The sequence below is a fragment of the Rhodococcus sp. H29-C3 genome (assembly GCF_030063405.1).
Lineage (GTDB): Bacteria > Actinomycetota > Actinomycetes > Mycobacteriales > Mycobacteriaceae > Rhodococcoides.
On the sequence record NZ_JASITC010000001.1, the window covers coordinates 288357 to 402688 of the forward strand.

The following is a 114332-nucleotide window of genomic DNA, read 5'->3' on the forward strand; positions in this document are numbered from 1 at the left end:
TGGAGCGGCTCAGGAGACCGAGGATCTCGGCAAGCTCTCGGACCAGAGCGTGAAACTGGTCCGACAAGCCGGGGTGATGCGCATGCTGCAGCCCACCGACTTCGGCGGATACGCAGCCCATCCTCGGGACTTCGCCGAGTCCGTCATGGCCGTCGCCAAGCATTGCGGTTCCACCGGATGGGTGTGTGGCGTGGGCGGAGTCCACCCCTGGGAGATGGCCCTGATGGACCGCAAACTTCAGGAAGAAGTCTGGGGCGAGGATCCGGACACCTGGATCGCATCTCCCTACGCCGCGCAAGGCGTGGCGACGCCTACCGACGGCGGATACATTTTGCACGGCCACTGGAACTTCTCCTCAGGCACAGATCACTGCGACTGGATCTTTCTGGGAGCGATGGTCGGCGATGCCGAGGGAAACGCCGTGATGCCGCCCACGATCATCCACGTGGTTCTGCCACGTAAGGACTACACGATTATCGACGACACTTGGGATGTCATCGGGCTGCAAGGAACCGGCAGCAAAGACGTCGTCGTAGATGGGGCCTTCGTGCCGTCCTATCGGACAATGGATTACGAGGAAGTGCAGGCGGGGGAAGGAGTTGCAGAGCGCGTCGGCCGGACCGAAACCGTATACAAGCTGCCGTTCTGGACGATGTTTCCGCTCGGAATCACCGCTGCCGTCATCGGTATCGCCGAGGGTGCATTGGCCGCGCATCTCGACTACCAGCGGGAACGCGTCTCTGCCATCGGGACCAGAATCAAAGATGACCCCTACGTGATGTACGCGATCTCCGATGCCGCTGCGGAGATCGCCGCGTCACGAACACAACTGCTCGACGGAATTTCACGCGTCTACGATCTCGCGGACGCCGGACAGACGATCTCGTTCGAGGACCGTTCGCTGGTCCGGCGGAATCAGGTGCGCTCGGCCTGGCGGGCTGTACATGCGGTCGACGAAATCTTCGCGCGCTCGGGCGGCAATGCGGTGCGACGTACCAACGTCGTGCAGCGCTACTGGCGTGACGCGCACGTCGGCTTGCAGCATGCGATTCACGTTCCGGGAACCCTTTACCATTCAACAGCTCTCACCACCATGGGCGAAGTGCCGGAGGGGCCGCTGCGAGCGATGATCTGACTGGACTAATTGCCGCACTTCCCTTGATCGCGGCTACGGTTCAGGCCGAGTGTCAAAAATTCACACAGGCGAGCCTGCCCCGCTTCACCGACTCACAAGGCTCACCGAAGGGGATCCTTCGGTGAGCCGTTTTTCTACATTGTTTGCTGCACTTGAAAATCGGATGCGTACCGTTCCGGCAATTCCGTGACGGAAGAATCGACGAAGGAGTTCGTGTTGAGTTCGGAATCAGAGCGCGTCGCCGTAGTGACAGGCGCAAGCCGCGGGGCCGGAAAGGGAATAGCGTTGGCACTCGGCGATACGGGGGCCACCGTGTATGTCACGGGTCGTACTGCCTCGCCAGGGGATTCGCCCCTTCCAGGCACCGTCTTCGCGACGGCCGAGGAAATAACTCGCCGCGGTGGAACCGGCATCCCCGTGATCACCGATCACTCGGTGGACGGCGAGGTCGAGAATCTCTTCGAGCAAGTTCGCAAAGAGCAAGGTCGCCTGGACATTCTTGTCAACAACGCGCTCGCCGTTCCCGATGCACTGACCATGAAGGGTCCGTTCTGGGAGAAGCCGCTGTCGTTGCTCGATTTGCTCGATGTCGGGATGCGATCGACCTATGTCGCCACGCATTTCGCGGCGCCATTGCTGATCGAAGGTGGAAGCGGCCTCGTGGTGAACACTTCGAGCTTCGGCGGCACGTGCTACATGCACGGACCCGCTTACGGTGCAGGAAAAGCAGCGGTGGACAAGATGGCTCACGACATGGCTCACGACTTCCGGCCGTTCGGGGTTGCAGTGATCTCGATCTGGATGGGCTTGCTCAAGACCGAGCGCACACTCGCGAGCTTTGCTGCCAATCCGGACGCGTACGCATCGTTGGCTGCTACTGCGGAAACACCGGAATTCACCGGCAGGATCATCGCAGCGTTGGCGCATGATCCGCACCTGATGCAGCGCACCGGAAACGTTCTCGTAGGTGCAGAGCTCGCAGCCGAACTCGGTGTGGTCGACGTCGACGGAAATCGGCCCCCTTCGCATCGATCGATGCTGGGCGATCCACCGCAGTTCAGTGCTGCGGTAATCGAGTGAAGCTCTTAGTCATCCGTATGTTCCCTACGAAAGGATTCTGACGTGAGCATTCCATCGATCGAGCAAAGAATGTCCGCCCTCGAGAAGATCGAGGCAATCAAGTCTCTCAAACATCGCTATCTGAGGGCGTGTGATGCCAAGGACGCCAACATGTTTCGCGCATGCTTCATCGAACGCGGCGCGATCATGGACTACGGCCGACTGGGAAAATACGAAGATGCGGATCCAGTCGTCGAAATCTTCCGCAAAGTTGCGCTGAGGAAAGAATCGGGAAGCTACGTCGTTCTCGACATGCACCACGCATTTCACCCGGAAATCAAGCTCACCGACGATGACCATGCCGAAGGCAAGTGGACACTCGCGTTTCGCCAACTGGACATGACCGCGCGCACCGAAACCGTGTCGTCGATGGAGTACGAGGACAAATACGTTGTCGAAGCCGGCGAATGGAAGATTTCGTATTGCCGTGCGGTCCCACTCTGGTCCATGACCCGGCCCTTGGGCGAGTCCGTCGAGGTGGTGCAAGGCTGGGGATTGGACACGTAGCTCAGCGTTCGGCGGCGTATGGACCCCGATGTGTGAACGGAAACTTCGTTCACCGAAAAGCACCTTCTGGTCTGTTATCGATCGGAAAACCGACCCTTACACGGTAGGCTGACGCGGAAGTTCCACAGGTGTTCCGCCGCCGACAAGGGAAGGGAAGCCACGAGAGCAATGGATTCAGCAGTCGGCATATCGATGGGTGTCAGTGGCATTCGAGCAGTGCGCACCGTCGACGGCCGGTCGTTCTCCGCCGAATGGTTCCCAACTGCCGGTCCGAGCCCCGATGCCGAGGACGTAGCGCACGCCATCCGAGTCGTCGTCGACCGGCCGGACGCTCCGCATTCTCTCGGCGTCGCCTTCCCCGACCCTGGCTACAGTGCCGCGTTGAAGGCCGCGTTGGTCGAGGAGTACGTGTCGGAGGTACGCGTGATCTCCGAGGTTGCGGGCACTCTCGAACAGCTGAGGGCGGACCCCGAATTCCGGTATCGCACCGTCGCACTCTACGACCTCGGGGCGACCGGTCTCGAGATGACCGTCGCGGACATCGACAGCGGAACCGTTTACGCCGCGACTCGAACATCCGAGATGAGCGGCGAAGTACTCGACCGCGCTGTGCGAGATCATCTCCTCACCCTCGACATTCTTGCGATACCACGCACCGAAGCCGAAGAACACGCGCTGTTGGAATTCAGTTGTGAAGTCAAGGAAGCACTGTCCACGCACGAGGCGACACAGACTTCGGACGGCGCATTCCGACTGCTGGATCGTCACATGTTCGAACTGCAGATCATGCGAGCGGCCGAGCACTCGGCGATCGCCCTCCGCGATCTCGCCGAGATGTCCGAGATTCCGCCCGAGGTGGTGGTCGCGGTCGGTGGTGGCGCGAGAATTCCCCTGCTGAAAGAGGTACTCGAGCGATATCTCCGGATTCCCGTTGTCGTACCCGGCGATCCGGAGCTGATCAGTGCTCGCGGTGCAGCGCTGTACGCGGCGCGGGTGGACCAGCAGCAGACAGCCGGATCCGGGGCCTCACGCTGGAGCGTCACATCACTGTTGATCCCACTCGTACGTTTCGGACTTCCCACCCTGGCCGTATTGGGCTTTTTCACCTGGATGCTGTGGCCCGGCGCCGGGGAGGAACCGTCGCTGACCGGAACCCAGGACACAGCGGTCGAGAAACCTACCGCCGAGGCCGTGTCCACCACGACGCCGTTGCCGAAGGCAGTGGTAACCACCACGGTCCTGATCCCGACGTCGGATGCGCCGCCCGTTACGACCACTGCGCCGCCCGTTTCTTCGACGACCGAAAGTCAGTACGTGCCAGAGCGCAGCACCGATGAGAACACCGAAGCCCCACCCACTGCGCCCGCTCCGCGACCGTTCCAGCTGCCGCCGCTTCAGCTCCCCACATTTCAGCTACCCGACTTGCCTCGTCTACCTCTTCCCTGATTCGGGCTCTGTTACTCGGGCCCTCCGAGGGCATCTACGACGGCGATGCGCAAAGATCTACAGCATGGCCACCACTGCTCAATGGATCGAAGGCGCACGCCCCCGCACGTTGCCCAACGCTATTGCGCCCGTTCTCGTCGGAACAGGTGCTGCGGCGTCACTCGGTGACGCCGTCTGGTGGAAGGCGCTGCTCGCGCTCCTCGTGTCGCTCGCGCTCATCATCGGTGTCAACTACGCCAACGACTACTCCGACGGCATCCGAGGCACCGACGACGAACGCGTCGGCCCCCTCCGGCTCGTCGGGTCGAAGGTTGCCTCGCCCGGTTCCGTCAAGGCTGCTGCCGTCGGATGTTTCGTAGTCGGCGGAGTTGCCGGGATCACGTTGGCGGTGACCAGTGCATGGTGGCTCATCCTCGTCGGCGCTGTCTGCATCGCGGGTGCGTGGTACTACACCGGCGGCAAGAAGCCCTACGGATACAGCGGCCTGGGTGAGGTAGCGGTCTTCGTGTTCTTCGGCCTCGTCGCGGTTCTCGGTACCCAGTTCGTGCAGGCGGGTCGGGTCGACTGGGTCGGAGCGGTCGCGGCCGTCGCAGTCGGATCGTTCTCGAGCGCTGTACTCGTCGCAAACAATCTTCGTGACATCGATACCGATCCGGACTCCGGAAAGCACACACTCGCTGTGCGACTGGGCGACTCCCGCACCCGCCTGCTCCACCTTGCACTGATGATCGTTCCGTTCGCGGTGACGGTCGCGCTCGTCGCGCGTACACCGTGGGCGCTGATCGCGCTGATCGCGTTGCCTCTGGCAGCACGCGCAAACACGCCGGTGCGTACGGGTGCGACGGGATTCGCACTCATTCCGGCGCTTCGCGACTCCGGTCTGGCGATGCTGGTGTGGGGCTTGACGACCGGAGCCGCGCTGGCATTGGCGTAGACCGTCAGCGGTTCTCGGGCACGAACGCGCCGAGCAGGAAGTTGACGATGGAGATGATGAGTGCGCCCCAGAATGCTGCACCGAAGCCTGCAATCGCCAAGCCGTAATCGGTCACCGAGGAAATCCAGGCGGTGAGGAGCAGCATCAAAGCGTTGATGACAAGGGTGAACAGTCCGAGCGTCAGAATGACCAGGGGAAGCGACAGCAGTTTCACCATCGGCTTGATGAACGCATTGACGATGGTGAAGACCGCTGCAATGCCGGCCAGGACGATCAAATCCCATCCTGTCCCACGACCCGAGCTCGCGAGTTCGATGCCGCCGACCCACTGCGCAGCCAACCAGATCGCAAGAGCGTTGATAACGAGCCGTACGAGAAATGTCATGCGCCCAAGACTATGCGGCGCTGCGCCGAAGGGTGTGCCCACCCGCGGCGCTGCCGAGCGGCTTACGCTCGACACGTGAACACTGCGAACCTCACCCGTACCGAGACACGCCGTCGCTCGCGACACATCACCGAAGTCTCGTATCGGATCGAGCTGGACCTACTCGCGGCGACCGACGCCGACATCGACACGTTCACCTCTCGCACCACCATTTCGTTCGACGCGTCCACACCGGCGACATGGATCGACTTCATCGGCGCGGACGTACATTCGATCAGGCTCAACGACGTCGAGATTCCCGTGGTCTACGACGGCGCCCGCATTCAGCTCGTCGGCTTGGCCTCGAGAAACACGGTCGTCGTCGACGCGTTGGCTCGTTACAGCCGGTCAGGTGAGGGTCTTCACCGTTTCGTCGACCCCGTCGACGACGAGGTCTATCTCTACACCCAATTCGAACCGGCCGACGCTCGACGCGTCTTCGCGAATTTCGAACAGCCCGATATCAAGGCGCCGTTCACCTTTGTGATCACCGCGCCGTCTGGCTGGGAAGTTCTCTCCAACCGGACTGGAATCCGCACGGGAGATACCGTGACCTTCGCCCCTACCCTGCCCATCTCGACGTATATCACCGCCGTCGCCGCAGGTCCCTATCAGCGATCCGAATCATCTTGGACTCGAGACGATCTCACCGTGGAGCTCGGCGCACTGTGCAGAGCTTCTCTCTCCGAGTACTTCGATCCCGAGGACATCTTCGATATCACTCGTCGGGGGCTCGACTTCTTCCACGACAAATTCCGATACCCGTATCCGTTCGGCAAATACGATCAGATCTTCGTTCCGGAGTACAACCTCGGCGCAATGGAGAATCCAGGCTTGGTCACGTTCACCGAGTCGTACGTATTCCGTTCCGCTGCAACAGATGCCCAGTACGAAGCTCGCGCCAATACGATCCTGCATGAGATGGCGCACATGTGGTTCGGCGATCTCGTGACTATGGAGTGGTGGGATGACCTGTGGCTGAAAGAATCCTTCGCCGACTTCATGGGCGCATTCGCCTCCGCCGACGCAACGCGCTTCACCGATGCCTGGGTCAGTTTCGCGAACAGGCGTAAGGCCTGGGCGTATCTGCAGGACCAACTCCCGACGACCCACCCCATCGTCGCCGACATCATCGATCTCGAAGCTGCCAAACTGAACTTCGACGGCATCACCTATGCCAAGGGCGCCAGCGTACTCAAACAACTGGCAGCATACGTCGGAGACAAGGCCTTCTTCGAGGCCTCCCGAAGGTATTTCGCCGAGTTCGCTTTCGGCAACACGACACTCGCAGATCTGCTTACTCATGCCTCCGCCGCGTCCGGGAGGAATCTGGACAGCTGGGCTACCGCCTGGCTGAAGACAAGCGGCGTCTCGACACTCTCCTACACCGGCAGCAGCGTCGAGCAGACCGACCCACGCCCGCATCGCCTGGCCATCGGACTGTACGACGCGGATGCCGACGGCAATCTCGTTCGTACGGAGCGTCGCGAGATCGATATCGTCGACGCGAGCACCCCCGTCGAATTACGCAGTGCCGCATTGATTCTCCTCAACGATGACGACCTGACCTACGCCAAGATTCGATTCGACGAGAAATCCCTTGCCACTATCGCCAGTTCGCTGGATCGAATCGTCGACCCCTTGACTCGGGGATTGATCTGGTCGGCACTGTGGAACGCGACACGTGACGCGGAATTTGCGCCGACCAAGTTCTTGGACCTCGTCACGCGGTTCGCGCCTTCGGAGAGCAAGGTGGGCATTCTGGAGGCTGTTCTCACCAATGCCCAGTACGCGATCGATCACTACTATTCGGACGGTCAGGATGCTGCCCGACTCTGGCTGGACACGTGTTGGTCTCGACTGATGTCGGCAGATACCGGAAGCGATGCGCAAGTGGTGTGGCTACGCGCGGTCGGCGCGGCGGCCCAGAATTCCGATTCCAGAGCCGAGGACATCTTCGGACTGCTCGACGGCCGCCTGCCCCTCGAGGGCCTCGATCTCGATCCACAGCAGCGGTGGTTGCTGATGCGGGCTCTGAGTGCATCCGGCCGTGCCGACAAGGACGCGATCGATGCCGAATTAACCTTGGACGCATCGGCTTCCAGTCGCAATTCGTATCGCGCAGCGATTTCGGCCCGACCGACGGCCGAAGCGAAGTCGACTGCGTGGTCGGCATTGATGGACTCCGACGACTTGTCCAACGACGCAGTCGACGCGACGGTGTCCGGCTTCCGTGCCGGTGGGCGACGGGACATGTTGGCGTCCTTCGACTCCCGCTATTTCGAGGTGATCGCGGAACTTTGGGCCGGGCGAAGTATCGAGATCGCCAGGAGGCTCGTCATCGGATTGTTCCCGCAGCAGCAGAGCACCGAGGATGCCGATGCGTGGCTCGCTGCTCACGAGTGGGCGCCTGGGGCGCTTCGCAGGCTCGTCATCGAACAGCGAGACCACCTCGCGCGCGAGATTCGAGTGCGTGCGGCAACGGAGTCCTGACCGACCTTGCAGGCGACGTGAGACGCATCTCGGCACTACTGTCGGCGGTATGACTTCCAATGGCATGGCTTTGAACACGATTGCAACGTCGGCGCTCGCGGCCGGTGGACTCCTCGGCGGTTTCGCGGTGGCACGGAAGACGGAGAACCGGCAACTCGGAGGTGCTGTCCTCGCGGCTGCAGGTGTCGCGTGCACCGTCTCGTGGAATGCGTCCTCGGGCCCGAAGGTTGCCGGCGCGCTCCTGGCGACCTATCTCGTGGGTTTCGGGGCCTCGCACCCGCTGGCGAAGAAGATCGGCGCCTGGCCTGCGGTGGGTTCGGTGGCGGCGGCGACGGCAGCGGCGTCGGTCGTGTTGATGCGGGAGTAGAGCCTGCGGAACGACCCAGGGAGGCGGGAGTAGAGCCTGCGGAACGACCCAGAGATGCGAGAGTAGAGCCTGCGGAACTGGGAGTTCAGGGTACGAATTCTCCGGTTCTGAGGAAGTTTTCCAGGACCGTTGTCGGGCCGGTGAGGTCCATTCCCTGGTCGGCGACCCAGCTGTCGTCGAAGTAGGTGTCGGCGTAGCGTTCGCCGCCGTCGCAGAGCAGTGTCACGACGCTTCCGTGGTTGCCTGCGGAGATCATGTCGGAGATCAGTCCGAAGGCTCCCCAGATGTTGGTCCCGGTCGATCCGCCGACTCGCTTTCCGAGAACTGTGGATGCGTGTCTGGTGGCGGCGACGGATGCTGCGTCGGGTACGGCGATCATACGATCGATGACCTGTCCGACGAAGGATGGTTCGATTCGTGTACGTCCGATCCCTTCGATCCGAGATGGTTTGTCGGTCTCGTAGTCGGCCCTTCCGCTTTCGTAGCCTCCGATGAAGGCGGAGTTCTCCGGGTCCACGACGGCCAATCGTGTGGCGTGGCGTCGGTACCGGATGTAGCGACCGATGGTGGCGCTGGTGCCGCCGGTCCCTGCTCCTACGACGACCCAGGTAGGTATGGGTGACTCTTCGCGGGTGAGTTGGTCGAAGATGGATTCGGCAATGTTGTTGTTTCCGCGCCAGTCGGTTGCGCGTTCGGCGTGGGTGAACTGATCCATGTAGTGCGTGTCGGGTTCGGCGGTGAGTCGGTGCGCTTCGGTGTACATCGCGGCCGGGTCGTCGACGAAGTGACATTTTCCGCCGTGGGTTTCGATGAGTGCGACTTTGGCGGGGCTGGTGCTGCGCGGCATGACGGCGACGAAGCGCAGGCCGAGTAGGCGCGCGAAGTAGGCCTCGCTGACTGCTGTCGATCCGGAAGATGCTTCGACGACGGTGGTGTTCTCGGTGACCCAACCGTTGCAGATGGCGTAGAGGAACAGTGAGCGGGCGAGCCGGTGCTTGAGGCTTCCGGTGATGTGTGTGGACTCGTCTTTGAGGTAGAGCTGGACGTTCCAGGCGGCAGGCAACGGGTAGCGCAGGAGATGGGTGTCGGCGCTGCGCTGGGCGTCGGCGTCGATCAGCCGGACTGCGTTGTCGACCCATTCACGCGACGCCGAGTGATCGACTACGCGGGTCATCAGCGGCCGTCTTCTCCGCGGAGCTTCGATTGCAGATCTGCACGCGCTTGTCTGCGCCCCTCGTCCACTCCGGCGATCGACACGTTGACTCGGATGCGGAGTGACTTGAACAGCACCAGCGACAGCGGCAGTGCGATCAGTACTCCGAATACCGCGGCGACGAGTATGGGTACCTCGACGCCGAAGATGAGGCCGATTCCGAAGATGGCGGCGGCGATGACGATGACGAGCAACAAGCGTGCTCCGGTGTAAAGGGCTATGTCACGGAACAGTTCGCCCTTTGTTGCGGTGGGCGCGGGGGGCGTGTTGCTTTCGGTCACGATCCCAGGCTACCGCTCGGAACAACCCGTCTCGATGCCGCCTGACTTATCCGATTTGTCCATTACCTCCCCTTTACCAACTTTAGGTCAGTCGAGTACCTAGGGGTCCGGATGTAACCATGGGTCTCGTACACCACGCGTTCTCGACCGATCGGATGAGAACGCAGGTCCACGCGGGCGGATCCCGATTCGGGATTCACACCCCACGGGGGCGGGTCTTGCTTCACCGAGGACCCCGTCAGGGTGAGGAACACCAGCAGTACCGGACACATCAGCGATCGATCACACGCGAGACAGCACGCAGGAGGACACGAGAAGATGAGCGCACCAACTCTGCACAATGCTCAGGATTCACTGCTCACACCGGGGCAGGTAGCGGCGCTCTTTCATGTCGATCCGAAGACCGTGACCCGATGGGCGCACGCAGGACGGCTCGGATCACTTCGGACGCCCGGCGGCCACCGCCGGTTCCGCGAGTCCGAGGTCATGGCTTTGCTGACCTCACTGACCACGGAGGCCGGGCACAGGTAGCTCACCGCTCACACTGGAGAGGCGATTCTCAGGAAACTGCTAGCCGCGTGGGGTGCACATGGCATCCCCACGCGGCTACCCTCTTATGAGGAGGTGCGACATGATCTATCTTTTGGCGATGATCGGTTTGGTAGCAGTGATCGTCCTGTTCTGGAAGGCGTTCGGCCCGACGGTGCAGGAACCTGTAGGCAAGGTGATCGGGCCTGACGACGACCCAGAATTCCTGTGGAAGATGAATCGCGATACTCGACGCTCGGGCACCGATGGTCAGGATTCGGGAAAACAAGATCAACCAGAGTAACCAGCGAGACGGGTGAACCGTCTTCGCGCCTCTGCCTGCAGCCCGCTCCTCAGGAGCGGGCTGTTCTTGTCCGATTTCGCGTGCGCGTTGCATCCGGTCGAGTGCTGGGGAAGTCTGCGGCTACGGCAGCCGCCAATTCCAGTAGAGCGAACCGAGTCTTGGGTTTGAGTCGCCCGAGGTCGATCTCCGCTCCCTCCTCGAGGTGCGGGTCGAAGGGCACGAGCACGACTTGCCTGCACCTTTGCGCAAAGTGCTCTACAACCTTCGCAAGATCGACTTTTCCCGCTCGCGGCCGCACTGCATTGACGACGGCTACCGAGGATCGAACGAGATCTCGGTGTCCGTGCGCGTCGAGCCAATCGAGGGTCGCCGACGCACTCCGAGCCCCGTCGACCGAGCTGGAACTGACCACTACCAGTGCATCGGAACCGGAGAGGATGCTGTCCATGGCGGAGTGCATCAAACCGGTACCGCAATCGGTCAGGACGATGCTGTAGAACTTCTCGAGCAGATCTACGGCGCGATCGTAGTCGCGGCCGCTGAATGCTTCCGACACTGCGGGGTCGGAGTCCGAGGCGAGCACCTCGAGCCTGAACTCGTTCTGCGAGGTGTATCCGCGCACATCGCTGTAGCGATCCAAACTGTCGATGTCGCGCAGCATGTTTCGCACTGTCGCCGGCGTTTCGATGGGCACTTTCTGACTCAGGGTCCCTCGATCGGGATTGGCGTCGACCGCTATGACACGGTCGCCTCTGATGCTCGCGAACATGGACCCGAGAGTCGCCGTGGTCGTGGTCTTTCCCACGCCTCCCTTGAGGCTGAGCACCGACACTCGATAGCAGCCGACCAGTTGGCGGTCGACCTGCCGAACGAGGCGCAACTGTTTTTCGTCACGCGGACTGTTGCCCAGATTCATCCGCTTGCCCGACGCGGAATACAGCCACCGACGCCAACCTGACAGTGGAGCGGGACTGACCTGCTTCACCAGCAATGCATTGGTCAAATCGAGTGCGGACGAAGCGATTACCTGGGGAGGCAGCAAAGCCTGCGGCGCCGTCCGCGGATGCTGGTCCTCGGCCGGCATCGGTACCGGCGTCGACCGGAAGCCAGAATCGGGCGCTGTTTCGACCAGTGCCTCAGGTGGGTCGACAAGAGCCTCTGGTGCTGCGACGACAGGCTGCTCGGCGTCATGCACCACTGCAGCCTCGGGCTCGGTCCGAGGGGACGGCTCCTCCACCGGCACGATGGCCGAGGCCGTCGCGCCCGGGGGTGTGGCTGTCGGGGCCGTGACTTCTGCAGGTGTGACCGCTGCAGGTGTGACCGCTGGAGGCGTAACTTCTGGAGGTGCAGTGATCGACGAAGGCCGGTCCTCGTCCGGCTCTTCTGGCCGCACCGCCTGCCACGAACTCATCTGCCAATCGGCCATGAACTTGTCCCCCCACCGTTACCGAAACGGGTGACGCGCTCCCCAGCACGCCACCCCGGTCCTGCCAATAATTTCAGGCGGACGTTACCAGCTAGTTCAGACCGGCATAGGAGTGCAAACCGGAGACCACCATGTTGATGATGAAGAGGTTGAACAACATGGTGACGAAACCACCGACGTTGATCCAGGCTGCGCGTGTATTCCGCCACCCGGACGTTGCCCGTGCGTGCAGGTATGCGGCGTAGATGACCCAGGTGATGAAGGACATCGTTTCCTTGGGGTCCCAGCCCCAGAAGCGGCCCCACGCTGCCTCTGCCCAGATCGCACCGAGGATGACGCCTGCACCGAACAGTGGGAACGCAATGATCGTCGTCTTGTACGCGAGCCGGTCGAGCGATTGAGCGTCGGGCAGCTTGGCGGCGAATCTGCCGAGTGCGGTGCTCTTCTCCTCGCCGGCGGGCTGCTTGATGCGCAGCAGAAACAGCAAGCTCGCGACGCCGGAGACGAGCAGAATTCCACTGCCGACACTGACGATGGTGACGTGGATAGGCAGCCAGTAGGAGCGCAGCGCCGGCACGACGGGTGCTGCGTCCGCGTAGAGCTTCGTGGCGGCAAGGAACATCAGAATGATGATCGGTGCCAGGACGAACACGAGCATCGGGCGCATCGCACGCTTCCGCAGCAACACGATCGAGGTCAGGGTCGCAGCGGCCGTGGCCATGGTGACGAACTCGTACATATTGCCCAGCGGGAACCTATGCGTTGCGAACCCGCGCAGGACGACCGCTGCCACATGCAGCACGAGTGCGAGGATCAGCAGCGCGTATCCCATGCCGGCCAGACGCTCGGACAGCGGACGCTTCGGTGCGTCGGCAATGCGCCCCGGGCCGGTGGCCGTAGCGATGGGCGCACCGGAGCCGACCAGCTCCTTGGAGTGGACGGCCGAGGCCTTCACCGAGGCGTACTGCGCAATGAGCAGGATGAATGCGAGTACGTAGATCGTGAATGAGGACTCGAAAGACCAGTCGCTGTACTGCGAGAGCGTCTCGTTGATCGGCATCGGTCAGTTCTCCTGGTCGTTCTTCGTGTTCGCAGAGTTTGCGTCCACAGTTTTCACGTCGGCAATCAGACGCTCGCAGAGGTTGTCGAACTCCTCACCCCACCCGGCCTGATCGGTACGAGCCAACCCGCCAAGTTCTACTACAGTACGTCGTGGGTCACCATCCGCGAGGAGTCGGACCCACACTCGGCGCCTCTTGATCACCAGCGAGACCAGCAGTCCGCTCATCATCGTCAGCGCGAAAACGAGCACCCAGGTCTGCGCCGGATCGTGCGACACCTGCAGATTGACGAACTCTTCGGCACCGTCGAATCGGACCGTCGTGCCGTCGGACAGTGTCGATGCCTCACCTGGCTTCAGGTTGATTCGGTCCTGCTTGACGAGCCTGCCTTGGTTGATCATCTCCTGGTTCAGCGTGAACAGTGACTGCGGAAGTCCGGTATCGAGTCCGGTGTCACCCTTGTAGATGTCGATGGCGACGGCGGGGTCGGTCATCGCCGGGAAGCTGGAGGAGAGCAGCTTGTCGTGGAAGAACGCAGTCGGTGCGAACAGGCCCTCGATTGCGATCTGGTTCTTGCGACGGTCCTCTGCGTCGGGGTAGAGCCCTCCCGGTGGGTCGATGCGCATCACGCCGCTGGAGAGGAAGGTCGTGGCGTCGGTCGGTTGCCACTGGATGGTCTCGGTGCGGGTTTCGCCGTTCGGGAAGGTCACCGTGAATGTCGGTGCGTATCCGTGGCCTTGCAGGTACACACGGTCCCCTGCCACCCGTAGCGGATGGTTGACCTGCAGGACATCGGACTTCCAGACATTGTTCGCGAGGTCGTCCCCTGCCTGGTACTCGATGTTGGACGTGAACTGCTCGGCCTGACCGTTCTCCAGATAGTCGGCTTTGAAGTCCTCGACCCTGACGCACAGTGGTTCGAGTCCGGTGCCGTCGACGAGGTTGCCTGCGCGGAAACTGTCGTAAATTGCCGGTGAGGTGCTGCAGATCCCTGGCCCGTCGTTGGCGATGACCACGACGTTGCCTTCGTATCCGAACAGCTTGCCCAGCGCGATTGCAGCGAGCAGAAGGACCAGAGAGATATGGAAGACGAGGTTGCCGAACTCTCGGAGGTACCCCTTCTCCGCAGACAGCGTCACCTCGCCGTTGCTTTCACGCTTCTCCACGCGCCAGCCGCGCAATTGTGCCTGCACGATTGCTGCAGTGTCCTCGGGTGACCCGTCGGCGACGTACCGGCGATGGTGCGGAAGTCGCGACAGGTTCCGAGGAGCCCGAACAGGCCTGGTACGCAAGGCTTTTCCGTGCTCTATGCAGCGCGGAAGAATGCAGCCGATGAGAGAGACGAACAGCAGCACGTAGATGGCGGTGAACCAGAAGCTACTGAATACGTCGAACAGTTCCAGCTTGTCCATCAGCGGGCCGAGCGTCGGGCGGGCGGCGATGTACTCGTCGACCTTGCCGGCGTTGAGGCTGCGTTGGGGAACCAGTGCACCGGGAATCGCCGCGAAGGCCAGCAGGAAGAGCAGTACGAGCGCCGTACGCATGCTCGTCAGGCCGCGCCAGGTGTTGCGGGCGCCTGCGAGGACGCGTCGCGGCGGGGATTGGCGTCGGGGCGCCTGCTCCGGCCGGGTGTCGAGATCGGTCATATCGGCAACACCACGTCCGATACGAAGGCGTCACGGACCCAACCGACGAACACGTCCCACGCGCCTGTCACGAGGGCAATTCCTACTGCTATCAACATGATTCCGCCGAATACCTGTATCTGTCGTGAATGGGTACGAAGCCAGCCGACTCCGCGAAGTGCGCTGACCGATCCAAAGGCGAGAATGACGAACGGCAATCCGAGTCCGAGGCAGTACGCGACGATGAGTATTACTCCTCGTGCCGCCGTCGCCCCTTCGGTACCCGCGGCGAGCGAGATGACGCCCGCGAGGGTCGGTCCGAGGCACGGGGTCCATCCCAATGCGAACACGCCACCGAGCAGTGGTGCGCCGACGAGACTGCCGACTCGGCGCGGCTCGAATCGGACGTCTCGCTGCAGGGCAGGCACCAGCCCGACGAACACCAACCCCATTGCGATGGTGACGACGCCACCTATTCGCATCAGCAGTTCCCGATTGACTGCCAGTACCGAGATCGCGCCGAAGACCGTGGCCGTCGCCAGCACGAACACCACGGTGAAGCCGAGGACGAACAGCCCTGCCGCACCTGCGACTCGCATTCGAGTCCGAGTCCGCACCTTCGTCGTTGCAGCTTCCGTCGCGGTCACGGCCGGAGCGTCGGCCCCGACGACCCCGGCAAGATACGACAGATATCCGGGCACCAGTGGAACCACACACGGCGACGCGAACGAGACGAGACCGGCGAGGACGCACACACCGAAAGCGAGGACGAGTGGACCCGTCGACGCCGTCGTCTGAAACGTCTCACCGATGCCCGCCAAGTGGACCGTGTTACTCACTGTTGCTCGGGCCCCTCACCTGCGACCCGTTCGACGACGGGTTGCAGGTCCTCGGCGAGCAGTTCACGTAGGAAGACCGCGGCGACGCGGTGCTTCTTGTCGAGCACGATCGTGGTGGGAACCACCGAAGTCGGTATGCCGCCGAGAGCGGTGAGGGTGCGCATCGGGGGGTCGTAGATCGACGGGTAGGTGACGTTGTTGTCGATGACGAAGTCCTGTGCCTTGTCCTGGGCGTTGTCGCGAACGTTGATGCCGAGGAATTGGACGCCGAGATCCTTGGTGTTCTCGTAGACCTCTTCGAGGTCGTCGGCCTCACCACGACACGGGCCGCACCACTGCCCCCAGACATTGATCACGACGGCCTTACCTTCGTAATCGGACAACGACGTCGTGTCGCCTTCGGTCATCAGGTCGGGCCCGGACAACGTGCCGACCGTTCCGCGCTCGGACGGCGGGTCGTAGAAGATCTCGGTCTGGCCACCGGGCGAGACGAAGCCGAAGGTGCCGCCGGTGGCGACCGCGTCGGTGCCGCTCGCGCAGGCGCCGAGCAGTACCACGACGGAGATGCCGGCAGATGCGGCAGCGAGAAATCTACGCACCGGTGATCCTGGGATCGCTGGCACCGCCGGGCTCGGAGTAGACGATGTCCACGAGGGTGTCGCCCTCGTAGACGAGCGAGGTGAGCGAGGCGAGGCCGCACTGACGGTGCCGCGGATCGTGCCAGAGGCGTTCTCCCTGCAGGAATCGCCGCAGTGTCCAGACCGGCAACTGATGGCTGACGACGACGGCTTCGTGGCCCACAGCGGCGACACGGGCGGCTCCGACCGCGGCGAGCATGCGGTGCGCGATCTGTAGGTACGGCTCCCCCCACGACGGGGTGAACGGGTTACGCAGCTTCCACCAGTGGCGCGGACGGCTCAGTGCGCCGTCACCGACTGCGACGCGCAGGCCTTCGAAGTCGTTTCCTGCTTCGATGAGGTTCTCGTCCTCCCCCACCGTGAGGCCGTGCGCCGCCGCGATCGGTGTGGCAGTTTCCTGTGCGCGTCGGAGCGGCGATGCGACCACGAGCGCTATGTCGTGTCCGGCAAGAGCATCGGCGACGGCTTTGGCTTGGGTCTGGCCTGTGACCGACAGCCGGAATCCGGGAAGGCGTCCGTACAGAATGCCCTTCGGATTGTGCACTTCACCATGACGCAGGACATGGACGATGGTCCTGCTGGCCTGGTGCGGATGCGTGGCGTCGTTCGTGGTGGGCGCGTCGGTCACTTGGAGGTTCCAGCTTCTGCTTGGGCTGCTGCACGAGCGGCGGCGGGTAGTGCGTCGGCAATGATCGAAAAGGCGTTGTCATCGAGGGCTGCGGAGACGAACCAGGCTTCGAATGCGCTCGGCGGCGGATAGACGCCGCGGGAAAGCAGGCCGTGGAAGAAGGCCGGGTAACGCCAGGTCTCAGCTGCTTTGGCACCTGCATAGTCGGTGACCGGTCCGTCGGAGAAGAACACGCTCACCATAGTGCCCGCGAACTGCACATGATGACGAACGCCTGCCGCACTGAGGGCATCGCCGAGGAGTCCACCGAGCTGCTTGGAGTTGTTCTCGAGCTTCTCGTAGACCGCTGCGTCGGCCAGTCGCAGGCTGGCCAGTCCGGCTGCGACGGCAACCGGGTTACCGGACAATGTGCCCGCTTGGTAGACCGGGCCGGCTGGGGCGAGGTAGGCCATGATGTCGGCGCGACCACCGAACGCAGCTGCGGGGAGCCCGCCGCTCATGACCTTGCCGAAGGTGTAGAGATCGCCTGCGACGCCGTCGATGCCGTACCAACCGGCGGCGCTGACGCGGAATCCCGTCATCACTTCGTCCATTATCAGCAGCGCACCGTTGTCGGTGGCAATACGACGCAGGCCCTCGTTGAAGCCGGTGACCGGCGGGACTGCGCCCATGTTGCCTGCGGCCGCCTCGGTGATGATGCAGGCGAACTCGCCTGGATTCTCCGCGAACGCGGCCTCGACGGCGGCGAGGTCGTTGTACGGAACCACGATCGTGTCGCCGGCCTGCGCACCCGTCACTCCTGGCGATGTCGGCAGCCCGAGTGTCGCGAGACCCGAGCCTGCATCGGCGAGCAGCGCATCGACATGGCCGTGATAGCAGCCGGAGAACTTGAGGATCTTGGTGCGCCCGGTGAAACCGCGTGCGAGGCGGACCGCGCTCATCGTGGCCTCTGTGCCGGAATTCACAAGCCGAACCTGCTCCACCGGGCCTACCCGGCCGATGATTTCCTCCGCGAGTTCTATTTCCCGCTCGGTCGGCGCACCGAACGACAGGCCCGTCGCTGCTGCCTTCTGGACCGCTTCGACCACGACCGGATGGGCGTGTCCGTGGATCATCGGGCCCCACGAGGAGATCAGGTCGACATAGGACTTACCGTCGGCGTCGATCATCGTGTATCCGCTGGCCTCGGCGATGAACCGCGGGGTTCCACCTACCGATTGGAAGGCGCGAACCGGGGAGTTCACTCCACCAGGAATCACTGCGCTCGCGCGCTCGAAAAGTCGGGCCGAAACAGGGGCATCGTCGCCGGTCGGAACAGTCACGAACTCCAGTGTCCCAGGTTTACCCGTTTCGCCAACTACAGGGCGTAATAATTCACCGATCGCCACCGAGTTCGGCTCGATACGCTTGGAGTCTGTCGGCGAGCAGAATGGGCTGCGACAGTGCGGCCAAGTGCCCACCGGGCATCTCGTCGAGTTCTATTCCGAGCCGTTCGGTGACAACTCTTCGCTGGAACTCGATCGGAAAGAAACGGTCCTCCGCACCTTGCAGGAAACGCGTCGGGACATCGGGCCACTGCGTCGTCGGGTATGGAAGGACGAACGGGCCGTCGGATTGTTCGGGAGCACCACGCCGCATGGCCTCGGCAGTGACCTCAGGTGGAACGTCGTGAAAGAAGACGTCGGCAACCAGATCCTCGGTGTCGAACGAGCGGCCCTCGCGCTGCGCCTGTTCGGCACGCGCTTGCTGCGACCCCGTCGACTCCCACCACTGACCCGGTGACTCACCGGACTTCGGCGTCATCGCATTGAGCAGGACGATCATCGAGACTTCTGTTCTCCCCGCGACGAGGGGTGCGGTGAAGCCACCGAGCGATTGCGCAACGAGAACGTCGGTACCTACGCCACCCATCGCGGTAAGGACTGTGTCGGTGTACTCGAGCAGGCCTGCGTCCGGGTCGCCGGCCGGAAGGGTCACCGCGACGACGTCGTAGCCTCGTCGTACCAACTCCGCTTCCACTAGATGCCAGTACCAACCGTCGCCGCCCGCACCTGGAATCAAGACGAAATCGTGCATCGACTTCTCCTGCCGTTTGCGGAGATATTCTAGCGGCTGACCGCGCTACGCGCTGTGTAGCAACGACAAAACCCGCCCGCCGAAGTTCCGCTCCCGGTCGGGGAGAAGAAGCTTCGGCGGACGGGCAGTGGAGAGCTACAGCTGAGTTCTACGGTGCGCGGTGCTCGCCACCACGCGGGTCGTTCGGCAGGTGCTCGTCACCACGAACAACCTCTTCACCGCGAACGACCTTGTCATCACGAACAGCGCTGTCACCACGAACAACACTGTCTTCGTTGCCTACGGCGCCGTCCGGGCGCACGTTGCCGTCGCGGACTCCCCCGTCGCGAACTGTGCTCTCACGAGCCGTGCCGTCATGAACTGCACCCTCATGGCGACCGGTTTCGTGATGGCCGGCGTCATGCTGTCCGGCATGAGTGGCGTTCGGTGCGACCATCTTCTCGGCGGACGCCTTGTCGACACTGCCCGACTTGTTGGTGCCGGTCTTGGTGTTCACGTCCGGATCGATCTTATTGGCGCGGGCGTACTCTGCATCCAATTCGTCGCGGGAGCTTGCAGCATCACCCAGGTGGGTTTCGGCCTGCAACGACAGACGGCGAGCTTCGGCCGCCTTGGCCTCGGCATCGGCCTGCGAGCGGCGGGCTTTCGCGGCGCTCTCGTCGGCAATCGCCTGGCGCTCCTCGACCTGCACGGACTTTTCGGCGGCCTTCTCACGAATACGCTCGGCTTCCACGCGTCGACCGGATTTTTGCTTCCGGGCGAGCGCCAAAGCAATCGCGACGATGAGCAGCACTACTACAACAGCAATCACTATCCATACTGCAGTGTTCATTTCTAGCCCCCAACTGTAGGTGTGGCCCCTTGAGTACCCGACGCCGACGGCAATAAACGAAAAGTCCGGTTTTTCTCCCCGTTCTCGGCTTCCACCAGCAGCGCAGTAGTCGCACCCGTCACCGAAACAGAATGTCTTCGATTCCGTCGAACCATGACGGCGCTGCTGCGGTGAATTCGGGCGCACTGAGCGTGCCCGCGCCTTCCGGTAGGCGGCCCAGCAATGCGGTCGACGTCACCTCGGGTAGTTCGTCGAGGTTCGTGACAGCCGCTGCATCGGGCGTGCACGGCCATGAACCGATCACCAGGCCCGCGCACCACACACCGGCTGTTTCGAGCGCAGCCACCGTGAGAGCGGAATGGTTGAGCGTTCCCAACCCGGCTCCGCAGACGACCAGGACCGGGGCACCTACTCTGCGGGCGACGTCGACAAGCGTGAATCCGCCGATTCCCAGGCGTACAAGGAGCCCACCTGCGCCCTCGACGAGCACCACGTCGGCGTCGAGGGCGCTCACGGCACCGCAGACGTCGTCGAGTCCCAGTAGCGGCATCGAGCTGCGACGAGCCGCGACGTCGGGTGCCAGGGGTTCGGGGTAGCGGGCCAGTTCCAATAGATTGTCGACACCGGTGAGTCGAGAAATTTCCTCGAGGTCGCCAGGGTCGCCGGGTGCGACACCGGTCTGTGCGGGTTTACACACCGCGACAGACCCTCCCGATGCTCGTACTGTCGCCGCCAGCGCCGCGGTGACGACGGTCTTGCCGACGTCGGTGGACGTTCCGGTGACCAAGAGAACGCTCACAGTAGTGATCGGTTCAGCACGGATCCCAGGACTTCGCGAACGACAGTGAGATCGTCCTCGGTCAGCGTGGCCCGTGCGGTGAGACGCAACCGCGAGGTGCCCTCGGGGACCGACGGTGGACGAAAGCAGCCGACGTGCACGCCTTGGCGGCGGGCGTACTGCGAGGCCTCATAGGCTTCGATCGCATCCCCGAGCACGACCGACACGACGGCCGATTCCGGTTCCGCCACTCCTACGATGTCGGCCAAATCCTGCGCCCGCTCACGCACTGCGACTGCGCGCATAGGTTCGCGGAGGAGCACAGCGAGAGCGGCTCGAGCTGCCGCGACGGCCGCCGGTGCGAGTGCGGTGTCGAAGATGAATGGCCTGGCGACGTCGATGAGGTGCTCCCGCACTGCGGGCGGGCCCAGAACCACCCCGCCCTGGGAGGCGAGCGCCTTGGACAGCGTGGCCGTAATGACCAAATCCGGCCGGCCGTGAAGACCGAGTTCCTGCACCAGCCCACGTCCGCCGTCTCCCCGGACACCGAGGCCGTGTGCTTCGTCGACGATCATCAGAGCGGAGTACTTGCGGCAGAGTGCATGCAGTTCGGTCAGCGGCGCGAGGTCGCCGTCGGCGCTGAACACCGAGTCGGTGACGAGGAGTGCTCGCTCTTCCTGCCTGGTCTGCAGCGTCCGCTCCACGGCGCCGAGGTCCGCTCGGTCGAATACCTCGATTCGAGCGCGCGAGAGCCTGCACGCATCGACGAGCGAAGCGTGGGAGGCCGAGTCGGACATCACGAGTGCGCCACGGCCCGAAAGTGCCGACACCACAGCGAGATTCGCGGTGTATCCCGAGGAGAACACCAGCCCCGATTGCGCGCCGACGAAGGCTGCGAGTTCGGATTCGAGCTCACAGTGCAGCGTCGTCGTACCGGTGACAAGTCTCGATCCGGTCGAGCCGGTTCCCCAGTCACGCACGGCAGCGCAGGATGCGTCGACAACTTCGGGGTGTCGGACCAGGCCGAGGTAGTCGTTCGACGCGAGATCGATGACCGAGTCGTCCTGACGGCGCGCATCAGGCGTCCGATGTAACCCGAGCGTTCGGCGGGTGTTCGCCGCTTCGGTCAGCCAGTCGAGTGTCCTCACCCGAGAGACCATACTTGAACAGTGTTCAAGTTGTTGAGGCGATAGCCACCATTGCCGTCGCGATGCGCTCGACGTCCTGCTTCTCGCACACGTACGGCGGCATGGCATAGACCAGCCTACCGAACGGACGAAGCCAAACACCATGAGCCACAGCTATATCCGTCGCTCGCTGCATGTCGACGGGTTCTCTCATCTCGATCACCCCGATCCCGCCTCGCACTCGGACATCCGCAACTCCGGTCAGTGCCTGCGCCGGCGCCAAACCCGAGCGCAGACCAGATTCGAGTGCGGCAACCTCCGTACGCCAGTCTCGGGTGAGTAGTAGCTCGACGGCAGCAACCGCGACCGCACACGCCAACGGATTCGCCATGAACGTCGGGCCGTGCATCAAGCCACCGGCCTCGCCTGCACTGATGACCTCCGCGACCTCCGAAGTGCACAGGGTGGCTGCCAGAGTCATGTACCCGCCGGTCAAAGCTTTCCCGACGCACATGACGTCCGGGGCAACACCTGCATGTTCGGCCGCGAAGAGCGCACCGGTTCGACCGAAACCAGTGGCGATCTCGTCGAACACCAGCAAAACATCGTGGTCGTCGGCCATCCACCGCAACTCGGCGAGGTAGCGCGGATCATGGAACCTCATCCCGCCTGCACCCTGCACTACCGGTTCGACGACGATCGCTGCGATCTCGTCTGCGTTGCTCGCGAGAATCTTCTCGAACAGTTCGACGTAGCCAGGATCGAATTCGCTCGGCGGTACGGGAGCGAAGATCTGGGCATTGAGCACGTCGGTCCACAGCGTGTGCATCCCGCCGTCGGGATCGCAAATGCTCATCGGCGCGAAAGTGTCCCCGTGATAACCGCCACGCCAGGTCAACAATCGGCTCTTGCGTGGCAGACCGCGGCTGCGCCAGAACTGAATACACATCTTGACCGCGACCTCGACCGAGACCGACCCGGAATCGGCGAAGAACACCTTGTCGAGGCCATCCGGGGTGATCGACACCAGAAGTTCCGCGAGCCGAGCGGCCGGTTCGTGGGTAAGCCCACCGAACATGACGTGACTCATCTTGCCCAGCTGGTCCCGCACCGCCGCGTCGAGCACCGGATGGCGATATCCGTGCACGGCCGCCCACCACGAGCTCATGCCGTCGACCAGCTCGTGGCCGTCGCTCAGTCGCAACCGGACGCCGGCGGCACTCTCCACGACGAGTGGTGCGGTCGAGGCTGGAAAGCCGCCGTACGGGTGCCAGACGTGCGCGGCATCGGTTCGCAGAATCTGTGAGGTATCGATGCGCCGACACTAAAGGATCGATGGATACGGGAGGTTCTGCGGTGCGGGGTAGTCGAACCGCAGAACATGTTACGGCGATGTTACCGCTGCATTACAGTGATATGGGTGGAAGCACAACACGAACCCGCCCGGTGCGCATGGCCGGACGGCTGGCGCGAGCACCTCATCAGTGAATTCGACGGCTTCAGCCCACTTGTCACTCGTGCACTCGCGGACAACGGTGCGTCCCTGTTTAATGACGGCCCGTATGCGCGCAGCGGATTCCTCTCGCAACTGCGAGCTTTTGGCCGAAATTATCTGTGGCCTTCCTGACCCTTCACTCCCGGCTCGGCGACCGAAAGGTTACCGTCGAGTATGGCAACCACTTCTGAGCACCTTCGCAACACCTTGGACGGCCGCTGGCGTGATGTGAAGAACGAGGCCCGCAAGCAACTCGTTCGAGACGAGTTCCGTCCGCATTACACCCCGAACACCGTGATCGCTCGAACCAAAGCTTTGGAACAAATGAAGCTGCTTGCTCGAAACGGCGTAGCCGAAGACGGTTTCAAGAAGGAACACGGCGGCGGTGGCGACGTCGGCGGAGCAGTGACGATGATCGAAATGCTCGCCACGTCGGACCTGTCACTGATGGTCAAAGCCGGAGTGCAATGGGGACTGTTCGGCGGAGCCATCGAAAACCTCGGCACCGAACGCCATCACGAGGCCTACGTGCGGCGTCTCATCGACCTCGATCTGCTCGGCTGCTTTGCGATGACGGAGACCGGCCACGGCAGCGACGTGCAGGCCCTCGAGACCACCGCGACGTACAACGCCGAGGCCGGCGAATTCGTCGTACACTCCCCCACGCCGTCCTCACGCAAGGACTACATCGGCGGCGCAGCCGAAACTGCCACCGTTGCAGCAGTATTCGCGCAGTTGATCACCGCAGGACCTGGCGAGGAGCCGGAAGGACACGGAGTCCACTGCTTCTTCGTTCCGTTGCGCGACGAGGACGGCGCGGACCTCCCCGGAGTTACGACGAGCGACTGCCAGTACAAAGGCGGTCTCCCCGGAGTCGACAACGGACGCATCATGTTCGACCACGTCCGCATTCCGCGCGACAACCTGCTCAACAAGTACGCCGACGTCGCCGCCGACGGCACGTACTCTTCTCCTATCGAGAATTCGAGTAGACGCTTCTTCACGATGCTCGGCACGTTGATCCGTGGTCGCGTCACGGTCGGTGGGAGCGCGGCCGCCGCCGCGCGCGTCGCACTGGATATCGCGACGCAATATGCACTGCAGCGCAGGCAGTTCACGGCGCCGGATTCCGAAGAAGAAGTCCTCATCATGGACTACCTGGTGCACCAACGTCGACTGTTCCCACTGATCGCAAAGTCCTATGCGTTGCAATTCGCTCAGAACGAACTCGTGGCAAAGATGCACGAGCTTCAGTCGAGCGACGACCCGGATCCGGAGGAGCAGCGCGAGCTGGAGTCCCGCGCAGCAGGGTTGAAGGCGGCGAACACCTGGCACGCGACCACCGCGATTCAGCAAGCGCGCGAAGCCTGCGGTGGCGCAGGCTATCTCGCCGAGAATCGGCTCATCTCACTCAAAGCGGACACCGATGTGTTCACCACGTTCGAGGGTGACAACCACGTGTTGACGCAGCTCGTCGCGAAGGAGTTGCTCACTGCCTACGCCGACGACGTGAAGAGCATGAGCCCGGTCGAGTGGGTTCGCTTCGCCGCGGAGTTCGCCGGCGACCGCGTAATCAAACGCACTGCAGCACAGACGATCATCCAAACCATCCTCGACTCCCGCCAGGACAACGAGGAAGAGGGATCGCTGTTCAATCGCGGCACGCAGGTAGGCATGTTCGAGGATCGCGAGAACTATCTACTGTCGACCGTCGCACGGCGCCTGCAGAAGAACTCGAAGGAAATGAGCGCGTTCGACGCCTTCAACTCCGTCCAGGACCATGTGTTGCACGCGGCGCACGCGCACATCGATCGGATCGTTCTCGAAGCGTTCTGCGCCGGCATCGACTCGTGTGAGGACGAGGCAGCCAAGAAGATTCTCGAGCAGGTATGCGATCTCTATGCACTCTCCGTCATCGAGGAGGACAAAGCCTGGTTCGTCGAGCACCGCTATCTCTCGACAGAGCGTTCGAAGGCCGTCACCCGCGGGATCAACGAGCGGTGCCGCTCGCTGCGTCCGCATGCACTCGAACTGGTCGAGGGCTTCGGTGTTCCGGAAGAACTCCTCGGTGCCGCCATGCTCGGTCATCCGGGCGCGGGGAGCGACGAGGAGTCTGCAGATCATCCGAGCAAGGCTCACGCGGACTGACGCCACCGTGAGTGGGGACCATCGCCGGGTGCGCGGTGGTCCCCCTGTGTGTCAGCGGGGAGAGATGGGCGTCACCGGGGAGAGATGCGCAGCACCTTGTCTTCCGAGCCGTTGTCGGTGGTGAGCAGAATCGAACCGTCGGGCAGGCTCGTGGCCGAGCGGAGCCTGCCGTACTCGTTCTCGAGCGCAACGGCATGCTGAGCGACCCCGGTACCGTCGTCCGTCAGCTTCAGAAAAACTAGCTTCCGGCCCTGTTGACTGGGGAGGACAGCTGCGCCGTTCCACTCGCCCCACGCTGCGCCATCGGCGAATGTCAGCCCCGGCGTCGCAATCGTCGGTGATCCCGAACTCCAGACCGCAGCGCGTGCACCCGGCACGCGATCGGGGTCGGTCATCTCCACCGACTCGTCGTAGATTCCCGGCTCGCGATCCGGCTTGTATCCGTAGTTTCCGCCGGGAACCACAAGGTTCAGTTCGTCGTCTCGGCTCGTGCCCTGCTCCACCTCGTACAGGGTGTCGGTGCCGGGTGCGAATGCCAGGCCCTGCACGTTGCGATGTCCGAGTGTGTACACGCGGCCGGGTGCGTCCGCGGCGGGCGAGCCGTCGGCTTCGATGTGAAGCACTTTGCCGCCGAGCGAAGTTCGGTCCTGCGGAACAGTCGGGCTCGCGGTATCCCCGGTTCCGACGAACAGCGAACCGTCTTCGGCAGCCAGGATTCGGCAACCGCCATGACGGCCGTTCTCGGCGACCGGAATATCGTCGAGCACGGTCGCGACCCGCGTCAATTCCGTCCAGGCCACGTCCACGGACCAGCTGACGACGGCGATGCGGTTCCCCTCGGCGCCGCCCGAACTGTCCATTCCAGTGTCCTCGCCGAGGACGCCTTGGCAGGTGTACAACGTTCTGGATGAGGAAAAATCCTGTGCCAGTTCGATTCCCATCAAACCGGTTTCACCCTCGGCATAGAGATCGCCGAGATCGGCCTCGAGGTCTGCCACCGATCCGTCCGCACGCTTGACGATAAATCGACCCGACCGTTCGCCGGTCAGGATTGCGCCGTCCGGTGCCGCCACCACATCCCACGGCCTGCTCAGCCCGTCCAGTTCGGTCGTCACATCCAGCGCAGGTGCCACGCTGTCCTCTCGGGCAACCGATCCGGACGAACAGGCCAGCGTCATCGTCATGATCGACACAAGAATTCCGGAACCGGACAGCAGCTTGTTCATCCCACTGTGCCCGATGGTCCGCCCGCGTAGCCGACTCATTCTCAGGTAACCGATCGGGTGCCGTTCGCTCATCAGGACGCGAGTGTATATCCGGCTTCGGTGACCGCGGCAGCGATAGCAGCCGCGTCGATGTCTCGATCACTGGTGACGACAACTTCACCGCTGGCGAAGTCGACGTCCACGCCGCTCACGCCTCCAAGTTCGGATATCTCCTCGGAGACCGATGCGGCACAATGCTGGCAGGTCATTCCTTCGACGATGTACTTGTTCTGCATGTGTTCACCTTTCCGGGTGGGGAATCAGGATCGGACGAGTCGAGCGATCGCGTCGGACGCTTCTTTGACCTTGGCGTCTGCCTCGGGGCCACCTTTGCGTGCCGCCTCGACTACGCATCCGGCGAGGTGCGCGTCGAGCAGTTTCAGCGAAACCGACTGCAACGCTTTCGTCGCCGCAGACACCTGAGTGAGTACGTCGATGCAGTAGCGATCCTCCGTCACCATCCGCGAGATGCCTGCAACCTGTCCCTCGATACGCCTGAGCCTCTTCAGCAGGTCGTCTTGTTCAGTGGCATAGCTGCTCATAGCCCTATCATACCCCTACCGGGTATGCGCAGGTGGCTGGAGGAGTCTCCCAACGGCGTCGATCAGCAACAACCCTGCGATGACGACACCCACCGCACCCAACGCGATCCATGGCCCGGCGTAGCGGGTGGAAACATACTCGGGCCCACCGTTGCCTGCCACCGCGAACACCGTGTCGGTCACACCGGTGTTCCAACACAAGACCGCGAGAGCCACGACTGTCACCGCGGAGACGATCTCTACGATTGCGAGTCCTCGGATCACGAGTACTCGATCAGTGCATGCTCGAGCGCTGCCCGCAGTGCGTCGTCGTCCTTCGCCCATGCCTGCACGAGCGTCCCGTCCTTCATCCGAAGACCTAGTGCGGTGCGTCGACGCGGCACCGAATGCAATTCGCCGAGCACTCGCGCCGTCTCCCACTTCTTCGGTTCGTAGTCGCCATCGGAGTAGTCGATCGGAGGCAACACCTCGTCTATGTCCGAGATGTCGAGGGTCTCGGTACCCTGCCGCAAGCGCTGGGGCGTCACCGCGACGCTGACATGCCTGCGCGCGGCACTGACCTGCAGGTAGGTGAACCCGACCAGGATGAACGCGAACAGAGCCAGCGCGAACCAATGAACAACAGGGCCGGTCAGGAGTTCGATCACCAACACCAGCACACAGAACAGCGGCCCCCACAACAGTGCCCGCCAGCGAGCGCCTTCCTCGCCGAACAGCAATTCCATATCCGGCAACGGCGAACCGGACTCGAATCCATTGGTCACTGCGCACGCGCCCCGGGTCGGAGCGTCAGCTACTGACGACAGCGGGCAGGACGATCGCGATCGCCGCGAGGATGCCCATGGTCACTACGAGGCCGATCAACAGCAACTCCATCCGCATGCTGTGATCGACACGCTCGGTGCGATCGACATGGGGTGTTTGCCTGGCCTCGGTCCGAACCTGCATACGACTCCTCTGACCGCTGATTGTGATGGCTGTCACGCTAGCTCAGGAGGTCGTAGAAGACAAAACCACAGGTCATCCGGCGCTGAATCCGAGCGCCATGATGAATACCGCAACGGATACTGCCAGCAGCAAACCGAGAAGCGCCCAGGGCTTACCGCACTCCTGCTCGCCCTCGCGGACTACCGGTTGCGTCATGTGGGATCCGATCACTCGAGGATGGTACCGAGTGATGCTATTCACATGAACTGCGGGTGGCGCAAGAGACACGCCGAGACTCACTTCTTGCGTGAAGCGAGAAAATACTCGTTGGATTCCTTGCGGTGCATCAGATAAATCGCACCCGCTGCGAGTACACCCTGCGCGACGCCCGCAACCGCCATCGACAGCGACAATGCACCGTCGGCGGAACCGAGTCCGAACAGCTGAGGCAAGGCAAGAACCACTGTCACCGTCCCGATCATCGTCAGGACCATCCGCGCCCACATCCGGCCGAGCCGCATCTTGTTCACCCAGAACAAGAACAACGCTCCGAAACCCACTCCGAGGAAGACCATCAAGACGAGCGCTGCGGTCAGGTAACTCTCTGCCGACTCCGCCGTCAGCGGCATGGACGGTTGCTGGAGAGCCACATCGTCGACGAGTTGCTGCGCGAAGATCGACTTGTCGCCGTAGACGACAACGAGCGTCATCAGCAACTCGAGCATTCCCAGGAGCGCTACACCCCACCACAGATGGCGCGAAGTCTCGACGTCTACCGGCGCCGGTCGTTGGACGGACTCGAGCGGCAGTGAATCGAACGACGGAATCTTCAGCGACGGCGGGCCGTGTTCGGCCTCCCAGCGCTCCCAGTCCGGCGGTGGTCGGGGACTATCGCCTTCGGGCTGCGATGGATCGGTCATCTCTCACCGTGCTCGGTCATAGCCACCCAGCTGCTTCCGTGGCCCAATAGGTCAACACCACATCGGCGCCGGCCCTTCGAATACTGGTCAGGGACTCCACTATTGCCGCGTCGCGATCGATCCAACCGTTCTGCGCGGCCGCGGTGATCATCGAGTACTCACCTGAAATCTGATATGCGGCAACGGGAACCGGGGAAATATTGGCGATGTCTCGCAAAATATCCAGATACGACATAGCTGGTTTGACCATCACCATGTCCGCCCCCTCCGCCAAGTCGAGCTCGACTTCGTGGGCAGCTTCGCGGCGATTCGCCGAATCCTGTTGGTAGGTACGCCGATCGCCCTGCAGCGAAGACCCTACCGCCTCCCGGAAAGGTCCGTAGAAGGCCGAGGCGTATTTGGCCGAATAAGCGAGCTGTCCGACGGCGTCGTGGCCTGCCGCGTCCAGGCCTTCCCGGATCGCAGCTACCTGCCCGTCCATCATTCCGCTCGGCCCCAGTAGATGCGCGCCGGCATCTGCCTGCGAGAGTGCCATCTCGACGTACCGTGCCAGCGTCGCATCGTTGTCCACGACGCCGTCGGCGGTCAGTACGCCGCAATGTCCGTGATCGGTGAATTCGTCCAGGCACGTGTCCGCCATGATCACGGTCGAGTCGCCGAGATCGGCTTTCAGACGCCGAAGCCCACGATTGAGGATTCCGCCGGGGTCACTTGCTCCGGACCCGTCGGCGTCCTTGTCCTCGGGGCGCGGCACACCGAACAGCATCAAACCACCTACGCCCGCCGCCACTGCCTCTTCTGCGGCAACGCTCAGCGAGTCGAGCGTGTGCTGAAAGACACCGGGCATCGAGGAAATCTCGCGCGGCTCACTCAGCCCGTCCGCCACGAACATAGGCAGCACCAGATGCCGCGCTTGCAAAGACGTTTCAGCCACCAACCGACGCAACGCCGGAGTCCGGCGCAGTCGGCGTGGGCGGTCTACGGGAAACAACTGTACGGGCCCTCCTTCGTCGGGCAGCTGCGTGGAAACAGCTCTACCGGAGCTATTGCCACGCAGCTTGGGCGTCAGCGCCTGCGACTCTTCTTACGCGGGGGCGGCAATGCACCTTCGGCGCGCAGACGAGCAGCATGCTCGGCCAGAGCCTCGATGAGTGGACCGACCTGTGCGGTCTCCGGCTGCACGTCGACCCGAAGACCGAACTCGACAGCAGTCTCTGCCGTCTTCGGACCGATGCACGCAACGAGGGTGCGTGCGTGCGGCTTCCCAGCGATACCGACGAGATTTCGAACAGTCGAACTCGACGTGAAGCACACCGCGTCGAACCCTCCGGTCTTGATCATCTCGCGGGTCTCGGCGGCAGGCGGCGCAGCGCGCACGGTTCGGTAGGCAGTGACATCGTCGATCTCCCACCCGCGCTCACGAAGTCCTTCGGCCACCGTTTCGGTAGCGATATCGGCACGCGGCAACAGAACCCGATTGACCGGGTCGAACACCTCGTCGTACGGCGGGAAGTCCTCGAGAAGACCGAGGGAGGACTGCTCGCCCGAGGGCAGCAGTTCGGGGTTGATTCCGAACGACCGAACCTTCTCCGCCGTCGCTTCGCCGACACACGCGATCTTCACACCCGAAAATGCACGGGCATCGAGACCGAACTCTTCGAACTTCTCCCACACGGCGCGTACTGCATTGGTCGAGGTGAAGACGACCCACTGGTATCTGCCGTCGACCAGGCCCTTGACCGAGCGCTCCATCTGAGCCGGGCTACGTGGAGGTTCGACGGCTATGGTCGGAACCTCGATCGGGATGGCGCCGTGCGTCACGAGACGATCGCTCATCTCCCCTGCCTGGTCCTTGGTACGTGGCACCAGAACGGTCCAGCCGTACAGTGCGCGAGACTCCCACCAGGACATCTTGTTTCGCCCGGAAACGACCTTGCCGACGGTGACGACGAGCGAACCGACGAGCTCACTGCCTGCATCGTTCAGCGTGGCGAGGGTGGCCTCTACGGTGCGCTGCTGACGTGTCGTGCCCCGGACCGTGATGGCCGCGGGTGTCTGTGGCGCGAGACCGTGTTCGACGAGTGCACTGGCCGTCTCGGCCAGATGCCCCGACGTCGCGTGCAGTACGAGCGGCCCGGGTGCGGCAGCAAGCGCCGCCCAGTCGACCTCGCCTCGGACGTCGGCCTCGGTGTGTCCGGAACCCAACGCCATTCCGGCGTAGCTCGGCACCGCTGAACCCGACGGCAGTCCGGGAAGAACCTCGAACTGAACATGTGTGCGTGCAACGGCGTTGACCTCGGCTATGACCGAGTCGGTGGTCAGCGGATCCCCGGACACCAGGCGCACGACATCGTGGCCGTTCTTCGCCTCGGCCAAAAGGGTTTTGGCGACCTCGGCAGGCTCACCGAGGGCCGGTCGGACATCGACTCCGGTCTCGCCTGTTTCAGGGTCGCGCGGAAGATCGTGACCGACGAGCGCGATAACGCCCTTGTCGACATCTGGATCGGTAAACGCGAGTTCGGCAGAGCCGAGTACTTCGCGGGCTCGGACCGTCAGCAGAGCTGGGTCACCCGGCCCCGATCCCACGAAAAGGATCCGTCCGTTGGCATTCTTGCGGACTGGGCTCATCGGTTGTTCTCCAGTGCTTTCTTGTGTGGGTGCTGCAGTTCGATCGAGGTTGCGGGGCCCCGCTTCGGGATCAGCCGTGCAGTGGCGATGTATTCGCCGCGGACCGGGGGGCGAGAGGCCCTGCGTTTGGCGCGTCCGCGAACCGGCGTGGTGATCGACCTAGACATGGGATGTTCCCCCGGAGGGTGCAGAAGTTGTAGCTGCCGGCTCGGTTATGTCGACCAGTCTTCGGGCGCCGAGATCGAGCATCTCGCGGGCCAGGTCACGGCCCAGCTCCTCTGCATTGTCGGTGGCACCGACGATCGACGCGCGAATGGAATCGCTACCGTCGAGGGCTGCAACGCAGGCACGCAGTGACAGCTCTTCGAATACGTGGCCGCTCTCGTCGATGGACTCCACTATGTCGGCGATGGCGCCGACCGGAGCCGAACATCCTGCTTCGAGTTCGGCCAGCAGACCACGCTCGGCGGCAACACAGGTGCGGGTGTTCTCGTCGTCGAGCGTGCGAATCGCCTCGATGAGGTCGGTGTCGGCGATCCTGCATTCGACAGCCAAGGCACCCTGCGCGGGTGCAGAGATCATCTGCACCGGATCGAGTGCTTCGGTGATGACGTCGAGCCTGCCGATCCGAGAGAGTCCGGCTCGCGCCACGACGACGGCGTCGAGCTCACCGGACGCCACCTTCCCGATACGAGTGTCGAGGTTGCCCCGTAGTGGCCTGACATCGAGACCCTGACCAAGTGCACGCAACTGCGCGGCACGACGCGGCGCAGAGGTCCCGACGGTTGCTCCGACAGGTAGCTCGCCGAGTACCAGACCGTCACGAGCAACCAGCGCGTCGCGTGGATCTTCCCGCACGGGGATCGCAGCAATGACGAATCTTTCGTCGGGAGCGGTCGGCAGGTCCTTGTAGGAGTGCACGGCGATGTCGACCTTGCCGTCGGTGAGAGCCTCACGCAACGCCGCAGTGAACACGCCGACTCCGATGGTCTGCACCGGAGCGGCCGACATATCACCGGCAGTTTTGATGATCACGAGTTCTGCATCGAGACCTGCTGCGATCAGCCCACGCCGGACTGTATCGGCTTGGGTCGTTGCGAGCAGGCTTCCTCGTGTTCCGATTCTTACGACGGTCACCGCTGTGGTCCCTTCTTGCCGTCGATCCGGCTGGCAGTGAAATCGTCCACGAGTTCCATTCCATTGATCTCGATCGGGCTGGCGACAGCGTCGACCGTTCCCGGGCTCAGTTCGAACAACTCCCGCAGCGCTGCTGCATAGGAATCGCCGCCAGGGGTGGTGGCTAGTTGCTTGACTCGGACAGTGGGTGAATGCAGGAGCTTGTCCACGACGCGTCGCACCGTCCGGGCAACCTCGTCGCGCTGCGGCGAGTCCAGGCTGGGCAGTCGCGAATCGAGTCGCATGAGTTCTGCTTCGACGACCTCGGCTGCGCGCTGGCGTAGTGCCGTCACGGTCGGCGTCACCTCGGCGAGCCGTTGACCGGCGAGGTATCCGGAGAGCTCGGCGGAGACGATTTCGCGCGCCGCCGCAGCGTCGGAAGATGCCGCGCCTGCGGCCGGGTCCCGTTGCAGGGACTCCATGTCGAACACGCTGACGCCGGGTAGCCCTGCAACAGTGGGATCGACGTCGCGGGGCAGTCCGAGGTCGCAGATGGCGAGAAGTCGCCCTGGATCTCGCTGCGCAAGCGCGAGGTGTGCATCCGCGAGGGAGACGACAGCACCGACCGCGCCCGTACAGGTGACGAGCACGTCGCCGTCGGCCAGCGCAGCGGGGAGTTCGTCTAAATCCATCGCCGACGCGGACACACCGGCGGACAATGCGGTTTGGGCGAGGTGCTCGGCGCGTTCCCGGGTGCGGTTGACGACGATCAGGCGACCGATTCCGGCACGTCCGAGATGCGCCACGGACAGTCCGCCCATCGCGCCGGCGCCCACCACGACGGCGGTCTTTCCTTCGAGGCTTCCACCGAACATCGTCGCTGCGCGGTCGATCGCCACCGAAACGACCGACGCACCAGCGGAATCGATTCCGGTCTCGGAGTGAACGCGCTTGCCGACACGCAACGCCTGCTGCGCGAGTTCGTGGAGCACTCGACCGGACGCCTGCTGGTTATCCGAGGCCGCGTACGCAGCGCGAATCTGTCCCAGAATCTGTTGCTCGCCGATGACCATCGAATCGAGGCCACTGGCGACGGCGAAAAGATGCTCGACGGCTGCTTCGCTGTATCGAACGTAGGCGTGCTGGGTCAGTTCTTGCACTTCCAGTCCGGAGTGCTCGGCAAGTACTTCGCCGACTGCGGTCAGAGCGCCGTGGAAAGCATCGACCACGGCGTAGACCTCGACGCGGTTGCACGTCGAGACCACCATCACTTCGGAGATGCTTCCGGTAGCCATGAGTTTGTCGGTAAGTTTCGGCCGATCCGTGTCGGTGACAGCGACACGTTCGAGAACTGCGACGGGAGCGCTACGGTGCGAAATCCCGACGAGAAGGACACTCACGGTGCAATCACCGATCCATTTCTTGTCGAACTGCTAGGGCTGATGGCTCCGGTCAGTGAGCCGGGCGTCACTCGTGGTCCTCGGCTACGTCCGAGGCGCGGATTTCCGGACAGACTCGGTGATCCATGAGCTGCCTCGTTCCGCGAACTGTTGAAAGACAGAACCTGCATCTCCACTGCCAGATCGACTCGACGCACCTCGACACTGTCCGGCACGTCGAGCATCACCGGGGAAAAGCTGAGGATGCACTCCACGCCGCCCGCGACGAACGCGGAGGCAACACTCTGAGCGGCCGCGTCGGGGGTGGCGATCACACCGATGGTGGCTTCGAGTTCGCGACACGACTGTTCCAACAGGTCCACGTGTCGGACTTCGATTCCATCGATGTCGGTGCCGACTCTCTTCGCGTCCCGATCGAAGAGTCCGACCATCGTGAATCCGCGACGGCCGAAGCCTCCGTATCGCGCGAGTGCCTCACCGAGGTTCCCGACACCGACGAGGACGACCTTGTGTCCGCGATCGAGACCGAGTGCGCTCTCGATCTTGGCCCGCAGGCGCATGACGTCGTAACCGACTCCACGCACGCCGTTCGGGCCGAGAAAGGAGAGATCCTTACGCAGTTTCGCCGAGCCGACACCCGCGGCGTTGGCCAGTTCTTCGCTCGATACGATGAGCACTCCGTCGTCGGCAAGAATTCCGAGGACCCGCAAGTAGGCCGCCAAACGCGTCACCGTAGCCTGTGGAATAACGCGTTCGACCCCAGCAGACCGTTCAACGGTCGCCGGTACAGCCGGGCGCTCTTCGGTCACGTTCATGGCTCCTCGTCCGAACGGCAGCGATGCCGGTCCTCACGCTGATCCTGATACATCCAGATCACGACTCTTTCGAGCATTGATATTGTTCGCCCCACGGTAACCGCTTGTGAACGAATGAACAAAGTCGCTGGATCCGTGCTAGAGGTGCCCTCACCTGCAAAGCGAGAGCAATCGCACGTTCTTAGGGTGCCCTGGTGACCGCCAGATCCGCTCGCAATCGTGGCTCGTCGACCTCCCAGTAGCTGTGTTCGCGCCCGTCGAGCAGCACCACGGGAACACGGTCTCCGTACTCCGCTCGCAGGTCAGGGTCGGTGGCCGCTGCCTGATCCACATCGACCGCCGAGGGAACAATTCCGAAATCAGCACACACCGCTGTCAACTTCTCGAACGCGAGGACACAAGTGTGACAACCGGCGCGGGTGAGAAGAACCACGGAAGATTCATTGGAGCTCATCCCCCTACTGTCTCACCGCCGAGTGCAGAGACGAAGCTCACAGGCGCACCGGGGCCTCACGGGTGTGGATCGAGCCCGCGCGTACACGCTCACCCACAGTGACACGGAGTAGCACAGTGACACGGAGTAGCACAGTGACACGGACTAGGGTTGTGGCAGTGCTCGAGCAGGGAGGTGCGCAAGAAGATGAACGACGAGAACCCGAAAACGCCTGACATCAGCAGCGAAGATTCTGGCGATTCACACACACAGGTGTCGGATTCACACGATTCGGCAGCGCACGAGCCCGAGGTAGTAGCAAAGGCCGAGGTAGACAGGGCCGAGGTAGACAGGGCCGAGGTAGTACACGAGGACGAGGTAGTGCCGGACCTGCCGATATCGGAGGTGCCGGACGCGGTCATGGTCGACACCCGGCAGCCCTCGGCCGACAAGCGCCGCAAACGTCGGTTCCGCAATCCACTCGGCCCTACCGACGCGGAGGTCCGCGCCAACGTCGCGGGAGAGGCGAGCGCCGACGCGGCACTGGCGCTCCAGCTCGACAGCGATGGCTCGGTGCCACTCGACCTGACCGCCGCAGCGTTCTTCGACGTCGACAACACGATGGTGCAGGGCGCGTCGATCATTCACTTCGCACGCGGCCTGGCCTCGCGAAAGTACTTCACCAGCGGCGATCTGGCCCAGTTCGCTTGGCAGCAAGTGAAATTCAGAGTCAGCGGCAAAGAGAACAGTGACGATGTAGCCAGTGGCCGAGAAAAAGCCTTGTCCTTCATCACCGGAAGATCGACCGCCGAACTGACCCGTTTGGGCGAGGAAATCTACGACGAGATGATCGCCGACAAGATTTGGCCGGGCACCGCCGCACTTGCACAGATGCACCTGGATGCGGGTCAGCAGGTCTGGCTGGTCACCGCTACGCCACTGGAGCTGGCTCAGATCATCGCCAAACGACTCGGCCTTACCGGTGCACTCGGAACCGTCGCCGAAAGCAAGGACGGAATCTTCACCGGCCTGTTGGTCGGAGATATTCTGCACGGCCTCGGCAAGGCTCACGCCGTTCGTACACTCGCCGTCCGCGAGGGCCTGAACCTCAAACGGTGCACCGCCTATTCCGACAGCCACAATGACGTCCCCATGCTGTCACTGGTCGGCACGGCCGTCGCCGTCAATCCAGACGCGGACCTGCGGGAAGTGGCCAAGAACCGCGGCTGGGAGATCCGCGATTTCCGGACGGGGCGTAAGGCCGCGAGGATCGGGGTCCCGACCGCCCTTGCCATCGGTGCCGTCGGCGGCGGACTCGCTGCCGTGCTCGGTCGCCGTCGGGCTGCCTGACCCCGACGAAAGACGTCACAGACTCAGTTGCATCAGTGTCAGGTCGAGCCATCGGTCGAATTTGACCCCCACTTCGGGGAGCTGCCCGACAGTGACGAAGCCGAATTTGTCGTGCAACGCGATAGAGGTGATGTTGCCACTTTCGATAACCGCGATCATTGCGTGGATTCCTGTGGCACGGGCGCGCGCGATCAACTCCGCTAGCAGTGCGCTGGCAATGCCTAGGCGGTGAAAGTTTCTGTCCACGTAGACCGAGTGCTCGACCGTCAGCCGGTACCCACTTTTCGGACGCCACTGCCCGTACGACGCATACCCCGCGATAGAACCGTCGACTACCGCCGTCAGGACAGGAAATCCAGCTCGAAGTCGGCCGTCGAACCAGGTGATTCTTTCGTCGAGTCCCACTTCGGTCTCGTCCCAGATCGCCGTCGTGGTGGCGATGGCGTCGTTGTGAATGGCGAGTATCGACGGCAGGTCTTCGGTGATGGTGTCACGAATCAGCACCGCCAGGACTTTACAGAGCTACCCGAGGAAGACGTTGCGCCGCTTGGCGAGAAGTCGATAGAGCGTGTGCTGGATCGTTTCGCGAACGTGGTCGGTCAACTCGAAGAGCACCATCGGATCGTCCGAAGCTTGGGCTTCGTAGGAGTCGGTGTAGATGGGCTTACCGAACTCGATGTACCACTTCGACGGCAGTGGGATGAGACCGAGTGGGCCGAAGTGCGGAAAGAGTGGCGTGACCGGAAAGTACGGCATTCCCATCAGCCGAGCGAGGGTGGTGAGGTCGCCGATTTTCGGGTAGATCTCTTCCGACCCCACGATCGAGCACGGGATGATCGGGGCTCCCGTACGCAAAGCGGCCGATACGAAACCGCCGCGGCCGAACCGTTGCAATTTGTAGCGCTCACTGAACGGCTTGCCGATTCCCTTGAAGCCCTCGGGGAAGACCGCCGCTACCTCCCCCATGCGTAGCAGTCGCTCGGCATCGGGGTTGCAGGCGAGCGTGTGTCCCGCTTTGCGTGCGATCGATCCGACCCCGGGCATCTCGAATGCCATGTCGGCTGCCAACATTCGCAGCGGTCGGTGCGCAGGATGGTGATCGCGGACCGCGACGGATGTCATCAACGCATCGATCGGGATGACGCCGGCGTGATTGGCGACAACGAGTGCACCGCCGTCGTTCGGAATATTCTCGATTCCCTTGACCTCGACGCGGAACCATTTGTCGAACAATGGCCGCAGCAGCGGAAGCCATACGGCATCGGCGAAGTGAGGGTCGTACCCGAATTCGTCGATCTGGTAGTCCCCGGCGAGCCGACGTCGCAGGAACTCGGCGGTTCCGGCAATCTGGTCGACCAATTTTTCTCTGATCGCGTCGATGGGCACGGACATCGGAGCTGTCGTCACCGGCGGTGCGGCTGTCACCGGCGGTGTGGCGAGAGTCGGAGTGATGAGTGGCGTGGGCGGCCGGACCTCGGTGTACGAGGACGGGTGGCGGCTGCGACTTCGATCCACCCGGCTCTGGTCTGTGTTTCTCGCGGACGCCGTTCTACCGGACCCACCGCCGTGCAGCGGAATTACCTTCGCCACGTCGCTCACCTCCTTCGTCCCGGACTCGCGACGGTCAGTACCTTCGTCGACACTGCTGTACCGGCATCGACGATCGACAACAAGTGTTTCTCTGCGGCATCGACCCACTCGGTTTTGAGGACCGGACGCAGCGCTGCGCCGCGAACGAAGTCGTCGAATGCCTGCACGGTTGTCCACCGCGGTTCGAAACCGAGGTCGGATCTCATACGGGTCGTGTCGAGCCCGCAGCCGAAATGGAAATAGTCGAGTTGTTCGGTGGTGAACTCGCGCATCATGCCACCCATCAGTGCTCGACCTACGCTCTTGAACAACGCGAACGGCACGGGCGCTTCGATACGACCCGCCCGCCGGATAGCCTGAGAGAACATGATCGTTCCGTCGGCTCCGACGTTGAACGTGCCTGCCGGTCCGCCGATCGTGGCTCGCTCGAGCGCAGCCAAGGCGTCTTCTTCGTGCAGCAATTGCATGCGTGCATCGCGGCCGAGAATACTCGGGATGATCGGCGACGTCATGTACCGCGAGATGGTCCCGTTGAGCCGTGGTCCGATCAGCGGTGCCATCCTCAAAATCGACACAGCGACGTCCGGACGGCGACGGCCGAGCCCGCGGGCGTAACCCTCGATGTCGATGGTGTCCCGAGCGTAGGCGCCCTGCGGCGGACGCCGGGCACTCATCTCCTCGGTAAAATTGACCGGGTCCTTGGCACTGCATCCATAGACGGACGACGAAGACCGCAGCACTACCTTCTGCACCGTCGGTGAGTTCTGGCAGACGGCGAAAAGTTGCATCGCCCCGATGACGTTGAGATCTTTCATGGTCGCTCGACCGCCGGAACTGGGCGGTTTACCAATGGTGGCGGCATGTACGACGGTGTCGACGCCCGCGCTGCGGACGACCTTGCCGATGAGCGGATTGCGGATGTCGGCGCGCACGAACTCGGCGCGTCCCATCTTGCGCAGCAGATCTTTGCTCGGTGATTGCGTATCGACAGCGATGACACGTTCGATCGATGGATTCTGCGCGAGCCGGGTGACGAGGTACCCCCCGAGAAATCGGCTTGCACCGGTCACTAGGACCACTTTCGGCGCCGCGACGCCTCGATCGTTCGAGTTCACACACACCCCCAGGATTCGTGCCGCAACAAGCAGCCTACTGGAATCCCGCGAAGATGTGAGAGTACGAGAAATGGCACCCTGTGCAGGAAGAATACGGATCCGGACAAGAGGGCTTTTCAGGACTCCCGACGTCGAAAACTGGGTGCCTCACCGAACGAAAAAGGCCCGACACCATAAGGTGACGGGCCTCTTTCGAGGAACTCTATTTACCGAGTTTCCTGCGCTGAACTCGGGTACGACGAAGCAACTTGCGGTGCTTCTTCTTCGACATGCGCTTGCGACGCTTCTTGATCACTGAACCCATGGCGGGTGTTCCTCACGTTCTTGTCTACGTTTTCGCGCACGCGAAGTTGCGTACGCCTACCTGGCATCCTCGAACCCCTGACGGAGTTGTCGATCCCCAAGCTGGCGCTCGGGCGCTGCAGAAGCCAGAGCCCGATGCAACAACAGCGACTGGCACGACGAGTGTAGATCTTACCGGTGCAGACATTCATCTGCGAAACCGGCCCGACTTCACCCGAGAGCGCGAGCGCTACTCAGCCTGCATCGAAGTACGAGGTCTCGAGGTAATCGTGCACAGCTTTCGCATGAACACGAAACGATCGACCCACCCGTACAGCAGGCAGTTCTCCGCCGTGTACCAGTCGGTACACAGTCATTTTGGACACCCTCATCAGTGACGCCACTTCGGCGACTGTGAGGAACTGTGTTCCAGCAAAAGCTGGTTGTCCATCCGGGGACGAACCCTTGGACGGCTTGCTTATAGGCGTCATTGATCCACTTACCTCCGGCACGTCTCGCGCGGCAGGCTTCCCCTCCTGCCGAACAGACACGCACGTGCTACCGATGAGCTTAGCGGGACCAATGGGGTTACTGCGACGGGTGTAAGCAATCGAATCTCTAAACAGCTGTGATGCCCATCTCAGTAGATCTGCGCTTCGCTGCCCCCAAAGCATCGAAAAATGCTGCTCGGAGGCCATTTGTTTCCAATTCACGCACTGCTGCAGCCGTCGTTCCGCCGGGAGAAGTTACCGCATAACGAAGGTCCGCTGCGGACTCCTCGGACCGATCGAGCATCGCCGCGGACCCCACCATCGTCTGTACGACGAGAGAAGTTGCCACATCCCGGGCCAATCCGAGGTCGACACCCGCGTCGATCATCGCTTCGGCGACGAGGAAGAAGTACGCGGGCCCGGACCCCGAAACAGCTGTGACGGCGTCGAGCTGAGACTCTTTCACCGTCACCACCTTGCCGACCGAGGACAGAATGGTGCGTACGAGTTCGAGGTGCTCGGCCTTCGCATGTCGACCCGGGGCCAGCACGCTCATGCCTTCGCCCACGAGCATCGGCGTATTCGGCATCACCCGAACGACCGGGAAGCCTGCTGGAAGCTTGGATTCGAACTTCGAAGTCGGCACCCCAGCCACGAGTGAGACGATCAGTTGTTCGCGTTCGCCGTCCAAGTCGATCTTGGCAACCTCGGTGAGCGCGGCATCCACATCGCCGGGCTTGACCGCCAGCACGATTACGTCGGCGTTCTCCGATGCCTCCCCGATCGACGTCGTCAGGATCCCGAACGCCGAGGCCAGCTCACGGGCTCGGGCCTCGAACTTCTCCGCTACCACCAGGTCCCGTACGGGGTGTCCGGACTCCAGCAGGCCCGCGATCAGTGCCTCACCGATCCGGCCACCGCCGATTACCGCAATTCTCGTCATGGCCCCAACCCTAGAGGCGACCTCGACGTGCCTATCGCGGGACCATCGCCAGCTGCCTGCTCTGCACCACCACAGCTCCGGTCGAGTCCAACACCAGGTGATCTTCTTCGAACCACGTAGCGCCGATCACAGTGCTGCTTGCAGCTACCCGCAACCAGCCTGGAGCGGGTCGACGACGAAGGTAGGACGTCAACTGCACGGTCGGAGCCCAGCCGAACAGTCCGCGGTTCATCGTCACGGGCGCGCAGATGTCGCCGGTCATGTGGGCGAACAAGACGGCGGTGTCGGCATCGGCTTCGTCGCCCGGACGGGGCCGGACCCACATCCGAATCTTCGATTCGCCCTGTTTTCCGGTAAGAAAGTGTGCCGACGTCGGGTCGATTCGCATATCGCACCCCTGCGCCAGGTGCACTACCGACGCCATCGGATGTTCCCCGCCGACCGCGTCGGCATCCGCAGGGGGTTCGATCGGCATCGACGCGAGCGCCGAGGAAACTTCGTGTCGCGGCGAATCGGTGTCCGGGCGCCCCAGAGTGACGACGGCCCGCACCGCCACACGGCCGGCCTGGGACATTTCCACGTCGACACTCGATACTTGCTTGCCTCGCTTGCGGACGATCGTCGTCAGATCCACTCGACCGGGGTCGGGCGCATTCAGGTAGCTGACGCTGACGGCGAGAGGTTGCGCTTCGGCGTCGTCGAGCTGAGCCTTCGCTGCCGCCGCACAGACGGCGAGCATCGTGCCACCGTGCACCTTGGGGCCGATGGTCCAGACGGAGTCGATCACTGCTGCGAAGGATCCCTCGACGTCGGTGCGGGCGAGGGTCGTCAATGCGGTAGCCGAACGGAAGGGGCTGGGTTCGGTCATCGATCGGGCCTTTCGTGGGGGGTGAAGTCTTGGTGGGTGAAGATCGTGTGCGCTGGACGTCGATGCGCGAGTCGGGCGCAGGGCAGGATTCCACCGGCATCATCGCCAAATCGGTCTCGGCGTCCCCCACCGTGGGAGTCCGAAAATGAGCCCGGTGTCGCGGGAGCCGAACTACCCGAGATACCGCCGTGCGAATGCCAAGGCCTGCCCGAGCATCGACGCCCGCTCGGGCAGGGTGCGCGCGTTCTGCGTATTGATCTCGATGACGGCCTGCCCGCGAAAACCCCGACGAACCAACTCCGTGCACACCTCGGCGCACGGTTGTTCGCCGTGCCCGGGGATGAGATGCTCGTCGACCGACGCGCCCCTACCGTCGGCCAGATGAAGATGCGCCAGGCCCGCACCCATGCGATCCATCATCTCGAACGCATCGGTCCCGGCAGTCGCCGTATGTGACAGATCCAGTGTGTAGTGCGCGTGCCCGGAATCGGTCGGGTCGTAGGACGGCGCGAACGCGGAGAGTGCAGCACCCGGGCCGCCACGCTTGCGAAGCCTCGCGGCAGATCCTTCCTTGCGCCCGAACAACCGATCAGCCCGCATCGGGAACATGTTCTCCACGGCGACCACGACGTCCGAGCCCATCTCGAGATCCGCCACCTGATCGGCGAATCCGTCGGCGTACTTACGCTGCCACCGAAACGGCGGATGCACCACGACTGTCGACGCACCCAACTTCTCTGCGGCCTGCACCGAACGTTCGAGTTTTGCGGCCGGGTCGGCGCCCCAGACTCGTTGCGAAATCAGCAGGCAAGGGGCATGGATGGCCTGCACCGGCATCGAATACTTACGAGAGAGCGAAGCAACGGCTTCCACTTCCTGGCTCACCGATTCGGCCCACACCATCAGCTCGATGCCGTCATAGCCGAGCTCTGCAGCATAACGAAACGCCGCTTCGGTGTTCTGCGGATACACCGAAGCTGTCGACAATCCGACCGCTACCAAACCTTTCGGCACAGCCGTCAACTCAGCCCGTACTCAATTGGAAGGCCAGCGGTCCCAGCGTCACGAACACCCCGACCGCAATGGCTATCACCATGCTGAGCAAATCATCCGTTCGACGCAGAATTCGCACCACCGCCACCAACCCGACGATGACGATGACTGCCAACACCAAGGCAACCCACGGCAGCATGTCCCAGAGCTTCTCGAATCCCTTGAACAAGAGTGCGCCCACCACGATTGCGACGGCGCCCTGGCCTGCGAGTGCGAGCCATTGCTTGGCAGCGTTCTTCTTGTCTGATCGTTCCTTCGAGGCGTCCGCGGCCTCCGTCGCGAGATCGTCCTCGGCGACCAACTGGTCTTTCTCGTCCTTCTTGTCGACCGGTCCGACCTTGACGGCATCGGTCACCTCGGTCACGGCGTCGTCGGGCTTCGATGCTGTACGGCGCTCGAACGTTTTCTCGAGCTTCGGCTTCGGCTTCGTATCCGGTGTCGGTGCTATAGGCGACGCCGGTCTCTTCTTTTCGGCTTTCGCTGTCTCATTTTCGGCAGCAGCTGTCTTCTTTTCAGCTGCCGCTGCCGAATCGAGTGGCGTCCTGGGCCGGACCGGGTCGGAGGGTTGCGGTCGCGACTGGGCGGGCATCGCGGCAGTACTGGGTTGATCGGCCGCACGCGGCCGCACCTGCGAAGGCTTGTCGACCACATCGGCCTTCGGCACAGCATCTGCTTCGGTGCGTGAGAACCGGCTGCGTTGAACGAAGCCGGACGCGCGGGAACTGCGCTCGACCGGTTTCGCTTCCTGGCTCGGCTTCCCCGCTGTGTCTTGACGCGAAACTGTTTCCTGACGGGCGACTGTGTCATGACGGGAGACTGTGTCATGACGGGAGACTGTGTCCTGACGCGAACGGACCGGCACCGGGCGCTGCGTCGCTGCCGACCCATAAGGCCGACGTTCGTTTTCGTCGTGTGCCTGATTCAGCAGATCGGCTGCCGCTGTCGTCGATCCCGACAACAACTCCGGCTCCTGCTGTCTACGAGTCGATTGCTGAAACTGGGGCTTGGACGACGGCTGAGGCGACGGCGGCGCAGGCGCGGCACGCGCCGGTTCGACGACCGGCGCTTCGGCGGACACGGGCTCGTCGCGCACGACGGGTATTTCCCCGGTCAGCTCGGCGACGGAGATGCCACCCTTGACGCCTCGACGGCGGCGTCCGCCCGAATTGAGGTTCGACTTCTGACCGTTGCGCGCGAGTAACTCGGCAACGGAGATCTGCCCGGCGTCCTCCGGGTCGGCGTTGTTGCTCGTCATGTCGAACTCACTACCGGATCGCCTGTCGTTTCGGTGTCCAGCTTCCGCACAATCAAACCTTCCCTCAGCGCCCTCGGACGGATTTCGATCGGGTCGATCGACAGTGCTCGCATGCTCGCCTCCGCTACCAAAGCTTCTGACACCGACTGTGGTGACCGATCGACACCGACGCGTTCCCATCCTGCACGGTGCGCGCCCGGCCTTCGGACCAACGATCGAAACGTCCTCGACGTTCCCACCGTACGGTCCGGCTCGCCAACAGCAGGTAAATTCACCGGCAGTTCCGATTCGGACCAATCCTGTGAAGCGGCGAAGCGTTCGTTCGCGGGAAGTTCGGAGTCGAGGCGGCCACGAACAAACGCATCCATCACAGATGGATGTGTGGTGTTGCTTCCGACGTCGAGCACCCCTAATCGCACATGGCCACGGTACTGGGTCTACCGTCCTCTCTTGTGACACCAGGTAGTAGGCAGCAGACTTTTGCTGCAGAAGTAGATCTGGATTTCCCTCGCGAATGGGTGGAATTTCCCGATCCCGACAACGCCGAGCACATCATTGCGGCCGATCTGACATGGCTTCTGTCCAATTGGACGTGTGTATTCGGCACTCCGGCCTGCCAGGGCACGGTTGCCGGTCGCCCGGACGACGGTTGTTGCTCACATGGAGCCTTCCTGTCCGACGACGACGACAAGCGCAAGCTCGACGAGTCAGTGAAGCTACTCACGCCGGAAGACTGGCAACTGATGGACAAGGGGCTCGGAAAGAAGGGGTACGTCGAACTCGACGACCTCGACGACGAACAATCGCTGCGCACACGTCGGTACAAGGGTGCTTGCATTTTCCAGAACCGCCCCGGATTCGCCGGCGGCATCGGCTGCGCGCTGCACTCGATGGCCCTACGCAAAGGCATCGAGCCGCTCGAGGTCAAACCCGACGTGTGCTGGCAACTGCCTATCCGCCGCACGCAGGATTGGATCACCCGGCCCGACGGCACCGAGATCCTCAAGACGACCATCGGCGAGTACGACCGTCGCGGATGGGGCGAGGGCGGTCACGACCTTTCCTGGTACTGCTCCGGCTCTCCCGACGCGCACGTCGGAGAGAAGCAGGTTTTCGAGTCGTACAAGCCCGAACTGACCGAGATGCTCGGAAAGCCCGCGTACGACGAGTTGGCGTCGCTGTGCAAACGCCGTCGCGGATTGGGCCTCATAGCGGTCCACCCGGCAACCCGCGAGGCGCAGCGGACCAAATAGTTTCAGGCGAGTGGAAATGCTTCGTGGACAAGCACTTCCACTCCCCTGCGATGCGGTCGCCTACCCCTCGAGCTTGTAGCCCAACCCGCGTACGGTGACGAGACGTTCGGGTTTGGCCGGATCCTGCTCGATCTTCGATCGCAGCCGTTTCACGTGCACATCGAGAGTTTTGGTGTCTCCGACATAGTCCGCACCCCACACCCGATCGATCAACTGACCGCGGGTGAGTACCCGCCCGGAGTTGCGCAGCAAATATTCGAGCAAGTCGAATTCCTTGAGCGGCAACGTGATCTGCTCGGTGTTCACCAGCACGACGTGTCGTTCGACGTCCATGCGGACCGGCCCGGCCTCGAGCACACCGGTGTCGACGATGCCGTCGAGCTCGGCATCGTTGCCCCGACGCAATACCGCGCGGATACGTGCGATCAACTCTCTGGCGGAGTAAGGCTTGGTGACGTAGTCGTCCGCGCCGAGTTCGAGCCCGACCACCTTGTCGATCTCACTGTCACGCGCCGTCACCATGATGACGGGAACACCTGAGCGCGAACGCAGTTGCTTGCAGACGTCCGTTCCGCTCATGCCGGGAAGCATCAGATCGAGGAGCACGATGTCCGCGCCTGCCCGATCGAATTCTGCGAGCGCCGAAGGGCCGTCTACGGCGACGGTGACCTCGAAACCCTCCTTCCGGAGGATGAAGGCCAAAGGTTCGGCCAACGATTCCTCGTCCTCGACGATAAGCACGTTGGTCACTGTGTCTCTCTTTCTGTCGACGCAGGGTCGTCTTCTTCGAAGTACGCCGGGATCTGCAGGGTGAAGGTGGATCCGGTGCCGAGCTTGCTCCACAACGAAAGACTGCCGTTGTGGTTGGCTGCGACGTGTTTGGCGATCGCCAGACCGAGGCCGGTGCCGCCGGTGGCTCTCGAACGCGCTTTGTCGACGCGGAAGAATCGCTCGAAGACCCGCTCCTGGTCTTCCTTGGCGATGCCGATTCCCCGATCCGTAACCGCGAACGCAACATTCGAGCCACGAAGACCTCGACTCACCGAAACCGGTGAACCATCGGGCGAGTATGCGATCGCGTTCTGAATCAGGTTGGCGAGGGCCGTCACGAGTAGCGCCTGGTCCCCCAGCACTTCGAGGCCGCTCGGGTGGTCCGTGGTGACGCTGATTCCGGCGTTCTCCGACGCGAGCTTCGACCGATCGAGGGCTTCGTTGACGACGGTATCGACATCCACGACGTCGAGGTCGGGGAGCCTCTCGGCCCCCTGCAGGCGCGAGAGTGCGATCAGCTCGCTCACCATGTTGCCCAACCTCTTGGATTCGGTGACGACCTTGCCGCCGAAATGGCGGACCGAGTCGGGGTCGTCCGCGGATTCGAGTAGTGCTTCGGCCAGCAGGCTCATCGCACCGACGGGTGTCTTCAATTCGTGACTGACGTTGGCGACGAAGTCCCGACGCGTTGCTTCCATCCGGGCCTGCTCGGAGTCGTCGTCGGCGAACAGGACAACGAAACGTTGGTCCTTTTTGCTCAGTAGCCGAGCCACACACCGCACCGCCATCCGGTCCCGGCTCGTCGTCGTCCTTGCTTCCTTCGAACTGATGTCGACCTCGATGGGATTCCCGTCACCGAGGACCTTTTGTGCGGCTTCCCATGCGCGACCGTCGATGAGTCGATTGCGCACCAGACCGAGTTCCTCTGCCCTCGGATTCGACAGGACGACGTCGTGGAACCTGTCGACGACGGCGATGCCGCTCTCCGAAGCGAGAATGATCAGGTCCAGCACCTGCGGCATCGTCAATCCCGATGCCGCGCGTTTCCGCGCCGAATGCCGAGTCGCGAGGTACGGGATCAGAACACCGCCGACTAGGTACCCAACGAAGGCCGCTGCGATAGCCAGCAGCACAGCCGATGCAACACTCACACCGGAATCGTACGTTCGATGTGGAGCTCGTATACGCAGGGCGCAGGCATTCCCCTGGTGGCAACCGGCCTCGCCGACAGTGTTCTTCGACCGTTCATCTGGAGTTCGGGGTATCGGCCACCGAAGGAAGGCGCCGAACCGCCGAAGGCCCTATCTTCCGCCCTGATTGGCGACGGCTGCCGCACCCGCTGCCGCTGCTTCGGGGTCCAGGTATGTTCCGCCCGGGTTGCTCGGTACCAGCTTGCCCTCGCCCGCTTCGAAGTCGTAGCGCAGCGGGATGCCGGTGGGAATGTTAAGTGCCGCGATATCGGCGTCGGAAATCTCGTCGAGATACTTCACCAGCGCCCGCAGCGAGTTGCCGTGCGCCGCGACCAGAACGTTCTTGCCTGCTTTCAGCTCGGCGACGATCGTGTCCTCGAAGTACGGGATGAGCCGGTCGACGACGTCCTTCAGGCATTCGGTCAGCGGCACGGTCGGCAGATCTGCGTAGCGCGGGTCCGCGTCCTGGCTGTATTTGCTGCCTGCTTCGATGGCCGGCGGCGGCGTGTCGTAGCTACGACGCCACAGCATGAACTGCTCGTCGCCGTACTTGTCCTTGGTCTCCGCCTTGTTCAATCCCTGCAGCGCACCGTAGTGACGCTCGTTGAGGCGCCAGTCACGAACAACGGGGATCCAATGCCGGTCCGCCGCGTCGAGCGCGAGGTTCGCCGTGCTGATCGCTCGGCGCAGAAGGGAGGTGTACAGCACATCGGGCAGCAGGTCTGCGTCGACAAGGAGCTCGCCGGCACGCTTGCCTTCGGCCTCTCCCTTGTCGGTCAAGCGGACGTCGACCCACCCGGTGAACTGGTTGGAGAAATTCCATTCGCTCTCGCCGTGGCGAAGCAAAATCAAGGTTCCGATACTCATGGGGTCAGTTTCTCATGAACCGCGCAACAGTCGGCGGACGTGGACCGAACACCGTTTTTGCTAACCTGCGCGCCAAGTTCAGGTCCGAGCACGTGTGTGCGGTTTACAAAAACGGTGTTCGGTCTGCCGAGTGCATCTCATTCGCGCGGTTGCAACCGGGTGTTCGGCAATTCCGATGCAGGCAATGTGCTTTCCCATTCCGCTGGAAATGCCCCGTAGTGCGTTGCGGGAGCATTGTCCCGACGTGCCTGCTCCCACTCCGTGCGGAACTGGACTATCTCCTCGTGGCTGCGGCCGATGAGGTTCCACCACATGATGATTCGTTCGTTCAGCGGTTCGCCGCCGAGGATCAGAACTCGCGCCTCGACATCCGTGGATGCGTGCACGGTAATCGTCTCGACCCCGGGCTCGTGATAGATCAATTGCCCTGGGGTGGCTGCTACGCCGGACACGGTGACCTCACCCGTGTCGACGAGGACGCCATGTTCGAACGTGATATCGACATCGAGACGCGCAGTACTCCCCGCTGGCACGATTATCTCGGCTCCCACCAAGGGACTGAACATCTCGACGGGCGACGTCTGGCCGAACAACGATCCCAGAAAGACCGCTGCACGCACCCCGTCGTGCACGACTATCGGCGGAACGTGGTGGTGAAACGCCGGATCTGTGAACCGGTGCTCGGCCGGCAATGCGATCCACAACTGCACACCGTGCAGGACGGAAGTGTCCGGTGTCGAAAATTCCGAGTGGGCAATTCCCGTGCCCGCAGTCATCACATTCAATTCACCGGGACGAACCACCGCGTGGGTTCCGGTGGTGTCACGATGCTCGATTTCACCGTTGAAAAGCCACGACACGGTCTGCAACCCGGTATGCGGGTGACCCGGAACCCGCATGCCAACACCGGCAGCGACGTCGTCGGGCCCGTAGTGGTCGACGAAACACCATGCCCCGATCAATGATCGAGCGCGCTGCGGCAGAGTGCGCCGGACGGTCATTGCGCGAGGACCACCCAACGGGACTTCCCGAGCCTCGAGAACGTGCACTACGCGATCAGGACGCGAATCACACGACAATTCCTGCGGCGAGGCTTCGAGGTTACTCACAACCGACCCTCATCTCGATAGCATCCAGGATGCCGATACGCACGACAGCCCGGTGTCCTGGGGCATAGTGGAATCATGACCAATGGAGACCAAGATAACGACGGCCACGAGCCGACAATAGTCGATGCTCCCGATCACCACCGTTATGAAATCCATGTAGACGGGCAGCGCGCCGGGTTCGCGGCCTACATCGACGCCGACAACCAGCGGATTTTCCATCACACCGAAATAGACGATCAGCATTCCGGACAAGGCCTCGCCGCAAAATTGATATCGGCTGCATTGAGCCGCACGCAAGCCGACGGAAAGCGCATCGTCCCGGTGTGCTCGTACGTCGCCGCTTACGTCGAGAAGCACCACGACTTCGACGACACCCTCGACCCGGTGACGTCTGCTGCACTCGAGATCGTGGGGGCGGAGAACGACTGACCGCAGCGTCCAGAGTTTTCATCGACAAGCAAAGCCCAACGGCGAAGCTGCGGCGGCCGGCGAACTCCGCTCGCAGGTCGCCGCCGTCGAGGTGAATCGAATCATATTGGAGCTGGTCAACTTTCGGGTTTCACACTCAACGAGTGCCAGGAGGACAAAGAAAACTCCATCCCCCAGCACCGCTACGTCCGGCCTCTCAGCTCACACGGGAAGGTAGTCCGCACGCAGGACGTCCTTGCGGAGTTTGCCGGACTCCATCCGGGGCAGCTCGTCCAGGAAGTCGAGGACCCGCGGCACCTTGAACCGCGAGAGCCCCTCGCGCGCGAACTCCAAGAGTTCAGCCGCCAGCTCCGGGCCATGAACGATGCCCTCCGCCGGTTGCACGACGGCATGCACATACTCGCCCATGTCCGCGTCGGGCAAGCCGAATACGGCGACGTCGGCGACCGCCGGGTGCATGATCATGTGCCCCTCGATCTCGGCGGGGTAGATGTTGACGCCGCCGGAGATAATCATGAACGCCTTGCGGTCGGTCAGGTACAGGTAGCCGTCGGCGTCGACGCGGCCCATGTCGCCGATCGTCCACCACGTCGGCCGGTCCGGGTGCATCGCGCCTGCGGTCTTCGCGTCGTCGTTGTGATAATTGAAGGGTATGTCATCCCGCGCGAAGTACACGGTCCCCACCTCCCCCGTGGCCACTTCCGCACCGTCGTCGTCGCAGATGTGGATCACGCCCGTCACCGACCGGCCGACGGTGCCCGGCCGATCCCCCCAGTCCCGCGCCGCGATGAACGTGACGCCGATACCCTCGGTGCCGGTGTAGTACTCGTCGACGATCGGGCCCAGCCAGTCCAGCATCTCCCGCTTGACCTCGACAGGGCACGGCGCGGCCGAGTGCAGTAGACCCTGCAGCGAGGACAGGTCGTGGCGAGTGCGGATCTCCGGGTCGAGCTTGAGCAACCGCACCATCATCGTGGGGACGACCTGGGTGTGGGTGACGCGGTGCCGCTCGATCTGCGCGAGGAACTCCTCGGGATCCCATTTCGGCATCACCACGACGGTGCCGCCGATCTCCTGCACCGCGATCGACCAGTTGAATGCCGCCGCGTGATAGAGCGGCGCGGGCACGAGGTACACCGACTCCTCGTCGATCGTGGTGATCTTGCGGGCCAGGCCGGAGCTCCGGGGTGCGGCCGGATCATCGACCCGCAGGCCGGTCAGCGCGCGCTTGACGCCCTTGGGCCGGCCCGTCGTGCCGGAGGAGTAGAGCATCAGCTGACCGCGGGGCTCGTCGTCGAGCGGCTCCGCCGACTGCCGCGCAAGCAGGTCCTCGTAGGATTCGACGCCATCGATCACGCCGTCGAACATCATGCGGTGCACGGCGGGGTCGAGCAGCGGCAGCAGCCCGGTGGTGGTCTCCTGCAGGCCGTGCGAGCAGATCAGCACCTTCGCACCGGAGTCCGCGATGATGTACGCGGCCTCTTCTGGGGTGCTGTGCCGGTTGATCGCAGTGATGTAGAGACCGGAACGCACTGCAGCCCAATAGCTCTCGAAGAACCGGACGTGGTTCTCGGCGAGGATCGCGATGCCGTCGCCCACCCGCAGACCCCGCCCCCGCAGTTCACGCGCCAGCCGGATGGAGCGCTCGTCGAGCTCGGCGTAGGTGACGCCGGGGCCATCGCTCATCCGGACGGCGACGCGGTCGGGATGGGTGCGGGCGTGCAGTGCGGGGTACATCGAGTCCTCCAGTGTTGGTCGATTGGTTTCATCGGCACGGAGCCGGGACTGTTTCGTCTCTACAAAACTGATGATCGTCCGGGCTCGGTCAGTTGCCGCAGCATCGCGTCGCTCTCCCCGGAAGACATGATCAGTCGGTGGTCCACGCCTTGTCGAACAGCAAGATGCCGTCCGAGCTCAATTGCACTCCGCGCACGTTGTCCGCGAACGGCATGAATAATCGATAGGGCCCGGTCACCGCCATCGGCGCAGTCTCGTTCACCAGAGTCTGGATCTCCGCCAAGGTCTGGCGCTGGTCGTCGTCCTCGCGAGCAGTCTGAAGCCGGCCCAGCAGTTCGTCCATTGCGGGGTCGGCGTAGCCGAGCACGTTGGACGCGGACGCGCTGTGGAGGTTGCCGTACATCCGAATGAACGGCACCTCGTCGAGCACGTTGAAGCCGGCGTAGGAGACGTCGTAGTCGTGCTGCGCGTACAGCATCTTGACCAGGTCGTTGATCGAGCTGGCGTAGTTGATCTGGACCTCGAAGCCCACGTCCTGGAGCATCGCCTGAATCGCGAGGGCGCTGCGCTGGGTCTCGGGGTCGTTGGTACCCACGTAGACGATCTTTCCGTCGTAGCCATCGGCCTTGGCCTCGGCGAGCAAGCCGCGGGCCGTGTCTGGGTCATAGCCTGCGCCCGAGACGTCGGAGTGCCAACGCGACTGTGACGCGAACATGTCGCTGCTCGCCACTCCGCTGTCGCTTTGCACGCGCTGGTTGAACAGTTCGGGGTCGTACGCGGCGACCAACGCCCGGCGGACCCGCTCGTCCGCACCCGGGCGACCCTCGCGGTTGTTGATGATCACCGTGCCGCCCATGTTGGCTGTGTACACCGCGCCGGGCAGACCCGCCTCTTCAGCCTTGTGCACGTTCTCGGGGTTGCGCAGATAGCCGATCTGCACGTTGCCGGACTGCACCGACTCCAGCCGGGTGGTCTCGTTGACGATCGCGGGGAAGCGCACGGAGTCCAGGTACGGCTTGCCGCCCCAGTAGTCCTCACGCGCCGTCAGTACCAACTCCTCCTGCGAGGCGAACCGCTCCAGCGTGAACGGGCCCGCCCCGATGGGAGCGAACTCGCCGCCTGCCATCGACGACGGCGCGACGACCATGCCCGGCCCGCTGGTCAGCAGCGCCGGGAACTCCCGCCACGGACGCTGGAGAGTGAACGTGACCGTCGAGTCGTCGGTCGCCTGCATTTTCTCGACCGAGGCCGCCCACACCTGCGTGTGGGTGCCCTTCTTCCCCAGGTAGCGCTCGATACTCCAGGTCACTGCTGCCGCGTCGACGGGCGTGCCGTCGCTGAAGGTGGCGCCGTCGCGGAGCTGCACGGTCCATACGGTGTTGTCATCGTTCGCGGCAATCGACTCCGCGAGCTGGGGGACGTACTCGCCGGAATCCTGGTCATAGCGCAGCAGCAGGTCGTAGAGCGCGGCCATTTCGGTACCGCCGGTGGAGCCGCCGTCCTGGCGGGCGGCCGGGTCCAAGCTGCTCACTGCGGAGTAGCCGGCGTAAGAAATGGTCCCGCCCGGCCTCGGATCATCATCTGACTGGACCCCGATGAGCCCGTTGGCCACGCCGTCCGAACTCGCCGATGAGGCGGATTCGCCGCTCGAGCAACCCACGAGGAGTAGCCCCACTGCGGTGAACGCGGCCAACACGCGGCTGCTTCGGGATAGTGCACGCAATGCCATATCGCTCTCTTTCCTTGTTCGGGGCTTACCAGACTTCGACGCCGCCACCAGCTCGGTCGACGTTTGACAGCTTAAGGTTACGACCTTAACCTACATCTTGTGACCCCACTCACGCCACAGATCGCGATGATCGACGCCGCCGAGCAGATCATCGCCGAACGAGGGCTGCCCGCGCTCACGCTCAAAGACGTCCAATTGGCGGCGAACCAGTCCAACAAGTCTGCGGCCAAGTACCACTTCGGGTCCCGCGAAGGACTCATCGAAGCCCTGGTCGCGGCGCGTATGGGTCCCGTCAACGCCCGCAGAACAGAACTGCTCGAGAAGATCGAGAGGTCTGGCGATCCGACACCCGTCCGACAGGCAGTAGAGGCCCTCGTACATCCTCTCGCCGCCGAGACCCTCGGCAGGCCCGGCAGCCGCTACGCGCGCTTTCTCGTGCAGGCGGTGATCGACCCCGCACTCGCCGAGGTGACCCAGAAACACCTGCAGGCGGACAGCTACCGTCGCGTCCACCAGCTAATGGTCGCGCTCTGCCCCGCGCCAGGAGAGGTCGCGACCTGGCGCACCAACAACGCCGTCATGTTCAGCATGACGGCCCTCGCAACGAGGGAAGGGTCGGAACGGACCGCCGCCGAGACCACTGCGATCGTCTCCAATCTCGTCGACACTCTCACCGCCATGATCGAAGCCCCGGTCTCTACCCCCACTCCGTATTTCTAGCCGCCCCCTATCTCTAGGAGCCACACCATGACCTACGCGCTTCCCAGCACTGCGGCACCCACCCCTACCGACCCGCTGGCATACTTCGGGCCGATCATCGCCCCCCGTCTAGCGGCGGCCGCGGACGACCGGCCCTACGAGCTGTTCACGCTGAACCCGCAGACCCCCACCATCGGCGCCGAGATCTCCGGCATCCGACTCGGCGGGGACCTCGCCGACGAGGTCTTGGCGGAACTGCGCCGGGCGCTGCTCGAGTGGAAGGTGCTGTTCTTCCGCGACCAGGACATCACGCGGGCTGAGCACCGCGCGTTCGCCGCGCGGTGGGGAGAGCTCGAGCAGCATCCGTTCTACAAGTACACCCAGCCCGGGCAGGGCGACATCGACGTCGCGACGCTGGCCAAGGACGCGACCGCCGTCGGCGCCGAGAACATCTGGCACAACGACGTCACCTGGCATCGGACTCCCTCGTTCGCGGCAGTCCTGCGCGCGGTCGAGATCCCACCAGTCGGCGGGGACACGCTGTGGGCAGACATGGGCGCGGCATACGATCTACTGCCAGAAGACATCAAGATGCGGATCGACCACCTCGAGGCCGAGCACGACTGGCTACGTTCGTTCGGGTCCGGGATGCCGCAGGACGCGATCGACATGCTGCGACCCCAGTTCCCGCCGGTCACGCACCCGGTGGTGCGGGTCATCCCCGAGACCGGCCGCCGCGTGCTGTTCGTCAACGTCGCCTTCACCCAGCGCATCCTCGGCGTTTCAGCGGACGAGTCGAACGAGCTGCTGCGCATGCTCTACCGGCACGCCATGCGCCCAGAGCTGCAAGTTCGGCTGCGCTGGCAACCGAACACCATCGCCTTCTGGGACAACCGCGCCAGCCAGCACTACGCCTCGAGCGACTACTTCCCGGCGCGTCGCGTCATGGAGCGAATCTCGATCGTCGGCGACACGCCCATCGGCGTCGACTAGCCCCAACGCGCTATCCCCTTGTCCAGCAATCGAATCAGGAGAGTCCCGTCGTGAGAGATGCGCCGGCCCCCAGCCGCCACTCCGAGCTGAAAGCACTGCTCGACACGCGCAGCAGCTGCCGCGCGTTCCACCCAGACCCCGTGCCCCGCGGCACGATCGAGCAGATCCTCGAAATGGCGCAACGCACACCGTCCTGGTGCAACACCCAGCCCTGGCAGGTGTCCATCACCGAGTGCGAGGGCACCGAACGGTTCCGGAAGGGGCTCGGCGAGTACGTGCGGTCCTCTCCGCAGGCGCCGGACTTCCCCTTCCCCACCGCGTATCAGGGTGACTACGGCACCCGCCGCAAGGACTGCGCGATGCAGCTGTACGCCAGCGTGGGCATCGCGGCAGGCGACCGCCAGGCCTCGTCGGCGCAGACGATGAAGAACTTCGAGCTGTTCGGTGCGCCCCATGTAGCCGTCATCACCTCGGACGAGGCCCTCGGGACCTATGGAGCCGTCGACTGCGGCCTGTACGTCAACACCTTCCTGCTCGCCGCGCACAGTCTCGGCGTGGCCGCGATCCCGCAGGCCGCGCTCGCGGGCAGCGCGCCTTACATGCGCGACTTCTTCGGCCTGCCCGAGGACCGGAAGGTGGTCTGTTCCATCTCGTTCGGCTACGCCGACGAAGAACACCCTGCCAACTCCTTCCGCACCCCGCGGGCCGACATCGGCACAGCCGCGACCTGGGTGCGGGCATGAGCGTCGTCGAAGAGCTCCGTGGCCGAGTCCTGGTCATCCGCCTCGAGCGGGAGGCCAAACGCAACGCCATCGACCGGGCCACCGCGGAGGGCATCGACGCGGCGCTGAACCGGCTCGAGGACGATCCGGAGTTGTGGGCCGGCGTCATCACCGGGACCGCTCAGGTGTTCAGCGCGGGCACCGACCTCAGCGCGGGCGTGAGCCTGCGGACCGAGCGGGGCGGGGAGTACGGGGTCATCCGGCGCGAGCGCCGCACGCCGCTGATCGCCGCGGTCGAAGGACTCGCGCTCGGCGGCGGATTCGAGATCGCACTCGCCTGCGACGCAATCATCGCCTCCCGCACAGCGCGTTTCGGTCTTCCCGAGACCCGACGCGGACTCGTCGCCACCTCGGGCGCGCTCTTCCGCGCCGCCCGGGCGCTGCCGCCGAACATCGCGCGGGAGCTACTCATCTCCGGCCGCCACCTGGAACCAGAACGCGCATACCAGTTAGGCCTGGTCAACGAGGTGGCCGAGCCGGGCTGCGCGCTCGAGCGGGCGCTCGCGCTCGCCGAGGACATCTGCCTGTCCTCCCCCATGGCTGTGGGGGAGACCCTGCGCGCGTTGCGCGCGATCACGGCAGCCGAGGACACCCTCGGCTGGCAGGCCACCGAACAGGCCATCGAGGTCTTCCGCGCCTCGGAGGACATGAGCGAGGGCATCAGCGCATTCTTCGAAAAGCGCCCACCCCAGTGGCGCGGCCGCTGACCGTCCAGGAGCGCCGCAGTGGAACGTCCCGGGGCGATGGCCGGCAAACGAGCGGGAAAGGTCCCGTCGTGGACCGGCGTCAGATCCAAGATCGCCGTGATGAAACTGGGTTCGCCGTGTCCACGCACGTGTCTCCACTCGTGCTCGTCCACGCCGATTATGCGGTCCCCGTCGAGAGGCTGGAGAGCCGAAAACGAGTAGACAATAGGGGCGGCCGCAGCATCTCGACGGCGTCCGTTCGCGTCACTGCTGTTCGCTCATCAGGGTTTTGACGCATAAAGTTCACCAGCGCCAGCAACATGTTCGGCTCGGACACCATGTAGTACGCGAGCACGACCAGTTCTCCTTTCTGATCCTGTCCGACACACGTGTCGTCAAGGACGGCGTCGTGATGGCTCAGACGAATTATCGGGTTAGCGACCGACTTACCGACGTGAACGACATAGTCATCGGCAACGACGTCGTCGATGTCTTCCCAAGGCAGAAAACTGTCTACAACTTGCACTCGACCGAACCGCCATTTCGCTACCGTCCTGTGAAGTCCGCTTTCGAAGATCGACATGGTCACAACATTGCGTAAGAGCACAAGCAGTAGCAATGCGGCCAACAGAACGACGCCGGCTGCACCGGCGATCATTGCACCAGTACGACCGTCACGACCAACAGGTAGAAGTGTCGAGCCCTGGCCAACGGCCCATGCGAAAACTGCCGCGAACCCGTAGGTCATCGCCCCAGCCAGAACAGTCAACATGGCCGCGTAGGTCAGTCTCTGCTGTCCGATCTCGACGCCTGTCCCGTAGCGGGGGTGGTCACAGCTTCTCACGCGTTGGGAAAGTGACACGTACCGAATACCCGCTATGCCCGACATGTGCGCGGCCATGATCACGAACACGATGGCCAGACCGACGAATCCGGCAGTAGCCAGCCAACTTCCGTTGGCAACTCCCTTGAACAACGCTACGAAAACCAGTACGGCGAAGGCCGCGATGAACAGTGCACTCGAGAAACCCGTCCACTGAATCCTCTGTGGCCACCGTGGAATCCACTGGAGCACTGGAAGATCTGTGCGAGGTTGCGGACAGTCCCTTTCAGAACCCATGTCAATCCCACAGATTCTGCATGACCTTGGAACCGCCCCAGGCAACGAGACCGCCCAGGGCAGCACCAACGCCAACGCCGATCGCAGTGCCCACGACAGGAATCGGGATGAACGTTCCCACTACTCCACCGGCGACCGACCCGACCAAATATCCACCGGCCGCCGCGGTTCCTTCCGTCACGATCGCCGCAGTTGGACTCATTCCTCCGGCGATATCATTGTGAATCGCTGGTATAACTCCAAGAACTGCCCCTGCAGGCCCAAATCCCTTCCCGATCAGTTTGCCCACATCGTCGACCGAGCTCACCGCCGCACTGGTCAACCCCTTCCCCGTCACGTCGGTCATCACACCAACTGTCGCTGAAGCGAAGGTAGCTGGATAGTCGGGCTGCCACGAGAATCCACCGTCGACATCCACCACGACATTCCCGTTGCTGCTCAGAAGTGCAAGGTCCTGCGCGATTGCAATGTGTGCTGCCAGCCTCGACGAGACGCCTTCCGCGGCCGCTTCTGCTTGCCGCAAAGCCTCGAGCAACTGTCGCGTCAATTCGGCCGCTTCCAACTGAAATGCCAATGCAGCATCTTCAGAGGCCGGGCCCGTAATTACTGCACACAGTGCGATCATTTTGTCTGCGTTTACCATGCCGGAAGCTTCGACATCGAAGCATCGCGTTGTAGCGTCAGACACCACCTCAACGACGCGGTTCCGAACACCGTCGACAATTCCACCGGACCCGGTGAGTTCATCGGCAACGGACTGAAGGACTTCCGCTACCGAACTCACCAGAGAGCACTCGCCGACTACTCTCTCCGCTGCGGCAATAGCTGCTTCACCGTGCCAGGTATCGGCAAGTGCATTCTGCTCCTGCAGAACACCCGCACGCTGAGAGTCCAAGGCAGAAACAATTCCGCTCAACTGCCGTCCGGCGTTGATCAGCGACGCCGGCCTCCAGCCCGAAACTTCGGCAACCGTTAGCGTCATCGACCGGTATCCATCGATTGCAACTTCGGAACGAAGTCCTCTTCCGTCGTGTCGTAGGTCCCGGCGACGCCTCTGGCCACACGCGCCACTGTCTCCATACGTCCCGATAGCCCGAGGACGGCGGTGGCCGTCGCACCAGATGCTGCTGCAACCGTGGCTTGGAACCCGGTACCAGGCAGAGCACACTCAATCTCAGCGAACGGTGCTAGTACGTTCTGGCTCTCGAGCGATGCGCTTGCGCTGCTGAGATATGCAGCGAACATGCGCAAAATTTCAGTATCGACCTTCAACGATTCCCCCAATCGTGATCCCGAAAGGCACTCTAGCTCGAGTACAAACGTTCGCAACGAAAGCGACGAACTACCCCGCACAGAGGGTCGCAGGGGACCCGGATGAGAGACGAGCTCGATGACGCTGTTCGAAACGGCGACTTTCGCAGTGTTCAGCAGTTGCGAGACCGCCACATGATGCCGATCAGCGCACCCCCGACCATAGTTCGCGCGTTCTCGCCCTGGGATCGTCGACGACGCCGGACTGCTCACCGAACATCATGACCGAACGCTCATTACCATAAGGAGTCCACCCGGGAGTGCCGTCGCGCACGAAATCCACCCAGGCTCTGTGCATTTTTTCGGCCAGCTTCTGCGGTGGGCCGGTTCCGGTGATTCGTTCGCTTCGCTCTAGTGCGTCGAACACGAAACCGATCTCCAAGGCATGGCACGCGCCGAGGTTGCCGTCGTACAGCGTTGACCGCCAGGTGAATTCGTAGACGAATGCCTGCCCGCCTCTGGCCTCGACGACTCGTAACGCCGGCAATCGGAAGAACCAGTCGGTCATCACCGCGATGAGAAGCTCACCCGGTGATGCGTTGGGCGACAGCGCGGCATACTCGGCAACCGCGGCATCGACGTCGGCGCCATACGCGCCGAGCGCGAGGCGCAGGCGGGCTTCGTCGACGTACTGGGTCACCCCGGCTGGAACGAGGAAGAACGCGAACTCCTCACTGGTGGTTCCGATGAGCAGGTCGACGTCGGCACCTGAGCCTTTCGCGATTCGCGTGTACGGCAACTCTGGAACGATATCCCCGTCGATGTAGGGCTCGAACGGCATTGCGTTGAAAGCGAGTTCACCCCACGCGCCGGTAGGCGCCTCGGCAGTGATGCGGTCACCGAGGTCTCGTTGCGCATCCACGAGCGTATCGACGGGGACCGAACCGAACCCCTCGACATCGGCGCTCACCCCTACCTCGTGGGCCAGCGCAGTGGATACTTTGGCTGCCGTTGATTCGGAGATGACGTGATGACCGGCGCCGCTCTGCAGGATCGCCCGACAAAACAACCCTTCCGCGCGCGGCATCGACAACAGCGTCCCGATGCTCATTGCTCCGGCGGACTCCCCCGCGACGGTCACTTTCCCCGGATCGCCCCCGAACGCTCCGATGTTGTCGCGTACCCACTCCAGCGCTGCGACCTGGTCGAGCAGCCCTCGGTTTGCCGGTGCACCCTCGATCCGTGCGAAACCGTCGGCTCCGAGTCGATAGTTGATGACGACAGCGACGATCCCGTCGCGCGCAAAGGCGCTGCCGTCGTAGATCGGTACTACATTGCTGCCGTTGACGAATGCGCCACCGTGGATCCACACGAAGACCGGCAAACCGGTCTCGGCAATATCCGGCGTCCAGATATTGAGGTTGAGGCACTCTTCGCCCGGCACCACCGGCTCACTGAGAATAGTGCTGGTCGGCGGCCGATAGCCGATCTTGGGCGCCGTCGCGCCGTAGGCAACCGCATCCCGGACGCCCGCCCACCTCGGCGGAGGCGTCGGTGCCGCAAAGCGGTTCGGTCCGAAGGGCGCTTCCGCGTAGGGAATCCCGAGGAACGAAGTGACAGCGTCGACGCGTTGTCCGCGCAACCGGCCCTGAGCGATCTCGACAGTGACATCCATCCCTCATTGGTACCCGAACAGGTGGGCATGGTGTTCCGGTTGCGCAGTTTTCAGGCGGGATCCCGACTCGTGGTTCACCTTGGTGGAACACCATGCCCACACGCCGGTCGCCCACAAGCTCACGGGCGGCGGACGGCCTTGACGACCACGTCGTGAATCGGGGTTCGGCGGCCGTCGGGTCCCGTCGATTCTCGGTGTGATTCGGTGGCGGTGACCACCTCCCAGACGGCAGGGTCGAGGCGCGCCGTGATGCCGGCAGCCGTCGCAGAGGCAGATGCGGGCGGATTCTCGTCACCGTGCCCATGTCCATGCCTGTGCTCGGCGTCCGCGCCATGGTTTTCGTGATGAAGGTGGCCGACGATGAACAAGGTGCCTGCAGGGGCGACCCAGGATGCGATGCGGTCGTAGAACTCGAGCTGCGGCATCGCGGGATGCGCATAGTGCGTGGTCACCAGGTCGTACTTCGCGTCGGGTTCCCAGGTGGACAGGTCGGCCTCGATCCACTGCACCTGATCTGCGACGCCCATGGCGGTGGCTCGCTGGGCCGCGTGAGCGAGAGCATCGGTTGCGATGTCGGCTGCGGTGACCTGCCAGCCGCGTGCGGCGAGCCAGATCGCTTCGGCTCCGGCGCCGCAGCCCGCTTCGAGTGCGGTGCCGGGGGTCGAGTCTGCGAAATCCCGGACCAGGTGCGGGTTCGGCTCACTGGCAACCATCCCCGCAGCGCGGTCTCCCTGCCAGATCTGGTCCCAGTAGTTCTTGTCGAACGAGTGCGTCATCGTATGTTCTCCTTCTCGATCTGGGTGGCTTCTTCGACAGTGACCGGAGCGGCACGGTATTGCAAACCTTGTTGCCGAATGGCAAAGTCGAACCGCATGGATAAGGCCACGGACCGCACCATCGACGCCGTGGGACCGCGGCTCAAGCAATTACGACAGCGCCGCGACATCACGTTGATCGCTCTCGCCGAGGAGACCGGCATTTCGACCAGCACGCTGTCCCGACTGGAAGCAGGACTTCGGCGCCCCACCCTCGAACAGCTGCTGCCGCTGGCCCGCGCTTACGGCGTCACTCTGGACGAGCTCGTCGACGCGCCGCCCACCGGTGACCCCCGCATCAATATGCGCCCACTGCCCACCGACGACGGCACCATCATCGTGCCTTTGTCGCGTCGGCCTGGAGGCATTCAGGCCTACAAGTTCGTCCTCCCCGCCGGGCGTGAGAACGCAACACCGGTTCTCCGCACGCACGAAGGTTTCGACTGGGCCTTCGTTCTCGACGGCAGATTACGACTCGTCCTCGGCGAGCTCGATCTCATCCTCGAACCCGGCGAGGCTGCGGAGTTCGACACCCGGACCCCACACTGGTTCGGCGCGACCAGCTCGGGCCCGGTCGAGTTTCTCAGTCTCGTCGGCAAGCAGGGTGAACGCGCACACGTCCGTGCAGCCCCGAAGAGGGCGAGTTCAGAATAGGACGGCTGGTCGAAACGGCTACGGATCGAACCGACGCCGACGCGCGGCCCGAGCGGGAACGGTGAGAGAGGGCATGACCCTCTTGATGAACCGGTCGAAATGGGGAGCAGTGAATGCCACACCGCCGCTGTCGAATTCGTGCAACAGCCCTCGGTCCAACAACGATCGGCGGGTCTGCGAACACTGCGTAACCGTGCGGTCGAGCATTCGGGCGAGATCGCTTTCGTGCTGCGGATCGGGACCGGCCTCGGCCATCGCCCGCAGATACGAACGATCCAGATCAGTTGTCGGGCCGAACTTTCTGGCGAAGAACGTGTCGTCGAGCGTCTGGTAATACTGCGCCGACGCTGCAGCAACATCCTGCGCGCTGATCGCACTTCCGACCTTCGCGGACCAGACCGCACTGCCGAGTTCCTGCAGGAAGTAGGGGTACCGGCCGGTGAGCTCGACGGCAGCATCCAACGCGGCCTTCTCGAACTCCACTCCGAGTGCAGCCGCCGGTTCGCTCAGGACACGCCGGGCGTCTGCGTCCGTCAAGGCACCCAGGACAGGGAACTCGAAGATCCGCTTGGCGTAGCGCTCGATCTCGGGAGTCAGGCCCGCGCGCGGTAAACCTGCCCCCACCAACGTAATCGGCAATTCACGCAGGAACGGTCGGTGAAATGCCGAGACCAACGCAGCGTACTGAGTCTGCGACAAGAGCTGGAATTCGTCGACGGCTATCACCACGCCCCGCGAGTTCTCGAGTGCGGCTTCGCCCATTGCCAAGACAACCTGAGTCAGGTCGGCGGCCAGATCACCACTGTCCGCTATTCCGTCAGCGGCTGCGACCTCCCACTTCGCCATCATCGAGCCGTCTGCACCGAGCCCGAAGGACTGCAGCACTGCGGCTGCGCGAGTGGCAGCCGCGCCCCACCGTGAGCGGGGTGACAGTCCGAGTAGGGCTCCCCGCAATTCGAACGTGAGTTGACGGCGAAACGCGTCGTCTTCGCGTTTGCTCACCTCGATGTCGATGATCACCCAGTTCCGCGCACGTGCCTGCTCCACGCAATCGCGCAACAGTGCTGTCTTGCCGACCCCGCGTAGCCCGACCACGAGCATCGAACGCATGGATCGCTGACTCTCCAACCCGGTAAGCAGCGCGTCGAACAGGCCTTGTTGTTCGGTTCGCCCGATCAACGCCTGCGGTCTCTCCGCCGCACCAGGCGTGTACGGATCGATTGCCCTCACCATGACGACGCCCCCTAGAAGTCCCCCACCAACACACAGCGCACCCCGCTCCTCGCGGAACGGGGTGCGCTTGTCTTTTTCCTGCTGTTGCTACTTGCCCGATTCCGCGGCGCGAAGGTCTTTGCGCAGAATCTTGCCTGCCGCGGACTTCGGCACGATATCGATGAATTCGACCTTGCGCACCTTCTTGTGCGGCGAGACGCGCTCGGCGACGAAGGCCATCACACCGTCCGCGTCGATCTTCGAATCGGCCTGCAGCACGACGAATGCCTTCGGAACCTCTTCGCCTGCTTCGTCGATGACACCGATGACGGCCGCGTCGGCGATATCCGGGTGCGTCAGCAGTAGCGCTTCCAGCTCTGCGGGCGGCACCTGGTAACCCTTGTACTTGATCAGTTCCTTCAGGCGATCGACGATGTACACGACGCCCTCGGCATCGACGACGGCAATGTCGCCGGTGTGCAGATAGCCGTCGGCGTCGAGTGTTTCAGCTGTCGCCTCGGGATTGTTGAGGTAGCCGACCATGACGTTCGGGCCCTTGACCCACAGTTCGCCGGGCTCCGAAAGCCCCTCGGTCGGAAGAGCGATCTCTTCGAGTGTCCCCGGGTCGATGATCTTGTTGACGGTGTTCGCCAGCGGCAGCCCGACCGAGCTCAGCGGCATGTCGTCGCGGTCGAATGGAATGGCATGACTGACGGGGCTGAGTTCGCTCATCCCGTAGCCCTGACGAACTCGCGTGTTCAGACGTTTCGCGACGGCCTTGCCGAGTTCCTCGTCGAGCGGGGCAGCACCGGAGAAGATGGTGTGCACGCTGGAGAGGTCGTATTGGTCCACCATCGGATGCTTGGCCAACGCCACGGCAACGGGGGGTGCGATGAAGAGGTACGTGAGCTTGTTGTCCTGGATGATGCGCAAGAATTCGGCGAGGTCGAATTTCGGCATCGTGACCAGACGCGCACGCAGTTTCAGCGCGATGTTGAGCAGAACCGTCAGCCCGTAGATGTGGAAGAACGGCAACAGCGCGAGGATCGCGTCGTCGGTGTCGATGCCGACGCGAGGCTCCATCTGGGCAACGTTCGCCACGAGGTTGCGATGCGTGAGAATCACGCCCTTGGGGACGCCCGTCGTGCCGGAGGAGTACGGCAGCACGGCGATATGAGTCGACGGATCGAACGACACGTCCGGGGCCGGCGCGCCCTCGGTCAGCAGGTCCCGCAGACTGGGGTGGCCCTCTGCGCCATCTAGAACGATGATGTGATCGTCCGCCATACCGACCTTCTCGGCCGCTGCCTTGGCCTGCGGGTACAGCGGGGAGACCGTGAACAGGAACTTAGCGCCGGAGCCGGTGAGCTGCTTGGCGATGTCCTCGGCCGTGTAGAGCGCGTTGATCGTCGTTGCGGTACCACCGGCGCGCAGAATGCCGTGCAGCACCGAGGCGAAGGCGGGGACGTTCGGCGAGTGCACCGCTACGACGTCGCCGAGTTCGAGGCCACGGGCTGCGAGGGCTCCGGCTACGCCGTTGATCTGCCCGATGAGAGCCTTGTAGGTGGTGACTGCTCCGGAGCTGCCATCGACGAGCGCAGGCTTGTCGAGATCAGCCTCCGCGATGGACCCGAACAGATAGTCGTAGACACTGAGATTTGGGATCTCGACATCGGGAAAGGGGCTGTTGAAGCTCATGGCTCTCCTTCGAACACGCTTACGGCAGATGGTCGAAATCCTACAGTGAACCCCGTCACAACGGGCGATAGACCCGTTCGAGACCGACTTTCGGCCACACCGATCAGTCGTCGATGAGATGCTCGAACGCCGCGAGATTGGTCAATGGTTCTCCGCGCGAAACACGCCATGCCCATTCGCGTTTGATGGATTCGGCGAAACCGAGTTCGAGGAGAACATTGAAGTCACCGTCGGCCGCCTCGAGAACCTGGCCAAGCACTCGGTCGATCTCGTCACCGGTTACCGCGTGCAACGACATTCCACCGACGAGGTAGATGTCGCCTACTTTGTCGATCGTGTAGTGGACCCCATACAGTCTGCGGTTGCGCCGGAGGAGGTACTTGTAGACGCCTTCGAAGTTCTCGTCGGGTTTGCGGCACACGAATGCCTCGATGCGAACGCCGTGCCGACCGACCGTGAGCATCGTCGTGGTTTTGAGCTTCCGCTCACCCGGCAACTCGACGATGAAGGAATTGTCGTTCTTGCGTTGATATTCGAGTCCGCGCTCGGTCAACACCTCGTCGATGAGAGTGATCGTGTCGCTCATGCCGTGACGGCTCCTGTTCGTCGTAGTTTCCAGAGGCCCCGAGATCGGCGCGGGGAGAATTCACTCGGCGCTTCATGGCGATCGAAGTGGAACTTGGCGGCCCGGTAGCTTTCCATGAGGCCTTCGGCGGTGCGCTCCCACGAGAAGTCCGCGGCGTGAATCGGTGCGGCAGATGCCATGCGCGCGAGCGCAGTACGGTCACGCAGCATGTTTCCCAACGCAGTGGCCCAATCTTCGGTGCGGTGCCCCTGTACCAATACACCGGTCTCGCCCGATCGGACCGCGACACCGAGACCGCCTACATCGGCGGCAATCACCGGGGTTCCGCATGCTTGTGCTTCGATGGCGACCAATCCGAACGACTCGTTGTAACTCGGAACGGCCACCACATCGGCGGCGCGATAGATCTGCGCGAGTTTCGCCGAACGCTGCGGCGGAAGAAACGACACTCGCGCCGAAATGCCCAGTGCAGCAGCAAGTTCGATGAGGCTGTCGGGCCGATCCAAACCACTGCCCGACGGCCCGCCGACCACGAGAATCCGAAGCGGCACACTCGGGTCACGTGCGAGAAGCTCAGCGGCTGCTCGGAGCAGCACATCGGGTGCTTTGAGCGGTTGGATCCTGCCGACGAACGCGACGACCGTCGCGGTCGGGTCGATTCCGAACTCCGCGCGGGCAGCATTCTTCTCACCTGGTCGGTACCTGGTCAGATCGGCGCCGGGCGCAACGACGTCGATCGAATCCGGTGACGCCCCGTAGATATCGACGAGCTGCTGGGCCTCTCCCGAGGTGTTGGCGATCAACCGATCCGCCTCGGCCACGACCTGTTGTTCACCGATCTGCCGGGCTGCTGGTTCCGGTGAGTCACCCGCGGCCATCGACGCGTTCTTCACGGCGGCGAGCGTATGAGCGGTGTGCACCAACGGCACACCCCATCGATCACGCGCAAGCCAACCGACTTGTCCGGATAGCCAATAGTGGGAGTGAACGAGATCGTAGTATCCGACGTCGTGCCGCGCTTCTTCGCGAAGTACACCTGCCGCGAATGCGCACAACTGCGTCGGTAGATCCTGCTTGTCCAGGCCCTCGAACGGTCCGGCCACGATATTGCGCACCAGAACACCTGGTGCTGCCTCGGTGACCGGTTCGTCGGCGGAAGACGTCGCCCGGGTGAATATCTCCACCTCGACACCGCGCTTGGCCAGCTCTTTAGCGCTCTGAAGCACATAGACATTCATGCCACCGGCATCACCCATGCCGGGTTGTGCCAGTGGAGAGGTATGCAGCGACAGCACCGCAACCCGGTTCAACTGGCGACCACTCACCGTTCCAGTTTGCACTCCCCCACAGTACGGATGTTCACAGACCCTCGATGAAGGCCCCGACCTCCGCCACGAAACGAGCAGGGTCGGTGACGAACGGACCGTGGTCGACACCCTCCCAATACGACTCGGTGACCTGCGGGATCAACGACGCTGCGTGCCGTCCGGACGAGACGTCGACGACCGTATCGGCGGTTCCGTGCAGGACGAGGGCCGGCACCTCGAGGCTGCTCAGGAGATCGTCGTGGGAGGCCGTCCGGTCGAACAACGCAGCCCGGACACGAGGGGGTGTCGCGAGAGTGAGCCCGAAGAGTTGCTGCGCCTGCGCGCTCTTCCCCTCGACCGGACCGGTGAGTGCGTTACCGAAGCTACCTAGTGCACGAATGGCGACGCTCGGTACCTCCGACATGGCATCGGGGATCGCCGCGCGCATCGAACTCCCGACTTTTCCGCCGGCTTCCCCTCGGCCGATACCGGTGATCGCGCCCACGAGGACGACGCCCGCTGCCGCCGCGCTCCCGTGTTCGGCGAGGTAGTCGCAGATCACGAGACCGCCGTAGGACCAGCCGAGTAGAACTGCATTCGCTGCTATTGCCTCTGCGGTGAGGACTGCGTGGACGTCGCCCGCCCAATTGAGTGGGTCCGCGTACCCGTCGGCAGGCGCATCCGAGTACCCGTGTCCACGCAGATCCACGGCAATCAACCGGTAGGAATCCGCCAGCCCGTTCAGCACACCCTCACCCCAGCACGCCGAGGACTGCGCCCAGCCGTGCAACAAGACCAACGGCCGAGCGGCAGGATCACCCGAAACTCGGTAGACGATGTTGGTGCCGTCGATGCTGGATGCCTGCCGAACCTCGCTCGTTGCCATGGCGCCCATTGTCGCCGAGACCTGGCCTCGACTCGGCAGCGGCCCAGTACCCGATCAGGCTGCGGCCCGACGCATGGAGGCGAGCGGATCGGAGTACACAGAACTGAGCGAGACCACTGCTGCCGCGAACTCTTGTACCTTACTGCCGAAGCCGGTGATGCGAATATCCCTGCGCGGCAACGTCGATGATCGCGAGAATGCCGCTGCGACATGTGCGGTTCCGGCGGGATACTCAGTGAAGGCCTGGCCACCGAGCATGACCCGATCCGGGTTGAACAGATCGCGTAACAACCCGACGGTCTTTCCGAGTGCCTGCGCTCGCTCGGTCAACACCTCCTGCGCTCCGAGTGATCCGCTCTGTGCGAGCTGATGCAACGCCGCGACCGACCGGCGCGGATCTTCGGCCGTCAACACACCTCGCTCGACGGCCGCGGCCACGACGGCTCGGTCGCTGACGGTGGCTTCGAGGCATCCACGACTGCCGCAGAAGCACTGCGCATTCGATCCGGTCGGCACATGCGCGATCGATCCCGGGCCGGTCGCCGGAGTGTGGACGCGTCCGTCGATTGTCAGCGCGATTCCGGCGGTTTCACGGGCGTAGAAGTACAGGCTCGTTCCGGTCGTGACCTCGTCGGTCCGCACCGGCGCCAGCAACAGCTCCGACGCGGCCATGGCTTCGACGTGCCCTGACACGGACACCGGAAGCCCGAGTCCCCCACCGATGATCGTCCCGACCTGAGCGCCTTCCCAACCCAGTCGTGGATGATCGACCGAGCCGGTTGCCGTATCGACGCGACCACCCACTGCAACTCCCACCCAGAGTGGGGTGCGGCGATGCCACCGCGCTGCGAAGGCGCCTGCGCTACGAGCGATGGAGGCGAGTGCAGCCGACGCCGATCCTGCCGGCGTCGAAATCTCGACAGCGCCGAGAATGCGACCACGCAAGTCGCAGATGACAACTTTGGTCACTACGGCGCCGATGTGAATTCCGATGGTGGCGTAGGGCCCGTGGTTGACCTCGAACGGTATCCGCGGACGTCCGACGGCGCCGGAGGCGGTGAGGTCTGCTCGTTCACGAAGAAGTCCGACACCGAGCAGTGCCGATACTTGACGATTGACGGTTGCGATACTCAATCCTGTTGCGCGAGCCGCACTATCACGTGAAATCGGTCCTTCCGTAGAAGCGACGCGAAAGACGGATGCAGCAGGGCTGTCCGCGATCCTAAGATCCGGAACGACCACCTGCACACCTGCCCTCGGCGGCGGCGACGAACGCGCGAGCGTGGGAGTGGATCGAGCGGTGCGCCGCAACGGAATGGGCGTCGAGGTAGGCAGAATGGCGATAGTCACAGTTGTCGGTCCTCAGCAGTAAACCCGTCTTCGCGAGACAGGTGGTGCATGAAACTCGAGGCAGAAGACGCGCAGATTCGACGCGACTCAGCCCGTCGAGCAGAGAAACTAGCGGCAGGTTCCGAGACCGGGACAACACAGTTCCCGGGGAAGTGGCAGCCGAGAACCCAGGGCAACGGTCACGTAGGTGACCCGCAACGCGTGGGTGAGGCTTGCGGACATGGACGCAAAATTAGCACTGCACGGTCAGTTCACCAATCCCGGGTCCCGTATGCAGGCGAAATCGGCGTCTAGAATCGATGCATGACATTGTCCGAACACATTTCGCCCGACGCTCGCATCGCCGTAGTCACCGGCGCAAGCTCGGGAATCGGCGAAGCCACTGCTCGCCAGCTCGCCGGCCAGGGATACCACGTCGTCATCGGGGCACGTCGACTCGATCGACTGGAAGCGGTTGCCGACGAAATCGGCGGCACCGCACTGGAACTCGATGTGACCGACGAGGATTCGGTGGCCGCGTTCACCGCAGTCATCCCCAGGGTTCACGTGCTGATCAACAATGCCGGCGGCGCCAAAGGACTGGCACCTGTCATCGACGCCGATCTCGAGGACTGGCGTTGGATGTGGGAGACCAATGTTCTGGGAACCCTGCGCATCACCAAGGCGCTACTGCCCAAGTTGATCGAATCAGGCGACGGACTCGTGGTGACCATCACCTCGGTCGCAGCCTTCGAGACGTACGACAACGGGTCGGGATACACCTCGGCCAAGCACGCGCAGGCAGTGCTGCATCGCACGCTGCGCGGCGAATTGCTGGGCCAACCCGTCCGCCTCACCGAGGTCGCACCGGGTGCCGTCGAGACCGAGTTCTCGCTGGTGCGATTCGATGGTGACGAGGCCAAGGCCGACGCGGTGTACCAGGGAATCACACCGCTCGTTGCGCAGGACATCGCCGAGGTGATCGGCTTCGTGGCGTCTCGTCCGTCTCACGTGAATCTGGACCAGATCATCATCAAGCCGCGTGATCAGGCGGGTCCGGGGCGCTTTTCGCGCACGTAGCCCTTCCCTGGCCGGGCCCGGCTCCGCCGCACTCGGGAAGCGGCGGAGCCGGGGACGCTAGCTTGCCGGGACCGGCGCCGGAGTCGCTGCTCCAACGGGCAGCTCGGACATCGACTGCCACGTCGGCCAGTCGATAGCCCAGTCGTACAGGTCTCCGTCCGCGGCGGACAGGTCGATGCGCGTACCTGTGACCTCCACCGGGTCGCCATACATCGCCGTAGCGAAATACTGCTGAGCATCGGCGTCCGAAAGGTTGATGCAGCCGTTGGTGACGTTGGATGCGCCCTGAACTCCCGTGGTCAGCGGGTTGGCGTGAATGAACTCGCCGTTGTTGGAAATTCGCACTGCCCAGCGTTCGCGCACATTCTCGTAGAACGGCGGGTTCGACATGAGGAAGTCCTCGTGCTTCTCGGTCACGACATGGATCCCGCTGCGCGTCACATTGCGCTCTTCGTCGCCCTCGCCGTAGCTGACGGGGATGTCCATGATGGTCTGGCCGTCACGGACGACCTGCATACGGTGACTGGTGGCATCAGCTATCACCACCTGGCTGCGCCCGACCGTGAAGTCGATAGTCACATCGTCGGCGCCGTAAGCGCCGTCGCCGTAATCCAAGCCGTACAGTTTTGCGTCGACCGATACAGCGGTGCCGGGCGCCCAGTAGTTCGTCGGACGCCAGTGCACGCGCGAGCCGTTGTCATCGGGGAACCATGCCCAGGCACCGGGTGTCGGCGGGTTGGTAGTGACCGTCAACGCCTTCTCGACCTCGGCCTTGTTCTCGATCGCCGAATCGAACTGCAGAATGATCGGCGCCGCGACGCCCACCTTTTGGCCGTCACCGATGTTGGTGCTGACCGAGGTACGACTGTCTGGCTCGACCGTGGTGAAGCGTGCCTCGACTGCGACGGACTTACCGTCGGTGCCGACCGCAGTGCCCGCCCAGCTGTACGTGACGCCGTACCCGAGCGGCTCGGTGACGGCATACGACGTCTTGTCCGGCGCGAGGGCACCCTGAACTACTTTGCCGTCTGCGTTGGTGAGCGTGACCTCGCCGAGCGTCCCGTTCTTCACCGATACCGAAATCGGCGCGACTGGACTGACGTCCTCGGCGCCGTCTGCGGGAGTCGAGTACACCTCGGCGACCGGAGCCGCCTCGGCTGCCGGCGCTCCGTTGCCGGAGGAACCCGCGTCGTTACCGCCGATGGTGCAGCCCGAAACCAATGCCGCCAATGCTGCGAAAACCGTGATCAACCACAGCAATCGCGTTCGATTTGTCCGTTCTACCTGCGTATGCACGCTTTCCAACGTACCCGCGGCAATCGCAGTCCGGCCTACTCGATCCGCAGGTGCGGGCAGATTCACATCGAAGTCATGTCGGCCCGAGCCCTCACTCGAGCTTTCTCGTCCTCAGCTCGTGCCCGTTCGATGTCAGGCAGCGCCCGGTATCGAGGTTCCAGTCCCACCCGTGCAAATTGCAGGTCAACTTGTTGCCCTCGACGATTCCGAACTTCGACAGATCGGCCTTCAGATGCGGGCAACGTCGCTGGATCTCGTAGCCGTCCTTGACGATGGTCGCGGTGTCATCGTGTGCTTCGGCGAACCAACCGTCCGCGTACGCAATGCGCTCGTTCGTCAAGCACTTGAAGAATGTGTACAGGAACTCGTTGTATCCGCCGACTCGGCGAGCACGGAAGCGAGTGGACAGAAAGATCGAGTTGACCCAGTCGGGCTCCTCGTCCCGCACGGCCGTGCGAACCAGTTCGGGCGCGATCGTGAAGCTGTAGCGGAACCGTTCCTTCACGATCGGCTCACGCACGATCCGCTTCGGAAAATCGAGTACGACGGTTTCCTCGCCGAGCATCATCGCAACCGGGTAGCCGATGCCGTCGCAGATCTGATCGGACTGAATCATGATCGGTTCGAACAATGCGCGAAGCGGCTCGAGCAACAGCTCGCCCTCGGTCGGAGCCCACGCAGCTTTCTCCGCGGCGATGACCCCGGCTTGACGCTGGGCATACTCCTCGATGTAGTCGGCCTTTCCGGTGGTGAAGATCGCCTCGACCTCCTCGACCGGAATCGGATGCTCGTGCGCGAGCAGCTCACTGCCTTCGAAGGTCGAGGTGGTTCCCGGCATCATCAACAGACCCTTGTCATGGCCGTTACGACGCATCTGGTCGAGGAAGACCATCTGGTCCGGGAAGATGTTCGACGGATCTTCGTAGACGTCGTTGAGGAACCGCAACTCGTCGTCGAGGAAACACGGCGGCCCAGCCGACGGGATGACCCAGGTGGCGTCGATCTGCTCGATGTACTGACGCGCACGGTCCATCTGACGCTGACGCTTCTGTTCCCCGAACGTTCGCTTCGCGCGCTCGACCATGTCGTAAACCATCGGGTACCAGATTGCACCGGAGTACTGCAGCATGTGCACGTCCACGTGCCCGAACTGCTCGGTGAGGACATCGAGGTCGACCGGCCGCGCGTCGTTCATGTTGAACGCGACGGTCTTGCCGTCGGACACTACGAGTCCCGAGTCACCGATGGGGCCGTCGGCAGGTGCGCGGAGCGCGATGATCATGATGTCCAGGTCGCCCTTGGGACCGGACACCGTGTGCTTGACCGACGTCGTGGTCTCGAAGAATTTGTGGAAACCGAGCTTCTCGAGCTCGTGCCTAAGGTCCGGGACCGGGTAGTCCGGCAACAGCACGGTCGTGTCCTTGTTGACATGCTCGGCTAGGTTCTTCGGATCGAAATGATCCTTGTGCAGGTGCGAGACGTAGAGGTAGTCACAATCGCCGAGAACGTCCCAGTCCAACTGCGAGTTGTCGGGGAAAGGGAACCACGAGGTGAAGTAGGCGGGGTTCACCCACGGATCGCACAGAATGCTGCCGGCATCGGTCTGAATATGAAATCCGGCGTGCCCGACGCTTGTGACCTGCAAAGAATTACTCCTCTTTCATGAGTGGTACCCACAGCACTGCACTCTCGCAGCTGCCGTGGATCAGAACTCCCATGTATTTGCTTCGATGGTAGGCCGAGCGATTCGGTCAGTTGAGCGAGCAACCGACCAAATCGCATTCGGGGACGAGTGTGATGCCGAACTCGGCTTCGACTCCGTCGCGAATGTGTGAAGCGAATGCCATGACATCCGCTGTACGTGCACCGCCCCGGTTGGTGACGGCCAGCACGTGTTTGGTCGACAGTGAGACGGTCCCTGCACCGAATTCACGGCCGTACCCGTGCGCGAAGCCTGCGTTCTGGATGAGCCACGCAGCGTGCACCTTGATGCCCGACGGGTCGGGGTACTGCGGGGCGCGCGATGCCTTGGCCGGTACCTCGGTCAGCACCGGGTTCAGAAAAAACGATCCGACGCTCCAGGTGTCATGGTCCTCGGCGTCGAGGACCATTCCCTTCTGCCCGCGCAGATCCAGCACTGCTTCACGGACTTCCTTGGCTGCGACCGTGTCACCGATGCTCACCCCGAGTCGGTCGGCGAGGCCCGCGTACCGGACCGGATCCGAGGATTCGGACCGACGAAGCTTCATCGTGGTATCGAGAATGACATACCTGCTCGAGTGCTTGAACACCGACTGGCGATGCAATCCGAACCCACACCTATCCGGCGTCCAGGTCGCTGTCTCCCCGGTCTCACGGTCATAGACGGTCAAGCTCGCCAACACGTCCGACGTCACCGTGCCGTACGCGCCGACGTTCTGCACGGGCGTCGCGCCGGAGAGCCCGGGGATCCCCGAGAGCGCTTCGAGTCCGGCCAACCCCTCGTCCAGCGAGGCGGCCACCACCGAATCCCACGACGTCCCCGCAGCGACCCAGAGCGACTCACCGTCGATCCGCGTCCCCGACGTCTCGACCTTGACGACCAGGCCGTCGAAGCCGTCATCACCGACAACGAGGTTCGATCCTCCGCCCACGAGCAGCACTGGCGTCCCCGACGCATCGGCATCCTGGACCAGGGAGACAAGCTCGTCACTGCTGGCGGCGACGGCGAACTCACGAGCCGGGCCGCCGACACGCATCGTGGTGAGCTCGGAAATTGCGGTGGACACGGGAACCCAGGGTACCGGTCTCACATGGCCGTCCGAGCCACCCGGTAATCTCCGCGTATGCCTCGCCCCATCGCGCACAGCGCGTCCGTTCCCGCACCCGTCGACAAGGTGCACGCCGCGCTCGTGTCCGAGCAGTACTGGAAAGACCGTATCGAGGAGATCGGCGGCCCCAGCGCACGCCTGGTCAGCGTGCATGCGATCAACGGGACGATCAGCGTCGTCATGTCCCAATCCATCCCGGAAGAGGAACTGCCCGCTGCCGTCACAGCATTCAAGAAGGGCCCGCTCGTCATCGAGCGCACCGAGTCCTGGGGCCCGATCGGCGGAAACCGCGCCGAGGGCAAATTCGGTGCCACCGTCGAGGGCGCTCCCGCAACGGTCTCCGGAACCACGCTGCTCGAAGGAAATGCCGAAGCGTCGACCATGTCGTTGTCCGGCACCACCGAGGTGAAGGTTCCGATCTTCGGCGGAAAGATCGAAGCCATGATCAGCGAGCAAGTTCTCTCGCTCATCGACAACGAGCACGGATTCACCGCGAAATGGATCGCCGAAAACCTGAGCTGACCGGACATACCGGCGGGTAGGCACCCTGGCCAGGCCCGCCGACGGAGCCGGTACCCTGTTGCACTATGGCTCGCCGCATGAACTACTCAGCCCGGTTCACCCACTCCACCGAGCAGGTGTACGCCGCGTTGTCCAGCCGCGATCACTGGGACGCTCGTATCGAGGAGATGAAGAAGTACTCCCACAACGAGCTGAAAAGTTTCGAGGTCGGAGACGCGGGAATCGACATCGTGATGCACCACATCATTCCGCGGACCGAACTGCCGGACATCGCGCAGACGGTCCTCAAAAAGGACATGATCATCACCCGAAACGTGCACTTCGATCCATTCGGCGAGACCACCTCGGGCAAATACGATGCCTCGATCCCGGCCGGCCCCGGCAGTCTGAAAGGTTCCACCTCACTGTTCGCGACCGAAGCCGGATCCACCCTTCGGACCTCCTCGGAAGCCAAAGTCTTCCTACCGTTCATCGGTAGCAAACTCGAGCAGCTCATGCTGGTCAACCTCATCGACCTGTGGCGCGGTGAAGGCGAAGTGACAGCCGACTGGCTTGCGCAGAACTCCTGACCACCACAGCCGTTCCGCAGGCTCCACTCCTGTTTTTCATGGTCGCTCCGCAGGCTCCACTCCTGCCCACTCTGGTCGCTCCGCAGGCTCCACTCCTGAAGGCGTCATCACCAGAGGCACTACCGGAATCAACCGACTTCGTCGCAGCGATCGGTGGCTCACTCACAGCGCGGCGGTGCGGCACACGCTCATCGAGGCACCCGATCCGCTCGTCGTCGACCTCGGCTACGGAGCGCGGCCGGACACCACTCTGGAGATGGCCCGTCGGCTACGCACGATCCGGCCCGATCTGCGCGTCACCGGACTCGAAATCGACCCCGCCCGCGTGGTGGACTCGGTCGAGGGCGTGAACTTCGCCCGCGGCGGCTTCGAAATGGCTGGACTCCGCCCGAACCTCGTTCGCGCATTCAACGTGCTTCGGCAGTATCCCGAAGAAGCTGTGCCCGAAGCCTGGTCGCGCATTCTGTCCGGCCTTGCCCCCGGCGGACTGCTCGTCGACGGCACTTGCGACGAGCTGGGCCGACGCTGTGCATGGGTCCTGCTCGACGCTCACGGACCGATCTCGCTGACCCTCGCATGGGATCCGTTCACGGTGGCCGCGCCCTCGGACATCGCCGAACGATTACCCAAGGTGCTCATCCACCGCAATATCCCCGGCGAGCCCATTCACCAGTTACTACAGGCCGCGGACCGCGCATGGTCGACGGCAGCGCCACTGGCACCGTTCGGCCCGCGGGTGCGGTGGCACGCCGCACTGAGACAGTTGGCCGGCAGCGGAATGCCGACGGTGCCTCCTCGTCGACGGATGCGGGACAACATTCTGACTGTGCCGTGGGACCTCGTGCGGCCCAACGCCTAGATGCCGACGCTGAATTCAGGCGCCTAGATACAGGCGGAGAGAGCCAACTCGATGCGTTCGGAGACGCGGTCGGATCCAGCAGTAGCTTCCTGATACAACGCTCCTGCGTCGACGCGACCGATAGCAACAGCGTCACCGACGACCTCGTCGAGGGTTATCTGGGAGATTCCGCCTCCCGCGAGGTCGAGCACCGTGCGGATCGGCGTCGTGAGCCGAAAAGTGCCCGTCGACTCGAAATCGTGGGGTTCGAGCTGAAGTCGATGAACGGCGAGGCGGGTGTCGGTGAGACGAAGATTGGTGAACGCGGATACGTGAACGAACTGCGGATGCAGGTGACCGAATCCGTGTAGTTCCGCCGCACTCTGATGCGAGATGACGGCATCGCCACCGAACCACGCGCACCACATTGCGAACTGCTCGAGGTCGCTGCGCGGCCAGTCGCTGAGTCGACAGAGGTTGCGTTCGACTCGCATCCAGCCACCGGCGACGAAGTTGGCGTGGAGCGCCGAGTGACCGAACCCGAGCCGTTCGGCCTGTTCAGTGGTGAAATATCCGTCCTGACTCGCCGCGAGACGACGGAGTTCGGCGGCGCTTCCTTCGATCGTGCTCATGCTCTAGACAGTACGTGAAGGTGTGTTGCGGGTCACATAAACTGCGGCCAGGATTATTCAGAGCTTCGCCTCCGAGCCCTCCCGACGCGCCGCATCGGGCAGATTCACAGAGCTCTTTCAGATTCTTCGGGAAGACTGCTCCGAATGACACGAAGCAAAACTCCCTTGGTCCTGGTGCTCGTTGCCGTCCTGGTGGTCGCGGCGCTGCTCGGCGGGGAACTGTTCTTCCGTCAGCAGATCAAGTCCTGCCTGGCGGGCCAGCTCGAAAGTGAGATCGGCAGCCAGGTCGACGTCGGGCTCGGCTGGAAACCGATACTGATCTCGCTGATCGACAAGCAGGTCTCCTCGGTAACCCTGGACAGCGACGACGCACGGTTCGGGCCCGCCGAAGGCATGACAGTGCACGCCGAGGTCAACGACGTGAACGTTCAGCAGAGCGCGGACAGCAACGGCACGATCGGCTCGTCGAGCGCGGATATCGACTGGTCCACCGCAGGAATCGCGTCGACGCTGCAGTCGCAGGGCATCGGCGCTCTCGTCACCGGCGTGACGAGCGACGCAAGTGCAGGCACGTTGTCCTTCGCAGTCGGCGGGCTCGCGGAGCTGACCGTCAAGCCGGTCGTCGCAGGCGGCAGCGTGGACGTCCAGACCGTCGGCGCGTCGATTTTGGGGCTTGGAATCCCAACTGACCTGGTGGACAGCATCGTCGGGGTTCTGTCGGACAGCCTGCAGCAGTACCCGCTCGACATGGCGCCGACCGCGCTCACCGTCACCGACTCCGGCATCGAACTCACCTTGCAGGGAGATCAGTACACCCTCCCGCCGGTTTCGGCGGACCAGACCCAGCAGACGCCCGAGGGCTGCTCCCTGATCGCCTGACCTGCCTGCCTTGTGCGTGCCGGAGGGTACGAACTGTGCCGGACGATACGCACAAGGCGCTGAGTTGAACCTTTACCGCTTCGTCGTAATGTGTTCCACGCCTGGTCCGGTGACCTCCGCAAGAGCCGAATCGCGGCCGGTGAGAACGAGCATCAGCGATGCCGCTGGGCCTTCAACAGTAGGTCCACTACCGAAGGTCCAGTCGAGGTCGGTTGCCTTCCAGTGCAGTGTGGCGTCCGGGGCCGGGAAAATGCCGCGTGAAGGCGTACTCGAAATGAAGTCGAGCACCGCTACCTGACGTTCGTCAGGAATCCGATACGCCATGTGCAGCGGGCGGCGGATGTCGTGACCGTGGACGACAATGTCGGTGAGGGGCGCCAGCGGACCGTTGCCCGGTGGGGTGAATCGACTGGCCGCATTCCGAGTAAGCAATTCGGGGAGGCGTGTCGAGTACTTTCGGCCGACACGGCTGGCCATGAGCTGATTTGCTCGGTGAAAATTCCCACGCGCTCGCACCATCGTCAACCCGAACTTCCACACCGGGGTAACCAACGGAACAACAAGATGCGCGAGAACATCTTTGACTGTCCACTCGCTGCACAGCGACGGAGTTTTCCACTGCTCCGAACTGAGTTCCCACACCGTTGCAGCCAAAGCCCGACGCTCCTCCGCGATCGCGGAAAAGATCTCGTCTTCGTTACTCACCTTCGGAGAATAGGCCGAAAGACCCGGACAATTACCTAAGTTCGACGAAGTTTCGAGAAACAAGCACTCAGAGACCGTCCAGTACTGCTCGCGTCCCGGACAGACCCAATCGCGTTGCACCTGCTTCGACCATGGCCAACGCCGCCTCGGTCGTTCGGATACCGCCGCTGGCTTTCACCCCGAGCCTGCCTCCGACGGTGGCGGCCATCAACTTCACCGCCTCGACACTTGCGCCTCCGGCGGGATGAAAGCCGGTGGACGTCTTGACGAAGTCGGCGCCCGCTCTCTCCGCTGCCACACAGGTTTCGACGATCGCTTCCTCCGTCAGTGCCGCCGATTCGATGATGACCTTCAGGATCGCCGAAGATCCGATGGCTTCACGAACCGTCAAGATATCGGCGAGCACCGCGTTGTAATCCCCTTCGACCGCTGCGCCTACGTCGATCACCATGTCGATTTCGCGGGCACCCTGATCGACTGCCAGCCGCGCTTCCGCCCCCTTGACGAGGGAATGATGCTTGCCGGAAGGAAATCCGGCCACGACGGCGGTCACCAAACCTTCAGCATGGATGGGCAGCATCGACGGCGAGACACAGACCGCGAGCACACCGAGAGCGCGGCCCTCGACGATCAGTGCCTCCACGTCTGCGCGGGTCGCTTCCGGTTTGAGCAGCGTGTGGTCGACCATGCGGGCCAGTTCGGCGCGGGTGAGAGACATGAAAGCAAGCCAACCACAGCCCGACGGCCGAGGAGGACTCGCTCGGGACGCAAGTTCCTGCCTGCGGCTTTCGTAAGGCACTGACCAGACTCGACATCGACTCGTGCGCTGCGAGCGCACTGGTGGACACTGCCGTCCGGACCACCTGAGACAATCGAGAAATGAGCTCCGTTGCTGTCGCCGACGACCGTCGCTACGTCCTGTCACTCGGATGCCCCGACCGCACGGGCATCGTCGCCAAGATCTCGACATTCCTCGCCGACGTCGGTGGCTGGATCGTCGAGGCCGCGTACCACGCTGATCCCGACACCGACTGGTTCTTCACTCGGCAAGCAGTCCGTGCGTCTTCGGTCGATATGAGCATCGACGAATTACGGGCTCGCTTTGAGGCCGTCGCCGCCGAGATCGGCCCGGAAACCGAATGGACGCTCCATGATTCGGGCGAACGCAAGCGTGTAGTCATTCTGGTCAGCAAGGAAGCGCACTGCCTGCACGACCTGCTGGGGCGCGCCGCTGGCGGCGAACTTCCCGCCGAGATCTCCGCAGTGATCGGCAATCACAAGTCTCTCGAGTCGGTGGCGACCGCGCACGGCGTTCGGTTCCACCACGTCGAATTCGCCAAGGACCCCACTGAGCGCGGCCCTGCCTTCGACGAAGTCCGTGACCTCGTCGACTCCTACGAACCACATGCCGTCGTACTAGCCCGGTTCATGCAGGTACTACCCGAGGAACTGTGCACTCATTGGTCGGGCCGTGCCCTCAACATCCATCACAGCTTCTTGCCGTCGTTCGTCGGTGCGCGTCCGTATCACCAGGCATTCGCGCGCGGCGTGAAGCTGATCGGGGCAACGTGCCATTATGTGACCGCCGAACTCGACGCAGGCCCGATCCTGGAGCAGGACGTCATCCGCGTCGACCACTCCGACGAGGTCGCGGACATGGTCCGACAGGGCCGCGACATCGAAAAACTGGTTCTGTCCCGCGGACTGCGCTGGCACCTCGAGGACCGAGTCCTCGTTCACGGCAAGAAGACCGTCGTCTTCAGTTGACGCCGGGGGGATCAGAGAAGCCGCAGGCGCAGTACTTCCTCGTTGAACTCGTCGATCGCCTCGACGGAACTCATATGACCGATCCGCGGTATCTCGATCAGCCTGCTGAGGTGATCGTGGCTCTCCAACGCCTGCGCCAGTTTGCGCGCTTGCACCGGTGGAGTCAGCCGATCCGCGCTACCGACCAGCACACTCGTCGGCACGCTCATGTTGGCCAAAGCTTCGTGAATATCGAGTTCGGTCAGCGCAGCTCCCCAGATCCCGCGCGTCCGAGGTTGGCACTCGAGCACGATCTTTTCGCAGAACGCGACCTCGGCAGGTGTCGCCCCGGGGGCCATCGAGACGTACTTGATGGCCTGTCGCATCACCGGTGACGGCCGAAGTGGCACCGCAGACCCGAGTACCGCGCGTGACAGTGGCAACGGGACTCGACGAAAACGCTCCGGAAGCGGGATTACCGTTGTTTCGCGAACGAGGCTGTCGGTGGCAGTGCTTGCGAGCAGTACCGCGCTGACAAGTCGGTCGACCTGTTTCGGGTAGCGGCCCGCCCACGCCATGATCGACATGCCGCCCATACTGTGCCCGACCAGAACTGCCTTGTTGTCCTCGGCGACAGTGGCGGCCAAGACGTCCGCGAGGTCGTCGGCCAGGACGTCGGGTCCGAGCAACCTGGTGCCGACGTCGCTGCGACCGTGGCCACGTTGGTCGTACACGATGACCGAGTAGTTTTCGGCGAACGCGTTGATCTGCGGGATCCAGTAGTCCGCCGAGCATGTCCATCCGTGACTGAACACGATCGGTGGGGCATCCGGGTCGCCGTAGACGCGCACGTGGAGTTCTGCGCCGTCGTCGGTGACGACAGGGACGATGCGGGGGACGAATGTCGGCGTCCGCAGTAACGCGTCCGGGGCAGTGTCGGTGGTCCTTGTGATCGATGTGCGAGTGCGTCGCCGCACGAGATAGGCACCGATTCCCGCCGCGGCAGCCAATCCCCCGACGCCGAGGATCGCACCCTCTACAGCTTTACGTGAAACCACGAACCGGACTCCTTCGATATTCGGTGACAGGACTGATCGATACGACGCAGACAAAAGCTGCGTCGCATCGAATCTGTACGGGTCACACGCGTGCGCCGACGGCCCGAACCGCTGCAGCAACGCCGGAGTGCAGCTACCAGCGCGGTCCGCGCTGAATGCTGTCTACCTTCGGCCGTACGTCGATCAGGTAGACGCACACCGCGACCACACCGATCAGGCCGATGAAGTTGATGGCTCCGAAAACGAAGATGACCAGCAACGCCACGATCAGAATGGCTAGCCACACGGGCTTGGTCAGCTTGTCCACCGCAGTGAAGGCGTCCGGCCGTTGCCTGACGGCGTGAAATACCGCGTAGGCAGCACCACCGAGCGCGATGAGGCGAAGGAGGAGAAGGATCCACGAAGTGAGACTGTCGACGGCTGGCACGAGACCCATACTACGCAAAACGCCCCCCACACCGCTCGATGCAGGGGGCGTTCAGGTTGAAAATCAGTTAGTGGACTTCTTTGCAGGCGCCTTCTTGGCGGGTGCAGCGGTCTGCTTGGCTGCGGTGGCAGGCGTAGGTGTCGAGGCAGACTCTGCCTTCTTCGCCGGAGCCGCCTTCTTCAAGGGAGCATCCACGTTGCCGCGAGTCTTGGACTCGACCTTCCCAGCGGTTCCACTGACCTTCTGTGAGGCGTCGGTGGCAGCTTCCTTGGCGTTGTCGCCGGCCTCGTCGATATCGTCGGCCAGTTCGTCGGCGGTGTCGCGGACCTTGTCCGAGGCAATACCTGCGAGTGAAGCTGCACGTTCACCGACGGCGCGCGTCTGCGAGGCAACGGTTCCCAGAGCTTGCTCGGTGAGATCGACGACGTCGTTGGCTGCGGCGTTCGCACGATCGAGGCCTTCTTCGACAGCAGGTGTGCGACGGATGCGCTCGACGGCCTCTTCGCCGCGCTCGGCGAGAGAAGTATAAAGATCCGATGCGACCTTCAGGTATGCCTCGGCCACCTTGCGCAGCTCGTCCTGGGTGAAACGCTCACGCAGGTCAGCGATTTCGTCGGGCAGTTCGGCGGGCAGCTTCGCGAGACGCTCACGAAGGCCCTCTACGCCCTCGGTCACATCTTCGGACAGGTCGGCAATCCGGGCCCGTGCGGTATCGACACGCTCGGTGACCTCGGTGCCGCGGGACTCGGCGCGCGAACGAACCTGCGCTACGACGTCCGCGACGGCCTGGACCACTGCGTCACCTGCGCCTACTGCGGCGTACAGCGGGGTCTGGATATCGAAGTTTTTGGGATCAGTCATGAGAAGACTCCTGTGTGGGTGATTCTGGATCTGTTGACACATCTGGTTCGGTCGGCGACGACGGTTCGATCGAAGCTGCGTCGCTCGCCTTACGCGCTTGTTCGTTCTCACGACGAAACGAGTCGTAGATTTCGATCAGCACATGTTTTTGCCGTTCGGTGATCTCGGTGTCGCCGAGCAGCGTGTCTCGAACCGGACCGTGTGGACGTTCTTCCAAGAACCCGGCCCGTACGTACAGAGCTTCCGAGGACACGCGCAGACCCTTGGCTATCTGCGCGAGCACGTCGGCGGAGGGTTTACGAAGTCCGCGTTCGATCTGACTCAAATACGGATTACTCACCCCCGCCCTCGACGCGAGTTGCCGCATGGACACCTGTGCGGCCTCACGTTGCGAACGGATATAACTGCCGATGTCCGATGCTGCTGTGGTCACGACACTGGCGACAAGATCACTCGCCTCCGCCACGACCTCCGTAGCTTCGGAGACCTTGGCGACTATCCCCTGATTGTCGGTCTGATCATCATTGCTGGGGGTCATGTTCACTACTCGTTCCTGCATCGAAACTTGTGGTCTCGGCGTCAGGAACGACCATACCCAAGGGTGCTTGCTATTGCAAGCACTCTGCTAGCACTGGTGCTCAGGAGCGCAATTTGCAGATTCACCGCATCAGAAAATCAGATTCGACACCGAGTAGATGGCCAAACCTGCCAACGCCCCGACAACGGTTCCGTTGATCCGGATGAACTGGAGATCCCGACCCACCTGCAACTCGATCTTCGAACTGGCTTCCTCCGCATCCCAGCGAGCGACGGTATCGGTAATGATCGTGGTGATCTCGTCTGCGTAGTTCGCGGCAAGGTAACGCGCTCCGCCGAGCAGCCAGCCATCGACCTTGCCGCGAAGTTCGTCATCGTCACGTAGACGCACACCCCAGCCGGCCGCGTTCTCGCTGATCTTGCGTCGCAATGTGCTCGACGGGTCGTCCACCGACTCCATGATCAGCCGCTTGGCGACCTTCCAGGTCGCGGATGCGAGCCCCGTGACCTCCGCGCGACCCATGATCTGCGACTTGAGCGATTCGGCCTTTTTTATCGTCGCCGGATCATGCTGGAGATCGTGCGCATAGTCGACGAGGAACTTGTTGGCGGCCAGCCTCAGTTCGTGCTCCGGCGTCGACCTCACTTTCCAGGTGAACTCGACGAGTTCCTTGTAAATCTTCTCCCCCAGCAGGGTGTCGACGAACTTCGGCGACCAGGTCGGAGAATCACGACTTACGACGCGTTCGATCGTCTCCTGACTTCCCAGCGCCCACTGGTGAGCACGCTCGGCGAGCATGTCGATCAACGGTAGTTGACGATTCTCCTTGATGAGTTCGCCCAACACCCGACCGATCGGCGGACCCCATTCCGGGTCGGCGAGCCTACGCACGATGGTGTTGTCGATCACCTGCGTGATGTCGTCGTCGTTCAGCACTTCGACGACCCCGCGCAGCACCGTCGCCGATTCGGCCGCGACCCTGTCCGCGTTCACCGGCTGCGCCAACCAGGTCCCGAGGCGGAGCGGAATATGTGCCGACCCGATCTTTTCCGACACGACATCGGGCGCCAGGAAATTACTTCCGACGAACGAGCCGAGGCTGGCACCGAGCTGGTCTTTCTTCTTCTTGATGATGGCCGTGTGTGGGATCGGAATACCCAACGGGTGCTTGAAGAGTGCGGTCACCGCGAACCAGTCCGCCAGCGCACCGACCATTCCCGCCTCGGCCGCCGCTCGGACGTAGCCGACCCACTCGCCTGCTCCTCGCGACTCCTGCCATCTGCAGAACATGTAGACCACGGTGGCGAATACGAGGAACCCAGTTGCGAGGCCCTTCATCTTGCGAAGGTCGCGACGCTTGGTCGCATCGTCGAAGTTCATCAGCTGCACCTCGCCATTGTGCCTGCGTTCGGGGAGAGCGGTCGTCTCGGATGCACAGATCCACACACACAACTCGGTGCGGCAGTCATCGATACAACAGGACGCCTAAGCTGAGGCGGGAAAGAAAACGACGGGATACGGCGGATACACGTGGCGAGAAATGCGACGACAGCGGCAAAAGTGAGCAGACCGAAAGCGACCGAAGACGACACACTCGAAGCAGAAGTCGACACCGAGACAACAGACACCGAGGCGGCGACGAAGCCAGCGAAGCCTGACGGCAGAAAACGTCGGTGGCGAGATCACAAGATCGCCCGACGTGAAGAACTCGTCGACGGCACGTTGGCCGCAATTCGCTTGCGCGGCCGCGAGATCGGAATGGACGAGATCGCGTCGGAGATCGGGATCTCGAAGACGGTTCTCTATCGCTACTTCACCGACAAGAACGATCTGACCAACGCGACGATGACTCGTTACGTCGAGACGACACTGGCCCCGCGGATCTACACGGCCATCTCGGAAGAACTCGACGAATATCAACTCACCCGGGCTGTCATCGCCGCATACGTCGAGACTGTCGCCACCGACCCAGAGGTCTACCTCTATGTGATGGCCAACAATGCCGGCACCAATCGTGACGTTGTCGCCGAGTCGGAGCGCATGATCGCCGAGTTACTGGCCACCGTCCTCGGTGAACGACTGCGTACTCGCGAAATGGACTCCGGCGGGTCGGTCCCCTGGGCGTTTGCAATCGTCGGCGCCGTCCAACTGGCTACGCACTGGTGGATCTCCAACAAGTCGATGTCAGCCGAGGACCTCATCGACTACCTCTGCATGATGACGTGGGGTGGAATCCACGGTGTCGCGCAGGCCGACGGATCGCCGGCCAAGTTCAAATCGCAGCCGCACCCCCTCGTCGACGAGGATCGTCCCTGAGCAGAATGAGTAGGGGGCAGGTACTCGAACCAAGCAACATAGGTTAGCGTTGCCTATGCGCTTACGGAGACTCTCGACATTCGCACCGGTGATCGCGGCCCTCGCGGTTGTGACCATGACAGCTGCCTGTGGCACCGACTCGGGCAGCGAAGCTGCGGTCGACGGCCCCACCGTCGATACGATGTTCGGCGAGGTCACCGTACCGGCCGCTCCACAACGCGTCGTCGCACTCGGATGGTCGGACGCCGAGACAGCGCTCGCACTCGGGGTACAGCCCATCGGTGCAAGCGACTGGCTAGCGGTCGGTGGTAACGGACTCGGACCATGGGTCGAGGAAAGCTACGACACCGCGCCGACGATCCTCGGTACCTACGAGATCGACGTCGAATCGGTGGCCGCACTCGAGCCCGACTTGATTCTGTGGACTCGCAGTACCAACGACCAGGCCGTCTACGAGGACCTTTCCGACATCGCCCCGACCGTCGGTGCACCCGTCGGCACCGACATCGCCTACGGAACAACGTGGGACGGACAGACCCAACTGATCGCAGATGCGCTCGGCAAATCCGAGGACGGTCGCCAACTCGTCGACGAGACCAACACGAAGTTCGACGCAGCCGTCGCGGCGAATCCGCAGTTCGCCGAGAAGACCGTTGCCGTCGGTACGCTCTACAGCGGCCAACTCGGCGCGTACGTCGACGGGGACGTTCGCGTGGACTTCATGAAAAGGCTCGGTTTCGTCAACAAGCCCGAAATTCAGGCCCTCGCCGAGCCGAACAAGTTCGCAATCACGCTCTCCGCCGAGAACACAGCTGCCCTCGACGCCGATCTGACCGTCATGTTCCCGATCGGGACCGGCGCTGAGTCGATCATCAACGACGCTGCCATCCAAGCTCTGCCCTCAGCTCGCGACGGCCGACTCGTCGTCCTCGAGGACCAGAACCTGAACAATGCCTTCTCTTCAGCCTCAGCGGCAGGCACCCAGTACGCCCTCGACAACGCGGTACCGCTCTTCCAAAAGGGCTGATCACACTCTCCCCGGGGGACTGATCACACTCTCCCCGGGGGACTGATCACACTCTCCCCGGGGGGAAGCCACCTTCGGCGATCGGCCCCCAGTTCTCGATCGTGATGCGTATCAACGATTTTCCCTGCTTCCGCATCGCATCGCGATACTCGTCCCAGTCGGAATGTTCACCGGCGACGCTACGGAAGTACTCGACGAGCGGTTCCACCGAATCCGGGAGATCGATGATCTCGGCTGTGCCGTCGATTTGAACGTACGCATCGTTCCACTCGTCCGAGTGCATCAGCGCGGTCACCGACGGGTTGCGACGAATGTTGTAGACCTTCGCGCGCTCCGGGTACGTCGCTATGACGATGCGGCCTTCGGAATCGAGTCCGGACGTCACCGGGGAGACCTGCACTCCGCCATCGCGTTTATGGGTGATTAGGGTCAGGTGGTGTCGAGAAGAAACGAAGTCCAGCATCTTGGAGCGGTCGACGGATTGTGCTGACGCAAGTTTCGGAGCCATGAATACCAGGGTAGATCTCCACCGCGGACTAGGGTCGGTTCATGGCCAAGTCATCCGAGAAGTCGGCGTCACCGGAAAACGTGGAATCGAAGGACGAGAAGCCCTCGTTGTGGTCTACCCCGCCCAGCAAGATCCTCCGCGCAACCGATTCGACACGTATCGAGGACATCGACTTCGATGAGACGCCCGGATTCGAGGGCACGAAAGCCGAAGGCCAGGCTCTCCTCCTCGAGCGCGGTAAACATCTCTCCGCCCTTCAAGAAAAGTTGTACGCCAACGGACGTGCCGGAGATCTGCGCTCGATTCTTCTGGTACTGCAGGGAATGGACACTGCGGGCAAAGGCGGGATGGTCCGCAATGTCATCGGGATGGTCGATCCACAGGGCGTCGATCTCGCCTCTTTCGGGGTTCCCACGAAGGAAGAGAAGCAGCACCATTACTTGTGGCGAATTCGTAAGGCCCTACCCCGCGGCGGGAAGATTGGGGTCTTCGATCGGTCGCACTACGAGGATGTGTTGGTCGTAGCGGTCCACGACCTGGTTCCGCGCCAGGTGTGGGAACCACGATTCGACGAGATCAACGCTTTCGAGAAGGACCTCACCGAACAGGGCACGCTTATCATCAAGGTCGCCTTGTTCGTCTCGCCGGAAGAGCAGCGAGCTCGGCTGCAAGAGAGGCTGGACCGACCCGACAAGCACTGGAAGTACAACCCCGGCGACGTGACCGAACGCGGATTCCTACCGCAATATCGCATCGCCTACCAACGCGCCATAGATCGAACGAATACCGATTACGCACCGTGGTTCGTCATCCCGGCCGACCGGAAGTGGTACAGCCGACTCGCCGTTACGGAGTTGCTGATCGATGCACTCGAACAGCTCGAACTCGACTGGCCCGCTGCCGATTTCGACGTCGAGCTGGAGAAGAGGCGGCTGGCTGAAAGCTAGAGCCGAACCGTCAGAGCAGTCTTGGGGTAGTGCGGTGGAGTCGGTGATCGTGCTTGACCACTCCTCCCACCAGGCCCATGGCCCCTGCAATTGCCACCACGCAGACACTGCCTGCCAACACTGCCAGAGCGTCGTAGCCAGAACCCACTGCGACCAGGAACAGGCCCATCGCGGTGACGGCAAGCAATGCCAGTCCGTAACCAACCCAGCCTGTGAACGTATTGAGTTTCATCTCGGGTCCCTTCGTCGAAGAGAACTGTCCGACCCGACTTCGACGCTACGCCCGCGTGGTACGCCTTTCGCATGCATTTACGGATACGAAAGGCGCACGAGAACTCAGAATGTTTTGGCGTCGATCACGAACCGGTAGCGGACGTCGCTCTTCAACACACGCTCGTACGCCTCGTTGATCTTGTCCGCGGCGATGGTCTCGATTTCGGCACCGATGTGGTGTTCAGCGCAGAAATTCAACATTTCCTGCGTCTGCGCAATGCCACCGACCATCGAACCCGCGAGGCTACGACGGTTGGCCGCAAGGGTGAATCCGCGCACCTTGATGGGCTCGGACGGAAGCCCCAGGATGACGAGCGAGCCGTTCATCGCGAGCAGTGACATGTGCTTGTCCATGTCGATCTCTGCCGACACGGTATTGATGATCAGGTCGAATTCACCACGAAGCTTCTTGAACGTCGCTGCGTCGGAAGTGGCGTAGTAGTGGTGCGCACCGAGTCGCTTGCCGTCCTCTTCCTTGCTGAGCGACTGACTGAGCACGGTTACCTCGGCGCCGAGTGCATTGGCGATCTTGACGCCGACATGTCCCAGTCCGCCCATGCCGATGATGGCGACCTTCGTGCCGGGCCCGGCTCCCCAATGCTTGAGCGGGGAGTACAGCGTGATGCCTGCGCACAGGAGAGGCGCCGCGACGTCGAGCTCGATTCCCTCCGGAATGGAAAGAACGAACCCTTCGGTGACGACGATGTGCGTGGAGTATCCGCCCTGGGTGATTGTGCCGTCGGCCTGCTTGGAGTTGTAGGTGGCCGTCACACCCTTGCTGCAGTACTGCTCTTCGTCGGCACGGCAGGCCTCGCACTCGCCGCATGAATCCACGAAGCACCCGACGCCGACGCGGTCGCCGACCTTGTGCTTACTGACGTCGGAACCCACCTCGGAGACGATGCCCGCGATTTCGTGTCCCGGAACGACGGGGTAGGTGGTACCGCCCCACTCGTTCCGGGCGGTGTGGATATCGGAATGGCAGATACCGGCGAACTTGACCTCGATGAGGACATCGTTGGGTCCGAGCTCACGACGCTCGATGGTGACCTTCTCGAGCGGAGCATCAGGGGCCGTCGCGGTATATGCAGTAGCTGAAGTCATAGCTACATTGCTACCTACCCTTCGGTAGGCATGCAAAGCGGACACTCCCGCCAGCAGGGTATTCCCAGCAGGCGGGAGTGATTCACAACAATCCGGACCGGTGCTCTAACCGTTGCGGGCGATATTGAGACCCAGCCAGCCGACATACGTGCCGAGTCCGATCAGGCCGATCTTACGAGTCTTGGGGTACGCAATTGCAGCACCGACAGCTAGTTCGGTAGCTCCGTTGCGGCTGATCCAGGTCCTGGTGTCTCGAGGGAAAGGACGCTTGGTGATTCCTTCGAACGCCTCGGGAACGACGAAATGCGCGGCACCCGTCGCTGCCAATACAATTCCGAATACCTTCGGAACGAGTCCGCCGGACTTCTTCGACTTGCTCACTCTGCTGTCCCCTGTTCTGCGCGTCGGCGCACCCGTCGCGCCGCTGCCACCAAGTTACGCAACGCCGGTTCCAGTTGCCAATACTGGCGTGTCTTGAGGCCACCGTCGGGATTGGCCCACAACCGATCGATGTCGATCGTCGCGGCTGCCTGTGTCAGTAGCTCGTCGAGTTCGTCGATGTCGGGGATACGCGCCGAACGACTTTCGTACACGCCGGGACCGACTCCATGGCTGAGGACGTTCTGCTGCACAGCACCGAGAACCCAGTCGATGGATCGTGTTGCCACGATCGCAGTGACATCGGCATCGAGGTTCTCGATCGCGTCGACCACCGACGCATGAGTCGAGTACCCCAGATGAGTATGAATCTGGGTCTCGGGCTGTGCACCCGACGTCGCCAGCCGAAACGCCTCGACCGACCAACGGAGGTATTCTTTTCGGCCCTTCTCACGCGAGGGCAGCAGTTCACGCAACGCCGGTTCGTCGACCTGGATGATCCCGATCCCAGCTTTCTCGAGATCGGCGATCTCGTCGCGAACGGTGAGGGCAACTTGGTCGGCCACCTCGTGCAGTGGGAGGTCCCTCCGCACGTACGAACGGGCGAGCACCGTGACGGGGCCGGTCAGGATTGCTTTGACCGGCTTGTGCGTCAACGACTGCGCGAACGCTGTCCACTCGACACTCATCGGTTTCGGCCGGGCCACGTCTCCGTACAGGATGGGCGGACGCACGCATCGTGATCCGTACGTCTGGACCCACCCGTTGGTCGTCGTGGCGAACCCTTCGAGCGCTTCGGCGAAGAACTGAATCATGTCGTTGCGTTCCACCTCGCCGTTCACCAGAACGTCGAGCCCGATGTCCTCCTGCAACCGGATTACCTGCTCGATCTCTTCTTCGACGCGTGCGCGATAGTCGACGGTTTCGATACGGCCTTGTCCCAGTTCGTATCTCGCCTGTCTCATTGCCGAAGTTTGCGGGAACGAACCGAGGGTGGTGGCGGGCACGAGTGGAAGGTTCAGCTTCTCGCGCTGCGCGATCTTCCGCTCGGAGTACGGCTGCCGAACCCGCATGTCGGGCGTGACGTTGTAAATTCGGTGCCGCACCGCGTGCTTCTGCTTGAAGTGCACCTCGGTCGGCTTCTTGCGCCATTTGTCCGACGGCCCGTCGGTGAGCGCCTTTGCCAAGGCAACGACCTCGCCGACTTTTTGCTTCGCGAACGCGAGACGGTCGGCGACGTTGCCGTCGATGTCGTACTCGCTCAGCACGTCGTACGGAACGTGCAGAAGAGTCGACGACGTCGAGACGACGAGTTCTTGACACACCTCTTTCAGTCGCTCGAGGTAGTCGAGTACGACGATGCGGTCGGCACGCCAAACGCTGCGGCCGTCGATGACTCCCGCGTAGAGGCGTTTGCGTTTCATTCCTGCAATGGCGGCGAGCTCTTCCGGCTCGAGTCTGCCGGCGACGAGGTCAAGCCCGATTGCCTCCACCTTGGTGGCTGCGAGAATCGGCAGCGCAGATCCGAGAGACCCGTACTGACCTGTCACGAGAAGTCGGGGACGCAACGCCGTCGTCGACAGAGCGGTGTACGCGCGGTCGAGTGCTGCCAGTTCCCCGGCTGTCCGCTCGGCGGTGAATGCGGGCTCGTCGAGTTGGATGCAGGTGGCACCTCGCAGGGCAAGCAACTCGAAGAGGGCACTGTACTGCGCAAGCAGGTCCCCAGCCGATCGAGCGGGGAGAATCCTTCCGCTGCTGAAGATCCGGCCTTGGACAACAAGAGCAGTGATACCGGGCCGAGCACAACGGGGCGCAGTTCGATACCACGAGCCTTCGCCCGGTCGAACTCGTCGAGCAGGCTCTCCGCGTGCAGCGAGAACGGCGTCGACTCGTCGATCTCGGGTTGGCGGTAGAAGTAATTGGAGTCGAAATACCGCACCAGCTCAAGCGGCGGGAGGTCCGGCTTGCCGCGAGCAACGGTGAAGTAGAAATCGAGCGGATGCATCTCCCCTTCGAGCGGGGCGAAGCGCGTCGGAACCGCCCCGAAAAGCAATGCATCGTCGAGGACGTGATCGTAGAACGAGAAGGTGTTTCCGGGGACTTGCGTCAACCCGGTTGCATGGAGTTCGTCCCAGGTGTCTTCCTGAAGGGAACGACCGACGGACTGGAGTGCGGCGCGGGCGGAAGGCGTCGACTTGCCGTTCCAGTAGGTCTCGAGTGCGCGCTTCAATTCTCGCCGCGGGCCGATTCTCGGGTACCCCAGGATGCTCGAACCGAATTCGGCTGCGCTACTCGCCACGAAAGGGTTCCTTTCAGTGAGGGTGCAACGGCAGATACGAATGGGAATACGTTGCCGAGGACGCATTCCCACTCATCTGCGAAGCGCCTACCTATTTTGCGAAACGACCGTTCTCGTACTGGTAGAAACCTGCTCCGGTCTTCTTGCCGACCAGCCTTGCCTCGACCATACGTAGCAGAAGCGGCGGGGCGGAGAACAACGGTTCCTTGAACTCTTCGTACATCGAGTCGGCAATCGACTTGACGGTGTCGAGTCCGACGAGGTCGGCCAATGCCAAGGGCCCCATGGGATGTGCGAGGCCGAGCACTGTCGCTTTGTCCACGTCTTCTTTGGTGGCGAACCCGGACTCGACCATTCGAATGGCCGAGAGCAGGTATGGCACCAGCAGAGCGTTGACGACGAAACCCGAACGGTCCGCAGACCGGACGACCTGTTTGCCGAGTACTTCACTGGCGAATTTCTCCGCACGCTCGGCGACAGCCTGGCTTGTCTTGAGAGTGGTGACGAGCTCGACGAGCGGGAGCACCGGCACCGGGTTGAAGAAATGCATGCCGACGACACGATCCGGTGATGTGGTCGCGATCCCCAGCTTCATGATGGGGATCGACGACGTGTTGGACGCGAGTACTGCATTCGGGTCCGTCACCACCGAATCGAGCTCGGCGAAAATTTCGGCTTTGATCTTCTCGTCCTCGAGAACTGCTTCGACAACGAGCTGACGGTCGGCGAAGTCACTGAAGTCGGACGTGAACCGCAACCGCCAGGCTGCCTGCTCACGTTCTCGCTCGGTGATTTTGCCGCTGCTGACACCGCGGTCCAACGACCGCAGGATGCGTGCGCGTCCTGCGGCCGTCAGCTCACGTGTCTGTTCGTAGACCAGCACATCGACGTGTGCGCGTGCGCACACCTCGGCGATTCCGGCGCCCATCTGCCCGATGCCGATAACGCCGACTCGCTGAATTTTCTCACTGGTCACGTCAGCTCCTTGGCCTCACTGGTCGTTCGAGTCGGACGTGGCGATCAGTGGAACTGGCCCTCTTCGGTGGAGCCCTTCAGCGCTGCGGTGGAGGTGTTCGGGTCGACCGTGGTGGCGATGGTGTCGAAGTAGCCTGCGCCGACCTCACGCTGATGCTTGACGGCGGTGAAACCGCGCTCTTCGGCAGCCTTGAACTCGCGCTCCTGCAGGTCGACGAACGCCGTCATGCCTTCGCGGGCGTAGCCGTGCGCCAGGTCGAACATGCCGTAGTTGAGCGAGTGGAATCCGGCAAGGGTGATGAACTGGAACTTGAAGCCCATCGCGCCGAGTTCCTTCTGGAACTTGGCGATGGTCGCGTCGTCCAGGTGCGCCTTCCAGTTGAACGAAGGCGAGCAGTTGTAGGCCAGCATCTGGTCCGGGAACTCGCTGCGAACCGACTCGGAGAAGCGCTTGGCAACTTCGAGATCCGGAACGCCGGTCTCCATCCAGATGAGGTCTGCGTACGGTGCGTAAGCCTTCGCACGAGCGATGCACGGCTCGATACCGTTCTTGACGCCGTAGAAGCCTTCTGCGGTGCGGGTTCCGTCGAGGAACTCCACGTCGCGCTCGTCCACATCGGACGTGATGAGGGTTGCGGCCTCGGCGTCGGTGCGGGCGATGATGACCGAGGGGACATCGGCGACGTCGGACGCGAGGCGAGCCGAGGTCAGGGTGCGGATGTGCTGCTGGGTCGGGATGAGCACCTTGCCACCGAGGTGGCCGCACTTCTTCTCCGATGCGAGCTGATCCTCCCAGTGCACACCTGCGGCACCGGCAGCGATCATGGCCTTCTGCAGCTCGTAAGCGTTCAGCGCGCCACCGAATCCGGCTTCGGCGTCGGCGACCACTGGCGCGAGCCAGTTGCTGACCGAGGTGTCACCTTCGACCTTGGCGATCTCGTCGGCGCGCAGCAGGGCGTTGTTGATGCGACGAACGACGGTCGGCACCGAGTTGGCCGGGTAGAGGCTCTGGTCCGGGTACGTGTGCCCCGAGAGGTTGGCGTCGCCGGCAACCTGCCAGCCGGAGAGGTAGATGGCTTTCAGGCCGGCGCGAACCTGCTGCACGGCCTGGTTGCCGGTGAGTGCACCGAGCGAATTGATGTAGTCCTCGTTGGTGACGAGGTCCCACAGGATCTCGGAACCGCGGCGGGCAAGTGTTGCTTCCTCTACCACGGTGCCCTGCAGCTTGGAAACCTGTTCTGCGGTGAAATTACGCGTCACGCCCTTCCAGCGAGGGTTGGTGTCCCAATCCTGCTGGATCTCGGCGGTGGTCTTCGGGGTGCCGGTGGTCGACATCGGAGCTCCAGTCTCTTCTCATCTTCTCGGCCTGCGTCGAAAGGAATTCTTCACATCGTTGCCAGGCCCTTCGGGTGTACTCCAAAACAATGGCACACCCAAAAATGCCCGTCCACCTGTTGCTAGTGCCAATCTTGGCTAGCTTTTCAACACCCGTTGCTAAGTTTGCGAAGTTCCAGCCAACGCGAACCCTCACCGAAAGGACAGGTTGGTTACCGGCCAGTAGACCGAAACCGCAGGCTACGAACGCAATTTAAGAAACTATCCAGGAGCGCCTTACCGGACGTTCGTACTGTTTGACCGAAGGCGTCTGAATCGAAACAGTGACGAAGCCGATCTGTTACGACTGTGATCGTAATCACAGCGAGCGCGAAGGCGGGTTCGAGCTTTCCCCACCTGAAATCAGCTTCCCACGCGATCCCGAGCAGCCGGCTGTGAGAAAGAGGATGCGACCACTCTGCTCGACTCGGGGGCTCGACGCGTGCTGGACACCACACCCAGTACACCTAGTAACGCAATGAGGACGCCACCGACGATGGCGAACATGTCGGTCACCAACAGATCAGCGGGGAACGCGAGAATCAGCGGCGAGAACGCGAGCGCCACTCCCAGAACTACGTGCGCCCAGTGGCTCGATCTCGACGCACTGGACATCGCCCAGAGAGCCGTGCCCGCCGACAGCATGCCGAGAATGAGGATGGCACCGGACACCCCGGTGTTTCCGTCGACGGGAAGCCAAATGGTCGACGTCACGAGTACCACTCCGGTGATCAGGACGATGGTGTCGCGTACAACTTCGTTCGATTGGTCCGACATCTGGAGACTCCCTCTTGTTCGCGGCTGAATCCTTGTTCGAAGGCTGAAATCAACTCTCATTCCGGTATACGCCGTCATGAACGCTTCGGCGTCGTAGCATCACCGAATTGTGACCCTCGCGAGAGAAAGGTGAACGCTGTTAAGTGCTGTCTTCGCAGGCGTAACCTGGGCGCATGTCCAAAACGTTCGTCGGCGTGCGGCTGCGGCAGCTTCGGTCCGAGCGCAAGATGAGCCAAGTCGCGCTGGCCGGTCAGCTCGAGATCTCGGCGAGCTACCTCAACCAGATCGAACACGACGTCCGCCCACTGACAGTGCCCGTACTGCTTCGCATTTCCGAGGTTTTCGGTGTCGATACCTCCTTCTTCTCCTCGGAGGACGACACCAGACTCGTCGCCGAGCTTCGAGAGGTTGCACTGGATCAGGACATGGGCATCGCTGCCGACGCTCACGAGATCGCGCAGATGGTCTCATCTCATCCGCAGTTGGCTCGGGCGATGGTGAACATGCACCGCCGGTACCGCAATACGACGGCTCAGCTCGCGGCCGCTACCGACGAGCGATTCAGCGACGGCAGTGGCAGCGGTTCGATCAGTAAACCGTACGAGGAAGTCCGCGACTACTTCTACCAACGGCAGAACTATTTGCACGAGTTGGATACCGCCGCAGAGGAGTTGACGTCACGGATCCGATTCCACCGCGCCGACGTCGGCGGAGAGATCGCCCGCCGTCTCGAGACTGTTCACGAAGTTCAGATCGTCCATCGAATCGATCTCGGCGAGAATGTCCTGCACCGGTTCGATCCGCGTACTCGGGTCCTGGAAATTTCCACGCACCTCTCGGGTGGGCAGAAGGTTTTCAAGTACGCCGCAGAATTGGCCTACCTCGAATGCGCCGATCTTTTGGACAAAATGGTCGAGGAGGGCGGTTTCACGAGCGAACAATCGAAGAAGCTCGCGATCCTCGGGTTCGCCAATTATTTCGCTGCTGCCACAGTTCTTCCATATCGCCAGTTCCATGATGTGGCAGAGGATTTTCGCTACGACATCGAGCGATTGTCGGCCTTCTTCTCGGTCAGCTACGAAACTGTCTGCCACCGCCTTTCGACGCTTCAACGGCCCAAGCTTCGTGGCGTTCCTTTATCTTTCGTCCGTGTCGACCGTGCCGGAAATATGTCCAAGAGACAGTCGGCGACCGGCTTTCACTTTTCTTCCAGCGGCGGTACCTGCCCGCTGTGGAATGTGTACGAGACCTTCGCCTACCCGGGCAAGATCATGACGCAGATCGCCGAGATGCCGGACGGGCGTAGCTACCTGTGGATTGCCCGCACGGTCGAGCGACGGGCTGCGCGCTACGGCCAGCCGACCAAGACGTTCGCCATCGGTTTGGGGTGCGAGCTTCGGCATGCAACTCGGTTGGTCTACGCCGATGGGCTCGATCTACATGGTTCGGCTGTGGCCACCCCGATCGGCGCGGGTTGCCGAGTGTGCGAGCGGTCGAACTGCCCGCAACGTGCGTTCCCTCCGCTCGGTAAAGACCTCGAAGTCGATGAGCATCAGAGCTCGGTTTCGCCGTATCGCGTTCGATGACGATCACCGGTTGGGCCCTTTCTCGGGGCTCACTTCCCCCTGCGCAGCATCGCCCCCGCCGCAGCGAAAGCCGCAACCCGGCGGACGAGAGTCGGCGGAGCCGCAGGTTTGCCGTCCCACAGTCGGTACAGCGTGGACATGCTCAGGACCAGCCTTTCCGGTGAGCCCCACTTCGCGAAGGGCACGAATTCCGGGGAAGCCATCATGTTGCGGGCAGCATGCACCGATTCGACTCCCGCATCGAAATGTTGGCGTCCGGCCGCGTCCACCCACGCCCAATAGGCGCGGAGCTTACGCACCTCGTCGAGGCCGCAGATCGGTCCGTGACCCGGAACGTAGACCGCCGCATCGAGCGCAATCAGATGATCGAGTGCATCCATCCAGTTCGTGAGCGGGCCGTGCCAGAGTATCGGGGTCGAACCGATGAACAGCAGATCGCCTGCGAACACCACACCTGCGTCCGGTACGTGGGCAATCAGATCTCCCGCTGTGTGTGCCGGACCGAGGTATCTCAGCTGCACCTGACGTACCCCGACGTCGATCCGCTCGGTCACTTCGAACGTGTGATCCGGCAGCCTCGGCAGCTTTCGTGGGAACCGCGCTCCTCCACGAACTGTGTTCATGTAAGTTCCGACGTCGCCGATCGGTCCGGGGACCGGACCGGCCAACCTACCGAGCCTCGCGAACGCCGTCACGGCTGCGGGCGGCAATTCCTCCTTCATTGCTTCGAAGGAGGCAACGCTGGTGGTTATTCGTGCCTCGGCGGGCACCGTGTCGTTTCCCCACCAGTGGTCGCCGTCAGAATGTGTGTTGAGTACCTCGGTGATCGGCGCATCGGTCACCAACAGTGTCGTCGCCGATGCAACACGCTTCGCCCATCCGGTGTCCCACACAGTGTCGACCACCATCGACGCCGCACCCCGGTCGACGATCAGCCCGGTGTTCGTCTGACCCCAACTGCCCGGCGGACGCAGGAACGCCCACACCCCGTCAGCGATCTGTTCCAGTCCTTCACCGGCGCTCATGGGTCCGCACGTTACCTTCGGTGAGCTGCCGTAGTCGAGCATTTCCGCGGCCGGTCAACTGCCGTCGATCTCTTCGTTTTCGAAGCGGGCATTACGTTTGCGCATGTACCAGATCACTGCTCCCACAGCGCCGCCGCCGACAATCGCGCCGACAAGCCCACCCGCCCATGAACTGGCCTGCGAGTACACGCCCGGCTGCAAGGTCATCAGTACGCTGACGTATCCGACTGCGAAGAGCACTCCCATCACGATCGCGCGAACACGAACCAGCTTCGACGCCGTGTAGAGATTGACTCCGCGCGCGGCCGAGTAGCCCGCGGTGGCGAAGTTGATCAGTGTCGAGACGACGAGGATGCCCAGACCAATCCAGGCTCCGGTTGTGCCCGCCACCCACGGCAGCACCGCGGCGCTGATCAGCGACGTCCACGCGAAGAGCTGAAAGCCGATGGCAGAGGCCTCGTTCCACACATCGCGCTGGCGTTCGTCGTGGTAGAACTCATCGTCGAGATCGCCGACGCACCGCATCGCCTTGATGAACGGACCTGCCGTGATGGATGTACTCATGGTCATCGCTCCTCATGTATCCGGTTGTGCTGCAAGCTTTTCGCCTGTCGCGAAAAGGGTTTCGACGGTGGTGTTCAATGCTGCGGCCAGCTCGAGCGCCAAATAGACGCTTGGGGCATAGTCGCCTCCTTCGACGGAGACGATGCTCTGTCTACTGACTCCACATGCTCTACCCAGCTCTGCCTGAGTGAGCCGGGCCGCTTTTCGGTGTTCACGCACCGCATTGGTCCTGAGTGCGTCGGCCATAACGAAAGTCAAGCAGACTTGTCATCAGATGTCAACCTTACTTGTCATTTCCGGGCGGCAAGGCACACCCAATTCTGCGGGGTTCGACACCACCGAACCCCTCTTCTCGGACGAATCAGCCACGGGCCGAGAAGTTAACAGCGGCGTAACGGACGAAATAATGCCGTCACCGGGCAACATATTCGCGCAATACTTCCCCTTTACTGTCTGCAATCGCGAATACAACTCCGTATACAAGCGAAAGGGCGTCAAAGATGCCTGCAGTTTCCTCGAGCACAATGGCCACACGTGTACTGGTCGCTCCGGTCGCTCTGGCCATGGTCGGTTTGGCGCTCACCGCCTGCGGGAGCAAAGCCAGTGATACCACCTCAGCGGACGGCGCAGCAGCAGCCGAATCCTGCGTGGACACATCCGGCGACACCATCAAGGTCGGCTCGCTCAACTCGCTCTCCGGAACAATGGCGATCAGTGAAGTGACGGTGCGTGATTCGATCGCCATGGCCGTCGAAGAGATCAACGCAGCAGGCGGAGTCGACGGCAAGCAGATACAGGTCGTCGCCGAGGACGGCGCGTCCGAGCCCACAGTATTTGCCGAAAAAGCCGAGAAGTTGATCAGCAGCAACTGTGTCGCAGCTGTTTTCGGTGGTTGGACATCGTCGAGCCGCAAGGCGATGTTGCCGGTGTTCGAGGACAACGACGCGCTGCTCTACTATCCCGTCCAGTACGAGGGCCTCGAATCCTCGGACAACATCTTCTACACCGGTGCAACCACGAATCAGCAGATCGTCCCCGCACTCGACTATCTCAAGGAAAAGGGCGTCAAGTCTCTGTATCTGGTCGGTAGTGACTATGTATTCCCGCAGACCGCCAACCGTGAGATCAAGGGATACGCGGCGGCCAACGGCATCGAGATCAAGGGTGAGGACTACACCCCGCTCGGTTCGACGGACTTCTCCACGATCGTGAACAAGGTCCGCTCCGCCGACGCAGATGCCGTGTTCAACACCCTCAACGGCGATTCCAATGTCGCTTTCTTCCGCGAGTACACCAACGCGGGCCTCAAGGCTGCTGACATGCCGGTCCTCTCGGTATCCATCGCCGAGGAAGAAGTTGCCGGTATCGGCGCGCAGAACATCGAGGGCCAATTGACGGCGTGGAACTACTACCAGACTGTCGACAGCCCGGAGAACAAGAAGTTCGTCGCCGACTACAAGGCGAAATACGGCGCGGACAAGCCCACCTCCGACCCGATGGAAGCCGCCTACACCTCGGTGTATCTGTGGAAGAACACCGTGGAGAAGGCAAACTCCTTCGCCGTCGCTGACATTCAAGCCGCAGCGGACGGCGTCAGCTTTGCCGCCCCCGAGGGCGAGGTCGTCATCGACGGTGCCAACCACCACATCTCGAAGACTGCACGTATCGGCGAAGTTCGCCCCGACGGCCTGATCTACACCGTCTGGGAATCCCCGGCGCCGATCGCACCCGATCCGTTCCTCGAGACCTACGAGTGGGCGTCCGACCTCAACTAATTCCCGGGCACTTCGCGCAGATGAGTGGAAATGCAGCTAGCGAAAGCATGTCCACTCATCTGTGCGGAGCTGCACTGAAAAGGAGCGCTCATGGATGTCGTAGTCGGGCAGCTTTTCACCGGCTTGAGTATCGGTTCGATTCTTCTGCTTGCCGCATTGGGACTCTCGCTGACCTTCGGTCAGATGGGTGTCATCAACATGGCCCATGGTGAGTTCATCATGGCCGGTTCGTACACCGCGTACGTCGTACAGCAACTCGTCTCCACCGGTGGTGCATCGCTGTTCATCTCGCTGATCGTCGGGTTCTTCGTCGGCGGCGCCATGGGCGTCCTGCTCGAGGTGACTCTGATCCGCCGCATGTACCACCGCCCGCTCGACACGCTGCTGGTGACATTCGGTGTCGGGCTCATCCTGCAGCAATGTGCGCGCGATATTTTCGGCGCCCCCGCCGTCAACGTAGTCTCACCGAGCTGGTTGTCCGGTGGCATCGATATCCTCGGCGCTGTCGTTCCCAAGACCCGCATCTTCATCCTGGTTCTCGCCGTGATCTGTGTTCTCACTTTGTCGTTCGCCCTCGCGAAGACACCGATGGGTCGACGCATCCGCGCGGTCGTGCAGAACCGGGACCTTGCCGAGACGTCGGGCATCTCGAGCCGTCGGACCGACATTTCGACGTTCTTCATCGGGTCCGGCCTGGCCGGTGTCGCCGGTGTGGCGTTGACGCTCATCGGTTCGACGAGCTCCACTGTCGGGCAGAGCTACCTGATCGACGCATTCCTGGTGGTGGTCGTCGGCGGACTCGGGCAGATCAAGGGAGCGGTGATCGCAGCGTTCGCGCTCGGCATCCTCAATTCGTTCATCGAGTACAGCACGACTGCCTCGATCGCCAAGGTCATCGTGTTCGTGCTGATCGTGTTCTTCCTTCAGGCCCGCCCACAGGGTCTGTTCGCGGTCAAGACAAGGAGTTTGGTATGAGCACCTTCGTCCAGAAGCGTGGCGCGTGGCTGGGATTCGCCCTCGCCGCCGTCCTCCTGTTCGCGGTCGCACCGGCCGTTCTCAGTGAGTTCCGACTCAACCTTCTCGGCAAGTTCATCTGCTACGCGATCGTTGCGGTCGGCATCGGATTGGCCTGGGGCCGTGGCGGTATGCTCACACTCGGGCAGGGCGTGTTCTTCGGTCTCGGTGCTTACATCATGGCCATGCATCTGAAGATCTCCGACGCCGAACTCCGCGGCGACGCGGTGCCGGATTTCATGTCCATCGCCGGGATTCGCGAACTGCCGTCGTATTGGGTTCCGTTCACTTCGCCGTTGGTGACGATTCTCGGAATTCTGTTCATCCCGGCTCTCGTCGCGCTCGTTCTCGGCCTCGGTGTCTTCAAACGACGTGTCAAGGGTGCGTACTTCGCGATCCTCAGCCAGGCTCTCGCAGCTGCATTCGCAATTCTGCTGGTGGGTCAGCAGACCACGGGCGGGTCGAACGGGCTCAACAGATTCCGGACGTTCTTCGGGTTCAATCTCAATGATCCGGCCAACAAGCAGATGCTGTTCTTCATCGCGGCGGGTGTACTGCTGGCGGTCGTCGCCATAACTCGACAGCTCATGTATTCCCGCTATGGGGAACTGCTCGTCGCGGTCCGCGATCAGGAAGAACGAGTGCGCTTCCTGGGATACGACCCCGCCAATGTGAAGATCGTCGCCTATGTGAGTGCCGCATTCTTCGCCGGCCTCGCTGGGGCGCTCTTCGTGCCGATCGTCGGCATCGTCTCCCCCAATGATGTCGGCATCGTTCCTTCCATTGCGTTCCTCATCGGAGTGGCGATCGGCGGACGCAGCACGCTGCTGGGACCGGTCCTCGGCGCACTCGGTGTGGCCTGGGCGCAGACAACTCTGTCGGAACAATTTCCGTCGGGTTGGACCTACGCCCAAGGACTGCTGTTCATCGTCGTGGTCGGGTTCTTCCCTGCAGGCGTCGCAGGCCTGTTCGCTCTTCGGCGTCGTAAGAAAACTGCAGACGACCCCGGTGCCGTGGTCGATGTCGAAGAGAAGGAGCTTGTCACATGATTCGCCTCGACAAACATCAGCCGACGTTCGGTGGCAACGCCGGAATGTCGAGCCAGTACCTCGAAGTACGCGGCCTCACCGTGAGCTTCGACGGATTCAAGGCCAACACCAACGTCGACCTGACGCTCATGCAGGGCGATCTGCGATTCCTCATCGGACCCAACGGTGCAGGCAAGACCACCCTGATCGACGCCATCACCGGACTCGTACCCGCAACCGGGTCGATCACGAAGTCCGGCGTCGAACTGCTCGGTAAGAAGGTGCACCAGATAGCCAGACTCGGCGTCGGGCGAACGTTCCAGACTGCCAGTATCTTCGAACAGCTCACCGTTCTGCAGAACCTCGACATCGCGGCCGGGGCTGGACGTTCGATCGTGACTATGCTGCGCCGCCGCAATGCCGTCTCACCCGAGATCGAGGAGGCGCTCGAGACCATCGGTCTGACCGAGGAGCGAAACAAGCCGGCGGGCATCCTTGCCCACGGTCAGAAGCAGTGGTTGGAAATCGGAATGCTGTTGGTACAGAACGCCGATGTGCTGCTTCTCGACGAGCCGGTTGCCGGGATGAGCCATGACGAACGCGAGCAGACCGGCGAATTGCTTCGCCGGATCGGCGGCGAACGGACCGTCGTCGTCGTCGAGCACGACATGGACTTCATGCGAGCCTTCGCGACGTCGGTGACAGTTCTTGCCGCTGGGCGCATCCTGTCCGAAGGCACCGTCGCCGAGGTACAGGCCGACCCCAAGGTTCAAGAGGTCTACCTCGGTACCGCTGCCGCGGGCGGCGAACTCGATCAGATTGCACAGGACAGCGCCGACGCCACACCAGGAGGCAAGCATGCTTGAACTCATCGATGTGCGCACCGGTTACGGCCGCAGCGAGGTCGTCCATGGAGTCTCACTCACCGTCCCCGCCGACGGCGTCGCCGCGGTCATGGGCCACAACGGTGCAGGCAAGACGACTCTGCTCCGAGCCGCCGTCGGCCTGCTCGCGGTCAACTCGGGCAAGGTCCTCTTCGATGGTGAGGACGTCAGCTCGCTACGCCCCAGCGCTCGCGTCGCACGCGGTCTTGCCTATGTCCCGCAGGGCCAGCAATCGTTCGGCCAGTTGACCACGGCCGAGAACCTACAGGTCGTCGCCGACGGACGCACGCGGGGTAAGGCTTTGATCGGTGAGGCCCTCGACCTGTTCCCCGCATTGAAGGAACTGCTCACCAGGCGTGCGGGTCTTCTGTCCGGTGGTCAACGTCAGCAGTTGGCGATAGCCCGTGCACTCATCACCGAGCCGAAGATGCTCATCCTCGACGAACCGACCGAGGGCATTCAGCCATCCGTCGTCGCCGAGATCGAACGAACGATTCTCGATCTCACCCGCCGCGGCGGGCTCGGAGTGTTGCTGGTGGAACAACACATCGGCTTTGCGCTCGAATCTGCCCAGAACTACTACATTCTCGAGGCGGGGCGCATCACGTCCACCGGTGCGGGCGGTAGCGATTCCGAAGCCGATGTCCGCGCAGCCATGGCGATCTGATCGGTACCTCCATGCCAACGCGGAGGTTCGGCCCGTACTGACGGTGGGATCAGTGAGTCGGCCGAACATTGCGAGCGTTCACTCTCTAAGTTATGGTTACAGCAACCATGGTGATGGAGGTCACATGAACGAGAGCCTGCCCTACGAAACAGTGATAACCGGTGGGACGGTCTACGACGGCAGCGGCAGGCCGGGGGTAGTTCGCAACGTAGGCATCTCGGACGGTGTCGTGCGCGCGATCACCTCTGAGCCTCTCACCGTCGGTCCAAGCACCGAGGTCGTCGACGCGACCGGCCAGTGGGTCATGCCGGGTTTCGTCGACGTACACACCCACTACGACGCGGAGGTCCTGGTGGGACCGGGACTCACCGAGTCGGTTCGACACGGGGTCACCACGGTCCTGCTGGGAAACTGCTCGTTGTCGACGTTGTACTCGACTCCCGTCGACATCGCCGACCTCTTCAGTCGCGTCGAGGCGTAGCCGCGCGAGCACGTACTGAAGGCCGTCGATGCACACAAGACGTGGACGAACCCGAACGAGTACATCGACGCGCTCGAGAGACTCCCCCTCGGGCCCAACATCGCGTCGCTGGTGGGACATTCCGACCTGCGTGCCCACGTGATGGGGTTGGATCGAGCGACCGACCGCAGCCAGAAACCGACACGTGAAGAATTCTCGGCGATGGCCGTTGCGCTGAATACCGCCCTGGACGCCGGGCTTCTCGGCATGTCCACCATGACCAACCCCTGGGACAAGCTCGACGGCGATCGATACCGCTCACGTTCACTGCCATCTTCGTACGCGCGTTGGAAGGAATTCCGCGCACTGCACAAGATTCTGCGCCGACGCGGCCGCCTGCTTCAGAGCATCCCCAACCTCAACACCAAATACGACATGCTCTTCTTCCTCGGCAGCGCAACGGGACTGGGCCGAACTCCACTCAAAATCTCGCTTCTTGCTGCCGCCGATGCCAAAGCATCCCCCTGGATTCACCACATCTTCGGGCCGCTCGCACAACTGGTGAACGGGCCCGGGCGCGGACAGTTCCGCTGGCAACACCTGCCCACCACGTTCGACGTCTACTCCGATGGGATCGACCTCGTCGTCTTCGAGGAGTTCGGATCCGGCCGAGCAGCTCTACATCTGCGAGAGGAGTTGGGCCGCAACGACTTATTGTCCGATGAGGCCTATCGTCGCTGGTTCCGCGCCGACTTCGAGAAGAAGTTCAGCTCACGGGTATGGCACCGAGACTTCGCCGATGCCCAGATCACCGAATGCCCGGATGCCTCGGTCGTCGGTAAGAACATCGTCGAGGTCGCGGCCGAACGTGGTATCCACGTGGTCGATGCATTCCTCGATCTCGTCGTCGAGCATGGCCGCAAACTGCGCTGGCACACCACTATCGCCAATCACCGACGGAAGCAGATGGACAAGCTCATCACGAGGCCGGGCGTCACCGTCGGGTTCTCCGACGCCGGGGCGCACCTACGGAACATGGCCTTCTACAACTTCGGGATCCGGTTGCTGCATCGCGTGCACGGCGCCCGCGAAGATCGTCGGCCGTTCATGTCCGTGGAAAATGCAGTCCACAAGCTCAGTGGCGAGCTCGCCGACTTCTACGGCGTCGACGCAGGACATCTGCGGGTGGGCGACCGCGCCGATGTGGTCGTCATCGATCCGGCTGGTCTCGACGACGAGGTCCTCGCCTATCGCGAGGAGACGATGCCCGAGTTCGGTGGGTTGAGCCGGATGGTCAACCGAAACGATCACGCCGTCACCGCGACGCTGATCGCCGGACGGATCGTCTACCGTGAGGGTGAATTCGCGCCATGGTTCGGCGTATCCGAACGCGCTGGTAGTTTCTTGCGCGCCGGCACCACCACCGCCCCGCATCCACGAGAGCGAGTATGAGCAGAACCCAGCAGGAACGACGTACCGAAACGATCGGGAAGCTACTCGATGCGACGATCGAGTCACTGTGCGAAAACGGTTACGCTGCAACGACGGTGAGCGAGATCGTCTCCCGTGCGGGGGTGTCCTCGGGCGCGTTGTTTCGGCATTTCCCTACACGCCTCGACATTGTCGTCGCTGCTGCGGACGAAGTGCGGCGACGGCAGTTCGACGAGTTTCGAATCAGTCTCGCGGGCTTCGGCACGGTGTCCGTCGAGCACTGTCTGATTCTGCTCCGTGCGGCATGCCGAGCCCCGATAAACGGCGCCTGGTACGAGCTTCTCATTGCGGCACGGAGCGATGCCGAGTTGCGAGAACGATTGATTCCCTTCACTGTTCGCTACCACGAGCAGATTTCCGCGCTTGCTCGCACGCTACCGATCGCAGGCACCATCCCACCCGCGCAACTCGATACGGTCATTTTCACCGTGGTGCATCTACTCGACGGCGAAGCGCTCTCGGCGATCGTGCATCCGCAGCCCGATCAAGAGGAGTTGCGATTGCAGCTCATCGCCGGGCTACTTCGAGGCGAGTCCATCTACAACCGGATCGAGGCCGTGTGAGGACCTGGACAGTCGATTCTCTCGGAGCTCGTATCGCGGTGTACGAGTATGGAGATCCGCTGGCGGCCTCGACCGTGCTTCTCGTTCACGGCTATCCCGACGATCATCGCATCTTCGAGCCGATGATCCGTGTGCTCGGCCAGCGCGTGCGGATCGTTGCCTACGACACCCGCGGCGGCGGGGACACCACCGTCGACGATCCGGACTCTGTCGGGAACTACGCCCTGGCTCGCTTGACCGAGGATACGTTCGCCGTGGTCGATTCGATCCCCCACCGGAGTGGACCCCTGCACGTGTTCGCACACGACTGGGGTTCGGTCCAGATGTGGGAAACAATGGCCACACCTCGTGCTGCTTCGACTTTCGCATCGTTCGTATCGGTGTCCGGGCCGAGCCTGGACCACCTCCGCGAGGTATCTCGCGCCCGCGCAGTTTCGCTCCCACAGTGGGCATCGATGGCGACGCAACTCGTGCGGTCCTGGTACATCTGGAGTTTCCACATCCCGGTTCTTCGCAGGTTCGTACCATCGATGATGGTCTCGCTGGGCAGCGAGGACGCCCCGGAACCGAAGCGCCGGAACCAACAACGCGGAATTGCGCTGTATCGCGCGAACATTCTCCGCCGTCTACTCTCCGGGCCCGACCCGAAATGCGAGGTGCCCACCACTGTCGTCGTTCCACTCCACGACCGGTTTCTCTCCGCCGACCTTGCCGACGGACTCGAGCGCTGGATACCCCACCTACAGGTCATCGAAGTCGACGCCGAGCATTGGTGGCCGTATACCCACCCGGAAGAGGCGGCCGGGCTGTTGCTTTCGCAGGATGGAGAGCGGCCCGCCGAGATACCGACCGACGTGTCCGTTTTGCTGATACGTTGAAATCGGACATGCATCGAACGCTGGGAGAGCTATCTTGACCGCCGCACCGGACCGCACGCGAATTCAATTTCCCGACATCAGCTCCCGCGCGTGGGAGCACCCGTCCGACCGGGCGGCACTGGTCACCCTGCGAACGCTCAAGGGATTCGATACTGTCCTACGCACTCTGTCGGGCCTGTTGCAGGAGCGGCAACATCGATTGATGTATCTGGCGACGTCGGTGCGCGTCGACTCTCGGCAATTCACCGATCTCGACGATCTCCGCGCTGATTGCGTGCAGATTCTCGGGGCCGACGAGACCCCGGAGCTGTATGTTCTGCAGTCACCGATGGTCAACGCGTTCACCATCGGCATGGATCGCCCGTTCATCGTGCTCACGACCGGCCTGCTCGACATCACGACCTACGAGGAGCAGCGTTTCATCGTCGGCCACGAGCTCGGCCACGCACTGTCCGGTCATGCCGTGTATAGCACCATCCTGATGCACCTCATGCGACTGGCGGGCACAATCGGATGGATTCCGGTCGGCGGGTGGGCTCTGCGTGCCATCATCGCCGGTTTGATGGAATGGCAACGCAAGTCCGAGCTGTCCGGGGATCGCGCCGGATTGCTGTGTGGCCAGGACGTTCACAGCGCGCTGCGCGTTCAACTCAAACTTGCAGGCGGAGCCAGGATCTCCGAGATCGACATCGATGCATTTCTGGCACAGGCCGCCGAGTACGAGGCCAGCGGGGATTTGCGCGACGGCGTGCTGAAACTACTCAACATCGAACTGCTCTCGCACCCGTTCTCGGTACTGCGCGCGGCCGAATTGAAGAAGTGGGTGGACAGCGGCGAATACGCGGCGGTGCTCCGCGGTGAATACCCCCGAAGGTCGCAGGATGACGGCGCCAAAGTCGGCGACGAGTTCCGGAGTGCAGCCAAAACCTACAAGCAGAATTTCGACACTTCGGAGGATCCACTGATCCGTACGATCCGCGATCTCGGCAGCGGGTTGACCGGTGCCGTAGACGCCGTGGGCAACGGAATCGGCGACGTCGCATCCGACATCAAGAACCGGTTCGATCACTGGCGACAGTCCTAGAACGGTTTCACGCCTGGTACACGGAAAGATCCGCAGGTAGCGTCGACGGCGTGAGCTCACCGCGTATCGCCTCCGGAACGTTCAAGGATCTCGGCCCGCTCAACTGGGTGTTGTGGCGCGTCCTGTCGAAGGCTGCGGGCGCGCCCAACGCGCATCTCTTCAGTACCTTGGGACGCACCCGCGGCCTCTTCCGGGGCTGGTTGTTCTACAGCGGGAAGCTGATGCCCGGCGGCCGGATCTCACGCAAGGAAACGGAAGTGGTGATCAACCGCGTCGCACACGTACGTGACTGCGGGTACGAGATGGACCATCACCGCCGAATCGGCAGGCGCGTCGGAGTGACCGAAACTCTTCTTGCACAAGTGAAAGAAGGGCCGGCAGCGGTCGGTCTCGGCGATCGCTATCGAGCGATACTCACCGCGACCGACGAACTACTGGCCACCAAGAACCTGTCGAACGAAACATGGTCAGCCTTGGCACGCGAGTTCGACGAACGCCAGCTGATCGAATTTCTGTTGTTGGTCGGGCAGTACGACAGCTTGGCGACGACTATCGAAACTCTACGAATAGAACGCGACTTCTGAAAAGAGATTCGCTGTAGCTAGCTCTTGTTCGACCCGAACCTGTCGCCGGCGGCTCGCCCAATCCTGTTGAGCGGCGCCAAAATATCTTGATACCGTGGCCCCACCACGCGAGGGATCAGATCGAACAGACGCGCATCCGGGCCGATGAGGATCCGCGGCTTGTTGCGTTCGACGCCGCCGAGGATCACCTTGGCGGCACGTGTGGGCGAGGTGACGGCGATCTGCTCGAAGCGTCGCACGACGTCCTCGCGATCTCCCAGATCTGCCATTCCTCGCGCGTTGGCAACGATATTCGTCTTGATTCCGCCGGGATGGACACAGCTGACACCGACGGGATGGCGGGCGACTTTCATTTCCTGGCGCAGCGCCTCGGTGAATCCGCGCACCGCGAACTTTGCCGAGTTGTATGCGCTCTGACCGGGGATGCCCATCAACCCGAACACGCTCGACACGTTCACCAGGTGACCGTCGCCGGACTCGATGAGTGCCGGCAGAAATGCTTTGGAGCCGTTGACAACTCCCCAGAAATCGATGTTCATGACCCACTCGAAATCGTCCCAGGTCATATCCAGAACATCCGCGCCGAGCGCGACACCTGCGTTGTTGACCACGAGGTTGACGCGTCCGAATTCGCTGACGACCGCATCGGCATGAAAATACATTGCCGCGCGGTCGGAGACGTCCAACTGGTAGGACACTGTTCGTGCACCGATCTTCTCGCACAACACGACCGTATCCGTCAACGCTTCGCCGTCGATGTCCGAGAGCGCCAGCCTGGCTCCGCGGTGCGCGAGGTCGAGGGCGAGCGCGCGGCCGATCCCCGATCCGGCCCCGGTGACGACGGCAACCTTGTTGTCGAAACTCCTCATCGATGCACTTCTTTCGCCTCGGTCATATCGTCCTGGCCGCGAGAAACACCGGTCGGCAACAGGAACCCCCATGCAACCGGCGCGAATCGCCCGATCCGCAGCCCATCCTGCCACGCGATGACGAGTCCGGACAGGGCATGAAAAAGCTCGTTCGTCTTATGCGCACACAAGACGAACGAGCTTCGAACTGCTTGGACGGTCAGAAGTTGATCATGTGTCCTGCGAGGCCGTGAATGGCCTCCTGGAGTGCCTCGGACAACGTCGGATGTGTATGGACGTTGCGAGCGAGTTCGTTGACGGTCAGATCCCACTTCTGGGCAAGGGTCAGTTCCGGCAGTAGCTCGGACACGTCGGGGCCGATGAGGTGTCCACCGAGAAGTTCGCCGTGCTCGGTGTCCGCGATCAGCTTGACGAAACCGGTAGCGTCGCCCAGCCCGTGTGCTTTGCCGTTGGCGGCGAACGGGAAGTTCGCGACCTTGATGTCGGAGCCACGTGCCTGTGCTTCTTCACGAGCCTGCTCTTCGGTGAGTCCGAAGCTGGCGACCTGAGGCTGGCAGAACGTCGCACGCGGCATCATGCGGTAGTCCTCGATCGGCAGCGTCTCCGCGCCGGCGATGGTCTCCGCCGCCACGACGGCCTGAGCCTCGGCCACGTGAGCGAGCTGCAGCTTGGCAGTGACGTCCCCGATTGCGTAGATGTGCGGGACGTTGGTCTTCATCGTGCTGGTGATGCCGATGGCACCGCGATCAGTGAGCTCGACACCGGTCTTCTCGAGACCGAACCCTTCGACGCGAGGGGCGAAGCCTACGGACTGCATCACCTTGTCGACGGTGACGGTTTCGACGTCGCCGGACTTGTTGTTCTTGAACTTGACGGTCACCTTGGAGCCGTCGTCGTCGATGCTCTGTACAGCGGCACCGGTGACGATGCGGACGCCGAGTTTCTTGTACTGCTTCTCGATTTCCTTGGAGATGTCGGCGTCCTCGTTGGGGAGCGCACGATCGAGGTACTCGACGATGGTGACGTCGACACCGTAGTTCTTCATGATGTAGCCGAACTCCATGCCGATGGCGCCTGCACCGACGATGAGCATCGAACCCGGGAGCTCACGGGTCATGATCTGCTCTTCGTAGGTGACGACGTTCTCGCTCAGCGCTGTTCCCGGCAGCAGTTTGGTGGTGCTGCCGGTGGAGATGATGGCGTTGTCGAACGTGATCGTCTCGGTGCCGCCCTTGGTCAACTCCACCTCGATGGTGTTCGCATCGGTGAAGGTGCCCTGGCCGTCGTACTCGGGGATCTTGTTCTTCTTCATCAAGAAGTGAATTCCCTTGACGCGCCCTTCCGCGACCTTGCGGCTGCGGTCGAAGGCTGCGCCGAAGTCGAAGCTCGCTTCGCCCGAGATGCCGAACAGTTTGGCCTCTTTTGTGAAGAGGTGCGCAAGTTCGGCATTGCGGAGAAGCGCCTTCGAGGGGATGCAGCCCACGTTGAGGCAGACACCGCCCCAGTACTTCTTCTCGATGATGGCAGTGCTTAGTCCGAGTTGTGCCGCGCGGATAGCAGCGACGTACCCACCGGGACCGGCTCCGAGGACAACGACGTCATAGTGTGAGGTCACGATTCCCCAGCTTAGTCGCGTACGGATTCCCTGTCTCGAGACGGTCGGGTTACCTGCCGGTAGCCGCGTGTGTGGCCTGTGCGACCCGCCGGAAGTTTCCACCGAACACGGCGTCGACGGCCTTGTCGTCGAAACCACGACTACGCAGCACCGTGGGCAGGGTGAGCGTTCCTTCCGGCGGAACCCACTGCAGCGGCCCCCAGCGCGTGTACATCTCCGAGAACGCCTCGGGGTGAATTCTCAGCTCGTGGTTGAAATCCTCGTGGTCGAACGAATAGTCAGAGCCGATACCCACGTGCTCGATGCCGAGCAACTCCACGCCGTACTCGATGTGGTCCGCCATCGCCTGCACCCGTTGGTCATCGTCCTCGGGCGCATTGACGCCGAGGAAGATGCCGACACCGTTGATCCCCACGACCCCTGAAGTGCGTGCGCATTCGAGCGCCTGCTCATCGGTGATGTTCCGCGGATGCTGCCACAGAGCGGCGAAATTGGAGTGACTGTAGATCATCGGGTGCTCGGTGCAACGTGCCACGTCGAGCCCGGTCGAGACCGAGCAATGCGAGCCGTCGACGAGCATCCCCACACGATTCATCTCGCGAACCACGTCCCTCCCGTACGCCGTCAGACCCGTGTCTTCGACGTCGAGGCATCCCCCTCCGGCCGCATTGGCGTAGTTGTAGGTCGGAAGCATGGACCGCACACCGAGGCTGTGGAAAAAGCGGACATTGTCGAGATCGCCCTCGAGCGGACCGGAATCCTCCAGGTCGAACGCCAGGGTGATCAGCTCGGCATCTTCGACCTCGTCCACTGCGTCGACCATACGAAAACGCCCGTCGGCGAGAGCTTTACGACGGAAGTCCTGCGCCAGCGCAGTCACGACAGCTTTGGAATGCGGCGAGAAACCCACGTTGACGGACACGTACGACCCGAGCGGATAGCGAGCCAACTCCCTGATGTCCGCAGTGGGCACCAGCGGTAGACAGCAGTGCTGTTCCCACAGATTCATCTCAGGCGATCCTTCCTCTGACACCACTATCCCGACACGAGAGTGAGTACCGGCACGTGGCCGGTCACCTTCGGAGGGACAGTACCCACGAGGGTACAAATAGGGCATGAGCAACACCTCTGATCCGTACCTGTGGCTCGAAGAGGTCACCAACGAGCGCGCATTGGGCTGGGTACGCACCCGCAATGCCGCCACCACCGCCGCATTGGCCGGCCCAGAATTCGACGCCATCGAATCGCGCGTGCGCGAGGTCCTCGACACCGACGCACGAATTCCGTACGCGCGGCGGCGCGGTGAGTACCTGTACAACTTCTGGCGCGACGCCGAGCACATCCGAGGACTGTGGCGTCGGACCACGATGACGGAATACCGCAAGGACTCTCCAGATTGGGACATCCTGCTCGATCTGGACGCCGTCGCCGAGGCCGAAGGCGAGAACTGGGTGTGGAGCGGCGCGCAGGTGCTGCGCCCCGATCAGCACCTTGCGTTGGTCACGATGTCCCGCGGCGGCGCCGACGCGTCGATCGTCCGTGAATTCGACTTGCGGACGCGCACGTTCCGCAACCAGTCGGACGGCGGATTCTTCGTTGCCGAGGCCAAGACCGACATCGGGTACATCGACGCCGACACCGTCTATGTAGGAACCGACTTCGGCGCAGGTTCGCTCACCGACTCGGGATATCCGCGCATCGCCAAGCGGTGGACCCGCGGTACCCCGCTTGCCGAGGCCGAAACCGTGTACGAGGGAACGCCGAACGACATCTCGATTTCGGCGTGGCACGACCGAACTCCCGGATTCGAACGTGACTTCGTGCAACGCGCGACGGACTTCTTCAACGCCGAGTTGTATCTGCTCGACGGCACAACCCTGACGCTGATCGATACGCCGACCGATGCAACGACTTCGGTCCACAAGCAGTGGCTACTGGTCCGCACGATGACCGAGTGGACGATCGGCGACAAGACGTATCCGTCGGGCGCGCTACTGGCCGCGAACTTCGAGAGCTTCCTCGCCGGGGACCGTGAGATGACCGTACTGTTCTCGCCCGACGCACACCGCTCCCTGCATCAGTTCGCCTGGACCGAGAACCACTTGCTCGTCGTCACGCTCGTAGACGTGCGCAGCGAGTTCCGAGTGCTCAGTCCGGGGCCCGGTGCCTGGGATGATCAGCCGTTGCTCGGCCTACCGGATTCGACCTCCACCGAGATCGTCGGCACCGATGCGGAGGAAAACGGTGACGAGTTCTTTCTATCGTCGAGTGGTTATCTGACGCCTGCCACGCTGCTGTTCGGCACCGTCGGCGGCGACCTCGAAGTCCTCAAACAGGCGCCGTCGTTCTTCGACACCGATTCGATGGCCGTCACCCAGCATTTTGCGACTTCGCTCGACGGCACTGCCGTGCCCTACTTCGTCGTCCGCAAGGAAGGCATGGGCCCCGGGCCGACGATGCTCTACGGCTACGGAGGATTCGAGATCTCGATGACGCCGTCGTACAGCGGTGCAACCGGTCTGGCCTGGCTCGAGCAGGGCGGCACCTATGTAGTGGCCAACATTCGAGGCGGCGGCGAGTACGGCCCCGAATGGCATACCCAGGTCCTGCGTGCCGGCCGGCACAAGGTCCACGAAGATTTTGCGGCCGTGGCACAGGATCTGGTGAAGCGCGAAATCACCACACCCAGCCGGCTCGGCGCTCAGGGCGGAAGCAACGGCGGACTTCTGATAGGAATCATGCTGACCAAGTACCCCGAACTGTTCGGCGCGCTGGTCTGCCAGGTACCGCTACTGGACATGAAGCGATACCACCTACTGCTGGCAGGGGCATCGTGGGTGGCGGAATACGGCGACCCGGACGACCCGGACGAGTGGTCATTCATCTCCGAATACTCGCCGTACCAGAACATCGTGGCCCTGGACGAGAAACGTTACCCGCCGATCCTCATTGCGACCTCGACACGCGACGACCGAGTGCACCCCGGTCATGCCCGCAAAATGGCCGCGCGGCTCGAAGAACTGGGCCAGCCCGTCACCTACTTCGAGAACATCGAAGGCGGGCACGGCGGCGCTGCGGACAACGCTCAGCTGGCCTTCAAGACGGCGCTGT

Annotated in this window: 120 protein-coding genes and 3 pseudogenes (2 of these 123 cut by a window edge); 40 read left to right on the plus strand and 83 right to left on the minus strand. The window is 62.7% G+C overall.

The genetic code is table 11. From position 1 onward, the window contains the following. From QMK32_RS01365 to QMK32_RS01385, 5 genes are all read left to right on the plus strand, one after another. Positions 1-1135, plus strand: the 3' portion of a protein-coding gene (locus QMK32_RS01365) for an acyl-CoA dehydrogenase family protein (RefSeq protein ID WP_283472515.1). Its footprint begins 50 nt before the window's first position; only the last 1135 of its 1185 coding nucleotides appear in the window; its start codon lies off the left edge, out of view; the stop codon is at positions 1133-1135. A gap of 216 nt (positions 1136-1351) precedes the next feature. After that, a complete protein-coding gene (locus QMK32_RS01370) occupies positions 1352-2215 on the plus strand; it encodes an SDR family NAD(P)-dependent oxidoreductase (RefSeq protein WP_283472517.1) in 864 nt (287 codons plus the stop codon). A 69-nt stretch (positions 2216-2284) separates the two neighbouring features. Then, positions 2285-2761, plus strand: coding sequence for a nuclear transport factor 2 family protein (locus tag QMK32_RS01375; RefSeq protein ID WP_502943518.1), 477 nt, complete (start codon positions 2285-2287; stop codon positions 2759-2761). A 168-nt stretch (positions 2762-2929) separates the two neighbouring features. Continuing rightward, positions 2930-4207, plus strand: coding sequence for a DUF7159 family protein (locus tag QMK32_RS01380; protein WP_283472519.1), 1278 nt, complete (start codon positions 2930-2932; stop codon positions 4205-4207). A gap of 64 nt (positions 4208-4271) precedes the next feature. Further along, positions 4272-5141, plus strand: a complete 870-nt coding sequence (locus tag QMK32_RS01385; RefSeq protein ID WP_283472520.1) for a 1,4-dihydroxy-2-naphthoate polyprenyltransferase — start codon at positions 4272-4274, stop codon at positions 5139-5141. A 4-nt stretch (positions 5142-5145) separates the two neighbouring features. Here QMK32_RS01385 and QMK32_RS01390 read toward each other — a convergent pair whose 3' ends face one another. Beyond that, positions 5146-5526 (minus strand): phage holin family protein, encoded by a 381-nt coding sequence (locus tag QMK32_RS01390; protein ID WP_084346175.1) that lies wholly within the window; start codon positions 5524-5526, stop codon positions 5146-5148. Positions 5527-5601: 75 nt separating this feature from the next. On the opposite strand from QMK32_RS01390, the gene pepN reads away from it, so the two are divergent. Further along, entirely contained in the window at positions 5602-8058 is a 2457-nt protein-coding gene (gene pepN, locus QMK32_RS01395) for an aminopeptidase N (RefSeq protein WP_283472522.1), read from the plus strand. A 49-nt stretch (positions 8059-8107) separates the two neighbouring features. After that, positions 8108-8425, plus strand: a complete 318-nt coding sequence (locus QMK32_RS01400; RefSeq protein WP_502943499.1) for a hypothetical protein — start codon at positions 8108-8110, stop codon at positions 8423-8425. Positions 8426-8510: 85 nt separating this feature from the next. Here QMK32_RS01400 and cds1 read toward each other — a convergent pair whose 3' ends face one another. Both cds1 and QMK32_RS01410 read right to left on the minus strand, forming a co-directional pair. Then, entirely contained in the window at positions 8511-9599 is a 1089-nt protein-coding gene (cds1, locus tag QMK32_RS01405; RefSeq protein WP_283472523.1) for an L-cysteine desulfhydrase Cds1, read from the minus strand. After that, positions 9599-9919 (minus strand): DUF4229 domain-containing protein, encoded by a 321-nt coding sequence (locus QMK32_RS01410; protein ID WP_283472524.1) that lies wholly within the window; start codon positions 9917-9919, stop codon positions 9599-9601. Before QMK32_RS01410 ends, cds1 begins: the two co-directional genes overlap by 1 nt. Positions 9920-10237: 318 nt before the next feature. On the opposite strand from QMK32_RS01410, the gene QMK32_RS01415 reads away from it, so the two are divergent. Both QMK32_RS01415 and QMK32_RS01420 read left to right on the plus strand, forming a co-directional pair. Continuing rightward, positions 10238-10450 (plus strand): BldC family transcriptional regulator, encoded by a 213-nt coding sequence (locus QMK32_RS01415; RefSeq protein WP_269304874.1) that lies wholly within the window; start codon positions 10238-10240, stop codon positions 10448-10450. Between the two features lie 100 nt (positions 10451-10550). Continuing rightward, positions 10551-10751 carry a hypothetical protein gene (locus QMK32_RS01420; protein WP_269304872.1) on the plus strand — a complete coding sequence of 67 codons (201 nt, stop codon included), beginning with the start codon at positions 10551-10553 and terminating at the stop codon, positions 10749-10751. 49 nt (positions 10752-10800) lie between these two features. Here the strand turns inward: QMK32_RS01420 and QMK32_RS01425 are convergent, their stop codons facing one another. From QMK32_RS01425 to QMK32_RS01480, 12 genes are all read right to left on the minus strand, one after another. Continuing rightward, a complete protein-coding gene (locus QMK32_RS01425) occupies positions 10801-12177 on the minus strand; it encodes a nucleotide-binding protein (RefSeq protein ID WP_283472527.1) in 1377 nt (458 codons plus the stop codon). A 91-nt stretch (positions 12178-12268) separates the two neighbouring features. Next, the gene (gene ccsB / locus QMK32_RS01430) at positions 12269-13237 is read right to left on the minus strand and encodes a c-type cytochrome biogenesis protein CcsB (protein ID WP_283472529.1); all 969 of its coding nucleotides are present in this window, start codon (positions 13235-13237) and stop codon (positions 12269-12271) included. A gap of 3 nt (positions 13238-13240) precedes the next feature. Then, on the minus strand, positions 13241-14884 hold the full coding sequence (gene resB, locus QMK32_RS01435) for a cytochrome c biogenesis protein ResB (RefSeq protein WP_283472531.1): 1644 nt from the start codon (positions 14882-14884) through the stop codon (positions 13241-13243). Then, positions 14881-15702: a cytochrome c biogenesis CcdA family protein gene (locus QMK32_RS01440; protein ID WP_084346184.1), complete on the minus strand. Its 822-nt coding sequence runs from the start codon at positions 15700-15702 to the stop codon at positions 14881-14883. Before QMK32_RS01440 ends, resB begins: the two co-directional genes overlap by 4 nt. Further along, entirely contained in the window at positions 15699-16301 is a 603-nt protein-coding gene (locus tag QMK32_RS01445) for a TlpA disulfide reductase family protein (RefSeq protein WP_283472532.1), read from the minus strand. The genes QMK32_RS01440 and QMK32_RS01445 overlap by 4 nt, the downstream gene beginning before the upstream one ends. After that, a complete protein-coding gene (locus QMK32_RS01450; protein ID WP_283472534.1) occupies positions 16294-16968 on the minus strand; it encodes a histidine phosphatase family protein in 675 nt (224 codons plus the stop codon). The genes QMK32_RS01445 and QMK32_RS01450 overlap by 8 nt, the downstream gene beginning before the upstream one ends. Beyond that, the gene (gene hemL, locus QMK32_RS01455) at positions 16965-18290 is read right to left on the minus strand and encodes a glutamate-1-semialdehyde 2,1-aminomutase (RefSeq protein ID WP_283472535.1); all 1326 of its coding nucleotides are present in this window, start codon (positions 18288-18290) and stop codon (positions 16965-16967) included. Before hemL ends, QMK32_RS01450 begins: the two co-directional genes overlap by 4 nt. A 52-nt stretch (positions 18291-18342) precedes the next feature. After that, a complete protein-coding gene (locus QMK32_RS01460) occupies positions 18343-19044 on the minus strand; it encodes an alpha/beta fold hydrolase (protein ID WP_283472537.1) in 702 nt (233 codons plus the stop codon). A gap of 148 nt (positions 19045-19192) precedes the next feature. Further along, entirely contained in the window at positions 19193-19876 is a 684-nt protein-coding gene (locus QMK32_RS01465; protein WP_283472538.1) for a hypothetical protein, read from the minus strand. Between the two features lie 118 nt (positions 19877-19994). Then, positions 19995-20675 carry a dethiobiotin synthase gene (bioD, locus tag QMK32_RS01470; RefSeq protein ID WP_283472539.1) on the minus strand — a complete coding sequence of 227 codons (681 nt, stop codon included), beginning with the start codon at positions 20673-20675 and terminating at the stop codon, positions 19995-19997. After that, complete coding sequence (locus QMK32_RS01475; RefSeq protein WP_283472541.1) at positions 20672-21814, minus strand: 8-amino-7-oxononanoate synthase; 1143 nt, start codon at positions 21812-21814, stop codon at positions 20672-20674. The genes bioD and QMK32_RS01475 overlap by 4 nt, the downstream gene beginning before the upstream one ends. A 13-nt stretch (positions 21815-21827) precedes the next feature. Continuing rightward, a complete protein-coding gene (locus tag QMK32_RS01480) occupies positions 21828-23096 on the minus strand; it encodes an adenosylmethionine--8-amino-7-oxononanoate transaminase (protein ID WP_283473141.1) in 1269 nt (422 codons plus the stop codon). A 105-nt stretch (positions 23097-23201) separates the two neighbouring features. On the opposite strand from QMK32_RS01480, the gene QMK32_RS01485 reads away from it, so the two are divergent. Together QMK32_RS01485 and QMK32_RS01490 are read left to right on the plus strand one after the other, a co-directional pair. Next, entirely contained in the window at positions 23202-23408 is a 207-nt protein-coding gene (locus QMK32_RS01485; RefSeq protein WP_283472543.1) for an inositol 2-dehydrogenase, read from the plus strand. A 42-nt stretch (positions 23409-23450) separates the two neighbouring features. Then, positions 23451-25424 (plus strand): acyl-CoA dehydrogenase family protein, encoded by a 1974-nt coding sequence (locus QMK32_RS01490; protein WP_283472545.1) that lies wholly within the window; start codon positions 23451-23453, stop codon positions 25422-25424. Positions 25425-25495: 71 nt separating this feature from the next. Here the strand turns inward: QMK32_RS01490 and QMK32_RS01495 are convergent, their stop codons facing one another. From QMK32_RS01495 to QMK32_RS01565, 15 genes are all read right to left on the minus strand, one after another. Next, positions 25496-26608, minus strand: coding sequence for a PQQ-dependent sugar dehydrogenase (locus tag QMK32_RS01495; protein ID WP_283473142.1), 1113 nt, complete (start codon positions 26606-26608; stop codon positions 25496-25498). A 113-nt stretch (positions 26609-26721) separates the two neighbouring features. Further along, positions 26722-26925, minus strand: coding sequence for a heavy-metal-associated domain-containing protein (locus tag QMK32_RS01500; RefSeq protein WP_269304847.1), 204 nt, complete (start codon positions 26923-26925; stop codon positions 26722-26724). 24 nt (positions 26926-26949) lie between these two features. Next, positions 26950-27231, minus strand: a complete 282-nt coding sequence (locus QMK32_RS01505; RefSeq protein WP_084346193.1) for a metal-sensitive transcriptional regulator — start codon at positions 27229-27231, stop codon at positions 26950-26952. A 15-nt stretch (positions 27232-27246) separates the two neighbouring features. Then, a complete protein-coding gene (locus tag QMK32_RS01510) occupies positions 27247-27495 on the minus strand; it encodes a hypothetical protein (protein WP_283472548.1) in 249 nt (82 codons plus the stop codon). Beyond that, entirely contained in the window at positions 27492-27965 is a 474-nt protein-coding gene (mce1N, locus tag QMK32_RS01515) for a transport-regulating membrane protein Mce1N (RefSeq protein WP_283473143.1), read from the minus strand. Before mce1N ends, QMK32_RS01510 begins: the two co-directional genes overlap by 4 nt. Positions 27966-28020: 55 nt before the next feature. After that, positions 28021-28179, minus strand: coding sequence for a hypothetical protein (locus tag QMK32_RS01520; RefSeq protein ID WP_176224685.1), 159 nt, complete (start codon positions 28177-28179; stop codon positions 28021-28023). 72 nt (positions 28180-28251) lie between these two features. Further along, complete coding sequence (locus QMK32_RS01525) at positions 28252-28374, minus strand: hypothetical protein (RefSeq protein WP_283472549.1); 123 nt, start codon at positions 28372-28374, stop codon at positions 28252-28254. Between the two features lie 80 nt (positions 28375-28454). Further along, the gene (locus tag QMK32_RS01530; RefSeq protein ID WP_283472550.1) at positions 28455-29078 is read right to left on the minus strand and encodes a hypothetical protein; all 624 of its coding nucleotides are present in this window, start codon (positions 29076-29078) and stop codon (positions 28455-28457) included. Between the two features lie 16 nt (positions 29079-29094). Continuing rightward, positions 29095-30069 (minus strand): porphobilinogen synthase, encoded by a 975-nt coding sequence (gene hemB / locus QMK32_RS01535; RefSeq protein ID WP_283472551.1) that lies wholly within the window; start codon positions 30067-30069, stop codon positions 29095-29097. A 74-nt stretch (positions 30070-30143) separates the two neighbouring features. Next, positions 30144-31706, minus strand: a complete 1563-nt coding sequence (locus tag QMK32_RS01540) for a bifunctional uroporphyrinogen-III C-methyltransferase/uroporphyrinogen-III synthase (protein ID WP_269304833.1) — start codon at positions 31704-31706, stop codon at positions 30144-30146. Beyond that, positions 31703-31873, minus strand: coding sequence for a hypothetical protein (locus QMK32_RS01545; protein ID WP_283472553.1), 171 nt, complete (start codon positions 31871-31873; stop codon positions 31703-31705). The genes QMK32_RS01540 and QMK32_RS01545 overlap by 4 nt, the downstream gene beginning before the upstream one ends. Then, positions 31866-32843, minus strand: a complete 978-nt coding sequence (gene hemC, locus QMK32_RS01550) for a hydroxymethylbilane synthase (protein ID WP_269304831.1) — start codon at positions 32841-32843, stop codon at positions 31866-31868. Before hemC ends, QMK32_RS01545 begins: the two co-directional genes overlap by 8 nt. Continuing rightward, entirely contained in the window at positions 32840-34222 is a 1383-nt protein-coding gene (locus tag QMK32_RS01555; protein ID WP_269304829.1) for a glutamyl-tRNA reductase, read from the minus strand. The genes hemC and QMK32_RS01555 overlap by 4 nt, the downstream gene beginning before the upstream one ends. Further along, a complete protein-coding gene (locus QMK32_RS01560) occupies positions 34219-35037 on the minus strand; it encodes a redox-sensing transcriptional repressor Rex (protein WP_269304827.1) in 819 nt (272 codons plus the stop codon). Before QMK32_RS01560 ends, QMK32_RS01555 begins: the two co-directional genes overlap by 4 nt. Positions 35038-35218: 181 nt before the next feature. Further along, the gene (locus tag QMK32_RS01565) at positions 35219-35491 is read right to left on the minus strand and encodes a glutaredoxin family protein (RefSeq protein ID WP_283472554.1); all 273 of its coding nucleotides are present in this window, start codon (positions 35489-35491) and stop codon (positions 35219-35221) included. Positions 35492-35890: 399 nt separating this feature from the next. On the opposite strand from QMK32_RS01565, the gene QMK32_RS01570 reads away from it, so the two are divergent. Then, positions 35891-36820 carry an HAD family hydrolase gene (locus QMK32_RS01570; protein ID WP_269305363.1) on the plus strand — a complete coding sequence of 310 codons (930 nt, stop codon included), beginning with the start codon at positions 35891-35893 and terminating at the stop codon, positions 36818-36820. Positions 36821-36835: 15 nt separating this feature from the next. Here the strand turns inward: QMK32_RS01570 and QMK32_RS01575 are convergent, their stop codons facing one another. The 10 genes from QMK32_RS01575 to QMK32_RS01620 all read right to left on the minus strand — a co-directional run bounded on the left by QMK32_RS01575 (position 36836) and on the right by QMK32_RS01620 (position 44785). Further along, on the minus strand, positions 36836-37324 hold the full coding sequence (locus QMK32_RS01575; RefSeq protein ID WP_283472556.1) for a GNAT family N-acetyltransferase: 489 nt from the start codon (positions 37322-37324) through the stop codon (positions 36836-36838). A gap of 18 nt (positions 37325-37342) precedes the next feature. Continuing rightward, the gene (locus QMK32_RS01580; protein WP_283472558.1) at positions 37343-38419 is read right to left on the minus strand and encodes a lysophospholipid acyltransferase family protein; all 1077 of its coding nucleotides are present in this window, start codon (positions 38417-38419) and stop codon (positions 37343-37345) included. Further along, entirely contained in the window at positions 38416-39489 is a 1074-nt protein-coding gene (locus QMK32_RS01585; RefSeq protein ID WP_502943519.1) for an NAD-dependent epimerase/dehydratase family protein, read from the minus strand. Before QMK32_RS01585 ends, QMK32_RS01580 begins: the two co-directional genes overlap by 4 nt. Positions 39490-39727: 238 nt before the next feature. After that, positions 39728-39829, minus strand: a complete 102-nt coding sequence (locus QMK32_RS01590) for a 30S ribosomal protein bS22 (RefSeq protein WP_003402602.1) — start codon at positions 39827-39829, stop codon at positions 39728-39730. 232 nt (positions 39830-40061) lie between these two features. After that, positions 40062-40298: a helix-turn-helix domain-containing protein gene (locus tag QMK32_RS01595; RefSeq protein WP_269304815.1), complete on the minus strand. Its 237-nt coding sequence runs from the start codon at positions 40296-40298 to the stop codon at positions 40062-40064. Positions 40299-40425: 127 nt separating this feature from the next. Next, positions 40426-41241, minus strand: coding sequence for a pyrroline-5-carboxylate reductase (gene proC / locus QMK32_RS01600; RefSeq protein WP_283472562.1), 816 nt, complete (start codon positions 41239-41241; stop codon positions 40426-40428). 31 nt (positions 41242-41272) lie between these two features. Further along, positions 41273-42109, minus strand: coding sequence for a thioesterase family protein (locus QMK32_RS01605; RefSeq protein ID WP_283472564.1), 837 nt, complete (start codon positions 42107-42109; stop codon positions 41273-41275). Positions 42110-42280: 171 nt separating this feature from the next. Then, positions 42281-43123, minus strand: a complete 843-nt coding sequence (locus QMK32_RS01610) for a sugar phosphate isomerase/epimerase family protein (protein ID WP_269304810.1) — start codon at positions 43121-43123, stop codon at positions 42281-42283. 10 nt (positions 43124-43133) lie between these two features. Beyond that, complete coding sequence (locus QMK32_RS01615; protein ID WP_283472567.1) at positions 43134-44417, minus strand: DUF2157 domain-containing protein; 1284 nt, start codon at positions 44415-44417, stop codon at positions 43134-43136. Then, positions 44414-44785 (minus strand): hypothetical protein, encoded by a 372-nt coding sequence (locus QMK32_RS01620; protein WP_502943500.1) that lies wholly within the window; start codon positions 44783-44785, stop codon positions 44414-44416. The genes QMK32_RS01615 and QMK32_RS01620 overlap by 4 nt, the downstream gene beginning before the upstream one ends. Positions 44786-44836: 51 nt before the next feature. On the opposite strand from QMK32_RS01620, the gene QMK32_RS01625 reads away from it, so the two are divergent. Then, a complete protein-coding gene (locus QMK32_RS01625) occupies positions 44837-45670 on the plus strand; it encodes a DUF3109 family protein (protein WP_502943501.1) in 834 nt (277 codons plus the stop codon). Positions 45671-45730: 60 nt separating this feature from the next. Here QMK32_RS01625 and QMK32_RS01630 read toward each other — a convergent pair whose 3' ends face one another. The 4 genes from QMK32_RS01630 to QMK32_RS01645 all read right to left on the minus strand — a co-directional run bounded on the left by QMK32_RS01630 (position 45731) and on the right by QMK32_RS01645 (position 49607). Then, entirely contained in the window at positions 45731-46420 is a 690-nt protein-coding gene (locus tag QMK32_RS01630; protein ID WP_084346208.1) for a response regulator, read from the minus strand. Continuing rightward, the gene (locus tag QMK32_RS01635) at positions 46417-47592 is read right to left on the minus strand and encodes a sensor histidine kinase (protein ID WP_283472569.1); all 1176 of its coding nucleotides are present in this window, start codon (positions 47590-47592) and stop codon (positions 46417-46419) included. The genes QMK32_RS01630 and QMK32_RS01635 overlap by 4 nt, the downstream gene beginning before the upstream one ends. A 150-nt stretch (positions 47593-47742) precedes the next feature. After that, complete coding sequence (locus QMK32_RS01640; protein ID WP_283472570.1) at positions 47743-48498, minus strand: phosphoglyceromutase; 756 nt, start codon at positions 48496-48498, stop codon at positions 47743-47745. Between the two features lie 137 nt (positions 48499-48635). After that, positions 48636-49607 carry a pirin family protein gene (locus QMK32_RS01645; protein WP_283472571.1) on the minus strand — a complete coding sequence of 324 codons (972 nt, stop codon included), beginning with the start codon at positions 49605-49607 and terminating at the stop codon, positions 48636-48638. A gap of 75 nt (positions 49608-49682) precedes the next feature. Here QMK32_RS01645 and QMK32_RS01650 point away from each other — a divergent pair, with 75 nt between their 5' ends. Then, a complete protein-coding gene (locus tag QMK32_RS01650) occupies positions 49683-50036 on the plus strand; it encodes a GNAT family N-acetyltransferase (protein ID WP_283472572.1) in 354 nt (117 codons plus the stop codon). A 201-nt stretch (positions 50037-50237) separates the two neighbouring features. On the opposite strand, the gene QMK32_RS01655 is transcribed toward QMK32_RS01650, so the two are convergent. Then, positions 50238-51773, minus strand: coding sequence for an acyl-CoA synthetase (locus QMK32_RS01655; RefSeq protein ID WP_283472574.1), 1536 nt, complete (start codon positions 51771-51773; stop codon positions 50238-50240). A 130-nt stretch (positions 51774-51903) separates the two neighbouring features. Next, positions 51904-53502 (minus strand): ABC transporter substrate-binding protein, encoded by a 1599-nt coding sequence (locus QMK32_RS01660; protein ID WP_283472576.1) that lies wholly within the window; start codon positions 53500-53502, stop codon positions 51904-51906. A 99-nt stretch (positions 53503-53601) separates the two neighbouring features. On the opposite strand from QMK32_RS01660, the gene QMK32_RS01665 reads away from it, so the two are divergent. From QMK32_RS01665 to QMK32_RS01680, 4 genes are read left to right on the plus strand one after another with little or no spacing between them, the layout of a single operon-like run. Next, the gene (locus QMK32_RS01665; protein WP_283472578.1) at positions 53602-54222 is read left to right on the plus strand and encodes a TetR family transcriptional regulator; all 621 of its coding nucleotides are present in this window, start codon (positions 53602-53604) and stop codon (positions 54220-54222) included. Positions 54223-54249: 27 nt separating this feature from the next. Further along, complete coding sequence (locus tag QMK32_RS01670) at positions 54250-55194, plus strand: TauD/TfdA dioxygenase family protein (RefSeq protein ID WP_283472579.1); 945 nt, start codon at positions 54250-54252, stop codon at positions 55192-55194. A 50-nt stretch (positions 55195-55244) separates the two neighbouring features. Continuing rightward, positions 55245-55937, plus strand: coding sequence for a nitroreductase (locus tag QMK32_RS01675; RefSeq protein WP_283472580.1), 693 nt, complete (start codon positions 55245-55247; stop codon positions 55935-55937). Further along, a complete protein-coding gene (locus QMK32_RS01680; RefSeq protein WP_283472581.1) occupies positions 55934-56683 on the plus strand; it encodes an enoyl-CoA hydratase-related protein in 750 nt (249 codons plus the stop codon). Before QMK32_RS01675 ends, QMK32_RS01680 begins: the two co-directional genes overlap by 4 nt. Before the next feature lie 2 nt (positions 56684-56685). Here QMK32_RS01680 and QMK32_RS01685 read toward each other — a convergent pair. The 6 genes and pseudogenes from QMK32_RS01685 to QMK32_RS01710 form a co-directional block, all read right to left on the minus strand. Further along, positions 56686-56859: pseudogene (locus tag QMK32_RS01685) on the minus strand (ISL3 family transposase); the annotation flags it as partial. Further along, positions 56841-57737 (minus strand): hypothetical protein, encoded by an 897-nt coding sequence (locus tag QMK32_RS01690; RefSeq protein ID WP_283472583.1) that lies wholly within the window; start codon positions 57735-57737, stop codon positions 56841-56843. The pseudogene QMK32_RS01685 and the gene QMK32_RS01690, both read right to left, overlap by 19 nt. Positions 57738-57783: 46 nt before the next feature. Next, positions 57784-58764 (minus strand): hypothetical protein, encoded by a 981-nt coding sequence (locus QMK32_RS01695; protein WP_283472585.1) that lies wholly within the window; start codon positions 58762-58764, stop codon positions 57784-57786. Continuing rightward, positions 58761-59066 (minus strand): hypothetical protein, encoded by a 306-nt coding sequence (locus QMK32_RS01700; protein WP_283472586.1) that lies wholly within the window; start codon positions 59064-59066, stop codon positions 58761-58763. Before QMK32_RS01700 ends, QMK32_RS01695 begins: the two co-directional genes overlap by 4 nt. Positions 59067-59238: 172 nt before the next feature. Then, the gene (locus QMK32_RS01705; protein ID WP_283472588.1) at positions 59239-60708 is read right to left on the minus strand and encodes a carboxylesterase/lipase family protein; all 1470 of its coding nucleotides are present in this window, start codon (positions 60706-60708) and stop codon (positions 59239-59241) included. Positions 60709-60827: 119 nt separating this feature from the next. Then, positions 60828-61484 carry a class I SAM-dependent methyltransferase gene (locus QMK32_RS01710; protein ID WP_283472589.1) on the minus strand — a complete coding sequence of 219 codons (657 nt, stop codon included), beginning with the start codon at positions 61482-61484 and terminating at the stop codon, positions 60828-60830. A gap of 96 nt (positions 61485-61580) precedes the next feature. On the opposite strand from QMK32_RS01710, the gene QMK32_RS01715 reads away from it, so the two are divergent. Then, the gene (locus tag QMK32_RS01715; protein ID WP_283472590.1) at positions 61581-62177 is read left to right on the plus strand and encodes a helix-turn-helix domain-containing protein; all 597 of its coding nucleotides are present in this window, start codon (positions 61581-61583) and stop codon (positions 62175-62177) included. A gap of 18 nt (positions 62178-62195) precedes the next feature. On the opposite strand, the gene QMK32_RS01720 is transcribed toward QMK32_RS01715, so the two are convergent. From QMK32_RS01720 to QMK32_RS01745, 6 genes are all read right to left on the minus strand, one after another. Beyond that, the gene (locus QMK32_RS01720) at positions 62196-63410 is read right to left on the minus strand and encodes a DUF8462 domain-containing protein (protein ID WP_283472591.1); all 1215 of its coding nucleotides are present in this window, start codon (positions 63408-63410) and stop codon (positions 62196-62198) included. Positions 63411-63497: 87 nt separating this feature from the next. Beyond that, entirely contained in the window at positions 63498-65087 is a 1590-nt protein-coding gene (locus QMK32_RS01725; protein WP_283472592.1) for an AMP-binding protein, read from the minus strand. A 103-nt stretch (positions 65088-65190) separates the two neighbouring features. After that, positions 65191-65673, minus strand: a complete 483-nt coding sequence (locus QMK32_RS01730) for a type III secretion system chaperone family protein (RefSeq protein ID WP_269304774.1) — start codon at positions 65671-65673, stop codon at positions 65191-65193. Then, positions 65670-67013, minus strand: coding sequence for a D-inositol-3-phosphate glycosyltransferase (gene mshA / locus QMK32_RS01735; RefSeq protein WP_283472595.1), 1344 nt, complete (start codon positions 67011-67013; stop codon positions 65670-65672). Before mshA ends, QMK32_RS01730 begins: the two co-directional genes overlap by 4 nt. 19 nt (positions 67014-67032) lie before the next feature. Continuing rightward, positions 67033-67866: an alpha/beta fold hydrolase gene (locus tag QMK32_RS01740; RefSeq protein ID WP_283472597.1), complete on the minus strand. Its 834-nt coding sequence runs from the start codon at positions 67864-67866 to the stop codon at positions 67033-67035. 54 nt (positions 67867-67920) lie between these two features. Continuing rightward, on the minus strand, positions 67921-69216 hold the full coding sequence (locus QMK32_RS01745) for an ROK family protein (RefSeq protein ID WP_502943502.1): 1296 nt from the start codon (positions 69214-69216) through the stop codon (positions 67921-67923). Between the two features lie 303 nt (positions 69217-69519). On the opposite strand from QMK32_RS01745, the gene QMK32_RS01750 reads away from it, so the two are divergent. Then, the gene (locus QMK32_RS01750) at positions 69520-70275 is read left to right on the plus strand and encodes an SDR family NAD(P)-dependent oxidoreductase (protein WP_283472600.1); all 756 of its coding nucleotides are present in this window, start codon (positions 69520-69522) and stop codon (positions 70273-70275) included. 57 nt (positions 70276-70332) lie between these two features. Here QMK32_RS01750 and QMK32_RS01755 read toward each other — a convergent pair whose 3' ends face one another. The 3 genes from QMK32_RS01755 to QMK32_RS01765 all read right to left on the minus strand — a co-directional run bounded on the left by QMK32_RS01755 (position 70333) and on the right by QMK32_RS01765 (position 74339). Beyond that, positions 70333-71571, minus strand: a complete 1239-nt coding sequence (locus tag QMK32_RS01755; RefSeq protein WP_502943520.1) for a L,D-transpeptidase — start codon at positions 71569-71571, stop codon at positions 70333-70335. A gap of 91 nt (positions 71572-71662) precedes the next feature. Next, positions 71663-73216 (minus strand): MBL fold metallo-hydrolase, encoded by a 1554-nt coding sequence (locus tag QMK32_RS01760; RefSeq protein ID WP_283472602.1) that lies wholly within the window; start codon positions 73214-73216, stop codon positions 71663-71665. Between the two features lie 106 nt (positions 73217-73322). Next, positions 73323-74339 carry a UDP-N-acetylmuramate dehydrogenase gene (locus QMK32_RS01765; RefSeq protein ID WP_269304766.1) on the minus strand — a complete coding sequence of 339 codons (1017 nt, stop codon included), beginning with the start codon at positions 74337-74339 and terminating at the stop codon, positions 73323-73325. Between the two features lie 57 nt (positions 74340-74396). On the opposite strand from QMK32_RS01765, the gene QMK32_RS01770 reads away from it, so the two are divergent. The 3 genes from QMK32_RS01770 (at position 74397) to QMK32_RS01780 (ending at position 76331) form a co-directional block, all read left to right on the plus strand. Next, a complete protein-coding gene (locus QMK32_RS01770) occupies positions 74397-74903 on the plus strand; it encodes a DUF2505 domain-containing protein (RefSeq protein ID WP_269304765.1) in 507 nt (168 codons plus the stop codon). Between the two features lie 65 nt (positions 74904-74968). Beyond that, positions 74969-75472, plus strand: a complete 504-nt coding sequence (locus QMK32_RS01775; protein ID WP_269304763.1) for a DUF2505 domain-containing protein — start codon at positions 74969-74971, stop codon at positions 75470-75472. A 127-nt stretch (positions 75473-75599) separates the two neighbouring features. Beyond that, positions 75600-76331: a class I SAM-dependent methyltransferase gene (locus QMK32_RS01780; protein ID WP_502943521.1), complete on the plus strand. Its 732-nt coding sequence runs from the start codon at positions 75600-75602 to the stop codon at positions 76329-76331. A gap of 23 nt (positions 76332-76354) precedes the next feature. Here QMK32_RS01780 and QMK32_RS01785 read toward each other — a convergent pair whose 3' ends face one another. Next, entirely contained in the window at positions 76355-76942 is a 588-nt protein-coding gene (locus QMK32_RS01785; RefSeq protein ID WP_283472606.1) for a type IV toxin-antitoxin system AbiEi family antitoxin domain-containing protein, read from the minus strand. A 144-nt stretch (positions 76943-77086) separates the two neighbouring features. Between QMK32_RS01785 and QMK32_RS01790 the strand changes: the two genes are divergently transcribed. After that, positions 77087-77821, plus strand: coding sequence for an LmeA family phospholipid-binding protein (locus QMK32_RS01790; RefSeq protein WP_269304759.1), 735 nt, complete (start codon positions 77087-77089; stop codon positions 77819-77821). Between the two features lie 72 nt (positions 77822-77893). Here the strand turns inward: QMK32_RS01790 and QMK32_RS01795 are convergent, their stop codons facing one another. Together QMK32_RS01795 and deoC are read right to left on the minus strand one after the other, a co-directional pair. Next, the gene (locus tag QMK32_RS01795; protein WP_283472608.1) at positions 77894-78526 is read right to left on the minus strand and encodes a maleylpyruvate isomerase family mycothiol-dependent enzyme; all 633 of its coding nucleotides are present in this window, start codon (positions 78524-78526) and stop codon (positions 77894-77896) included. A 67-nt stretch (positions 78527-78593) separates the two neighbouring features. Continuing rightward, positions 78594-79244: a deoxyribose-phosphate aldolase gene (gene deoC / locus QMK32_RS01800; protein WP_269304755.1), complete on the minus strand. Its 651-nt coding sequence runs from the start codon at positions 79242-79244 to the stop codon at positions 78594-78596. A 161-nt stretch (positions 79245-79405) separates the two neighbouring features. On the opposite strand from deoC, the gene purU reads away from it, so the two are divergent. Then, entirely contained in the window at positions 79406-80293 is an 888-nt protein-coding gene (gene purU, locus QMK32_RS01805; RefSeq protein ID WP_283472609.1) for a formyltetrahydrofolate deformylase, read from the plus strand. Between the two features lie 11 nt (positions 80294-80304). Here the strand turns inward: purU and QMK32_RS01810 are convergent, their stop codons facing one another. The 5 genes from QMK32_RS01810 to QMK32_RS01830 form a co-directional block, all read right to left on the minus strand. Beyond that, on the minus strand, positions 80305-81330 hold the full coding sequence (locus tag QMK32_RS01810) for an alpha/beta fold hydrolase (RefSeq protein ID WP_283472610.1): 1026 nt from the start codon (positions 81328-81330) through the stop codon (positions 80305-80307). A 133-nt stretch (positions 81331-81463) separates the two neighbouring features. Then, positions 81464-81766 carry a DUF2516 family protein gene (locus tag QMK32_RS01815; protein ID WP_136171095.1) on the minus strand — a complete coding sequence of 101 codons (303 nt, stop codon included), beginning with the start codon at positions 81764-81766 and terminating at the stop codon, positions 81464-81466. Between the two features lie 54 nt (positions 81767-81820). Then, entirely contained in the window at positions 81821-82618 is a 798-nt protein-coding gene (locus QMK32_RS01820) for a heparin-binding hemagglutinin (protein ID WP_283472612.1), read from the minus strand. Next, positions 82611-83156 carry a helix-turn-helix domain-containing protein gene (locus QMK32_RS01825; RefSeq protein ID WP_283472613.1) on the minus strand — a complete coding sequence of 182 codons (546 nt, stop codon included), beginning with the start codon at positions 83154-83156 and terminating at the stop codon, positions 82611-82613. Before QMK32_RS01825 ends, QMK32_RS01820 begins: the two co-directional genes overlap by 8 nt. A gap of 129 nt (positions 83157-83285) precedes the next feature. After that, positions 83286-84536 carry a DUF445 domain-containing protein gene (locus QMK32_RS01830; RefSeq protein ID WP_283472614.1) on the minus strand — a complete coding sequence of 417 codons (1251 nt, stop codon included), beginning with the start codon at positions 84534-84536 and terminating at the stop codon, positions 83286-83288. Between the two features lie 150 nt (positions 84537-84686). Here QMK32_RS01830 and QMK32_RS01835 point away from each other — a divergent pair, with 150 nt between their 5' ends. Beyond that, a complete protein-coding gene (locus QMK32_RS01835) occupies positions 84687-85472 on the plus strand; it encodes a TetR/AcrR family transcriptional regulator (RefSeq protein ID WP_502943503.1) in 786 nt (261 codons plus the stop codon). A gap of 55 nt (positions 85473-85527) precedes the next feature. Further along, positions 85528-86499, plus strand: coding sequence for an iron-siderophore ABC transporter substrate-binding protein (locus tag QMK32_RS01840; protein WP_283472617.1), 972 nt, complete (start codon positions 85528-85530; stop codon positions 86497-86499). A 46-nt stretch (positions 86500-86545) separates the two neighbouring features. On the opposite strand, the gene QMK32_RS01845 is transcribed toward QMK32_RS01840, so the two are convergent. Next, a complete protein-coding gene (locus QMK32_RS01845; protein WP_283472618.1) occupies positions 86546-87007 on the minus strand; it encodes a PPOX class F420-dependent oxidoreductase in 462 nt (153 codons plus the stop codon). A gap of 41 nt (positions 87008-87048) precedes the next feature. Between QMK32_RS01845 and QMK32_RS01850 the strand changes: the two genes are divergently transcribed. Next, on the plus strand, positions 87049-87954 hold the full coding sequence (locus QMK32_RS01850) for a polyphosphate kinase 2 family protein (RefSeq protein ID WP_283472619.1): 906 nt from the start codon (positions 87049-87051) through the stop codon (positions 87952-87954). Between the two features lie 10 nt (positions 87955-87964). Here QMK32_RS01850 and QMK32_RS01855 read toward each other — a convergent pair whose 3' ends face one another. The 7 genes and pseudogenes from QMK32_RS01855 to QMK32_RS01885 all read right to left on the minus strand — a co-directional run bounded on the left by QMK32_RS01855 (position 87965) and on the right by QMK32_RS01885 (position 95134). Next, the gene (locus QMK32_RS01855; RefSeq protein WP_269304736.1) at positions 87965-88186 is read right to left on the minus strand and encodes a hypothetical protein; all 222 of its coding nucleotides are present in this window, start codon (positions 88184-88186) and stop codon (positions 87965-87967) included. Positions 88187-88290: 104 nt separating this feature from the next. After that, on the minus strand, positions 88291-89331 hold the full coding sequence (locus QMK32_RS01860) for an NAD(P)-dependent alcohol dehydrogenase (RefSeq protein ID WP_283472620.1): 1041 nt from the start codon (positions 89329-89331) through the stop codon (positions 88291-88293). Between the two features lie 105 nt (positions 89332-89436). Continuing rightward, a complete protein-coding gene (locus QMK32_RS01865) occupies positions 89437-89712 on the minus strand; it encodes a DoxX-related protein (protein WP_084346243.1) in 276 nt (91 codons plus the stop codon). Continuing rightward, positions 89709-92008: pseudogene (metE, locus tag QMK32_RS01870) on the minus strand (5-methyltetrahydropteroyltriglutamate--homocysteine S-methyltransferase). The gene QMK32_RS01865 and the pseudogene metE overlap by 4 nt, the downstream one beginning before the upstream one ends. A gap of 91 nt (positions 92009-92099) precedes the next feature. After that, positions 92100-92984, minus strand: coding sequence for a 3-hydroxybutyryl-CoA dehydrogenase (locus QMK32_RS01875; protein ID WP_283472622.1), 885 nt, complete (start codon positions 92982-92984; stop codon positions 92100-92102). A gap of 44 nt (positions 92985-93028) precedes the next feature. Then, positions 93029-94318: an isocitrate lyase gene (aceA, locus tag QMK32_RS01880; protein WP_084346246.1), complete on the minus strand. Its 1290-nt coding sequence runs from the start codon at positions 94316-94318 to the stop codon at positions 93029-93031. A 402-nt stretch (positions 94319-94720) separates the two neighbouring features. Further along, on the minus strand, positions 94721-95134 hold the full coding sequence (locus tag QMK32_RS01885) for an SPW repeat domain-containing protein (protein WP_283472624.1): 414 nt from the start codon (positions 95132-95134) through the stop codon (positions 94721-94723). A gap of 173 nt (positions 95135-95307) precedes the next feature. Between QMK32_RS01885 and ramB the strand changes: the two genes are divergently transcribed. Beyond that, positions 95308-96720 (plus strand): acetate metabolism transcriptional regulator RamB, encoded by a 1413-nt coding sequence (gene ramB / locus QMK32_RS01890; protein WP_283472625.1) that lies wholly within the window; start codon positions 95308-95310, stop codon positions 96718-96720. A 29-nt stretch (positions 96721-96749) separates the two neighbouring features. Here the strand turns inward: ramB and QMK32_RS01895 are convergent, their stop codons facing one another. Genes QMK32_RS01895 through QMK32_RS01905 form a run of 3 tightly spaced genes read right to left on the minus strand, consistent with a single transcriptional unit; the run spans position 96750 to position 98555 of the window. Beyond that, positions 96750-97745 carry an MBL fold metallo-hydrolase gene (locus tag QMK32_RS01895; protein ID WP_283472626.1) on the minus strand — a complete coding sequence of 332 codons (996 nt, stop codon included), beginning with the start codon at positions 97743-97745 and terminating at the stop codon, positions 96750-96752. 54 nt (positions 97746-97799) lie between these two features. After that, positions 97800-98309, minus strand: coding sequence for a DUF2029 domain-containing protein (locus QMK32_RS01900; RefSeq protein WP_283472627.1), 510 nt, complete (start codon positions 98307-98309; stop codon positions 97800-97802). Positions 98310-98321: 12 nt separating this feature from the next. Further along, positions 98322-98555, minus strand: a complete 234-nt coding sequence (locus QMK32_RS01905; RefSeq protein ID WP_283472628.1) for a helix-turn-helix transcriptional regulator — start codon at positions 98553-98555, stop codon at positions 98322-98324. A gap of 254 nt (positions 98556-98809) precedes the next feature. On the opposite strand from QMK32_RS01905, the gene urtA reads away from it, so the two are divergent. From urtA to QMK32_RS01955, 10 genes and pseudogenes are all read left to right on the plus strand, one after another. Continuing rightward, positions 98810-100084, plus strand: coding sequence for an urea ABC transporter substrate-binding protein (gene urtA / locus QMK32_RS01910; RefSeq protein WP_283472629.1), 1275 nt, complete (start codon positions 98810-98812; stop codon positions 100082-100084). Positions 100085-100174: 90 nt separating this feature from the next. Continuing rightward, positions 100175-101059, plus strand: a complete 885-nt coding sequence (gene urtB, locus QMK32_RS01915) for an urea ABC transporter permease subunit UrtB (protein ID WP_283472631.1) — start codon at positions 100175-100177, stop codon at positions 101057-101059. Beyond that, a complete protein-coding gene (gene urtC, locus QMK32_RS01920; protein ID WP_269304708.1) occupies positions 101056-102147 on the plus strand; it encodes an urea ABC transporter permease subunit UrtC in 1092 nt (363 codons plus the stop codon). The genes urtB and urtC overlap by 4 nt, the downstream gene beginning before the upstream one ends. Then, positions 102144-102992 carry an urea ABC transporter ATP-binding protein UrtD gene (gene urtD, locus QMK32_RS01925; protein WP_283472633.1) on the plus strand — a complete coding sequence of 283 codons (849 nt, stop codon included), beginning with the start codon at positions 102144-102146 and terminating at the stop codon, positions 102990-102992. The genes urtC and urtD overlap by 4 nt, the downstream gene beginning before the upstream one ends. Next, positions 102985-103677 (plus strand): urea ABC transporter ATP-binding subunit UrtE, encoded by a 693-nt coding sequence (urtE, locus tag QMK32_RS01930; RefSeq protein WP_269304704.1) that lies wholly within the window; start codon positions 102985-102987, stop codon positions 103675-103677. The genes urtD and urtE overlap by 8 nt, the downstream gene beginning before the upstream one ends. A 124-nt stretch (positions 103678-103801) precedes the next feature. Beyond that, positions 103802-105589, plus strand: a pseudogene (locus QMK32_RS01935) (N-acyl-D-amino-acid deacylase family protein). After that, a complete protein-coding gene (locus QMK32_RS01940) occupies positions 105586-106191 on the plus strand; it encodes a TetR/AcrR family transcriptional regulator (protein WP_283472635.1) in 606 nt (201 codons plus the stop codon). Before QMK32_RS01935 ends, QMK32_RS01940 begins: the two are co-directional and overlap by 4 nt. Next, entirely contained in the window at positions 106188-107069 is an 882-nt protein-coding gene (locus QMK32_RS01945) for an alpha/beta fold hydrolase (RefSeq protein WP_283472637.1), read from the plus strand. Before QMK32_RS01940 ends, QMK32_RS01945 begins: the two co-directional genes overlap by 4 nt. A 34-nt stretch (positions 107070-107103) precedes the next feature. Then, entirely contained in the window at positions 107104-108153 is a 1050-nt protein-coding gene (locus QMK32_RS01950; RefSeq protein WP_283472638.1) for a M48 family metallopeptidase, read from the plus strand. Positions 108154-108203: 50 nt separating this feature from the next. After that, the gene (locus QMK32_RS01955) at positions 108204-108737 is read left to right on the plus strand and encodes a carboxymuconolactone decarboxylase family protein (protein ID WP_269304693.1); all 534 of its coding nucleotides are present in this window, start codon (positions 108204-108206) and stop codon (positions 108735-108737) included. A gap of 17 nt (positions 108738-108754) precedes the next feature. Here the strand turns inward: QMK32_RS01955 and QMK32_RS01960 are convergent, their stop codons facing one another. From QMK32_RS01960 to QMK32_RS01970, 3 genes are all read right to left on the minus strand, one after another. Beyond that, complete coding sequence (locus QMK32_RS01960; RefSeq protein WP_269304692.1) at positions 108755-109606, minus strand: SDR family NAD(P)-dependent oxidoreductase; 852 nt, start codon at positions 109604-109606, stop codon at positions 108755-108757. Between the two features lie 199 nt (positions 109607-109805). After that, on the minus strand, positions 109806-111221 hold the full coding sequence (lpdA, locus tag QMK32_RS01965) for a dihydrolipoyl dehydrogenase (RefSeq protein WP_283472640.1): 1416 nt from the start codon (positions 111219-111221) through the stop codon (positions 109806-109808). A 49-nt stretch (positions 111222-111270) separates the two neighbouring features. Beyond that, positions 111271-112230 (minus strand): dipeptidase, encoded by a 960-nt coding sequence (locus QMK32_RS01970; protein WP_283472642.1) that lies wholly within the window; start codon positions 112228-112230, stop codon positions 111271-111273. 106 nt (positions 112231-112336) lie between these two features. Here QMK32_RS01970 and QMK32_RS01975 point away from each other — a divergent pair, with 106 nt between their 5' ends. Continuing rightward, positions 112337-114332, plus strand: the 5' portion of a protein-coding gene (locus QMK32_RS01975; RefSeq protein ID WP_283472644.1) for a prolyl oligopeptidase family serine peptidase. Its footprint extends 35 nt past the window's final position; the window shows 1996 of its 2031 coding nt (coding positions 1-1996); it begins with the start codon at positions 112337-112339; the stop codon falls past the right edge of the window.

Coding starts and splice junctions, on each gene's coding strand:
- QMK32_RS01375 (WP_502943518.1), top strand. CDS start 2,285: ATGTCCGCCCTCGAGAAGATCGAGGCAATCAAGTCTCTCAAACATCGC.
- QMK32_RS01380 (WP_283472519.1), top strand. CDS start 2,930: ATGGATTCAGCAGTCGGCATATCGATGGGTGTCAGTGGCATTCGAGCA.
- QMK32_RS01385 (WP_283472520.1), top strand. CDS start 4,272: ATGGCCACCACTGCTCAATGGATCGAAGGCGCACGCCCCCGCACGTTG.
- QMK32_RS01390 (WP_084346175.1), bottom strand. CDS start 5,526: ATGACATTTCTCGTACGGCTCGTTATCAACGCTCTTGCGATCTGGTTG.
- QMK32_RS01400 (WP_502943499.1), top strand. CDS start 8,108: ATGACTTCCAATGGCATGGCTTTGAACACGATTGCAACGTCGGCGCTC.
- cds1 (WP_283472523.1), bottom strand. CDS start 9,599: ATGACCCGCGTAGTCGATCACTCGGCGTCGCGTGAATGGGTCGACAAC.
- QMK32_RS01415 (WP_269304874.1), top strand. CDS start 10,238: ATGAGCGCACCAACTCTGCACAATGCTCAGGATTCACTGCTCACACCG.
- QMK32_RS01420 (WP_269304872.1), top strand. CDS start 10,551: ATGATCTATCTTTTGGCGATGATCGGTTTGGTAGCAGTGATCGTCCTG.
- QMK32_RS01425 (WP_283472527.1), bottom strand. CDS start 12,177: ATGGCCGATTGGCAGATGAGTTCGTGGCAGGCGGTGCGGCCAGAAGAG.
- ccsB (WP_283472529.1), bottom strand. CDS start 13,237: ATGCCGATCAACGAGACGCTCTCGCAGTACAGCGACTGGTCTTTCGAG.
- resB (WP_283472531.1), bottom strand. CDS start 14,884: ATGACCGATCTCGACACCCGGCCGGAGCAGGCGCCCCGACGCCAATCC.
- QMK32_RS01460 (WP_283472537.1), bottom strand. CDS start 19,044: ATGCACGATTTCGTCTTGATTCCAGGTGCGGGCGGCGACGGTTGGTAC.
- QMK32_RS01465 (WP_283472538.1), bottom strand. CDS start 19,876: ATGAACACTGCAGTATGGATAGTGATTGCTGTTGTAGTAGTGCTGCTC.
- QMK32_RS01475 (WP_283472541.1), bottom strand. CDS start 21,814: ATGGTCTCTCGGGTGAGGACACTCGACTGGCTGACCGAAGCGGCGAAC.
- QMK32_RS01490 (WP_283472545.1), top strand. CDS start 23,451: ATGGCAACCACTTCTGAGCACCTTCGCAACACCTTGGACGGCCGCTGG.
- QMK32_RS01495 (WP_283473142.1), bottom strand. CDS start 26,608: ATGACGATGACGCTGGCCTGTTCGTCCGGATCGGTTGCCCGAGAGGAC.
- QMK32_RS01500 (WP_269304847.1), bottom strand. CDS start 26,925: ATGCAGAACAAGTACATCGTCGAAGGAATGACCTGCCAGCATTGTGCC.
- QMK32_RS01505 (WP_084346193.1), bottom strand. CDS start 27,231: ATGAGCAGCTATGCCACTGAACAAGACGACCTGCTGAAGAGGCTCAGG.
- QMK32_RS01520 (WP_176224685.1), bottom strand. CDS start 28,179: ATGCAGGTTCGGACCGAGGCCAGGCAAACACCCCATGTCGATCGCACC.
- QMK32_RS01525 (WP_283472549.1), bottom strand. CDS start 28,374: ATGACGCAACCGGTAGTCCGCGAGGGCGAGCAGGAGTGCGGTAAGCCC.
- QMK32_RS01530 (WP_283472550.1), bottom strand. CDS start 29,078: ATGACCGATCCATCGCAGCCCGAAGGCGATAGTCCCCGACCACCGCCG.
- QMK32_RS01540 (WP_269304833.1), bottom strand. CDS start 31,706: ATGAGCCCAGTCCGCAAGAATGCCAACGGACGGATCCTTTTCGTGGGA.
- QMK32_RS01545 (WP_283472553.1), bottom strand. CDS start 31,873: ATGTCTAGGTCGATCACCACGCCGGTTCGCGGACGCGCCAAACGCAGG.
- QMK32_RS01560 (WP_269304827.1), bottom strand. CDS start 35,037: ATGAACGTGACCGAAGAGCGCCCGGCTGTACCGGCGACCGTTGAACGG.
- QMK32_RS01565 (WP_283472554.1), bottom strand. CDS start 35,491: ATGAGCTCCAATGAATCTTCCGTGGTTCTTCTCACCCGCGCCGGTTGT.
- QMK32_RS01570 (WP_269305363.1), top strand. CDS start 35,891: ATGGTCGACACCCGGCAGCCCTCGGCCGACAAGCGCCGCAAACGTCGG.
- QMK32_RS01590 (WP_003402602.1), bottom strand. CDS start 39,829: ATGGGTTCAGTGATCAAGAAGCGTCGCAAGCGCATGTCGAAGAAGAAG.
- QMK32_RS01595 (WP_269304815.1), bottom strand. CDS start 40,298: ATGACGCCTATAAGCAAGCCGTCCAAGGGTTCGTCCCCGGATGGACAA.
- proC (WP_283472562.1), bottom strand. CDS start 41,241: ATGACGAGAATTGCGGTAATCGGCGGTGGCCGGATCGGTGAGGCACTG.
- QMK32_RS01605 (WP_283472564.1), bottom strand. CDS start 42,109: ATGACCGAACCCAGCCCCTTCCGTTCGGCTACCGCATTGACGACCCTC.
- QMK32_RS01615 (WP_283472567.1), bottom strand. CDS start 44,417: ATGACGAGCAACAACGCCGACCCGGAGGACGCCGGGCAGATCTCCGTT.
- QMK32_RS01620 (WP_502943500.1), bottom strand. CDS start 44,785: ATGGATGCGTTTGTTCGTGGCCGCCTCGACTCCGAACTTCCCGCGAAC.
- QMK32_RS01625 (WP_502943501.1), top strand. CDS start 44,837: ATGGCCACGGTACTGGGTCTACCGTCCTCTCTTGTGACACCAGGTAGT.
- QMK32_RS01640 (WP_283472570.1), bottom strand. CDS start 48,498: ATGAGTATCGGAACCTTGATTTTGCTTCGCCACGGCGAGAGCGAATGG.
- QMK32_RS01650 (WP_283472572.1), top strand. CDS start 49,683: ATGACCAATGGAGACCAAGATAACGACGGCCACGAGCCGACAATAGTC.
- QMK32_RS01655 (WP_283472574.1), bottom strand. CDS start 51,773: ATGTACCCCGCACTGCACGCCCGCACCCATCCCGACCGCGTCGCCGTC.
- QMK32_RS01660 (WP_283472576.1), bottom strand. CDS start 53,502: ATGGCATTGCGTGCACTATCCCGAAGCAGCCGCGTGTTGGCCGCGTTC.
- QMK32_RS01670 (WP_283472579.1), top strand. CDS start 54,250: ATGACCTACGCGCTTCCCAGCACTGCGGCACCCACCCCTACCGACCCG.
- QMK32_RS01680 (WP_283472581.1), top strand. CDS start 55,934: ATGAGCGTCGTCGAAGAGCTCCGTGGCCGAGTCCTGGTCATCCGCCTC.
- QMK32_RS01695 (WP_283472585.1), bottom strand. CDS start 58,764: ATGACGCTAACGGTTGCCGAAGTTTCGGGCTGGAGGCCGGCGTCGCTG.
- QMK32_RS01705 (WP_283472588.1), bottom strand. CDS start 60,708: ATGGATGTCACTGTCGAGATCGCTCAGGGCCGGTTGCGCGGACAACGC.
- QMK32_RS01710 (WP_283472589.1), bottom strand. CDS start 61,484: ATGACGCACTCGTTCGACAAGAACTACTGGGACCAGATCTGGCAGGGA.
- QMK32_RS01715 (WP_283472590.1), top strand. CDS start 61,581: ATGGATAAGGCCACGGACCGCACCATCGACGCCGTGGGACCGCGGCTC.
- QMK32_RS01720 (WP_283472591.1), bottom strand. CDS start 63,410: ATGGTGAGGGCAATCGATCCGTACACGCCTGGTGCGGCGGAGAGACCG.
- QMK32_RS01725 (WP_283472592.1), bottom strand. CDS start 65,087: ATGAGCTTCAACAGCCCCTTTCCCGATGTCGAGATCCCAAATCTCAGT.
- QMK32_RS01730 (WP_269304774.1), bottom strand. CDS start 65,673: ATGAGCGACACGATCACTCTCATCGACGAGGTGTTGACCGAGCGCGGA.
- QMK32_RS01740 (WP_283472597.1), bottom strand. CDS start 67,866: ATGGCAACGAGCGAGGTTCGGCAGGCATCCAGCATCGACGGCACCAAC.
- QMK32_RS01750 (WP_283472600.1), top strand. CDS start 69,520: ATGACATTGTCCGAACACATTTCGCCCGACGCTCGCATCGCCGTAGTC.
- QMK32_RS01770 (WP_269304765.1), top strand. CDS start 74,397: ATGCCTCGCCCCATCGCGCACAGCGCGTCCGTTCCCGCACCCGTCGAC.
- QMK32_RS01775 (WP_269304763.1), top strand. CDS start 74,969: ATGGCTCGCCGCATGAACTACTCAGCCCGGTTCACCCACTCCACCGAG.
- QMK32_RS01785 (WP_283472606.1), bottom strand. CDS start 76,942: ATGAGCACGATCGAAGGAAGCGCCGCCGAACTCCGTCGTCTCGCGGCG.
- QMK32_RS01790 (WP_269304759.1), top strand. CDS start 77,087: ATGACACGAAGCAAAACTCCCTTGGTCCTGGTGCTCGTTGCCGTCCTG.
- deoC (WP_269304755.1), bottom strand. CDS start 79,244: ATGTCTCTCACCCGCGCCGAACTGGCCCGCATGGTCGACCACACGCTG.
- purU (WP_283472609.1), top strand. CDS start 79,406: ATGAGCTCCGTTGCTGTCGCCGACGACCGTCGCTACGTCCTGTCACTC.
- QMK32_RS01815 (WP_136171095.1), bottom strand. CDS start 81,766: ATGGGTCTCGTGCCAGCCGTCGACAGTCTCACTTCGTGGATCCTTCTC.
- QMK32_RS01820 (WP_283472612.1), bottom strand. CDS start 82,618: ATGACTGATCCCAAAAACTTCGATATCCAGACCCCGCTGTACGCCGCA.
- QMK32_RS01825 (WP_283472613.1), bottom strand. CDS start 83,156: ATGACCCCCAGCAATGATGATCAGACCGACAATCAGGGGATAGTCGCC.
- QMK32_RS01830 (WP_283472614.1), bottom strand. CDS start 84,536: ATGAACTTCGACGATGCGACCAAGCGTCGCGACCTTCGCAAGATGAAG.
- QMK32_RS01840 (WP_283472617.1), top strand. CDS start 85,528: ATGCGCTTACGGAGACTCTCGACATTCGCACCGGTGATCGCGGCCCTC.
- QMK32_RS01845 (WP_283472618.1), bottom strand. CDS start 87,007: ATGGCTCCGAAACTTGCGTCAGCACAATCCGTCGACCGCTCCAAGATG.
- QMK32_RS01850 (WP_283472619.1), top strand. CDS start 87,049: ATGGCCAAGTCATCCGAGAAGTCGGCGTCACCGGAAAACGTGGAATCG.
- QMK32_RS01855 (WP_269304736.1), bottom strand. CDS start 88,186: ATGAAACTCAATACGTTCACAGGCTGGGTTGGTTACGGACTGGCATTG.
- QMK32_RS01860 (WP_283472620.1), bottom strand. CDS start 89,331: ATGACTTCAGCTACTGCATATACCGCGACGGCCCCTGATGCTCCGCTC.
- aceA (WP_084346246.1), bottom strand. CDS start 94,318: ATGTCGACCACCGGCACCCCGAAGACCACCGCCGAGATCCAGCAGGAT.
- QMK32_RS01885 (WP_283472624.1), bottom strand. CDS start 95,134: ATGTCGGACCAATCGAACGAAGTTGTACGCGACACCATCGTCCTGATC.
- ramB (WP_283472625.1), top strand. CDS start 95,308: ATGTCCAAAACGTTCGTCGGCGTGCGGCTGCGGCAGCTTCGGTCCGAG.
- QMK32_RS01895 (WP_283472626.1), bottom strand. CDS start 97,745: ATGAGCGCCGGTGAAGGACTGGAACAGATCGCTGACGGGGTGTGGGCG.
- QMK32_RS01900 (WP_283472627.1), bottom strand. CDS start 98,309: ATGAGTACATCCATCACGGCAGGTCCGTTCATCAAGGCGATGCGGTGC.
- QMK32_RS01905 (WP_283472628.1), bottom strand. CDS start 98,555: ATGGCCGACGCACTCAGGACCAATGCGGTGCGTGAACACCGAAAAGCG.
- urtA (WP_283472629.1), top strand. CDS start 98,810: ATGCCTGCAGTTTCCTCGAGCACAATGGCCACACGTGTACTGGTCGCT.
- urtB (WP_283472631.1), top strand. CDS start 100,175: ATGGATGTCGTAGTCGGGCAGCTTTTCACCGGCTTGAGTATCGGTTCG.
- urtC (WP_269304708.1), top strand. CDS start 101,056: ATGAGCACCTTCGTCCAGAAGCGTGGCGCGTGGCTGGGATTCGCCCTC.
- urtD (WP_283472633.1), top strand. CDS start 102,144: ATGATTCGCCTCGACAAACATCAGCCGACGTTCGGTGGCAACGCCGGA.
- urtE (WP_269304704.1), top strand. CDS start 102,985: ATGCTTGAACTCATCGATGTGCGCACCGGTTACGGCCGCAGCGAGGTC.
- QMK32_RS01940 (WP_283472635.1), top strand. CDS start 105,586: ATGAGCAGAACCCAGCAGGAACGACGTACCGAAACGATCGGGAAGCTA.
- QMK32_RS01960 (WP_269304692.1), bottom strand. CDS start 109,606: ATGAGGAGTTTCGACAACAAGGTTGCCGTCGTCACCGGGGCCGGATCG.
- QMK32_RS01970 (WP_283472642.1), bottom strand. CDS start 112,230: ATGAATCTGTGGGAACAGCACTGCTGTCTACCGCTGGTGCCCACTGCG.